Annotated in this window: 100 protein-coding genes, 1 other RNA gene and 2 pseudogenes (1 of these 103 cut by a window edge); 63 read left to right on the top strand and 40 right to left on the bottom strand. The window is 73.6% G+C overall.

Annotation, left to right across the window (positions count from 1 at the left end; all coding sequences use genetic code 11):
* The 4 genes from ACIBW6_RS23905 to ACIBW6_RS23890 all read right to left on the bottom strand — a co-directional run.
* Positions 1–542, bottom strand: partial view of an ANTAR domain-containing protein gene (locus ACIBW6_RS23905; RefSeq protein ID WP_399062800.1) — the 5' portion only. It extends 181 nt beyond the left edge of the window; 542 of the gene's 723 nt are visible here — the first part of the coding sequence; its start codon is at positions 540–542; its stop codon lies off the left edge, out of view.
* Between the two features lie 198 nt (positions 543–740).
* Positions 741–1,106: a hypothetical protein gene (locus ACIBW6_RS23900; protein WP_399062798.1), complete on the bottom strand. Its 366-nt coding sequence runs from the start codon at positions 1,104–1,106 to the stop codon at positions 741–743.
* Between the two features lie 128 nt (positions 1,107–1,234).
* A complete protein-coding gene (locus ACIBW6_RS23895; RefSeq protein WP_399062796.1) occupies positions 1,235–1,714 on the bottom strand; it encodes a hypothetical protein in 480 nt (159 codons plus the stop codon).
* Between the two features lie 182 nt (positions 1,715–1,896).
* Positions 1,897–2,175 (bottom strand): hypothetical protein, encoded by a 279-nt coding sequence (locus ACIBW6_RS23890; protein ID WP_399062794.1) that lies wholly within the window; start codon positions 2,173–2,175, stop codon positions 1,897–1,899.
* Between the two features lie 135 nt (positions 2,176–2,310).
* Here ACIBW6_RS23890 and ACIBW6_RS23885 point away from each other — a divergent pair, with 135 nt between their 5' ends.
* From ACIBW6_RS23885 to ACIBW6_RS23860, 6 genes are all read left to right on the top strand, one after another.
* Positions 2,311–2,673: an arsenate reductase family protein gene (locus ACIBW6_RS23885; protein WP_399062792.1), complete on the top strand. Its 363-nt coding sequence runs from the start codon at positions 2,311–2,313 to the stop codon at positions 2,671–2,673.
* 128 nt (positions 2,674–2,801) lie between these two features.
* Positions 2,802–3,842, top strand: a complete 1,041-nt coding sequence (gene glnII / locus ACIBW6_RS23880) for a glutamine synthetase (protein ID WP_399062791.1) — start codon at positions 2,802–2,804, stop codon at positions 3,840–3,842.
* 305 nt (positions 3,843–4,147) lie between these two features.
* Entirely contained in the window at positions 4,148–4,735 is a 588-nt protein-coding gene (locus tag ACIBW6_RS23875; RefSeq protein ID WP_399062788.1) for a winged helix-turn-helix domain-containing protein, read from the top strand.
* A 131-nt stretch (positions 4,736–4,866) separates the two neighbouring features.
* Positions 4,867–6,183 carry a histidine kinase gene (locus tag ACIBW6_RS23870; RefSeq protein WP_399062786.1) on the top strand — a complete coding sequence of 439 codons (1,317 nt, stop codon included), beginning with the start codon at positions 4,867–4,869 and terminating at the stop codon, positions 6,181–6,183.
* Entirely contained in the window at positions 6,168–6,821 is a 654-nt protein-coding gene (locus tag ACIBW6_RS23865; RefSeq protein ID WP_399062785.1) for a LuxR C-terminal-related transcriptional regulator, read from the top strand. The genes ACIBW6_RS23870 and ACIBW6_RS23865 overlap by 16 nt, the downstream gene beginning before the upstream one ends.
* A 66-nt stretch (positions 6,822–6,887) precedes the next feature.
* Positions 6,888–8,381, top strand: coding sequence for a DUF1996 domain-containing protein (locus tag ACIBW6_RS23860; RefSeq protein ID WP_399062783.1), 1,494 nt, complete (start codon positions 6,888–6,890; stop codon positions 8,379–8,381).
* A gap of 34 nt (positions 8,382–8,415) precedes the next feature.
* Here ACIBW6_RS23860 and ACIBW6_RS23855 read toward each other — a convergent pair whose 3' ends face one another.
* A complete protein-coding gene (locus ACIBW6_RS23855) occupies positions 8,416–8,853 on the bottom strand; it encodes a hypothetical protein (RefSeq protein ID WP_399062781.1) in 438 nt (145 codons plus the stop codon).
* Between the two features lie 130 nt (positions 8,854–8,983).
* Here ACIBW6_RS23855 and ACIBW6_RS23850 point away from each other — a divergent pair, with 130 nt between their 5' ends.
* The 7 genes from ACIBW6_RS23850 (at position 8,984) to ACIBW6_RS23820 (ending at position 18,354) form a co-directional block, all read left to right on the top strand.
* The gene (locus ACIBW6_RS23850) at positions 8,984–12,088 is read left to right on the top strand and encodes an alpha-N-acetylglucosaminidase TIM-barrel domain-containing protein (protein ID WP_399062779.1); all 3,105 of its coding nucleotides are present in this window, start codon (positions 8,984–8,986) and stop codon (positions 12,086–12,088) included.
* Between the two features lie 65 nt (positions 12,089–12,153).
* On the top strand, positions 12,154–12,960 hold the full coding sequence (locus tag ACIBW6_RS23845; RefSeq protein ID WP_399062777.1) for a tyrosine-protein phosphatase: 807 nt from the start codon (positions 12,154–12,156) through the stop codon (positions 12,958–12,960).
* 17 nt (positions 12,961–12,977) lie between these two features.
* Positions 12,978–13,490 (top strand): tetratricopeptide repeat protein, encoded by a 513-nt coding sequence (locus ACIBW6_RS23840; RefSeq protein WP_399062774.1) that lies wholly within the window; start codon positions 12,978–12,980, stop codon positions 13,488–13,490.
* A gap of 87 nt (positions 13,491–13,577) precedes the next feature.
* A complete protein-coding gene (locus ACIBW6_RS23835) occupies positions 13,578–15,503 on the top strand; it encodes a hypothetical protein (protein WP_399062773.1) in 1,926 nt (641 codons plus the stop codon).
* A gap of 125 nt (positions 15,504–15,628) precedes the next feature.
* Complete coding sequence (locus ACIBW6_RS23830; protein ID WP_399062770.1) at positions 15,629–16,510, top strand: metal-dependent hydrolase; 882 nt, start codon at positions 15,629–15,631, stop codon at positions 16,508–16,510.
* Positions 16,507–17,595: a PDR/VanB family oxidoreductase gene (locus ACIBW6_RS23825; protein WP_399062768.1), complete on the top strand. Its 1,089-nt coding sequence runs from the start codon at positions 16,507–16,509 to the stop codon at positions 17,593–17,595. Before ACIBW6_RS23830 ends, ACIBW6_RS23825 begins: the two co-directional genes overlap by 4 nt.
* Positions 17,596–17,637: 42 nt before the next feature.
* The gene (locus ACIBW6_RS23820; RefSeq protein WP_399062766.1) at positions 17,638–18,354 is read left to right on the top strand and encodes a TetR/AcrR family transcriptional regulator; all 717 of its coding nucleotides are present in this window, start codon (positions 17,638–17,640) and stop codon (positions 18,352–18,354) included.
* 8 nt (positions 18,355–18,362) lie between these two features.
* On the opposite strand, the gene ACIBW6_RS23815 is transcribed toward ACIBW6_RS23820, so the two are convergent.
* Entirely contained in the window at positions 18,363–18,713 is a 351-nt protein-coding gene (locus ACIBW6_RS23815; protein ID WP_399062764.1) for a 5-carboxymethyl-2-hydroxymuconate Delta-isomerase, read from the bottom strand.
* 143 nt (positions 18,714–18,856) lie between these two features.
* Positions 18,857–20,479, bottom strand: coding sequence for a SpoIIE family protein phosphatase (locus tag ACIBW6_RS23810; protein ID WP_399062762.1), 1,623 nt, complete (start codon positions 20,477–20,479; stop codon positions 18,857–18,859).
* 190 nt (positions 20,480–20,669) lie between these two features.
* On the opposite strand from ACIBW6_RS23810, the gene ACIBW6_RS23805 reads away from it, so the two are divergent.
* Both ACIBW6_RS23805 and ACIBW6_RS23800 read left to right on the top strand, forming a co-directional pair.
* On the top strand, positions 20,670–21,704 hold the full coding sequence (locus ACIBW6_RS23805; RefSeq protein ID WP_399062760.1) for a LacI family DNA-binding transcriptional regulator: 1,035 nt from the start codon (positions 20,670–20,672) through the stop codon (positions 21,702–21,704).
* A 74-nt stretch (positions 21,705–21,778) separates the two neighbouring features.
* Positions 21,779–22,654 (top strand): phosphatase PAP2 family protein, encoded by an 876-nt coding sequence (locus ACIBW6_RS23800; RefSeq protein ID WP_399062758.1) that lies wholly within the window; start codon positions 21,779–21,781, stop codon positions 22,652–22,654.
* Here ACIBW6_RS23800 and ACIBW6_RS23795 read toward each other — a convergent pair.
* A complete protein-coding gene (locus tag ACIBW6_RS23795) occupies positions 22,642–25,671 on the bottom strand; it encodes a bifunctional [glutamine synthetase] adenylyltransferase/[glutamine synthetase]-adenylyl-L-tyrosine phosphorylase (RefSeq protein WP_399062756.1) in 3,030 nt (1,009 codons plus the stop codon). The genes ACIBW6_RS23800 and ACIBW6_RS23795 overlap by 13 nt on opposite strands.
* Positions 25,672–25,893: 222 nt before the next feature.
* On the opposite strand from ACIBW6_RS23795, the gene ACIBW6_RS23790 reads away from it, so the two are divergent.
* From ACIBW6_RS23790 to ACIBW6_RS23765, 6 genes are all read left to right on the top strand, one after another.
* Positions 25,894–26,328 (top strand): VOC family protein, encoded by a 435-nt coding sequence (locus ACIBW6_RS23790; protein ID WP_399062754.1) that lies wholly within the window; start codon positions 25,894–25,896, stop codon positions 26,326–26,328.
* 180 nt (positions 26,329–26,508) lie between these two features.
* Positions 26,509–27,399 carry an alkaline phosphatase family protein gene (locus ACIBW6_RS23785; protein WP_399062752.1) on the top strand — a complete coding sequence of 297 codons (891 nt, stop codon included), beginning with the start codon at positions 26,509–26,511 and terminating at the stop codon, positions 27,397–27,399.
* A gap of 1 nt (position 27,400) precedes the next feature.
* Entirely contained in the window at positions 27,401–28,696 is a 1,296-nt protein-coding gene (locus tag ACIBW6_RS23780; protein WP_399062750.1) for an MFS transporter, read from the top strand.
* The gene (locus ACIBW6_RS23775; RefSeq protein WP_399062748.1) at positions 28,693–29,718 is read left to right on the top strand and encodes a TolB family protein; all 1,026 of its coding nucleotides are present in this window, start codon (positions 28,693–28,695) and stop codon (positions 29,716–29,718) included. Before ACIBW6_RS23780 ends, ACIBW6_RS23775 begins: the two co-directional genes overlap by 4 nt.
* Positions 29,719–29,721: 3 nt before the next feature.
* On the top strand, positions 29,722–30,141 hold the full coding sequence (locus tag ACIBW6_RS23770) for a VOC family protein (protein WP_399062746.1): 420 nt from the start codon (positions 29,722–29,724) through the stop codon (positions 30,139–30,141).
* Positions 30,142–30,371: 230 nt separating this feature from the next.
* Positions 30,372–30,674: a hypothetical protein gene (locus ACIBW6_RS23765; RefSeq protein WP_399062744.1), complete on the top strand. Its 303-nt coding sequence runs from the start codon at positions 30,372–30,374 to the stop codon at positions 30,672–30,674.
* Positions 30,675–30,709: 35 nt separating this feature from the next.
* Here the strand turns inward: ACIBW6_RS23765 and ACIBW6_RS23760 are convergent, their stop codons facing one another.
* Positions 30,710–32,071 (bottom strand): glutamine synthetase family protein, encoded by a 1,362-nt coding sequence (locus tag ACIBW6_RS23760; protein WP_399062743.1) that lies wholly within the window; start codon positions 32,069–32,071, stop codon positions 30,710–30,712.
* A 304-nt stretch (positions 32,072–32,375) separates the two neighbouring features.
* Between ACIBW6_RS23760 and ACIBW6_RS23755 the strand changes: the two genes are divergently transcribed.
* From ACIBW6_RS23755 to ACIBW6_RS23745, 3 genes are all read left to right on the top strand, one after another.
* Positions 32,376–33,062, top strand: a complete 687-nt coding sequence (locus tag ACIBW6_RS23755) for a DUF3105 domain-containing protein (protein ID WP_399062741.1) — start codon at positions 32,376–32,378, stop codon at positions 33,060–33,062.
* Positions 33,059–33,688 carry a DUF305 domain-containing protein gene (locus tag ACIBW6_RS23750; protein WP_399062739.1) on the top strand — a complete coding sequence of 210 codons (630 nt, stop codon included), beginning with the start codon at positions 33,059–33,061 and terminating at the stop codon, positions 33,686–33,688. The genes ACIBW6_RS23755 and ACIBW6_RS23750 overlap by 4 nt, the downstream gene beginning before the upstream one ends.
* A 287-nt stretch (positions 33,689–33,975) precedes the next feature.
* A complete protein-coding gene (locus tag ACIBW6_RS23745; RefSeq protein WP_399062737.1) occupies positions 33,976–35,919 on the top strand; it encodes a protease pro-enzyme activation domain-containing protein in 1,944 nt (647 codons plus the stop codon).
* Positions 35,920–36,427: 508 nt separating this feature from the next.
* Here the strand turns inward: ACIBW6_RS23745 and ACIBW6_RS23740 are convergent.
* A complete protein-coding gene (locus tag ACIBW6_RS23740; RefSeq protein WP_399063097.1) occupies positions 36,428–37,399 on the bottom strand; it encodes a hydroxyacid dehydrogenase in 972 nt (323 codons plus the stop codon).
* Positions 37,400–37,742: 343 nt separating this feature from the next.
* On the opposite strand from ACIBW6_RS23740, the gene ACIBW6_RS23735 reads away from it, so the two are divergent.
* The 4 genes from ACIBW6_RS23735 to ACIBW6_RS23720 all read left to right on the top strand — a co-directional run bounded on the left by ACIBW6_RS23735 (position 37,743) and on the right by ACIBW6_RS23720 (position 42,358).
* Complete coding sequence (locus ACIBW6_RS23735) at positions 37,743–38,597, top strand: ABC transporter permease (RefSeq protein ID WP_399063095.1); 855 nt, start codon at positions 37,743–37,745, stop codon at positions 38,595–38,597.
* Positions 38,598–38,632: 35 nt separating this feature from the next.
* On the top strand, positions 38,633–39,496 hold the full coding sequence (locus ACIBW6_RS23730) for a carbohydrate ABC transporter permease (protein ID WP_399063093.1): 864 nt from the start codon (positions 38,633–38,635) through the stop codon (positions 39,494–39,496).
* An 82-nt stretch (positions 39,497–39,578) separates the two neighbouring features.
* Entirely contained in the window at positions 39,579–41,222 is a 1,644-nt protein-coding gene (locus tag ACIBW6_RS23725; protein ID WP_399062735.1) for an extracellular solute-binding protein, read from the top strand.
* An 89-nt stretch (positions 41,223–41,311) separates the two neighbouring features.
* Positions 41,312–42,358 carry a LacI family DNA-binding transcriptional regulator gene (locus tag ACIBW6_RS23720; RefSeq protein ID WP_399062733.1) on the top strand — a complete coding sequence of 349 codons (1,047 nt, stop codon included), beginning with the start codon at positions 41,312–41,314 and terminating at the stop codon, positions 42,356–42,358.
* A 21-nt stretch (positions 42,359–42,379) separates the two neighbouring features.
* On the opposite strand, the gene ACIBW6_RS23715 is transcribed toward ACIBW6_RS23720, so the two are convergent.
* From ACIBW6_RS23715 to ACIBW6_RS23700, 4 genes are all read right to left on the bottom strand, one after another.
* The gene (locus ACIBW6_RS23715; protein WP_399062732.1) at positions 42,380–43,600 is read right to left on the bottom strand and encodes an MFS transporter; all 1,221 of its coding nucleotides are present in this window, start codon (positions 43,598–43,600) and stop codon (positions 42,380–42,382) included.
* A 146-nt stretch (positions 43,601–43,746) separates the two neighbouring features.
* Entirely contained in the window at positions 43,747–44,766 is a 1,020-nt protein-coding gene (locus tag ACIBW6_RS23710; protein ID WP_399062730.1) for an endonuclease/exonuclease/phosphatase family protein, read from the bottom strand.
* Positions 44,767–44,959: 193 nt separating this feature from the next.
* Entirely contained in the window at positions 44,960–45,616 is a 657-nt protein-coding gene (locus ACIBW6_RS23705; RefSeq protein WP_399062728.1) for a TetR/AcrR family transcriptional regulator, read from the bottom strand.
* A gap of 514 nt (positions 45,617–46,130) precedes the next feature.
* Positions 46,131–47,762 (bottom strand): MFS transporter, encoded by a 1,632-nt coding sequence (locus ACIBW6_RS23700; protein WP_399062726.1) that lies wholly within the window; start codon positions 47,760–47,762, stop codon positions 46,131–46,133.
* A 190-nt stretch (positions 47,763–47,952) separates the two neighbouring features.
* Here ACIBW6_RS23700 and panB point away from each other — a divergent pair, with 190 nt between their 5' ends.
* The 3 genes from panB to ACIBW6_RS23685 all read left to right on the top strand — a co-directional run bounded on the left by panB (position 47,953) and on the right by ACIBW6_RS23685 (position 50,989).
* A complete protein-coding gene (gene panB / locus ACIBW6_RS23695) occupies positions 47,953–48,825 on the top strand; it encodes a 3-methyl-2-oxobutanoate hydroxymethyltransferase (protein WP_399062724.1) in 873 nt (290 codons plus the stop codon).
* A 293-nt stretch (positions 48,826–49,118) separates the two neighbouring features.
* Entirely contained in the window at positions 49,119–50,150 is a 1,032-nt protein-coding gene (locus ACIBW6_RS23690) for an ATP-binding cassette domain-containing protein (RefSeq protein WP_399062722.1), read from the top strand.
* Positions 50,147–50,989, top strand: a complete 843-nt coding sequence (locus tag ACIBW6_RS23685; protein WP_399062720.1) for an ABC transporter permease — start codon at positions 50,147–50,149, stop codon at positions 50,987–50,989. Before ACIBW6_RS23690 ends, ACIBW6_RS23685 begins: the two co-directional genes overlap by 4 nt.
* Positions 50,990–51,023: 34 nt before the next feature.
* Here ACIBW6_RS23685 and ACIBW6_RS23680 read toward each other — a convergent pair whose 3' ends face one another.
* A complete protein-coding gene (locus ACIBW6_RS23680; protein ID WP_399062718.1) occupies positions 51,024–54,332 on the bottom strand; it encodes a BTAD domain-containing putative transcriptional regulator in 3,309 nt (1,102 codons plus the stop codon).
* A 300-nt stretch (positions 54,333–54,632) separates the two neighbouring features.
* Between ACIBW6_RS23680 and ACIBW6_RS23675 the strand changes: the two genes are divergently transcribed.
* Positions 54,633–55,436: a site-2 protease family protein gene (locus ACIBW6_RS23675; RefSeq protein WP_399062716.1), complete on the top strand. Its 804-nt coding sequence runs from the start codon at positions 54,633–54,635 to the stop codon at positions 55,434–55,436.
* Here ACIBW6_RS23675 and ACIBW6_RS23670 read toward each other — a convergent pair.
* The 3 genes from ACIBW6_RS23670 to ACIBW6_RS23660 all read right to left on the bottom strand — a co-directional run bounded on the left by ACIBW6_RS23670 (position 55,423) and on the right by ACIBW6_RS23660 (position 57,588).
* Complete coding sequence (locus ACIBW6_RS23670) at positions 55,423–55,620, bottom strand: hypothetical protein (protein ID WP_399062714.1); 198 nt, start codon at positions 55,618–55,620, stop codon at positions 55,423–55,425. The genes ACIBW6_RS23675 and ACIBW6_RS23670 overlap by 14 nt on opposite strands.
* A 108-nt stretch (positions 55,621–55,728) precedes the next feature.
* Complete coding sequence (gene npdG / locus ACIBW6_RS23665; RefSeq protein WP_399062712.1) at positions 55,729–56,454, bottom strand: NADPH-dependent F420 reductase; 726 nt, start codon at positions 56,452–56,454, stop codon at positions 55,729–55,731.
* Positions 56,455–56,463: 9 nt separating this feature from the next.
* On the bottom strand, positions 56,464–57,588 hold the full coding sequence (locus ACIBW6_RS23660; protein ID WP_399062710.1) for an exo-alpha-sialidase: 1,125 nt from the start codon (positions 57,586–57,588) through the stop codon (positions 56,464–56,466).
* 162 nt (positions 57,589–57,750) lie between these two features.
* Here ACIBW6_RS23660 and ACIBW6_RS23655 point away from each other — a divergent pair, with 162 nt between their 5' ends.
* Positions 57,751–58,362: a hypothetical protein gene (locus tag ACIBW6_RS23655; RefSeq protein WP_399062708.1), complete on the top strand. Its 612-nt coding sequence runs from the start codon at positions 57,751–57,753 to the stop codon at positions 58,360–58,362.
* A gap of 26 nt (positions 58,363–58,388) precedes the next feature.
* On the opposite strand, the gene ACIBW6_RS23650 is transcribed toward ACIBW6_RS23655, so the two are convergent.
* Positions 58,389–58,622 carry a hypothetical protein gene (locus ACIBW6_RS23650; protein WP_399062706.1) on the bottom strand — a complete coding sequence of 78 codons (234 nt, stop codon included), beginning with the start codon at positions 58,620–58,622 and terminating at the stop codon, positions 58,389–58,391.
* A gap of 67 nt (positions 58,623–58,689) precedes the next feature.
* Here ACIBW6_RS23650 and map point away from each other — a divergent pair, with 67 nt between their 5' ends.
* Positions 58,690–59,565, top strand: coding sequence for a type I methionyl aminopeptidase (map, locus tag ACIBW6_RS23645; protein WP_399062704.1), 876 nt, complete (start codon positions 58,690–58,692; stop codon positions 59,563–59,565).
* 195 nt (positions 59,566–59,760) lie between these two features.
* Positions 59,761–60,414 carry a heme oxygenase (biliverdin-producing) gene (locus tag ACIBW6_RS23640; RefSeq protein ID WP_399062701.1) on the top strand — a complete coding sequence of 218 codons (654 nt, stop codon included), beginning with the start codon at positions 59,761–59,763 and terminating at the stop codon, positions 60,412–60,414.
* 98 nt (positions 60,415–60,512) lie between these two features.
* Here the strand turns inward: ACIBW6_RS23640 and ACIBW6_RS23635 are convergent, their stop codons facing one another.
* A complete protein-coding gene (locus ACIBW6_RS23635; protein ID WP_399062699.1) occupies positions 60,513–61,187 on the bottom strand; it encodes a PhzF family phenazine biosynthesis protein in 675 nt (224 codons plus the stop codon).
* 201 nt (positions 61,188–61,388) lie between these two features.
* Between ACIBW6_RS23635 and efeO the strand changes: the two genes are divergently transcribed.
* The 4 genes from efeO to ACIBW6_RS23615 are packed head-to-tail and all read left to right on the top strand — an operon-like array spanning position 61,389 to position 65,767.
* Positions 61,389–62,540: an iron uptake system protein EfeO gene (gene efeO / locus ACIBW6_RS23630; RefSeq protein WP_399062697.1), complete on the top strand. Its 1,152-nt coding sequence runs from the start codon at positions 61,389–61,391 to the stop codon at positions 62,538–62,540.
* Positions 62,541–62,547: 7 nt separating this feature from the next.
* Entirely contained in the window at positions 62,548–63,891 is a 1,344-nt protein-coding gene (gene efeB, locus ACIBW6_RS23625) for an iron uptake transporter deferrochelatase/peroxidase subunit (protein WP_399062695.1), read from the top strand.
* A gap of 3 nt (positions 63,892–63,894) precedes the next feature.
* Positions 63,895–64,740 carry an iron uptake transporter permease EfeU gene (gene efeU / locus ACIBW6_RS23620; protein WP_399062693.1) on the top strand — a complete coding sequence of 282 codons (846 nt, stop codon included), beginning with the start codon at positions 63,895–63,897 and terminating at the stop codon, positions 64,738–64,740.
* Between the two features lie 37 nt (positions 64,741–64,777).
* Entirely contained in the window at positions 64,778–65,767 is a 990-nt protein-coding gene (locus tag ACIBW6_RS23615) for a hypothetical protein (protein WP_399062691.1), read from the top strand.
* A 31-nt stretch (positions 65,768–65,798) separates the two neighbouring features.
* On the opposite strand, the gene ACIBW6_RS23610 is transcribed toward ACIBW6_RS23615, so the two are convergent.
* Complete coding sequence (locus ACIBW6_RS23610; protein WP_399062689.1) at positions 65,799–66,521, bottom strand: bifunctional DNA primase/polymerase; 723 nt, start codon at positions 66,519–66,521, stop codon at positions 65,799–65,801.
* A 138-nt stretch (positions 66,522–66,659) separates the two neighbouring features.
* On the opposite strand from ACIBW6_RS23610, the gene ACIBW6_RS23605 reads away from it, so the two are divergent.
* Positions 66,660–67,511 (top strand): glycerophosphodiester phosphodiesterase, encoded by an 852-nt coding sequence (locus ACIBW6_RS23605; RefSeq protein ID WP_399062687.1) that lies wholly within the window; start codon positions 66,660–66,662, stop codon positions 67,509–67,511.
* Here ACIBW6_RS23605 and ACIBW6_RS23600 read toward each other — a convergent pair.
* Positions 67,495–68,154, bottom strand: coding sequence for a TetR/AcrR family transcriptional regulator (locus ACIBW6_RS23600; protein WP_399062685.1), 660 nt, complete (start codon positions 68,152–68,154; stop codon positions 67,495–67,497). The genes ACIBW6_RS23605 and ACIBW6_RS23600 overlap by 17 nt on opposite strands.
* Positions 68,155–68,299: 145 nt before the next feature.
* Here ACIBW6_RS23600 and ACIBW6_RS23595 point away from each other — a divergent pair, with 145 nt between their 5' ends.
* Together ACIBW6_RS23595 and ddaH are read left to right on the top strand one after the other, a co-directional pair.
* Entirely contained in the window at positions 68,300–68,494 is a 195-nt protein-coding gene (locus tag ACIBW6_RS23595) for a DUF6243 family protein (RefSeq protein WP_399062683.1), read from the top strand.
* A 96-nt stretch (positions 68,495–68,590) separates the two neighbouring features.
* Positions 68,591–69,430, top strand: coding sequence for a dimethylargininase (gene ddaH, locus ACIBW6_RS23590; protein ID WP_399062681.1), 840 nt, complete (start codon positions 68,591–68,593; stop codon positions 69,428–69,430).
* 385 nt (positions 69,431–69,815) lie between these two features.
* Here the strand turns inward: ddaH and ACIBW6_RS23585 are convergent, their stop codons facing one another.
* From ACIBW6_RS23585 to ACIBW6_RS23575, 3 genes are read right to left on the bottom strand one after another with little or no spacing between them, the layout of a single operon-like run.
* On the bottom strand, positions 69,816–70,856 hold the full coding sequence (locus ACIBW6_RS23585) for a small ribosomal subunit Rsm22 family protein (protein ID WP_399062679.1): 1,041 nt from the start codon (positions 70,854–70,856) through the stop codon (positions 69,816–69,818).
* 16 nt (positions 70,857–70,872) lie between these two features.
* Complete coding sequence (locus ACIBW6_RS23580; RefSeq protein ID WP_399062677.1) at positions 70,873–72,054, bottom strand: serine hydrolase domain-containing protein; 1,182 nt, start codon at positions 72,052–72,054, stop codon at positions 70,873–70,875.
* Entirely contained in the window at positions 72,009–73,337 is a 1,329-nt protein-coding gene (locus ACIBW6_RS23575) for a multidrug effflux MFS transporter (protein ID WP_399062675.1), read from the bottom strand. The genes ACIBW6_RS23580 and ACIBW6_RS23575 overlap by 46 nt, the downstream gene beginning before the upstream one ends.
* Before the next feature lie 102 nt (positions 73,338–73,439).
* Here ACIBW6_RS23575 and ACIBW6_RS23570 point away from each other — a divergent pair, with 102 nt between their 5' ends.
* A complete protein-coding gene (locus ACIBW6_RS23570) occupies positions 73,440–74,438 on the top strand; it encodes a Gfo/Idh/MocA family protein (protein WP_399062673.1) in 999 nt (332 codons plus the stop codon).
* A gap of 390 nt (positions 74,439–74,828) precedes the next feature.
* On the opposite strand, the gene ACIBW6_RS23565 is transcribed toward ACIBW6_RS23570, so the two are convergent.
* A complete protein-coding gene (locus ACIBW6_RS23565) occupies positions 74,829–76,460 on the bottom strand; it encodes an alkaline phosphatase D family protein (RefSeq protein WP_399062671.1) in 1,632 nt (543 codons plus the stop codon).
* A 144-nt stretch (positions 76,461–76,604) separates the two neighbouring features.
* Between ACIBW6_RS23565 and ACIBW6_RS23560 the strand changes: the two genes are divergently transcribed.
* The 3 genes from ACIBW6_RS23560 to ACIBW6_RS23550 all read left to right on the top strand — a co-directional run bounded on the left by ACIBW6_RS23560 (position 76,605) and on the right by ACIBW6_RS23550 (position 78,944).
* Positions 76,605–77,372: an SDR family oxidoreductase gene (locus ACIBW6_RS23560; RefSeq protein WP_399062669.1), complete on the top strand. Its 768-nt coding sequence runs from the start codon at positions 76,605–76,607 to the stop codon at positions 77,370–77,372.
* A 140-nt stretch (positions 77,373–77,512) separates the two neighbouring features.
* Positions 77,513–77,977 (top strand): lamin tail domain-containing protein, encoded by a 465-nt coding sequence (locus ACIBW6_RS23555; protein ID WP_399062667.1) that lies wholly within the window; start codon positions 77,513–77,515, stop codon positions 77,975–77,977.
* A 106-nt stretch (positions 77,978–78,083) separates the two neighbouring features.
* Complete coding sequence (locus ACIBW6_RS23550; RefSeq protein ID WP_399062665.1) at positions 78,084–78,944, top strand: PhzF family phenazine biosynthesis protein; 861 nt, start codon at positions 78,084–78,086, stop codon at positions 78,942–78,944.
* Positions 78,945–78,976: 32 nt separating this feature from the next.
* Here ACIBW6_RS23550 and ACIBW6_RS23545 read toward each other — a convergent pair whose 3' ends face one another.
* Complete coding sequence (locus ACIBW6_RS23545) at positions 78,977–79,300, bottom strand: nuclear transport factor 2 family protein (protein WP_399062663.1); 324 nt, start codon at positions 79,298–79,300, stop codon at positions 78,977–78,979.
* 90 nt (positions 79,301–79,390) lie between these two features.
* Between ACIBW6_RS23545 and ACIBW6_RS23540 the strand changes: the two genes are divergently transcribed.
* The 3 genes from ACIBW6_RS23540 (at position 79,391) to ACIBW6_RS23530 (ending at position 81,374) form a co-directional block, all read left to right on the top strand.
* Positions 79,391–79,987, top strand: coding sequence for a DoxX family protein (locus ACIBW6_RS23540; RefSeq protein ID WP_399062661.1), 597 nt, complete (start codon positions 79,391–79,393; stop codon positions 79,985–79,987).
* A 49-nt stretch (positions 79,988–80,036) separates the two neighbouring features.
* Positions 80,037–80,390: a MazG-like family protein gene (locus ACIBW6_RS23535; RefSeq protein ID WP_399062659.1), complete on the top strand. Its 354-nt coding sequence runs from the start codon at positions 80,037–80,039 to the stop codon at positions 80,388–80,390.
* A 78-nt stretch (positions 80,391–80,468) separates the two neighbouring features.
* Entirely contained in the window at positions 80,469–81,374 is a 906-nt protein-coding gene (locus ACIBW6_RS23530) for a glycosyltransferase family 2 protein (protein ID WP_399062657.1), read from the top strand.
* A gap of 308 nt (positions 81,375–81,682) precedes the next feature.
* Here ACIBW6_RS23530 and ACIBW6_RS23525 read toward each other — a convergent pair.
* Positions 81,683–83,283 (bottom strand): annotated as a pseudogene (locus ACIBW6_RS23525) (HtaA domain-containing protein).
* A gap of 122 nt (positions 83,284–83,405) precedes the next feature.
* Positions 83,406–84,854: an HtaA domain-containing protein gene (locus ACIBW6_RS23520; protein WP_399062655.1), complete on the bottom strand. Its 1,449-nt coding sequence runs from the start codon at positions 84,852–84,854 to the stop codon at positions 83,406–83,408.
* Between the two features lie 127 nt (positions 84,855–84,981).
* Here ACIBW6_RS23520 and ACIBW6_RS23515 point away from each other — a divergent pair, with 127 nt between their 5' ends.
* The 4 genes from ACIBW6_RS23515 (at position 84,982) to ACIBW6_RS23500 (ending at position 88,374) form a co-directional block, all read left to right on the top strand.
* Positions 84,982–86,016 carry a hemin ABC transporter substrate-binding protein gene (locus tag ACIBW6_RS23515; RefSeq protein WP_399062653.1) on the top strand — a complete coding sequence of 345 codons (1,035 nt, stop codon included), beginning with the start codon at positions 84,982–84,984 and terminating at the stop codon, positions 86,014–86,016.
* Position 86,017: 1 nt separating this feature from the next.
* Complete coding sequence (locus tag ACIBW6_RS23510) at positions 86,018–87,103, top strand: FecCD family ABC transporter permease (RefSeq protein ID WP_399062651.1); 1,086 nt, start codon at positions 86,018–86,020, stop codon at positions 87,101–87,103.
* Complete coding sequence (locus ACIBW6_RS23505) at positions 87,100–88,005, top strand: heme ABC transporter ATP-binding protein (RefSeq protein ID WP_399062649.1); 906 nt, start codon at positions 87,100–87,102, stop codon at positions 88,003–88,005. Before ACIBW6_RS23510 ends, ACIBW6_RS23505 begins: the two co-directional genes overlap by 4 nt.
* A 240-nt stretch (positions 88,006–88,245) precedes the next feature.
* Positions 88,246–88,374 carry a DUF6408 family protein gene (locus tag ACIBW6_RS23500; protein WP_399062647.1) on the top strand — a complete coding sequence of 43 codons (129 nt, stop codon included), beginning with the start codon at positions 88,246–88,248 and terminating at the stop codon, positions 88,372–88,374.
* Positions 88,375–88,436: 62 nt separating this feature from the next.
* Here the strand turns inward: ACIBW6_RS23500 and ACIBW6_RS23495 are convergent, their stop codons facing one another.
* The 3 genes from ACIBW6_RS23495 to rnpB form a co-directional block, all read right to left on the bottom strand.
* On the bottom strand, positions 88,437–90,554 hold the full coding sequence (locus ACIBW6_RS23495; protein WP_399063091.1) for a DUF2075 domain-containing protein: 2,118 nt from the start codon (positions 90,552–90,554) through the stop codon (positions 88,437–88,439).
* Between the two features lie 174 nt (positions 90,555–90,728).
* The gene (locus tag ACIBW6_RS23490) at positions 90,729–92,639 is read right to left on the bottom strand and encodes a DNA/RNA helicase domain-containing protein (RefSeq protein WP_399062645.1); all 1,911 of its coding nucleotides are present in this window, start codon (positions 92,637–92,639) and stop codon (positions 90,729–90,731) included.
* A gap of 179 nt (positions 92,640–92,818) precedes the next feature.
* Positions 92,819–93,226, bottom strand: an RNA gene (gene rnpB, locus ACIBW6_RS23485) — RNase P RNA component class A.
* A gap of 97 nt (positions 93,227–93,323) precedes the next feature.
* Between rnpB and ACIBW6_RS23480 the strand changes: the two genes are divergently transcribed.
* From ACIBW6_RS23480 to ACIBW6_RS23470, 3 genes are all read left to right on the top strand, one after another.
* Complete coding sequence (locus tag ACIBW6_RS23480; protein ID WP_399062643.1) at positions 93,324–94,085, top strand: MerR family transcriptional regulator; 762 nt, start codon at positions 93,324–93,326, stop codon at positions 94,083–94,085.
* Positions 94,082–94,207 carry a hypothetical protein gene (locus ACIBW6_RS23475; RefSeq protein WP_399062641.1) on the top strand — a complete coding sequence of 42 codons (126 nt, stop codon included), beginning with the start codon at positions 94,082–94,084 and terminating at the stop codon, positions 94,205–94,207. The genes ACIBW6_RS23480 and ACIBW6_RS23475 overlap by 4 nt, the downstream gene beginning before the upstream one ends.
* 118 nt (positions 94,208–94,325) lie before the next feature.
* Positions 94,326–95,123, top strand: a complete 798-nt coding sequence (locus ACIBW6_RS23470) for a hypothetical protein (protein WP_399062639.1) — start codon at positions 94,326–94,328, stop codon at positions 95,121–95,123.
* Here ACIBW6_RS23470 and ACIBW6_RS23465 read toward each other — a convergent pair.
* A complete protein-coding gene (locus ACIBW6_RS23465; RefSeq protein ID WP_399062637.1) occupies positions 95,074–96,519 on the bottom strand; it encodes an RNB domain-containing ribonuclease in 1,446 nt (481 codons plus the stop codon). The two genes, ACIBW6_RS23470 and ACIBW6_RS23465, sit on opposite strands and share 50 nt — an antisense overlap.
* Positions 96,520–96,704: 185 nt before the next feature.
* On the opposite strand from ACIBW6_RS23465, the gene yaaA reads away from it, so the two are divergent.
* Both yaaA and eda read left to right on the top strand, forming a co-directional pair.
* The gene (gene yaaA / locus ACIBW6_RS23460; protein ID WP_399062635.1) at positions 96,705–97,496 is read left to right on the top strand and encodes a peroxide stress protein YaaA; all 792 of its coding nucleotides are present in this window, start codon (positions 96,705–96,707) and stop codon (positions 97,494–97,496) included.
* Positions 97,497–97,572: 76 nt separating this feature from the next.
* Positions 97,573–98,193, top strand: a complete 621-nt coding sequence (gene eda / locus ACIBW6_RS23455) for a bifunctional 4-hydroxy-2-oxoglutarate aldolase/2-dehydro-3-deoxy-phosphogluconate aldolase (RefSeq protein WP_399062634.1) — start codon at positions 97,573–97,575, stop codon at positions 98,191–98,193.
* A gap of 93 nt (positions 98,194–98,286) precedes the next feature.
* Here the strand turns inward: eda and ACIBW6_RS23450 are convergent.
* From ACIBW6_RS23450 to ACIBW6_RS23435, 4 genes and pseudogenes are all read right to left on the bottom strand, one after another.
* Positions 98,287–98,964 (bottom strand): annotated as a pseudogene (locus tag ACIBW6_RS23450) (histidine phosphatase family protein); the annotation flags it as partial.
* Positions 98,965–98,972: 8 nt separating this feature from the next.
* Positions 98,973–99,716, bottom strand: coding sequence for a zinc ribbon domain-containing protein (locus tag ACIBW6_RS23445; protein WP_399063089.1), 744 nt, complete (start codon positions 99,714–99,716; stop codon positions 98,973–98,975).
* Positions 99,713–100,573, bottom strand: a complete 861-nt coding sequence (locus tag ACIBW6_RS23440) for a Nif3-like dinuclear metal center hexameric protein (protein WP_399062632.1) — start codon at positions 100,571–100,573, stop codon at positions 99,713–99,715. Before ACIBW6_RS23440 ends, ACIBW6_RS23445 begins: the two co-directional genes overlap by 4 nt.
* Positions 100,574–100,616: 43 nt before the next feature.
* On the bottom strand, positions 100,617–101,666 hold the full coding sequence (locus ACIBW6_RS23435; protein WP_399063087.1) for an ABC transporter substrate-binding protein: 1,050 nt from the start codon (positions 101,664–101,666) through the stop codon (positions 100,617–100,619).
* A gap of 283 nt (positions 101,667–101,949) precedes the next feature.
* Between ACIBW6_RS23435 and ACIBW6_RS23430 the strand changes: the two genes are divergently transcribed.
* Positions 101,950–103,131, top strand: a complete 1,182-nt coding sequence (locus ACIBW6_RS23430; protein WP_399062630.1) for a hypothetical protein — start codon at positions 101,950–101,952, stop codon at positions 103,129–103,131.
* A 297-nt stretch (positions 103,132–103,428) separates the two neighbouring features.
* Here ACIBW6_RS23430 and ACIBW6_RS23425 read toward each other — a convergent pair whose 3' ends face one another.
* From ACIBW6_RS23425 to ACIBW6_RS23415, 3 genes are all read right to left on the bottom strand, one after another.
* On the bottom strand, positions 103,429–104,367 hold the full coding sequence (locus tag ACIBW6_RS23425; protein ID WP_399062628.1) for a 3-oxoacyl-ACP reductase: 939 nt from the start codon (positions 104,365–104,367) through the stop codon (positions 103,429–103,431).
* Between the two features lie 483 nt (positions 104,368–104,850).
* Positions 104,851–105,927, bottom strand: coding sequence for a Zn-dependent alcohol dehydrogenase (locus tag ACIBW6_RS23420; RefSeq protein ID WP_399062626.1), 1,077 nt, complete (start codon positions 105,925–105,927; stop codon positions 104,851–104,853).
* A 38-nt stretch (positions 105,928–105,965) separates the two neighbouring features.
* Complete coding sequence (locus tag ACIBW6_RS23415) at positions 105,966–106,820, bottom strand: MaoC/PaaZ C-terminal domain-containing protein (protein WP_399062624.1); 855 nt, start codon at positions 106,818–106,820, stop codon at positions 105,966–105,968.
* Positions 106,821–107,158: 338 nt separating this feature from the next.
* On the opposite strand from ACIBW6_RS23415, the gene ACIBW6_RS23410 reads away from it, so the two are divergent.
* From ACIBW6_RS23410 to ACIBW6_RS23395, 4 genes are all read left to right on the top strand, one after another.
* Complete coding sequence (locus ACIBW6_RS23410) at positions 107,159–108,073, top strand: ATP-binding cassette domain-containing protein (RefSeq protein ID WP_399062622.1); 915 nt, start codon at positions 107,159–107,161, stop codon at positions 108,071–108,073.
* Entirely contained in the window at positions 108,073–108,789 is a 717-nt protein-coding gene (locus ACIBW6_RS23405) for an ABC transporter permease (protein WP_399062621.1), read from the top strand. Before ACIBW6_RS23410 ends, ACIBW6_RS23405 begins: the two co-directional genes overlap by 1 nt.
* A 75-nt stretch (positions 108,790–108,864) precedes the next feature.
* Positions 108,865–110,142: a sensor histidine kinase gene (locus ACIBW6_RS23400; protein WP_399062619.1), complete on the top strand. Its 1,278-nt coding sequence runs from the start codon at positions 108,865–108,867 to the stop codon at positions 110,140–110,142.
* 45 nt (positions 110,143–110,187) lie between these two features.
* Entirely contained in the window at positions 110,188–110,820 is a 633-nt protein-coding gene (locus tag ACIBW6_RS23395; RefSeq protein ID WP_399063085.1) for a response regulator, read from the top strand.
* Positions 110,821–111,043 lie beyond the last annotated feature (223 nt).

The raw sequence follows: 111,043 nt of genomic DNA, 5'->3' as shown, positions 1-111,043 counted from the left end.
TCCAGTTGCGTCGCCAGGGCGCGGCTCTCGGCCACTTCGCGCTGGAGCGCGAGCGTGTGCGCCGCCGCGTCCGCGAAGGAGCGGGCCAGCGCCAGGGCCTTGTCGTCGAGGTTGCTGCCCGGCGCGCCGAAGAGGACGAGCGCGCCGCCCGGGCCTTCCTTCGCCGGCAGCGGCAGCCCGGTGATCCGGCCGTGGCCGAGGGTCGCGACCCGGGCCGTCCAGCGCGGCCAGCGCGCACGCATGGGGGCCGTGGTCACGTCGACGTCGATCAGTGCGCGGCCCGTCGTGCGGACGTCGTAGCCCGGGCCCTCCCGCCACCGCGCGGCGTCCGCCGCCAGGGAGCGCAGCGCTGCGTCGGTGCCTTCCGTGCGGCCGGCCTCCCGGCCGGGGGCGTAGTGCACGGTGGCGCCCGGCGCGTCGAACAGCCGGTGGCCCCCTTCCACCAGCTCGGTGAGCAAGGTCTGCGTGTCGAGCGGGTCCCGCGCCGCCGTCCCCGCCAATCGGGCGAAGACAGCTGCGAGTTCCTGCTCCTGCAACGTCACCGTGACAGACCTTTCAGCCGAATTTGAGTTGTCCGTGGACGATATCCCGGGGCACGTCCGCGGTGGAGCGTCCATCGGAGAACGCGTGGGGATCGAAGCGATTCCGTGCCAGGCGTGGCAACGCCTTTCGGCGCCGGTGGCAGGCCGGTCGACCGTGTCCGGCGACCCCAGCCCCCCGCCCCGTACGCACCCGCCCCTTCACGCCGTACTCGCGCCCCGGGTCTTCGTCATCAGGAGGACCGCGCCGCCGGGGTGGACGTCGAACGGGCTGCACAGGACCGCGCAGCCGATGCGGTGGCCGTGCCGGTCGACGGCGTCCAGCGTCACCGGGGCGCCACAGCGGCCCGTCGTCACGCACTCCTCGACGACGGTCCGCAGGTGCCGCGTCGGCAGTCCGAACTCCAGCGTGAAGAAGGGGTGGTTGAGGGTTTCGTCCGGGCGCAGGCCCCACAGGTCGTACGCCCCGTCGTTCCAGCTCCTGATCGTGAGGTGCCGGTCCAGGACGACGACCGCCGCCGTCGGCGTCGGTACCACGAGGGTGCGGATGCGACGGTCCTCGGTCATGATGTCCGGTTCCTCTTCGTGGAACTGGAGCGAGGCGCCGCACGGCAGCCTCAACTCCGCCTCAGAGGTTCGGAGTTCCCCGATCGGGCGCGACGATTCGTGCCGCGGGGCAGGCCCGTGCGGGAGATTCAGTGGCGTAGCGCGCGCACGATGTCCGCGGTGATGTCGCCGTCCAGGGAGCGGTGGCTGCGGGCGTCGGCTTTCTTGGAGGCGCCGCCGTCGACGTCGTTCACGTTCAGGGCGACCGTGTCGAGGCGGTTGCCGCCGCTGTCCTTGAACGCGACCAGGACGAGGTACGACTTGCTGTCCGGGGCGTCGTTCGTGACGGTGACCGGCACGGTGGCCCGGCCGTCGTCCTTGGTCACGTCGCCGAGGCGGACGTCGCTCTTGGCGTCGGTGCCCGCCTTGAACTCCTCGACCTTCTTCTGTGCCTCGGCCGTCGCCGACGCCAGTACGCCCGCCGCCTTGGACGCGGCGTCGGACGGACCGCCGTCACCGTCCGAGCAGCCGGCCGCGCCGACGGCCAGGGCCGTCACGAACAGGACCGCCGCGGCGCCCCGCACGCCTCGTGCGCCCAGTGCGTCCCGTACGCCTCGTACGTCCGCCATCCCGCACCGCCTCCGCTCGACCGCCCTCATGACCGCTCCAGTCAACGCGGGCTCCGCGCGGGTCCGCATGCCACGGACGGCAAACAGGTGATCCCGGCGGCCCGGGCCACCACCAGGTGCGCCCGCGCGGACGCGGCGCGGGGCCGGGCCCGGGGACGCGCCCCGGACCCGGCCCCTGATGGTCATCGGCAGTAGCGCATCAGCGCCCGCACCATGTGACACGTCGTGTCCGACGGCGGGTGGATGCCGATGAGCTCGGCGGTGGCGCGGATCCTCTTGTTGTGGGCCTGGTTCGGCAGATAGACGCCCGAGTCGAGCAGGGCTATCGCCAGGCGCATGGCCTTGAGGCGACGGTTGTGGGTGATGTACCAGTCACGAGGCCGTCCCGCGGGCAGCGGCCTCTTGGCGAGTGGCGCGTACGGCAGATCGAACAGCGTCGATGCGGCAGCCGGCACAGGCATCCTCCTGTCGCGAACTCGAAAGCCCCCGTCAGCTCTCGAACACTGCTTCTATTCTACTGCGGGCCACTGACAAAAGCCGCTGGCCAGAGGGGATTTGAGGCCGTCCCGGGAGGTGTCTCGCGTACCGTGGGCACCATGGAGATCTGGATCAACCCGGCCTGTTCGAAGTGCCGCGGCGCGCTCACCCTGCTGGACGCGGAGGGCGCCGACTACACCGTGCGCCGCTACCTGGAGGACGTGCCCTCCCCCGACGAGATCCGCGCCCTCCTGAACCGGCTCGGTCTGGAGCCGTGGGACATCACCCGGACCCAGGAGGCGGCCGCGAAGGAGCTCGGGCTCGCGTCGTGGGAGCGGGACGCCGGGACCCGCGAGCGGTGGGTCGAGGCGCTCGCCGCGCACCCGAAGCTGATCCAGCGTCCGATCATCACGGCGGACGACGGCACGGCCGTGGTCGGGCGCAGCGAGGAAGCGGTACGGGACGCGCTGGGCCGCGGCTGAGGACCCCGGCCCACCCAGGACTGCGGCCCGGCGCGGTAACACGCGGTTCACACCCGGGCAACGGCCGGGAAATCGCCCGTTGACAGGCTGCGGGGCAGAAAGACACCCGTATCTTGAGGATGTGGCCCGTGACGTTCAAGGCTGAGTACATCTGGATCGACGGCACCGAGCCGACGGCCAAGCTCCGTTCGAAGACGAAGATCATCGCGGGCTCGCCCGAGGGCCTCGCGTCGCTGCCGGTCTGGGGCTTCGACGGATCGTCGACGAACCAGGCCGAGGGCCACGCCTCGGACCGCGTGCTCCAGCCGGTCGCGGTCTACCCGGACCCGATCCGCGGCGGTGAGCACGTGCTCGTCATGTGCGAGGTCCTGAACATCGACATGACGCCGCACGCGTCCAACACGCGGGCCGCGCTCGTCGAGGTCGCCGCCCGGTTCGGCGCGCAGGAGCCGGTCTTCGGCATCGAGCAGGAGTACACCTTCTTCGAGGGCGACCGCCCGCTCGGCTTCCCCGTGGGCGGCTTCCCGGCGGCGCAGGGCGGCTACTACTGCGGTGTCGGCACGGACGAGATCCACGGCCGTGACGTCGTCGAGGCGCACCTGGACAACTGCCTCGCGGCGGGCCTCGGCATCTCCGGCATCAACGCCGAGGTCATGCCGGGCCAGTGGGAGTTCCAGGTCGGCCCGCTCGCCCCGCTGGAGGTCTCCGACCAGCTGTGGGTGGCGCGCTGGCTGCTGTACCGCACCGCCGAGGACTTCAAGGTCTCCGCGACCCTCGACCCGAAGCCGGTCAAGGGCGACTGGAACGGCGCGGGCGCGCACACCAACTTCTCGACGAAGGCCATGCGCGAGGGAGCGGAGGGCTACGCCGCCGTCATCACGGCCGCCGAGTCGCTCGGCGAGGGCTCCAAGCCGATGGATCACGTCAAGAACTACGGCGCCGGCATCGACGACCGGCTGACCGGCCTGCACGAGACCGCGCCGTGGAACGAGTACTCGTACGGCGTCTCGGACCGCGGCGCCTCGGTCCGCATCCCCTGGCAGGTCGAGAAGGACGGCAAGGGCTACATCGAGGACCGCCGTCCGAACGCCAACGTCGACCCGTACGTCGTCACGCGGCTCCTCGTCGACACCTGCTGCTCCGCCCTGGAGAAGGCCGGCCAGGTCTGATTTCGGCCATGGCACGGCCGTGGGCGCCCGCCCGGTGTGCGGGCGCCCTCTGCTTCGCGTGCCGCATCTGCTTCAATAAGGGCATGGACAGCTTCCAGAACACCACCGCGCGGGGTCGTCGTCACGACCTCGAGCCGTTCTGGCCGTCCCGTCAGCACCATGATTTCGACCGGGTGTGTTGCCGCGCGACCCACGCGCAGGCCCTCTAACGCCGGCACTCGACGCTTCGAGTTGCGGCCTTCGGTCCGCGCGCACGACGTACGTCCCTCCGCAGACGACTCCTCGCGCGAAAGAGCTGACCCCTCATGGCTGACGCCCGTCCTCTCGCCTCCCTTCCCGGCGCCCCCTCCCCCGCCCGTGCCCGGCTGCGTGCCGTCGACCGGGACGAGGTGGCCCCCGCCGCGCTCGTGCCCCGCGTCGACGTGGCCGAGTTCCTGCCGCCGGGCGCCACGCTGCTGCCCGCGCCGCCGCACACCCTGCCCGCCCTGCCGGGCCGGCCGCCGATGATCGGCTACCTGGTGCTGGTCCCCGCCGACCAGCAGCCGGCCCCGCCGCACCCCTCCGAGCCGGCCGAGGCCGCGCCCGGGCCGACCCGGTCCGACGCGCTCATCAGCATCGACGACCTCCAGCGCACCGCCCGTGTCCGGGGGCGTCAACTCGACCTCACCTACCTGGAGTTCGAGCTGCTCGCCCATCTCGTCGCGCATCCGCACCGGGTGCACACCCGCGACCAGCTCGTCACCACCGTCTGGGGGTACGGGCACGTCGGCGACGGCCGCACGGTCGACGTCCACGTCGCCCGGCTCCGGCGCAAGCTGGGCGCCGAGCACCGCCAGGCGATCCAGACGGTGCGCCGCGTCGGATACAAGTACGCGCCGCCCGCCGGCCGCTGAGAGCCCGCCCCCTGACGGGCCCCGGGGTGTACCCAGTGCCACCCCGGCACGGGTGCCGCACCCCCTGACCCGCGCGCCGTCACCGGCCACACTGTGAGGTGCACGGCTGGGCGGGACGGACGGAGAGCGCGATGGGTGCCAGGGCGGTTCGGGCGGGACGGCGCGAGAGTGCGGACCGGCACCGGTGGGGCGCCCGGGCCCGGGCCGCCGCGGTGGCGGGGGCGCGGGGGCTGTGGCTGGCCGTGGCCGGGTTCGCCGGATCGCTCGCCCTGTTGATCCTGTCGGCCGTCTCGCTCGTGCTGATCGTGGCCGGGGTCGGCGTCGTGACCACCCCGTGGGTGCTCGGGCTCGGCCGCCACTGGGCGAACTGGCGGCGGGCGGTCGCGGCCGAGTGGTGCGGCGTGCGCATCCCGGCGACGTACCGGCCCTTCCCGGACGGGCTGCACGGCGGGCTCCTCGGGCGGGCCGAGCGGTGCCGGCTGCTCCTCGCCGACCCGGCGACCTGGCGGGACCTGCGGTGGCTGCTCGCCGACCTGACGGCCGGGTTCGTCACCGCGCTGCTGCCCGCGGTGCTGGTCCTCTACCCGCTGGAGGGGTACGCCCTGGCCGCCGGGTTGTGGCGGGTCTTCACGGACGGCACGTACGTCGGCTGGTGGTACGGGTTCGTGCCGGTCGGCGGGCAGGGCACGGCGCTGCTCGCCGCGCTGCTCGCGACGGCGCTGCTCGCCACCGGCCTGCGCGTCGCGCCCGCGCTGCTGCGGGTGCACTTCCTGCTGACCCGCGCGGTCCTCGCCCCCGCCACCGGCGAACTGGAGGAGAGAGTTCGGGAGTTGACCCGCACGCGGCGGGACGCCGTGGACACCTCCGCTGCCGAACTGCGGCGCATCGAGCGGGATCTGCACGACGGGGCGCAGGCCAGGCTCGTCGCGGTGGGCATGGATCTCGGCACGGTCGAGGCGCTGATGGAGAAGGACCCGCAGAAGGCCAGGGCGCTGCTCGCGCAGGCCCGGCAGTCGTCCGCCGACGCCCTGACCGAGCTGCGCGACCTGGTGCGCGGCATCCACCCGCCGGTGCTCGCCGAGCGCGGACTGGGCGACGCGGTACGGGCGCTGGCGCTGCGGCTGCCGGTGCCCACGCAGGTCGAGGTGGCGGCGGGACGGGCCGCGGCGCCGGTGGAGTCGGCCGCGTACTTCGCCGTCAGCGAGGCGCTCACGAACGCGGTGAAGCACGCGGGCGCCGGCCGGATCTGGGTCGACGTCCGCCCCGCGGACGGCCTGCTGCGGATCTCCGTCACCGACGACGGCGCCGGCGGCGCGGTGGTGACGCCCGGCGGCGGACTGGACGGGATCGCCCGCAGGCTCGGTACATTCGACGGTGTCCTCGCCGTCAGCTCACCGGCCGGCGGTCCGACCGTGGTGACGATGGAGATCCCTTGCGTGTTGTCCTAGCCGAAGACCTGTTCCTGCTGCGGGACGGTCTGGTGCGGATGCTGGAGGCCTACGACTTCGAGATCGCCGCCGCCGTCGAGAGCGGGCCCGAACTCACCAAGGCACTGGCTGAGTTGGCACCGGACGTCGCCGTGGTCGATGTGCGGCTGCCGCCCTCGCACACGGACGAAGGCCTGCAGTGCGCGCTCGCGGCGCGGCGCGCGCGGCCGGGCCTGCCGGTGCTCGTCCTCTCGCAGCACGTGGAGCAGCTGTACGCGCGCGAGCTGCTCGCCGACGGGACGGGCGGGGTCGGCTATCTGCTGAAGGACCGGGTCTTCGACGCGGACCAGTTCGTCGACGCGGTGCGGCGGGTGGCCGCGGGCGGCACGGCGATGGACCCGCAGGTCATCCAGCAGCTGCTGTCGCGGCGGGCCGCGGACGCGCCGCTCGGCGGGCTCACCCCGCGCGAGCTGGAGGTCCTGGAGCTGATGGCGCAGGGACGGTCGAACGCGGCGATCGCGGGTCAGCTGGTGGTCACGGAGCGGGCCGTCGCGAAACACACGTCGAACATCTTCGCCAAGCTGGGGCTGCCCGTCTCCGACGACGACAACCGCCGGGTGCTTGCGGTCCTCGCCTACCTGGACCGGGGCGGCCACTGAGGCGGGAGCGGGGCGAATTCCGGGACGGGACTGAACACGGCGGGCCCGCGGTGCGTACGTAGTCCCATGGGACGCACCTCACGGAAACGGCGCTCTTCGCTGACGACGCGGATGACCGTCGCGTCGGCCGCACTCCTCCTGGGCGGAGGTGGGCTGGTCGCGGTGAACGTGTACGCGTCGGCCCACGAGGACCCGGGCCGGGGGACGGACGGCGGGGCGCGGCAAGCGCGACAGCAGCAGCGCGTGGCCACCATCGACTGCCCGGACGTCGGCACCTCCCTGCCCGACGTCCCCGACGGCGCGCGGAGCCGGGTCGACGGCGAACTGGCCACGCTGGACAGCCAGATCACCGCGGCGTATCAGCGGCTCGCCTCGAACCGGGCCGCCGCGGCACAGGACCCGGACTTCGTCCGGAACAGCATCCTGGGCCCGCTGAAGGACGAGCGCGGCGCCGTGCTGGGCCGCATCGGGCAGGACATCCGGCGCTCCGGCGGCCGGCCGCCGCGGGGGCTCGACGGGATGGCGGCCTGCACCGGGCGCTCCCCGGACCGGCCGCCGTCGCCGCCCGCCTCGCCGCCCCCGTCCGGCGGGCCGTCGCAGCAGCCCTCGCAGCAGCCGTCCGCGCCGCCCGGCGACGGGTCCGGCGGCCCGGGGGACGGCGCCGGACAGGGCAATGGCCCCGACGCGAGCGACTTCGTCGACATCACCTCCGTCCGCCCGAACGTCGTGACGCCCCGCAACCGGCGCGCGGCCTCCCGCGGCACCTTCACGACGTCCTGCGGACGCAACGAGAACGGCAAGTTCAACCCGGACAACGTCATCGTGGCGCCCGGCGTGAGCAACGGCGCCCACCACATGCACGACTACGTGGGGAACCAGGCGACGGACGCGTTCGCGAGCGACGACGACCTGGCGAACGGGCGCACCAGCTGCCGCAACCAAGGGGACAGGTCGACCTACTACTGGCCGGTCCTGCGGCTGCAGAACGGCACGGACGAGGCGGACGCCGGCGCCGACGGCGGCGGGAAGGACCAGAACGTCGGCGAGATCCAGACGCCGTCCTCCGTCACCCTGAAGTTCGACGGGAACCCGACGGCGAAGGTCGTGGCGATGCCGCGGTTCCTGCGCATCATCACCGGCGACGCCAAGGCGTTCACCAACGGCGACGCGAACGCCAACGCCTCCTGGAGCTGCACCGGGTTCGAGAACCGGCAGCTGAAGGACAAGTACCCCATCTGCCCGCGCGGTTCGAAGGTCGTGCGCACCTTCCGGTTCCAGAGCTGCTGGGACGGGGCGAACACCGACAGCGCCAACCACCGGACGCACGTCGCGTTCGAGGACCCGCGCACCGGGGCCTGCCCGGCCGGCTTCAAGGCGATCCCGCAGCTGGTGCAGCGCATCGTCTACGCGGTGCCCCCGGGGCCCGGGTTCGCCGTGGACTCCTTCCCCGAGCAGCTGCACAAGCCGGTCACCGACCACGGCGACTTCATCAACGTGTTCGACGACAAGCTGATGCGGCGCGTGGCGAGCTGCGTCAACCGGGGCGACCGCTGCACCTGACCGGCCGCCCCCTCCCGGTCGCTGCGCGGCCCGCTCAGTGGTGACCTGCGTGCCTCCCGGCACCCTCCTCGTGACCCCCACCGCCGCTCCTGTCCGAGTGGTGCGAGGAGGACCGCTCCACGGTCCCGCCGAGCCGGCCGCGCAGCCGCGTCACGGTCGCCTCCGCGCCGACCACGATCCACTTGCGGCCGACGAGGTAGGTGCCGCCGTAGTCGTCGGCCGCGTCCAGCCACTCCGCCTGTCCGCGGTCGGTGGCGAAGGTGGCGAGCACGTAACGCCCCTCCCCTGAGCCGCAGTTGGCCTGGCGCAGTTCGGCGGCGTCCGTCTGGAGGTCGGGCCGGCAGCCCGCCCGGCGCGCCAGCTGCTCCAGCGAGCCGCTCGCCGTCCCCGGCACCCCGGGGCCCTCGTCGTGCGCCCCGCACCCGGTCGCGGCCACGACCACCAGGGCCCCTGCCACCAGCAGCTTCCTCATCGCGCACTCCTGTTCCGGACGCTCTCGGTCCGTCGACACGTTCCCGCCAGCTCCGCGCGCACCGTTGAGCACGGACGTGCACCCGGTTACCGTGCGCCGCACCATCCGCGACACTGGGGGGTCCACACGTATGTCCGCGCCAACGCGACGCACGGTTCTCGGTACGGCGGGCGCCCTCGGGCTCGGCACGGCCCTGGGGGTGGGCGCGCCGGCCGCGCAGGCGGCGCCGCACCCACTGGATACGGCTCCCGCGCGCGCCGCGCTCAAACGGCGGCTGCCGCACCACGCGGACCAGTTCCGGCTCAGGCTGGTACCCGCGCGGGACGCCGCGGACCGGTTCCGGGTCTCCGGCGGGCGCGGCCGCGTCGAGGTGGAGGGGACGACCCCGGCGGTGCTGCTCGCCGGGGTCCACTGGTACCTGAAGTACGGCTGCGGGGCGCACATCGCCTGGAACGGCGACCAGCTCGACCTGCCGGGCACCCTCCCGGCGCCCGGCCGCCCGCTGGAGCGCGCGACCTCGCTGCGGCACCGGTTCGCGCTCAACGACACCAATGACGGCTACACGGCGCCGTTCGCCGGCTGGGCGTACTGGGAGCGCATGATCGACGTCCTCGCGCTGCACGGCTGCAACGAGGTGCTCGTCATCGCGGGCATGGAGGCCGTCTACCACCGGGTCCTGAAGGACTTCGGGTACAGCGACGAGGAGTCGCGGGCCTGGCTCCCGGCCCCCTCCCACCAGCCGTGGTGGCTGCTGCAGAACCTGTCCGGCTACGGGGGTCCGCTCTCCCCCGAACTCATCGCGGAGCGGGCCGCGCTGGGCCGCCGGATCACCGACCGGCTGCGCGAGCTCGGCATGAAGCCGGTCATGCCGGGCTACTACGGCCACGTGCCCAAGGGGTTCGTGGAGCGCAACGGCGGCGACGCGCACGTCGTGCCGCAGGGCGTCTGGCACGGCTTCGAGCGTCCCGACTGGCTCGATCCGCGTACGACGTCCTTCGCCCGGGTCGCCGAGGCGTTCTACCGGCACCAGCAGGACCTCTTCGGTGAGATCGACGCCTTCAAGATGGACCTGCTGCACGAGGGCGGCACCCCCGGCGACGTGCCGGTCCCGGACGCGGCCCGGGGCGTGGAGAGCGCGCTGCGCACGAACCGGCCCGGCGCCACCTGGGTCATCCTCGGCTGGGAGGCGAACCCGCTGCCCGAGCTGCTCGACGCCGTCGACAAGAAGCAGATGCTGATCGTCGACGGGGTCTCCGACCGCTTCGCCTCCGTCACCGACCGCGAGAAGGACTGGGGCGGCACCCCGTACGCGTTCGGCACCATCCCCAACTTCGGCGGCCGGACGACCATCGGGGCCCGCGCGCACCTGTGGACCGAGAAGTTCTTCGCCTGGCGCGACAAGGCGGGCAGCGCGCTCGCCGGCACCGCGTACATGCCGGAGGGCACCGACCGCGACCCGGCCGCCTTCGAGCTGTGGTCCGAACTGGCCTGGACGGAGCGGAGGATCGACCGCGCCGCCTGGTTCGCCGGGTACGCCGGCTTCCGCTACGGGGGCCGCGACAAGGACGCCCGCGCCGCCTGGCAGGCCCTGCACGAGACGGCGTACCAGCAGCACGCCGTGGAGCGCTCCGACCCGCACGACTCGCTGTTCGCGGCGCGTCCGGACCTCGCCGCCGACCGCGCCGCGTACTACGCGCCGCGCGCCCTCACCTACGACCCGGGCCGCTTCGACGCGGCGCTCACCGGGCTCCTCGGCGTGGCCGGGGAGCTGCGGCGCAGCCAGGCCTACCGGTACGACCTCGTCGACGTCGCCCGCCAGGCCCTCGCGCACCGCAGCCGGCAGCTGCTGCCCCAGCTCAAGGCCGCCTACGCCGACAAGGACCAGGACCGCTTCCGGTCCCTCGCCGCGCTGTGGCTGCGGCTGATGCGGCTGTCGGACGACGTCACCGGAACCCATCGGGCGTTCCTGCTCGGGCCGTGGATCGCGGACGCCCGGGCGCTGGCCACGAACGACGCCGAGCGCGCCGAGTTCGAACGCTGCGCCAAGGTCCTGATCACGGTGTGGGGCGACCGCGCCACCTCGGACCCGGGCAATCTGCACGAGTACGGCAACCGTGAGTGGCACGGCCTGATGGCCGACTTCTACCTGCCGCGCTGGCAGACGTGGCTGGACGAGCTCCAGGACGCGCTGGCGGCGGGCCGGGAGCCCGCGAAGGTCGACTGGTTCGCCTTCGAGGAGCCGTGGACGCGGGAGCGCAAGGACTATCCGCTGCGGCCGTACGGGGACGCGTACCGCACGGCGTCCCGGGTCCGGGACGTGCTGGCGCGCGCCCCCTATCAGGGCGCGCTGACGGTCACGGCCGAGCCGGCCGCGTTCCCGCCGGGCGGGCACGCGCGCGTGACGGCCACGTTCCGCAACGTCAACGGGTTGCGGGCGACGGGCCGCGTCGACTTCGGCCTGAGCGGGATCGACGCCGTCCCCGAGCACGGCACGTCGCTGGCGCGGGTGGCCCCGGCCGACGAGGGCACCGTGTCCTGGCGGGCGAGCGCGCCGGGCACCCCGCTCGACGCGCCGCTGCGCCCGCTGCCGTACACGATCGACGTCCGCTACGGGCCCCGGGGCGAGGACCGGGTCACGTACACGCACAAGGGCACGCTCTTCGAGGCGGGGCCGCTCGACGCGGGCTGGAAGACGTACAGCAACAACGCGGCGGTCTTCGGGCAGCTGGCGGACCGGTTCGCCGTCGACGGCGGCGGCGCCGACCTGTGGAAGGGGACCACGGAGTTCGGTACGGCCTACCGCGAGGGCGCCTTCCCGGACGGCTCGTCGGCCGTCCTGCGGGTGGACGCGCAGGCGGTGACGGGTGCGTGGGCGCGGGCGGGCATCATCGTGCGCAACTCCCTGGCCACCCCCGGCTCGGCGGGCTTCCTCAACCTGTCCGTGACGCCGTCGAACGGCGTCGTGCTCTCCTACGACACGAACGGCGACGGGACGCTCGACACGTACCAGCGGATCACCGGGATCAAGGCGCCGGTGCTGCTGCGGCTGACCCGGACCGGCGGCTCGTACACCGGCGCGTGCTCCACCGACGGCGGGAGCAGCTGGCGGACCGTCGCGACCGTGCCCGTGCCGGGAGCGGCGCCGGCGCAGGACGTGGGCCTGTTCATGACCGCGACGAACGGCGGGAACGGGGCGCGCGGCACCGTCGCCTTCAGCGGGTGGCGGCTCACCTGACGGCCGGACCTGGGGAAGACTGGGCGGGACGCACCGGATCGAACAGAGCAACGGGAGTCCCGCCCATGGCCGAACCCATCGCCGCCGCCACCGTCGCCAACCTCCGCGACCTCGGCGGCACCCCGCTGGCCGACGGCGCCCGGGTCCGTCCCGGTCTCGTGCTGCGCTCCGGCCAGCTGGACCGGCTCGACCCGGCGGCGGACCACCGGTTCACCGCGCTCGGCCTGCGCACGGTGCTGGACCTGCGCACCGACAGCGAGCGCGCCCGGCACCCCGACCGGGTCCCGGACGGGGTGCGCCTGCTGACCGCCGACGCGCTCGCCGACCAGCTGGCGCGGGCCGGGATCACCCCGGCGGCCGCGCAGCTCAAGGAACTCCTCGCCGATCCGGCGCGCGCGGAGCGGGAACTGGGCGGCGGCAAGGCGCAGGCCCTGTTCGAGGACACCTATCGGGGGCTCGTCTCGACCGGCTCGGCGCAGGCCGCCTACCGGACGCTGCTGCTCGAACTGGCCGCGCCGGACGCGGGCCCCCTGCTGTTCCACTGCACGGCGGGCAAGGACCGCACGGGCTGGGGCGCGAGCGTGCTCCTCGCGCTGCTCGGCGCGGACGACGCCACCGTCGAGGCGGAGTACCTGTCGGTCAACCCGGCGGTGCGGGCCGCGTTCGCGCCGCTCATCGAGGGCTTCACGGCGCAGGGCGGCGACCCGGAGGTGGCGCTCGCGGTGATCGGCGTGGTCCCCGGCTATCTGCGGGCGGCGCAGGACGAGGTGGCGGCCCGGTACGGCGACATGGCGGCGTACGTGCGCGAGGGGCTCGGGGTCCCGGACGAGGCGGTGTCGGCGCTGCGAAAGCGGTTGACCTGCGCGGGCTGATCTTCGAGGGTGGCCCGATGAGCACCGAGAGCAGCGCGTGGGAAGAGCGGATCGCCGCCGCCTGGGCCACCATCGACAGGTACGGCGACACCGAGGCGGCGGGCGAGGAGTTCCGCGCGCTGATCGACACGGTGGTGGCCGGGCTGCCCGCCGACAGCCCGGTGGGCCCCTTCGAGCGCGCCAGTGCCTTCGACTCGACCGGGCACTCCGACCGGGCGGTGCCGCTCTACCAGGAGGCGCTGCGGCGCGGCCTCACCGGCTACCGCGGCCGCCGGGCGAAGATCCAACTGGCCAGCTCCCTGCGGAACCTGGGCCGCCCCGAGGAAGGCGTCGCGCTTTTGGAGCCTGAACTCACTGCGCCGAGTGACGATTTGGACGACGCGGTCCGCGCCTGTCTGGCGCTGTGCCTGTCGTCCCTGGGCCGGGACCGGGAGGGCCTCGCCCTGGTGCTGGAGGCGCTGGCGCCCCATCTGCCGCGCTATCAGCGGTCGATGGGGAACTACGCGCGGGCGCTGGTGCAGCCCGGCTGAACCCGGCTGCCCCCGGCTGACCTCGCCCGGCCTGTCGGCGGGACCGTGCTGGGGTGACCATCCCACGATTCGCTCGTTCAGCTGAACGTGCAGTCAAAGGTGGAGCAGTCCAAGCCCCCGCTCGGCGGCGGGGCCGGCGTCATCGATGTGGAGCAGGCCGAGGCGGCCCTGGTCGAGCACTATCCCCGCCTCGTCCGCCTCGCCTATCTGGTGCTGCCCCCGGGCCTGGGCCGCAACCGCCGTGTGCTGAGCGCCCACTCGGTCACCCAGCGGGCCCTGCCCCGGGGCCGCACCGCGACCGCGCCGCCCGCCCTCCCCGCCCAGCGCGGGTCCGCGCCGCGCACCGGCGACCCGGGGTACGCCTACGTCCGGCTGCGGGTGCTGCGCAGCGCCCTCGAAGCGGGCCGCCCGCTGCGCCGCGCGGCCTGGCCCAGGCGGTCCCAGCTGCCCCCGCTGCTGCCGCAGGTGTGGGGGCTGCGGCTGTTCCCCAAGTCCGGCGGCGCCGACGAACTCGCCCTCGACCAGCGGCTCTCCGCGCTCAGCGGACCGGCCCGCGCCGCCTACGTGCTGCGCGGCCTGGAGCACCTCGACGGCTCCGCCGTGCGCACCGTCCTCACCGCGGCGGGCTGTTCGGACGAGGAGGCCGCCGCCGCGCTGGCCGAGGCCGACGCGGCCGGACCCGCGGACGCCCTGCTCCAGTCACCGGAGTTCGACCCCTGCTCCCTGCACGCCCGCCCCACGGACCTGATGCGCCGCCGCCAGCACGCCAAGGCGGCGCTCGCCGCGGTCGCGGCGCTGCTGGTGTGCGGCGCGCTGCTCGGCCTGCCCGGGGAGGGCTGGAGCCCGGACGGCGCCGCGGCGCCCCTGTACGCGCAGAACCCGGCGGGCCGCGCGGCGCTCGATCCCGCCTCGCTGACGCGGGTGGCGCCGGCCGCGTGGCAGTCCTCGGCCCGCACCGACTTCTCCGTGTGGCCCGCGCGCGGCTCCCGCACCCGGGACACGGCCCTGCTGCGCCGCGCCCTCGCCGTCTGGGCCCGCCCCGGCGAGTCCGTCCAGGTCTCCGCGACCCCCGGCACCCCGGCGGGCGCGCCACCCGGCCCCGCGCAACTGCTGTACGCGGGCGAGCTCGACCAGGCGCGCATCGTCCTCTTCTACGACGGCCTGCGCATCGTCCGCTACGCCGAACCGCAGCACGGCACGAGCGGCGCCGCCCTGGACTTCGCCCGCGTCGACGGGGCGAGCGCCCCGCAGTCGGGCGCCGTGGTCCTCGACCGCTCCGACGGCAACGTCCGCTATCTGACGGCGCCCTGGGTGACCCGCGCGGCCGTCCGCGACCTGCTGCGACCGTCCGTCGCGGCGCAGCCACTGGCCCGGTCGAAGGACGGGGTGACGGCCCCCTTCCCGAGTCCGGCGCTCGCCCCGGCCGGCCGGCCCTGCACGGGGTGGAACGCGCTGGCGCTCACCGACGCCGCGAAGACGCGCTACGCCACCGACCTCGGGGAGCTGGTCCCCGCCCACCTCACCGCGGGTGCGCCGGACGCGCCGCACGAGGCCGGGCCGGCCGACTGGGCGGCCACCGCCTGCTCCCTCGCCGCGGCCCGCTCGCACGGGGTGCGCTCGGTGAACGCGTGGGCGTACGCGCGCCAGGAACTGCCCGAGGAGAACGGGACGGCACGGTGGGTGTGCACCCGCGCCGAGACCTGGCGGGGCGGCGGCCCCCGCACGCTGGCGCTGTTCCTGCCGCCCGGGGCGAGCGCGGCGGTGCTCGCGGCCAAGGCGCAGGGTGCCCCCGCGTGCGGGGCGCGGGTGCCCCCGGTGCTGGCGGGGGTGCGGTGGAAGTCGCGGGGCGGGAACTGGTACCTGATCGCCGGGGGCAGCAAGGAGGTCGGGTCCGTGAGCGCGGCGGGCACCACCGAGGCCGGGAACGTGCTGGCCGTGCGGGTGGCGCGGGGCGCGGCGGTGACCCTGAAGGGCGTCGACGCCGACGGGGTCGAGGTGTCACCCCTGCGGTAGTCCTCCTTGTCCGCCCCATGGGCTCCGCTCCGCGCCCTGAGCGGGGTGGGCCCGCCGGCGAGATCCCGCCGAAAAGTGGGTTGCAGGGGTGGCCCATCGGCCCTACCCGTCAGTACATTGACGCCATGTCTAATACGCGCGTTCCGCTGAAGGCACGCCAGGTGTCCTTCGCCTGGGACCGGACTCCCCTGCACTGGCTGCCCGGCGACCCGTTCGCCACGCACACCATCAACGTGCTGCACCTGCTGCTGCCCGCGGGCGAGCGCTGGTTCGTGCACGTCTACAAGCAGGTCCTGCCCCTGATCGAGGACGACCGGCTGCGGGCGGACGTCATCGGGTTCATCGGCCAGGAGGCCATGCACGCGCAGGCCCACGACGAGGTGCTGCCCCATCTGCGGGAGCTGGGGCTCGACCCGACGCCCTACACCGCCCAGGTCGACTGGTTCTTCGAGAAGCTGCTCGGCGACCGCACCCTGCCGCCCGGCAAGGCGCGCCGGTGGTGGCTGCTGGAGCGGGTCGCGCTGATCGCGGCGATCGAGCACTACACGGCGTTCCTGGGCAACTGGGTGCTGAACGCCGAGGAGCTGGACCGGCGCGGCGCCGACCCCACCATGCTCGACCTGCTGCGCTGGCACGGCGCCGAGGAGGTCGAGCACCGGTCGGTGGCCTTCGAGCTGTTCGAGCACGTGGACGGCGGCTACCGGCGCCGGGTGCGCACCTGGGCGACGGCCTTCACCGCGCTGGTCTTCCTGTGGCAGCGCGGCGCCCGCTTCTTCATGGAGAACGACCCGACGCTGACCGACGGCAAGGCCCACTTCAAGGACTTCTACCGGGGCGGCAAGGAGGGCGTCCTGCCGTCGACCGGCGCGATGGTGCGCTCCATACCCCGCTATCTGAGCCGCGGCTACCACCCCGAGCAGGAGGGCTCCACCGCGCAGGCCGTCGCCTACCTCGCCTCCTCCCCCGCCGCGACCGCCGCCGAGGCCCGCACCGGAGCCGCCCGATGAGCCGCCTGACGGACCCGCGCACCTACCGCAAGGCCGTCCTCGTCGCCGGCGCGGCCCTGGCCGTACGGCGCGCGCTGCGCCGCCGCGTGCGCCGCTCGCCGCTGTGGCCGCTGCCCGCCCTGGAGGAGCCGGTCTCGGGGCGGCCCCGGGCCCGCGCGCTGCGGCTGCGCGTCACCGGGCGCGAGGAGGCGGCCGACGGCGTCGTCCTGCTCCGCCTGGCGGGGCACGCGCTGCCCGCCTGGGAGCCGGGCGCCCACCTCGATCTCGTGCTGCCCTCCGGCCTCGTGCGGCAGTACTCGCTCTGCGGCGACCCGCGCGACACCGCGTCGTACACCGTCGCCACCCGGCTGATCCCGGCGGAGGCGGGCGGCCGCGGCGGCTCGCGCGAGGTGCACGAACAGCTGCGCGAGGGCGCGGAGGTGGAGGTGCGCGGGGTCCGCAACCGGTTCCCGCTCGACGCGGACGCGCCCGCCTACCTGTTCGTCGCGGGCGGCATCGGCATCACCCCGATCCTGCCGATGCTGCGGGATGCGCACGCGCGCGGCGCCGACTGGAGGCTGCTGTACGGGGGCCGCAGCCGGGCCTCCATGCCGTTCCTGGAGGAGGTCGAGAAGCTCGGCGCGGACCAGGGCCGGGTGCGGGTCGTCGCCGAGGACAGCGACGGGCTGCCGGACCTCGCCGCCGCGCTCGGGGCCACCGCGCCGGGCACGGCCGTGTACTGCTGCGGGCCCGAAGGGCTGATGGCGGCGGTGCGCGAGGCGCTGCCCGCGGGCCGGACCCTGCACCTGGAGCGGTTCGCGCCCCGCAACTCCACCGAGGGCAACGGCCCCTTCGAGGTCGAACTGCGGCGCAGCGGCAGGGTCCTGGACGTGCCGGCCGACGGCACGGTCCTCGCGGCGGTCCGCGGCGCGCTGCCGCACGTGGCGTACTCCTGCGAGCAGGGGTTCTGCGGCACGTGCCAACAGCGCGTCCTGGAAGGCGAGATCGACCACCGCGACGAGCTGCTCACCGATGCCGAGCGCGCCGGCTCGATGCTCATCTGCGTCTCCCGCGCCCGCGGTGAGCGCCTGGTCCTGGACCTGTAGGGGCTGGCCGCGGGGCCGGCCGTGCTCGGTAGAGTGTCCGGTATGACGACCGGGGTGCGGCGCAGGATGGGTGTCGAGGAGCGGCGGCAGCAGTTGATCGGGGTCGCCCTCGAACTGTTCAGCCACCGCTCCCCCGACGAGGTCTCCATCGACGAGATAGCGGCCGCCGCGGGCATCTCCCGGCCCCTGGTCTACCACTACTTCCCGGGCAAACTCAGCCTCTACGAAGCCGCGTTGAAGCGGGCCGCCGAGGATCTCGCGGAGCGGTTCCAGGAGCCGCGGGAAGGGCCGCTCGGCGCGCGGCTGCTGCGCGTGATGGGCCGGTTCTTCGACTTCGTGGACGAGCACGGGCCCGGGTTCTCGGCGCTGATGCGCGGCGGCCCCGCGGTCTCCACCGGCGGTGCCTGCTCCCTGGAGACGGCGTCGACGACGACCGCGCTGATCGACTCCGTCCGCCAGGCCGCGTACGTCCAGATCCTCACGCATCTCGGCGTCCCGGCGCCGTCGCCGCGGCTGGAGCTGGTGGTCCGCTCGTGGATCTCGCTGGCCGAGTCGACGGCGCTGATCTGGCTGGACGGGCGGCGCATCCCGCGCGAGGAGCTCCAGTTGCAGCTGGTCCACGACTTCGCGGCGCTCGCCGCGGTCAGCGCCGCCTACGACCCGCCGATGGCGGAGCTGCTGCGGCACACCCTCGCGGACGAGCCGGCCGACGGCCCGTTCGCGGACCTGCTCGCCCGGCTCGCCGCGCTCGTGGTCTGAGCGGCGGCTCAGCCGCGCGCCGAGCGGTAGCTGGGCTCCAGGTCCCGTACCTCCACGGAGAAGTGGACGCCTTCGGCCGCCTTGACGTGGGCGGGCAGCAGCGCGAGGACCGCCTCGGAGAGCCCCGTCTTGGCCTCCCCGGTGCGGCCGGCCAGCAGGGCGATCTCCACGTGCAGCACGCTCGCCTCCTCGGCCCCGTCGCCGACGACCGTCTCCTCGGCGCGCCGGAACCGTGACTTGCACGCCGGGACGCGGGCCGCGACCTGCTCGACGCAGGCCTGGTGCACGGCGCCCGCGAGGCCGGCCCTGTCGAGGCGGCCGTCGAGGTCCGCGGAGTGGTCGACGGTGATCAAAGGCATGGATGCTCCGTGTGTGAGGCCTGCGCTGACTGCTGTCACCGGCCAGCTTTACGGTGATCGGCGCGGGCGCACAACTCGCGTCCCGCGGAGCGGACGGTGCCGGACCCGGCCCGCCCGCCACCGCGTCCGCGGCGCGGTGGCGCTCAGGGCGAGGCCTGCGGGCCGAGCCGCAGGGCGAGGACCGCGATGTCGTCGGCGCGGTCGGCGCCGAAGCGGGACAGCAGCGTGTCGCACAGGGCGTCCGGGCCGGCCGGGGCGGTGGTCGCGGCGGCGCCGAGCTGCTCCATCGAGACGGCCAGGTCCGTGCCCCGGGTCTCGATGAGCCCGTCGGTGACCATCAGGAGCCGCTCCCCGGGCGCGAGGACCACCTCGGTCGGCTCGGGGTGGGGCAGGCCGAGGCCGAGCAGCGGGCCGTGCGCGTCGGCGTAGTGCGCGGGCCCGTCGTCGGGCACGCGCAGCGGCGGGATGTGACCCGCGTTCGCCAGCAGGGTGCGGCCGGTCGCCGGGTCGACGAGGGCCAGGCAGAGGGTGGCCGAGCTCTCGGGGTGGTAGTGCTGGAACAGCTTGTCGAGGCGGGTCACGAGCCGGCCGGGGTGCGGGTCCTCCAGGCTGTAGGCGCGCAGCGCGTGCCGGATCTCCACCATGACGGTGGCCGCGTCGAGCGAGTGCCCGACGACGTCGCCGATGCCGACGAGGACCCCGGCGGCGGTGGGCAGTACGACGTAGAAGTCACCTCCTATCTCCGTCTGCCGGCAGGCCGGCACATAGCGGAAGGCGACGTCGACGCCGGGCAGTTCGGGGAGCTGCGCGGGGAGGAAGCTGCGCTGGAGCGTGAGGGCGACGTGCCGCTCCTGCTCGTACATGAGGAGGGGTTCGGCGGCCAGGGCGGTGGCGCGGGCGAGCTGGGCGACGAGCGGGCCGGTCCGTCCGGCCGGGTCGGGGGCGACGGGGGTGGCCAGGCAGACGGGGAGGTGGCCGCCGCGGGTGCGGGAGACCACGAGGCGGACGTCGCCGGGGCCGAAGTACGCGGCGGGCCACTGGGCGGCGGGCACGACGGTGCTGCTCACGCCGCCGGGGGCGCAGGGCACGCGCCGGGCGAGGGCGGCCGCCTGCTCGCGCGCGACGGCGTCCGGCACCTCGGCCACCACGCTGCGCCGGGAGAGCCCCGCGTGCACGTCGCCCTCCTCGCCGAGGACGAAGACGGCGGCGCTCTGCCGGGTGATCCGGGCCGTGGCGTCGGCGGCGGTGGTGGCCAGTTCGAGCAGACAGCGCGCGCCCTGCACGTCGACGACGGTCTCCGAGAGCAGCGCGAGCCGGTCGAACTGGCCTTGCGCGTTCGTGAGTTCGCGGGCGCCGCGCAGGGCGGCCCGGACGACGGCCCGGATCTCCTCCGGTTCGGCCGGCACCGTCAGGTACGCCTCGCCGCCCGCGTCGAGCGCGCGGGCACGGTCGCCGGCGCCCGAGGGGCGGGCGGAGAAGTGGACGACGGGGATGCCGGCGAGCGGGGGCAGCGCCTTGACCCGGCGGCACAGTTCGAAGCCGCTGAGGTCGGGCAGGCCCACGTCGACCAGCGCCATGTCGGGCAGCGAACCGGCCCGCAGCCGGGTGTCGAGCTCGACGAGCGCCTCGCCCGCGGAGGCGACGGGCACGACGATGTGTCCGGCACGGGTCAGCAGCGCGCCCATGGCGTAGCGGTTGGCGGCGGTGTCGTCGACCACCAGGACGGTGCTGCCGTCGGTCGCGGGCAGGTGGGCAGTGGCGTTCACGAGGCGGCCCCTCGGGGCTGTCGGGGCGGGCCCTCGCGGCCCACCCGCCCCAAGCTACCGCCGGGGGCGCCCCGCGGGGTCCCGGTCGGCGCAGCTTCACCGTTCCGGGTGGCGCGCGCCAACGCCCCGGGGCCGTACGGCTCTTCCCACTTGGTGTGCAATACGCCAGGTGACCGGTAAGGTCCGTCCCGTGACCGCACGTCTTGCCGACATAGCAGCTCAAGCGGGGGTCAGCGAAGCGACCGTCAGCCGCGTGCTCAACGGCAAGCCCGGGGTCGCCGCGGCCACCCGCCAGTCCGTCCTCGCCGCCCTGGACGTGCTCGGGTACGAGCGGCCGGTGCGGCTGCGGCGGCACAGCGCGGGCCTGGTCGGCCTGATCACCCCCGAGCTGGAGAACCCGATCTTCCCGGCGCTCGCCCAGGTCGTCGTGCAGGCGCTGACCCGGCAGGGGTACACGCCGGTGCTGGCCACGCAGACGCCCGGCGGCTCGACCGAGGACGAGCTGACGGAGATGCTGGTCGACCGCGGGGTCAGCGGCATCATCTACGTGTCGGGGCTGCACGCCGACACCACGGCGGACACCCGTCGCTACGAGCGGCTGCGCGGCCAGGGCGTGCCGTTCGTCCTCGTCGACGGCTTCTCGCCGGCGGTCGCGGCGCCCTTCATCTCGCCGGACGACCGGGCCGCGGCCCGGCTCGCGGTGACGCATCTGGTCTCGCTCGGTCACAGCCGGATCGGGCTCGCGCTCGGTCCGCAGCGGTTCGTGCCCGTGCAGCGCAAGATCGAGGGGTTCGTCCGTGCGATGCAGGAGCTGCTGGGGCTCTCGGCGGAGAAGGTGACCGACGGGCTCGTCCAGCACTCCCTGTACACGCTGGAGGGCGGTCAGGCCGCGACGGCCGCGCTCCTGGACCGGGACTGCACCGCGGTGATCTGCGCGAGCGACATGATGGCACTGGGTGCCGTCCGGGCGGTGCGCGAGCGGGGCATGGACGTGCCGCGCGACGTGTCGGTGGTCGGCTTCGACGACTCGCCGCTCATCGCCTTCACCGATCCGCCGCTGACCACGATCCGCAAGCCGGTGCACGCGATGGGTCAGGCGGCCGTCCACACGCTGCTGGAAGAGGTGGGCGGCACACCGGCGCCGCACAGCGAGTTCGTGTTCATGCCCGAGCTGGTGGTCCGGGGTTCAACCGCTTCGTCCCCCGGGGCGCGCCCTCGTCCGTAGGGCGGAGAGGATGCGGTGCGAACCCGCCCGAGGGATGATCGGACGAGGGCCGAAATCTGGCAGACTCTAGGCCTATGGGTGAAACGACCGTGACGACTCTGGAAGGCCGGCAGGGGCCCACCACCTCACCCATCGCGGACGACCGCGGCGGACGGGAGGGCCGGGCCTCGCCCCGCTTCATGCGCCGGCTGCGCGCGCCCCGGCGCCCGCGGCTCTGGTTCGAGATCCTGCTCATCGCCGTGAGTTACTGGACGTACTCCCTGATCCGCAACGCGGTGCCGGAGCAGCGCTCCCAGGCCATGCGCAACGCGGACTGGATCTGGCGCGTCGAGCACGTGCTCGGCATCGCCGTCGAGGAGAGCGTCAACTCCGCGGTCAACGGCGTGACGTGGCTCATCGTCGGGATGAACTACTACTACGCGACACTGCACTTCGTCATCACGCTCGGCGTGCTGGTGTGGCTGTTCCGCTGCCATCCCGGCCGGTACGCGGCCACCCGGCTGGTCCTCTTCGCCACCACGGCCGTCGCCCTGGTCGGGTACTACTTCTGTCCGCTGGCGCCGCCCCGTCTGATGACCGGTGGCCACTTCATCGACACCGTCGCCGTCCACCAGACCTGGGGGTCGATGGCCTCGGGCAACCTGAAGACGATGTCGAACCAGTACGCGGCGATGCCGTCGATGCACATCGGCTGGTCGCTCTGGTGCGGTCTGACGATCTTCGCGCTGGCGTCCGTGCCGTGGGTGCGGGTGCTCGGCCTGCTGTACCCGGTGGCGACCCTCGTCGTGATCGTCGCGACCGCCAACCACTTCTGGCTGGACGCGGTGGGCGGCATGGTGTGCCTGGCGTTCGGCTTCCTGGTGGCGCGGCTGTGGACCGGCTCCCTGCCGTACGCGCTGCCGCGGCGGGTCCCGCCGCCGCCCGCCCGCCCCGAGCCCTACGCCCCGTAGAACCGCTCCTCCATCACGGCCCTGGCCCGGCGCGTGGTGCGCCGGTAGTCGTCCAGCATGTCCCCGACGTGCCCGGGGTCGTACCCGAGGTAGCGGCCGACGGCGCCCAGCTCGCGCCCGTCCGAGGGGAAGGTGTCGCCGGCCCGGCCGCGCACCAGCATCACCGCGTTGCGGACCCGGGTCGCCAGGACCCAGGCCTCGTCCAGGATGTCGGCCTCCTGCTCCGCGAGCAGGCCCGCCGCCCGGGCCGCGGCCAGTGCCTGCCGGGTCCTGGTGGTGCGCAGTCCCGGCTGAGCCGCACCGTGCTGGAGCTGGAGCAGCTGGACCGTCCACTCGACGTCGGAGAGGCCGCCGCGGCCCAGTTTCGTGTGCAGGGTCGGGTCGGCGCCGCGGGGCAGCCGCTCCGACTCCATCCGGGCCTTGAGGCGGCGGATCTCGCGGACGGCGTCGTCGCCGAGCCCGTCGGCGGGGTAGCGCAGCGGGTCGGCCAGGTCGAGGAAGGCGGCGCCCAGCTCCGCGTCGCCCGCGACGTGCTCGGCTCGCAGCAGCGCCTGCGCCTCCCAGACCAGGGACCAGCGGCGGTAGTAGGCCTCGTAGGACTTGAGGGTGCGCACGAGCGGTCCCGACTTGCCCTCCGGGCGCAGGTCCGTGTCGACGAGGAGCGGCGGGTCGGCGCTGGGCAGCGCGAGCAGGCGGCGCATCTCGGCGACGACCTTGTTGGCCGCCTGGGCCGCCTCGTGGTCGTCGGCGCCGTCCTGCGGCTCGTACACGAAGAGCACGTCGGCGTCGGAGCCGTAGCTCAGCTCGTGGCCGCCGAAGCGGCCCATGGCGATCACCGCGAAGCGGGCGGGCAGCCGGTCGCCCCAGCCGTCGCGGACGACGGCGCGCAGGGTACCGGCGAGGGTCGCCGCCGTCAGCTCGGAGACGGCCGCGCCGACCCGGTCGACGAGCGCGCCCTGGTCGGCGACGGCCGGGCTCTCCTCGGTCCCGTACGAGGCGATGATGTCGGCCGCGGTGGTGCGGAACAGCTCACGGCGGCGCACCCCGCGGGCGGCGGCGACGGCCTGCTCGACGCCGTCGGCGCGGCCGACCGCGGCGAGCACCTCCTGCTCCAGCTGGGCGTGCGGACGCGGGTCGAGGCCGTGCGGGTCGCCGAGCAGGGCGACGGCCTCGGGGGCGCGCATCAGCAGGTCGGGGGCGAGGCGGCCGGCGGACAGGACGCGGGCGAGGTTCTCCGCGGCGGCGCCCTCGTCGCGCAGCAGCCGCAGGTACCAGGGGGTCTTGCCGAGCGCGTCGGAGACCTTGCGGAAGCCGAGGAGGCCCGCGTCGGGGTCGGCCGAGTCGGCGAACCAGCCGAGCAGCACCGGCAGCAGGGTCCGCTGGATGGCGGACTTGCGGGAGACGCCGGAGGCGAGGGCCTCCAGGTGGCGCAGGGCCGAGGTGGGATCGGCGTACCCGAGCGCGACCAGCCGCTCGCGGGCCGCTTCCGTGCTCAACCGGGTCTCGCCCGGGGCGAGTTGGGCGACGGCGTCGAGCAGCGGGCGGTAGAAGAGCTTCTCGTGCAGGCGGCGGACGACGGAGGTGTGCCGCCGCCAGGCACGGCTGAGGTCGGTCAGCGGCTCGGTGCGCATGCCCATCGAGCGGCCGATGCGGCGCAGGTCGGCGTCGTCCTCGGGGACGAGGTGGGTGCGGCGCAGCTTGTACAGCTGGATGCGGTGTTCCAGGGTGCGCAGGAAGCGGTACGCGTCGTCGAGCTGCACGGCGTCGACCCGGCCCACGTAGCCGCGCTCGGCGAGGGCCGCGAGGGCGACGAGGGTGGTGCCGCTGCGCAGGGACGCGTCGGCCCGGCCGTGCACCAACTGGAGGAGCTGCACGGCAAATTCGACGTCGCGCAGGCCGCCGGGGCCGAGCTTCAGCTCGCGGTCGACCTCGCCCGCGGGGATGCCGGCGACGACGCGCTTGCGCATCTTCTGCACGTCCGGCACGAAGTTCTCTCGCTCGGCGGCCTGCCACACCAGCGGGGAGACGGCCTCCAGGTAGGCCGCGCCGAGTTCGGCGTCGCCGGCGACCGGCCGGGCCTTGAGCAGCGCCTGGAACTCCCAGGTCTTGGCCCACCGCTGGTAGTACGCGAGGTGGGAGGAGAGGGTGCGCACCAGGGGGCCGTTGCGCCCTTCCGGGCGCAGGTTGGCGTCGACCGGCCAGATGGTGCCCTCGACGGTGGTCTCGGAGCAGATCCGCATCATGTGCGAGGCGAGCCGGGTCGCGGCGCGGACGGCCTCGCCCTCGTCGGCGCCGTCCGGGTGCGCCGCGTCCTCCGGGCTCACCGCCGGCTCCGCGACGAAGATGACGTCGACGTCCGATACGTAGTTCAGCTCGTGGCCGCCGCACTTGCCCATCGCGACGACGGCGAGCCGGCACCGCGCGGCGTCCTCGGGCGCCGCCGCGCCGGCGATGGCGAGGGCCGCGCGCAGCGTCGCCGTGGCCAGGTCGGCCAGTTCGGCGGCGGTCTGCACGATGTCGGTGGTGCCGCAGACGTCCCGGGCGGCGATGGAGAGCAGGCAGCGCCGGTAGGCGACGCGCAGCGCGTCGGGGTCGGTGGCGCCGGCCAGGCCGTGCTCGAACTCCGTGACACCCGGGTGCAGGTCGCGGTGTTCGTAGGTGACCAGGGCCTGCCAGTCCGCCGGATGGCGGGCGAGGTGGTCGGCGAGGGCCTCCGAGGCGCCGAGGACGCCCAGGAGGCGGTCGCGCAGCGGCTTGGCGGTGATGAGCGTGTCGAGCAGTTCGCGGCGGCCCGCGTCGCCGCTCGCCCGCTCCTGCGCCTCGGCGAGCCGCACCAGGCCGAGCAGGGCCAGGTCGGGGTCGGCGGTGGCGCCGAGCGCGTCAAGGAGCAGCGGGTCGCTGCGGACCGCGGCCAGGGCTGGGGCGTCGAGCAGCCGCTCCGCTCCGGACGGGTCGGTGAACCCGTGCCGCAGCAGTCGCGTGAAGGTACTGCTCCTGCGCCCTTGCGGCACCGACATCGTCCGGCCTCCCGTTCCACGGTCGGGCGGCGACCGGCCCGTGCCGATCACCGCCGGTCATGAGCCTACGACTTCACCGATGAGTTGCGCCCGCGGGCGCGGTCCTCCTCCGGAGGGGACGATGCGGAGGGGGTGCCGCCGCCGTGCCGCCTCATCCCGCCGCCCCGCTCGGCGGTGCCTGCTCGACCGCCCGTCGTGAGCGCTCACCGGAAGGACAGTTCCATGGAATGGACCCTCGAGGTCGTCGTCGTGCCCGTCTCCGACGTGGACCGGGCCAAGGCCTTCTACGCCGACCAGGTCGGTTTCAAGGTCGACGTGGACAGCCAGGTCGCCCCCGGCGTCCGCATCGTGCAGCTCACACCGCCCGGCTCGCGCTGCTCGATCACCCTCGCCGAGGGCCTGCCCGGCTCGCCCGGCCAGTCGGGGATGGCGCCCGGCTCGCTGCGCGGCCTCCAGCTGTGCGTGACCGACATCGCGGCGGCCCGCGCGGAGCTGGTGGCGCGCGGCGTGGAGGTGAGCGCGGTGCAGCACCCCGGCCCGGCGGGGTGGAAGGACGGCCCCGGCGAGGGGGCGTGGAACGCGTTCATGTTCTTCCAGGACCCGGACGGGAACGGCTGGACGGTGCAGGAGGCGCCGGCGCCGCTCTCCCAGCGGTGAGCGGGACGGAACGGGGGTGTGAGGCGGGCTGCCCCGCGTGACTCCGTCCCCGCGCGCCGAGGAATTCACCCGGGCTTCATCCTTCGGGCCGGATGACGTGACGCGACGGCGTCTTGGCGTGAGCATGCTCTGGCGGCACCGCCAAGATCCCCGCTCCTCCCCCGTAACCGGAGGTCTCACGTGCCCGGCAGAACACTCCTCAGGCGCACCCGCGGCAAGGCCCTCGCCTCGGTCCTCGCGCTGGCGGCGGCCGCCACCGGCAGCTGGCTCGCCCTCACCGGCACCTCGCCCGCGCAGGCCGCGGCGGCCGTCCCCACCCCCGACCACACCGTCGTCGTGGTCTTCGAGAACCACGCGTACAGCCAGGTGATCGGCGCCTCCAGCGCCCCCTACATCAACAGCCTGAAGTCCGGCGGCGCCAACCTCACCGCCTCGTACGCCGAGACCCACCCCAGCCAGCCCAACTACTTCGCCCTCTTCTCCGGCTCCACCCAGGGCGTCACCGACGACGGCTGCTACACGCCCGGCTTCTCCTCGGCGCCGAACCTCGCCTCGGAGCTGATCGCCGCCGGCAAGAGCTGGGGCAGCTACAACGAGGGCCTGCCGAGCCAGGCCTCGACGACCTGCTCCTCCGGCGACTACGCCCGCAAGCACAACCCGTGGTTCGGGTTCAAGAACGTACCGACCTCGTCGGCGAAGACCTTCGCGCAGTTCCCGACGGACTACGCGACGCTCCCCCAGGTCTCCTTCGTCGTCCCCGACCTGTGCAGCGACATGCACGACTGCTCGGTGGCGACCGGCGACACCTGGCTGAAGAACAAGCTGGGCGCCTACGCGACCTGGGCCAAGACCCACAACAGCCTGCTGGTCGTCACCTTCGACGAGGACAACCGGCTCAGCGGCAACAAGATCCCCACGGTGCTCTACGGCCAGCGGGTGACGGCGGGCGCCACCTCCGCCACCAAGTACAACCACTACGACCTGCTGCGCACGATCGAGACCATGCACGGCCTGCCGCACGCGGGCAACGCCGCCACGGCCAAGGACATCACCGGCGTCTGGACCTCGTGACATGTACGTAGCGGACAGCCGCGCCGCCGCACCGGCCGCGCCCCCGTCCGCGGAGCCCGCCGCCCGGCCCCGTGCCGGGCGGCGGCGCGCCGTGGGCCCCACCGTGCTCGCCCTCGGCACGGTCAGCCTGATCACCGACGTCTCCTCCGAGATGGTCACCGCGGTGCTTCCGCTGTACCTGGTGGCGGGCCTCGGGCTCAGCCCGCTCGGCTTCGGCCTCCTGGACGGCGTCTACAACGGCTTCTCGGCGCTGGTGCGCCTGGTCGGCGGCCACCTCGCGGACCGCGGCGGCGGCCGTCACAAGACGGTGGCCGTCCTCGGGTACGGGCTCTCCGCCCTGTGCAAGCCGCTGCTCCTGGTGGCCGGGTCGCTCCCGCTGATCGGCGCCGTCCTCGCGGCGGACCGCACCGGCAAGGGCCTGCGCACGGCCCCGCGCGACGCGCTGATCTCCCTGTCCAGCGAACCGGCCGCGCGGGGGCGGGCGTTCGGGGCGCACCGGGCGATGGACACGACGGGCGCGCTGCTCGGCCCGCTGGTCGCGTTCCTGATCCTGCGCCATGCCGTGGACGGGTACGACGCCGTGTTCACGGTGAGTTTCTGCGTGGCGGTGCTGGGGGTCCTGGTGCTGGTCCTGTTCGTCCCGGCGACGCCGCGCGTACCGGCGCCGGCGGCTGCGCCGACCCCGGGTACCGGCCCTCGCCCCACCCTCCGCGCGGCCCTCGCGCTCCTGCGCCACCAGGAGATCCGCCGGATCGCGGTCTGCGCCCTCCTGCTCGGCCTCGCCACGGTCAGCGACTCCTTCGTCTACCTCCTCCTGCAACGCCGGCTCGGCGTCCCGGAGCGCTGGTTCGCGCTGCTCCCCCTCGGTACCGCGGCGGCCTTCCTGCTGCTCGCCGCCCCGCTGGGCCGCCTCGCCGACCGGGTCGGCGCCTGGCGCGTCTTCCTGGCCGGGCACGCCGCGCTGCTCACCGCGTACGCCCTGCTGCTCACGCACGGGAACGCCGCCGCGCTGCCCTACGCCGTGCTGCTCCTGCACGGCACGTTCTACGCGGCGACCGACGGCGTCCTGATGGCGGCGGCCTCCACCGGCATCCCGGACGGCCTGCGCTCCTCGGGCCTCGCCGTCGTCCAGACGGGCCAGGCGCTGGCCCGTTTCGCCTGCTCCCTCGGGTTCGGCGCCGCCTGGACCGCCTTCGGCGACCGCCCGGCGCTGGGTGCCGCCGCCGTCCTGCTCACCGCGTGCGGAGCGGTGTCGTACGCCTACCGTCCCCGCGCCCCCAGGAAGGCCGTCGCATGACCACCCGTAGCAGAGTCACGATCCTCCTGGCCGCGGTCCTCGCGCTGGCCGCGGTGGCCACGGCGGCGATCCTGCACGCCTCGGCCCGCGCCGACCGCCGCGACCGGGCCCGCCCCGGCGGCCCGGCCGTCACCGCGGGCCAGGTACGGCTCACCCCCGGCGGCCACCGCCTCGTCTTCCGCAACATGGCCTGGGGCCCGCACCGCGACGAACTCGCCACGGCCCCGGCCGCGGCCCCAGCAGCCACGCGTACGGCCACCCGCAGCAAGGTCAAGTGCCTGCGTTTCTACGCCAGTTCGGGTACGGGCATCTGTCTCCAGGCGGTACACGGCACGCTGGCCGACACCTACCGCGCCACGGTCCTGGACGCCGCTCTGCACGCGAAGGCGCACTACCCGGTGCCGGGCATCCCCTCGCGGGCGCGGGTATCGCCGAGCGGGCGGTACGCGGCGTGGACGGCGTTCGTCGGCGGCGACAGCTACGCGGGCACGAACTTCTCCACGCGGACGGCGATCGTCGACACGGCGACCGGGAAGCTGACCCCGACCCTGGAGGCGTACGAGATCGTCAAGGACGGGCGCGCCTACCGGGCGGCCGACGCGAACTTCTGGGGCGTCACCTTCGCCGCGGACGACCGCCACTTCTACGCCACGCTCGCCACGCACGGCAAGACGTACCTGGTCCGCGGCGACCTGCGCACCCGTACCGTCACCACGCTCCACACGAACGTCGAGTGCCCCTCGCTCTCCCCCGACGGCACCCGGATCGCGTACAAGAAGCGCGTCGCCGGCCTCTCCCCCGACGCGCCCTGGCGGCTGTACGTGCTGGACCTGGCGACCTCGCGCGAGACCCCGCTGGCGGAGACCCGCAGCGTCGACGACCAGGCGGTGTGGAGCGACGACCGGCACGTGACGTACGCGCTGCCCGGCGATTACGGCGCCGACCTGTACACCGTTCCGGCGGACGGCACGGGCGCCGCGCGCCGCCTCCTGACAGCGGCGGTCTCCCCCGCCTACCTTTGACCGATGGACATGACCCTGGAAGTCATCCCGCTGCCCGTGTCCGACCTCGACCGGGCCAAGTCCTTCTACGTCGACAAGGCCGGCTTCCGCTGCGACGTCGACCGGGAGCTGATGCCCGGCTCCCGCATCGTCCAGCTGACCCCGCCGGGCTCGGGCTGCTCGATCGTCCTCGCGGCAGGCATCCCGATCCCGACCGGCACCCCGGCCCCCGGCACCTACCACGGCCTCCAACTCGTCGTGAGCGACATCGAGGCGGCCCGCGCCGAACTCGTGGCCCGCGGCCTCGACGTCTCGGAGCCGGTCCGCTTTGGCGAGGACGACGGCGGCACGTTCGCCTACTTCACGGACCCGGACGGGAACGGGTGGGCGATCCAGGAGTACCGGAAGCGGGCGACGGTGCCGCTGCGGGACGCGCTCCAGTAGGCTCAGCCGCCGGTACGGGGCGGCTCGACCCGTGAGCCCCGCCGAGTCCCATGACGACCGGCCCGGCCGATGCCGGATGCCACGCAGCCGCTCCGGCACGCCGAGCCGTACAGTCCGCTCCCGGGGCCAAGCCCCGACCTTTCACATCCCGGGAACTCCTCATACCCGCAGACACACCCCAGACGCTCCGATCGCTCGTCCACGAGGAGACCCCGCGCCTCCTCCCGGATTTGGAGGCCCACTGGCAGCGCATCGTCGGCGACGCCGTCGACGCCGCTCCGGGAGCGGTTTTCATGCGCCTGTGGCGGACGCAGTACGCCATCGCGCGCAACCCCGCTCTGGACCTGCATCTCCACGACATCGGGGCGCGCGTGGCCCGGTCCGAGGACCCCGAGGAGTCCGCCCAGCTTCTGGAGGAGTACAGCCGCCTGCGGCACGAGGTGGCCGATACAGAGCCCGAGGACCGGACGTTCGAGCCGGCCCCCGCCCACGCAGAGGCGCCGCCGGTTCACAACCGGCGACGCCTCCTGTAGCGGTACGGGACACAGGGCCCTGGCCTGCCCCCCCCTTACAGCACCGGCAGGTTCTTCCTCAGCTCGAACGCCGTGACCTCGGAGCGGTACTCCTCCCACTCCTGCTTCTTGTTGCGGAGGAAGAAGTCGTAGACATGTTCGCCCAGGGTTTCCGCCACCAGTTCGGAGCGTTCCATGAGGGCGATGGCCTCGCCGAGGTTCTGGGGGAGGGGTTCGATGCCCATCGCGCGGCGTTCGGCGTCGGAGAGGGCCCAGACGTCGTCGTCGGCGCCCGGCGGGAGTTCGTAGCCCTCTTCGATGCCCTTGAGGCCGGCGGCGAGGAGGACGGCGTAGGTGAGGTAGGGGTTGGCGCCGGAGTCGATGGAGCGGACCTCGACGCGGGCCGAGCCGGTCTTGCCGGGCTTGTACATGGGGACGCGGATGAGGGCCGAGCGGTTGTTGTGGCCCCAGCAGATGTAGGAGGGGGCCTCGCCGCCGGCGCCCGCGGTGCGCTCGGAGCCGCCCCAGATGCGCTTGTAGGAGTTGACCCACTGGTTGGTGACCGCGGAGATCTCCGCGGCGTGCTTCAGCAGGCCCGCGATGAAGGAGCGGCCGACCTTGGAGAGCTGGTACTCGGAGCCCGACTCGTAGAACGCGTTCCGGTCGCCCTCGAAGAGCGAGAGGTGCGTGTGCATGCCCGAGCCCGGGTACTCCGAGAACGGCTTCGGCATGAACGTCGCGTTGACCCCCTGCTCCAGCGCGACCTGCTTCATGACCAGGCGGAACGTCATGATGTTGTCGGCCGTGGAGAGCGCGTCGGCGTAGCGCAGGTCGATCTCCTGCTGGCCCGGGGCGCCCTCGTGGTGGCTGAACTCGACCGAGATGCCCATCGATTCGAGCATGGTGATCGCCTGGCGGCGGAAGTCCATGCCCACGTTCTGCGGGGTGTGGTCGAAGTAGCCGGAGTTGTCCGCCGGGGTGGGGCGCGAGCCGTCGAGCGGCTTGTCCTTGAGGAGGAAGAACTCGATCTCGGGGTGGGTGTAGAAGGTGAAGCCGAGGTCGGAGGTCTTGGCGAGGGCGCGCTTGAGGACGTAGCGCGGGTCGGCGAAGGACGGGGAGCCGTCGGGCATCAGGATGTCGCAGAACATCCGGGCGGTGCCGGGGGCCTCCGCGCGCCACGGCAGGACCTGGAAGGTGCCCGGGTCCGGCTTGGCGATCATGTCGGACTCGTAGACCCGGGCGAAGCCCTCGATGGCAGAGCCGTCGAAGCCGATTCCCTCGTCAAACGCCTGTTCCAGCTCGGCGGGGGCCACGGCCACCGACTTGAGGAAGCCCAGTACGTCCGTGAACCACAGACGTACGAACCGGATGTCGCGCTCCTCAAGCGTCCGGAGCACGAATTCCTGCTGCTTGTCCATCTTCCGCTTCCACCCATCCTTGCTGGTCGGGCCGCCTGCTCCGGGGACGTCGAAGGGCCCGGTCACATCCCACCACACGCCCGTTTCGTGCGCGTTGCCGACCTTGATCGCCCTTGATCGGCCGGCGTCATGTTCATAGTGCCTGCTGCACCCCTCCCGGCCATAGTGCCTGCCGGGCGCGGGACGGACGACAGCACCTCCCGCGGAACCCGTCCCCCGCGCCGACGGCACCTCCCGCGCAGCCCGTCTCCCCCACTACGATCAGCGGGCCCGCCCGTCTCATCCTTTCCCTGAAGGACATGCCATGGGTTCCGCCAAGAAGACCTCCGCCGCCCCCGCCACCAAGGACCGCAGGGACCGTATAGAGGAGATGCGCCGTGCCGAGCGCGCCCGCGCCCGGCGCGGCCGGATCCTCATCGTCTCGGTCAGCACGGTCGTCGTGGCCGCCCTGATAGGAGTGGGCGCCTGGGCGGTGACGAAGAGCGGGGCCGACGACGGCGACGACGGCGGGAAGGCCGACGCGAAGGGCGCCTCCGGACACTTCACGTACGCCAAGGACGGCGTCGGCACCTGGAGCGGGAAGCTCGGCCGTACCCACGTCACCAAGAAGGTGGCGTACCCGATGAACCCGCCGGTCGGCGGCGACCACAACCCGGTGTGGATGAACTGCAACGGTGACGTCTACGCCAAGGCGATCCCGGACGAGAACGCCGTGCACGCCCTGGAGCACGGGTCCGTCTGGGTGACGTACAACGACAAGGCCGCCGACGGCGACGTGAAGGCCCTTGCCGCCAAGGTCAAGCAGACGCCGTACTCGTTGATGAGCCCGGTGCAGGACCAGAAGGACCCGATCATGCTCAGCGCCTGGGGCCACCAGCGGACCGTGAAGAGCGCTACGGACCCGGCCGTCGCCGCGTTCTTCGCCACGTTCGTGCAGGGCAAGCAGACCCCGGAGCCGGGCGCCTCGTGCACCGGGGGTCTGTCCCGGTGAGGCGGACCACCGGATGGCTGGTCTCCGTGGCCGCGGCGGTGGCCGTGGCCTCGGGGGCCGTCACGTACGCCGTCGCCGACGGGGACGGCGGGCCCGCGGACCTGAAGGTGCCGGCGGCCGAGTCCGCGGACGCCGGGTTCGCGCGGGACATGGCCGTGCACCACCAGCAGGCCGTCGAGATGTCGTTCATCGTGCGCGACCGCACGCGGGACGAGGAGGTGCGCCGCCTCGCCTACGACATCGCGCAGACCCAGGCCAACCAGCGCGGCATGCTGCTCGGCTGGCTCGACCTGTGGGAGCTGCCGAAGGTGTCGCAGAAGCCGCCGATGGCGTGGATGGGGATGGCCGGTGCGCCCGTCGGCGAGGACGGCGCGCTGATGCCCGGGATGGCGACGAACACGCAGCTCACCGCGCTCGGCAAGGCGCGTGGGCGGCAGGCCGAGATCATGTACCTGCGGCTGATGACCGCCCACCACAAGGGCGGGGTGCACATGGCCGAGGGGTGCGTGAAGCGGTGCGTGGTCGGCGCCGAGAAACGGCTCGCCCGCGGGATGGTGGCCTCGCAGGAGTCGGAGATCGAGCTGATGACGGGGATGCTGAAGGATCGCGGCGCGTCCGTGTCGTGACGGTGGTGCCGGCGGGCGGGGGCCTGAGCTCTTCCTGGCGCGAACGCCGGAGCCCCGCCTGGCGCGAACGCCGGAAGGTCCTGGCGCGGTCCGCCGACGCCGTCGTAGGCCGCCCACTCCTGGACTCTCCGGTCAAATCGGTTGATGCCGCCCGGACTTGAGCCGACTTGACGTCTTCTTGATCGATCCATTCCCCCGGCGTGAACGGTTCCTGGCCAGAGTGAAGCCCTCTGTGGGTGCACCACCCGTGCACCTCACCCAGGGGTTCCATGAGACCAGGGGGTTCTATGAGATCCATCCGCGGCACCCGCCGCACCCGGGCCGGCCTGAGCCTGGCGGCGACCCTGCCGCTGCTCGCCGGTGCGATCGCCCTCACCGCTCCGGCCGCCCAGGCCGACTCCGGCCGCGCCACCCTCTCCGGCACCAAGCCGCTGTGGGCCACCGGCACGGCCGACCGCGGTGCCACCGCCGACGGCAACAAGGTCACGGCCCGCGTCTACCTCGCGGGCCGGGACGCCGCCGGACTGGCCGCGTACGCCCGGGCCGTCTCCGACCCGTCCTCGCCCTCGTACGGGAAGTACCTCGGCGCGAAGCAGGCGCAGGAACGGTTCGGCGCGACGAAGGCGCAGATAGCCGAGGTCACGGCGTGGCTGAAGTCCTCGGGCCTGACCGTGACCGGCAGCAGTGAGCACTACCTGACCGTGTCGGGTGACGTGGCCGCGGCCGAGAAGGCGTTCGGCACGCAGCTGCACAACTACACCAAGGGGTCGCACACCTACCGCGCCCCGGCGGGCGCCGCGTCCGTGCCCGCCTCGCTGCACGGCGCCGTGCTGACCGTCACCGGTCTGGACAGCGCCCCGCACAAGGCGGACCACCAGGACGAACTGCCGCCGCCGGACGCGGTGTTCCGCAACTCCGGGCCGTTCTCCTCCTACTTCGGCTCGAAGATCGCCACGAACCTGCCCGCGGCGGGCGGCAAGAAGGTCCCGTACGCCGTCAAGGGGTACACCGGCAAGCAGCTGCGCGCCGCCTACGGTGCGGGCAAGGCCACCGGCAAGGGGGTGCGGGTCGCGATCACCGACGCGTACGCCTCGCCGACCATCGCCCAGGACGCCGAGAAGTACGCGGCCAAGCACGGTGACGCGGCCTACGGCGACGGGCAGTTCAACCAGATCCTGCCGAAGAAGTACACCAAGACCGAGGAGTGCGGCGCGGCCGGCTGGTACGGCGAGGAGACCCTCGACGTCGAGGCCGTGCACGCGGTGGCGCCGAAGGCGGACATCACCTACGTCGGTGCCGCCTCCTGCTACGACGACGACCTGCTCGACTCGCTGAGCACCATCGTCGACAAGCACCTCGCCGACATCGTCTCCAACTCCTGGGGCGACATCGAGGCCAACCAGACGCCGCAGCTCGCCGCCGCGTACGACCAGGTCTTCCAGCTCGGCGCGATCGAGGGCATCGGCTTCTACTTCTCCTCCGGCGACAACGGCGACGAGGTCGCCAACACCGGTACGAAGCAGGTCGACACGCCCGCGAACTCGGCGTGGGTGACGGCGGTCGGCGGTACGTCGCTGGCGGTCGGCAAGGGCGACACGTACCAGTGGGAGACCGGCTGGGGCACCCTGAAGGCCAACCTGTCGGCCGACGGCAAGAGGTGGACCGACTACCCCGGGGCGTACACCTCCGGTGCGGGCGGCGGCACCAGCCGGACCGTCGCGCAGCCCTTCTACCAGAAGGGCGTCGTGCCGAGCCGGCTGGCGCGTGCCAACGGCGGCCTGAACCGGGTCGTCCCGGACATCTCCGCCATCGCCGACCCCAACACGGGGTTCCTGGTGGGCCAGACGCAGACGCTGCCGGACGGGTCGCTCGGCTACGACGAGTACCGCATCGGTGGTACGTCGCTGGCCGCGCCCGTCATCGCGGGGGTGCAGGCGCTTGCGCAGCAGGAGCGGGGCGGGCGGGCCATCGGGTTCGCCAATCCGGCCATCTATGACCGGTACGACGCGCATGGGTCGCGGGTGTACCACGACGTGACGGACCACCCCGTCAAGGGTGAACTCGCTGTTGCGCGGGTGGACTTCGCCAACAGCGTGGATGCGTCTGAGGGGCTGCTCACGTCTGTGCGGAGTCTGGGGGACGATGCGTCGCTCAAGGCGGTGCGGGGGTATGACGATGTGACCGGGGTCGGGTCGCCGGCGCCCGGGTATGTGCGGTCGTATCGGCGCTGAGTGTTGTGGGCCCGCGCCTGGGGGGGTGCCTTCCCCTGGGCGCGGGCCTGTTGCGTCCGCCGCGCCCCGCGGGTCGCCGGCCACCCGTCCGGTGCGGGCTGGTCGCGCAGTTCCCCGCGCCCCCGAAAGACACACTCCGTGCGCCCGCCCCTCGCCTGCGGGCCGGTGGGGCTTCTCGCGCCGTTCCCCGCGCCCCTGGAGGGCTGCGGCTTCGCCGCTGCCTCCAGGCGTTGCGGGGCCCCTGAGATGGCGCACGAAGTGCGCATCTCGGGGGCGCGGGGAACTGCGCGAGCAACCCCCACCGAACCCGCGGACGAATCAGGCGCACGCAGTCCGCCCCTCAGGGGCGCGGGGAACTGCGCGACCAGCCACGACGGCGCCGCAGACAGAACGAGCGCACGGAGTGCGCCCCTCAGGGGCGCGGGGAACTGCGCGACCAGCCCCCACCGGCCCGCAGGCCAGGGGTCGGCCCGGGCCCTGCCAAAAAGGGACCCGCGCCCCACTCCCCTCACGCCAGGCGGCCCATGTCCTCCCGCCCCGTCAGCCCGCGCAACCTCTCACCCCGGACATACCGCTCGACCTCCTCCACCGCAAAACGCCCGAGCCGCCGCACCTCACTCCCCTGCGCACCAGCGATATGCGGGGTCACCAACACGTTGGGCAGGGTGAGCAGAGGGTGCCCGGCGGGCAGCGGCTCGGGGTCGGTGACGTCGAGGAAGGCCGACAACCGCCCCGCCCCGCACTCAGCGGCCAGCGCCTCCGTGTCGAGGAGCGCCCCCCGCGCCGTGTTGACCACGACCCCGCCGTCCGGCATCAGCCGGAGCATCTCCGCGCTCAGCATCCCCCGCGTGGCGGGCAGTTCGGGCGCGTGCACGCTGACGACCGTGCTGCGCCGGCACAGTTCGGCGAGCCCGACCCGCTCCACGCCCAGCTTCGACGCCTGCGCCTCGTCGACGTACGGGTCGCACAGCAGCACGTGGTACCCGGCCTCGTCCGCCCGCAGCGCCTCGATCACCCGGCGCCCGATGCGGGACGCGCCGATGACGCCGACGACCCGCGCGTCCGCCCCGGCCCGCTCCGCGAACCCCGGCCACGCCACCGCGTACCGCGCGGCGGCGGACAGCGCCCCCTTCACCGCGAAGGTGATCGCGGCGAGGGTGAAGGCCACGACGGGCCCGGCGTTGGCGTCGGCGGCCGAGGAGACGAGGAGGCCGCGCTCCCAGACCGCGTCGGTGACGATCGGGCGCACCGACCCCGCGGCGTGCACGACGGCCCGCAGCCGGGGCGCCGCCGCGAGGACCTCGCGGGTGAGCGGCGGGCAGTCCCAGCCGGTGACCAGGACCTCCGTCGTGGCGAGCACCCGCGCGGCGTCCGGCCCGTCGAGCGCGCCGGTCAGCGGGGCCGCGGCGAGGCGGGTCCCGCGGCCGAGCCGCTCGCGCAGGCCGGGCGGGAAGACGCCCGCCACCACCTGGGCCCCCATGGCCAGGGCCACGGTCGGTCGGTGTGCCGTCACTCGGGTCCACCCCACATCTGCGCCGCCTGCTGTAACCGGTTACTAATCACATCAGGAGGCTAGGCACCGGGCTCATCAGGGTCAAGGGCCGTACGTGTCAGGGGGCTTGACCGTTCGTAGTAACCGTTTTAGATTCCACCGCACTTGATCCGACGACGGAGGGGTTCCCGTGCCCACTGTGGCGAAGGAAAGGCCCGTCTCCGGGGCGGTGGAGCCCCCGGTGGTGGACCGAAACGGCACAAACAACCAGATAGGCACCCGCAGTTCGAGGTGGAAACGGTTTCAAAGCAGCCGGACCCTGCTCCTGCTCATGGTGCCGGGCGTCCTCTACTTCCTCGTCTTCCACTACGGCGCCTTCCTCGGCAACGCCGTGGCGTTCAAGGAGTACGACCCGTTCGCCGGGCTCTGGGGCAGCCCCTGGGTCGGCACGGGCAACTTCACCCGGATGTTCGCCGACCCGGACTTCTGGCACGCGACGTGGAACACCGTCGTCATCGCCGTGCTGCAACTGGTCTGCTACTTCCCGGTGCCGCTCGGCATCGCCCTGCTGCTGCACAGCCTGACCTCGGACGTGCTGCGCCGTTTCGTGCAGTCCGTCGTCTACCTGCCGCACTTCCTGTCGTGGGTGATCGTGGTCGCCCTCTTCCAGCAGGTCCTCTCCGACACCGGCCTGCTGAACTCGTTCCTCGGCGACGCCGGGCTGCACACCGTCGACATCATCGGCAACCCGGACGCCTACCGTCCGCTGGTCGTCGCCGAGGTGATCTGGAAGGACGCGGGCTGGGGCACCATCATCTTCCTGGCCGCCCTGATGCAGGTCGACGAGCAGAGCTACGAGGCCGCCGCGATCGACGGGGCCGGTCCCTGGCGCCGGTTCTGGCACGTCACGCTGCCCTCGATCCGGCCGATCATCGTGCTGCTGCTGATCATGCGGCTCGGCGACATCCTCTCCGTCGGCTTCGAACAGATGCTGCTGCAACGCCAGTCGGTGGGGCCCGAGGCAGGCGAGGTCCTCGACACCTTCGTCTTCTGGCAGGGCATCGTCGGCGGCGACATCGGCTACGCCACCGCCGCCGGGCTCTTCAAGGGGCTGGTCGGCGCGGCGCTCGTGTTCGTCGCCAACCGCATCGCGCACCAGCTCGGCGAGCAGGGGGTCTACAAGTGAGCCGCACCCGGACCGCCCCGGCCCGCCCGGCCTGGATGGAGAAGCCGCGCCCCGTCACCCGCGCCGCCAAGGGCCTGGCCGTACTCGTCCTGCTCTGCCTGGTCCTCGTACCGTTCCTGGTGATCGTCTCCACCTCCCTCGCCTCGAACGAAGAGGTGGTGGCGGGCGGCGGCTGGGTGCTGTGGCCGAGCGAGCCGACGCTGCGCGCGTACGAGACCATCCTCAGCGGCGGCATCGTCACGAAGGCACTCGGCGTGAGCGTCGGCATCACCGTCGTCGGCACGCTGCTCTCGCTGGCCTGCACCGCGTTCCTCGCCTACGCGCTCAGCCGCCCCGGCGTCTTCGGCGGCCGGCCGGTGCTCCTCCTCGTGCTGTTCACGTTCCTCTTCCCGCCCGGCATGATTCCGGCCTTCCTACTGGTCAAGGGGGCGGGGCTGGAGAACATGTACGCGGCCGTCATCGCCCCCGTCCTCATCAACGTCTTCAACCTCGTGGTGCTGCGCGGCTTCTTCCAGGGCATCCCGGAGGAGCTGTACGAGGCGGCGCGGCTGGACGGCGCCGGGGACTGGACGACCCTCTGGCGGATCGCGCTGCCGCTGTCCAAGGCCGCGCTCGCCGTCGTCGGCCTGTTCTACGCGGTCAGTTACTGGAACGCGTGGTTCACCGCCTCGATCTACCTGGAGTCGGACCACTGGCCGCTCTCCCAGGTGCTGCGCACGTACGTGATCGGCGGCGCGCAGATCGCCGACACCGGGCTGAGCGAGGCCGGCATGGTCTCGGCGCCGCAGACGACCCAGATGGCCGTCCTGGTGATCGCCGTGGTGCCGATCCTGCTCGTCTACCCCTTCCTCCAGAAGTACTTCACCAAGGGCGTGCTCACCGGCGCCATCAAGAGCTGACCCGCTCCCCCGCTTCCCCCTGCTTCCCCTCGCTTCCCTTCCTGTTCTCCCCCGGCCTCCCTCTCCCGAAGGGCTCCTCACCATGTCCGCGAACATGTCGCGCCGCACCCTGCTGCGTTCCGTCGCCGTCGGCGGCGCCGCGCTCGCCGTACCGTCCCTGCTCACCGGCTGTTCGACCGGGACCACCGGCGGCTCGGTCGGCAACAAGGGCACCAAGGCGGCGCCCTGGCCGACGTACGCCGCCGCCCAGGGCCCGGCCCCCGACCTCGCGCCGACCGCCGAAGGCGTCCAGGCCGGCTTCCTGAAGTACCCCGAGAAGCTCGTGGAGGCCGTCGCCGAGAAGCCCGGCACCGGCAAGGAGAAGATCCGGATCCTCTCCATCACGTACGGCACCCCGCCCGTCCCCGCGTCCCGCAACCGGTACTGGGCGGCCCTGAACGAGGCGCTCGGCGTCGAGATCGAGTTCACGGTGGTGCCGGACGCCGACTTCCGCACCAAGATGGCGACGCTCATGGCCGGGGACGACCTGCCCGACGTCATCGCGATCGGCGGCGGCTACACGCTGCCGCGCGAGGCGCAGTTCGTGAAGCAGCGGTGCGCCGACCTGACTGGGTACCTGTCCGGCGACGCCGCCCGGGACTATCCGCACCTCGCCGCCATCCCCACGTACGCCTGGGAGGGGATGGGACGGATCGCCGGGCGGATCTACGGCGTCCCGGTGGAGCGGCCCAAGCCGCAGGACACCCTCTTCCTCAACCAGGAGGCGTTCAAGAAGGCCGGGTTCCGCCAGGGGATGTCCGCGGCCGACTTCGCGACGGTCGCCAAGGCCGCGACGGGCCGGCGCACCTTCGGCCTCGGCGCCTCCACCACCAGCTACTTCGGTTACAAGACGCACGCCATCTGGCACGGCGCTCCGAACGAGTGGCGGATCGAGAAGGGCAAGGCCGAATACTTCGCGGGCACCGAGCAGTTCAAGGCCGCCCTGGAGTACATGGCGAAGCTGCGCGCGTCCGGCGCCTACTACCCCGAGGCCACCTCGGTCTCGCAGGTCGACCTGAAGACGCAGTTCTACAACGGCACCGCCCTGTCGATGACGGACGGCTTCGGCGCGACGATCTCCAACGCGCAGGGCATCAAGGACGCGTACACCCTGGACCTCGCCCAGCCCTACGCCGTCGGCGGCACCCGGCAGTTCCAGCAGAGCCGGGGCATGTTCGGCTACACCGTGCTGAAGAAGGCGCCCGCGGCCCGCGTCAAGCTGCTGCTGCGCGTCCTGGACTGGCTGGCCTCGCCGTTCGGCTCGAAGGAGTACGAGCTGCTGCACTACGGCATCGAGGGCACGCACTTCGAGCGCGACAAGGACAACAACCCGATCGCGACGGAGCGGGGCCTGGTGGAGTCGGCGAACAACCTGCCCCTGACGAAGGTCGCGGACGCCCCGCAGCCGCTGTACTACCCGGGGTACGCGGACCTGACCGAGCGGGTGCACGCCTGGCAGCGCGAGGTGGTCCCGATGATGGTGCCCAACGACCGGTGGGGGTTGCAGTCGGACACGTTCAGCCGGCAGGGCGCCACCCTCGACCAGATCGTCAACGACGGCGTGACCGCGGTGGTGACCGGCCGCAAGAAGCTCTCGGAGTGGGACGGCGTCTACAAGAAGTGGCTCGCGCAGGGCGGCCGGAAGGCGCTGGAGGAGTTCGGCGCGGAGCACGCGGCGGCGCACTGAGCACCCCGGCGGGCGACGGCGGGCGGGCACGCGATGATGGTGCGGGGCCCGAGGGCGGCTTCGCACGTCGGACCTTGAAGGAGTTCACTGTGGGCGACCGGGCGACGATCCGCGACGTGGCCGCACGCGCGGGGGTCTCCGTGGCGACCGTGTCCCGGGTCCTCGCGGGCAACTACCCGACCTCGGCGGCCTCGCGCGCGAAGGTGCTGCGGGCGGCCAAGGACCTGGACTACGTGGCCAACGCGCACGCGCGCGCGCTGGCCGGCGCGGGCCGCAAGACCATCGCCGTGCTCATGCTCGACGTGGTCAGCGCCTTCTACGCGGCCGTGGCGCAGGGCGTGGAGAAGGAGGCCGCGCGGCACGACCGGCTCACGCTCGTCGCCTCCACCGGCGGGGACCCGGCCCGGGAGCTCGCCCTGGTGCAGATGATGCGCGAGCAGGCGGCGGAGGCGGTCGTCCTGGTGGGCGGGGTGGTGGCGGACACGGCGTACCGGGAGCGGATGGCGCAGTACGCGCAGTCGCTGGCGGCGGCGGGGTCGCGGCTCGTGCTGTGCGGCCGGCCCGCGCCCGCGCCGGACGTGCCCGCGGTCGTGGTGGAGTACGACAACGAGGCGGGGGCGCACGCGATCACCAGCCATCTGCTGGGCGCGGGCCACCGCAGGATCGCGCTGATCGGCTACCAGCCGGGCAACACGACGGGCGAGGACCGGGTGCGCGGCTATCTGCGGGCCCTGGAGAGCCACGGCGTGCCGCGCTCGGACGCGCTGCTGCACGGCATCGGCTTCGGGCAGTTCAACGGGGACGAGGCGATCCGCGACCTGCTCGCCGCCCGCGACGGCCGGCCGGACTTCACGGCCGTCTTCGCGGGCGACGACCGGGTGGCCGCCGCCGTGGTCCGGGCGCTCGGCGAGTACGGGCTGCGGGTGCCACAGGACATCTCGGTGGTCGGCTACAACGACGACCCGGTGGCCGCGGACATCACGCCGGGGCTGACCACGGTGCACATCCCCGGTGAGGAGCTGGGCCGCACGGCGGTGCGCCTCGCGCTCGGCGAAGGCGGCCGCACCGGGCAGCAGCGCCGGCTCCTCGGCACGCACATAGTCGTCCGCGACAGCGTGCGCCGCCTCACTCCGTAGGGCCGGCTCCGGCCGGCGCCGTCAGCGCCGGGCCGGTTCGGCCTCCGCGGGGAGGTGCGCGGCGACCAGGCGGCCCGGGGCGGGGACGGCCGTGGACCGGCGCCGGTCCACGGCGTACGCGACCGCGGCGACGCCGAGCCCGAGGACGGCCAGGGCCGCGCCGGTCAGGGCGGGCGAGGTGGTGCCGAGGCCCGCGGCGAGGGCGAGGCCGCCGATCCAGGCGCCGCCCGCGTTGGCGAGGTTGAAGGCCGCCTGGTTCGCGGACGAGGCGAGCGAGGGCGCGGCGGCCGCCTTCTCCATCACCATCAGCTGGAGCGGCGAGCCCGTGGTGAACGCGGCCGTGCCGAGCAGCAGCACGGCGAGCGCCGCGCTCCACTCCGCCCGCATGAGCAGCGGGAAGAGGGCGAGGACGGCGACGAGCGAGGCCAGGCCGCCGAAGAGGGTGCCGCGCAGGGAGTGGTCGGCGAGCCGGCCGCCGGCCAGGTTGCCGACGGTGGCGCCCACGCCGAACAGGGCGAGCAGCAGCGTCACGCTCCCGTCGGCGAAGCCTGCCGCGTCCGTGAGCATCGGCGTGATGTAGCTGTAGGCGGAGAAGAGGGCGCCGAACCCGGCGACGGTCGTGCCGAGGGCGAGCCACACCGGGAGCGAGCCGAGCGCCCTGAGTTCGCTGCGCACGCCGACCGCCGAGCCGTGTCCGTGGTCGGCGGGGACGAGCGCGGCCAGCGCCGCGATGGCGGCGAGGCCGATGACGCTGACGGCGAGGAACGTGGCGCGCCAGCCCAGCTGCTGGCCGAGGGCGGTGGCGACGGGGACGCCGACGATGTTGGCGACGGTCAGCCCGAGGAACATCAGGGAGACGGAGCGGGCCTTGCGTTCGGGTGCCACCAGTGAGGTGGCGACGACGGCGCCGACGCCGAAGAAGGCGCCGTGCGGCAGGCCGCTGACGAAGCGGGCGAGCAGCAGGGCGTGGTGGTCGGGGGCGACGGCCGACACGGCGTTGCCGGCGACGAAGAGCACCATGAGGCCGATCAGGACCCGGCGGCGCGGCAGCCGTGCGGTGAGCGCGGCGAGCAGCGGGGCGCCGATGACGACGCCGAGCGCGTACGCGGAGACGAGGTGGCCGGCGGTGGGGATCGAGACGTGCAGGTCGTCGGCGACGTCGGGCAGCAGGCCCATCATCACGAACTCGGTCGTGCCGATGCCGAAGGCGCCCACGGCGAGGGCGAGCAGGGCGAGGGGCATGAGGGATCGTCCAAAGAAAGGGGGCGCGGGGGCAGAGCGGTGCGGGGGCGGTGCTCAGTAAGTTTACTTACGGAACAAAGCCTGCCGCGCCGAGTATTCCGCGAGGTTTCGGCCCGGTGAAGCCGAGGGGTCGGGCGCGGGGCGAGTCAGACCGTGACGCGGGCGGCGATCGGCAGGTGGTCGCTGCCGGTCGCGGGCAGGGTCCAGGACGACTCCGGCTCGACGCCCTTGACCATGATCTGGTCGATCCGGGCCATCGGGAACGCGGCCGGCCAGCTGAACCCGAAGCCGCTGCCCGCGGCGCCCTGCGTGGAGCGCATCTGGGAGGTGACGGCGGTCAGGGCGCGGTCGTTCATCGTGCCGTTCAGGTCGCCGAGCAGCACGACCCGCTCCAGCCGCTCGGCGGAGATCGCCTCGCCCAGCGCGTTGGCGCTCTTGTCGCGCTGGCTCGCGGTGAACCCGGAGTCGAGCTTCACCCGCACCGACGGCATGTGCGCCACGTAGACGGCGACGTCGCCCCCGGGCGTCGTGACGGTGGAGCGCATCGCGCGCGTCCAGCCCAGCTCGATGTTGACGGGCCGGGTGTCCGAGAGCGGGTAGGTGCTCCACAGCCCGACCGTCCCCTGCACGGAGTGGTACGGATAGGCCGCCTTGAGCGCCTTCTCGTACGTCGGCACGGCCCGGGCCGTCAGCTCCTCCAGGGCCACGACCTGGGCGCCGGAGGCCGCCACGTCCTTGGCGGTGCCGACCGGGTCGGGGTTGTCCGCGTTCACGTTGTGGGTGACGACGGTCAGGTCGCCGCCGCCGCCCTGCTTGTCGGTGAGCAGCCCGCCGAAGAGGCTGAACCAGACGATCACCGGGACCAGCAGCGCGACCAGGGCCGTCGCCGACCGGCGGACCAGCGCCAGGACGAGCAACACCGGGACGAGCAGGCCGAGCCACGGCAGGAAGGTCTCGGTGAGGGAGCCCAGGTTGCCGACGCTGTTGGGGATCTGCGCGTGCAGCAGCATGACGAGGGCGAGCAGCACGGCGAGGACCGCGAGGACGACGCCGCGGCGCCACAGGCCGCGGTCGGTGCGGAGCCGGCGCCCCAGGCGGTGGAGCCGGGCCCCTGGTCCGGTGCGCCCGGATCCGTCGCCGTCTCCCGTGCTGTACGCCTGCGCCATACCGTCGTCGCCTCACTGCCGTGCCCGCCGTCCCTGCCCGGAAACCCTAGGCGATGTCCGGCGGCTTTCTCTTCCGTCACACCCCCGGTTCCGCGGGTCCGTGACGACCGTACGGGTCCGAGGACGAGCGGCGGCGCGTCCGGAGTTCCGGACAGGGTGCCGGAAAGTGCTTCCTGTGACGAAACGCGCACATTCAGCCGGGTCGCCCGGGGCGGAGTCCGGCCAGGGCGAGGTCGACGATCCGCTCGGCGAGATCGTCGGCGAGCGGCGCGTCGGCGCGCAGGACGCTGCGCAGCAGCATCGGGCCGGCGAGGAGGTCACCGGCGAGTTCGATGTCGGTGCCGGCGGGCAGTTCGCCGTCGGCGACGCCGCGGCGCAGCACGTCGTGCATCAGGCGGCGGCGGGGTTCGATGACGATCTCGTGGTACGCGTGCCAGAGCCTGGGCAGGGTCTTCATCTGGGCGAAGACGTTGTGCAGCAGCGCCGATCTGCGCATGTCCAGGCCGCGGCGGCGCAGGTGGTCCAGGAGGCGGACCAGGTCGTCGCGGAGCGAGGTGCCGGGGAGGTCGGGGTCGGGGGCCTCGATGGAGCGCAGGACGTCGACGAACAGTTCGTCCTTGCCGCTCCAGCGGCGGTAGATGGTGGCCTTGCCGACGCCGGCGGTGCGGGCGATGCGCTCGATGGACAGGTCGGCGAGCGGGACGCCGTCCTCCAGGAGGGCGATGACGCCTTCGACGATGGCCTGTTCCGCGGCCTCGCTGCGGGGGCGGCCGCGGGCCGCGTAGGGGGTTGGGGGTGGGGTCGGGGGGCCGTGCCCTTGCGTCTGCTGCTCGGCCCGTTCCGTGTTCACGTCTCCGCCTTCCGCCCGGTGCCGGGGCTCGGCGGTCCGCCGGGTCCCGCCTCCATCCTCCCAGCGTCTGCCGGTCCCCTATCGACCCGGACCCAGGTGCGCCGGGGTCGGGGGCCACCCCGGGCCCCCGAAGGCGGTCGTTCACCCGACGGGCCGGTGGGGGCTGGTCGCGCAGTTCCCCGCGCCCCTGAAGGGCGCACTCCGTGCGGCCCCGTCGTCGTCTGCCGGTCGGTGGGGGCTGGTCGCGCCGTTCCCCGCGCCCCTGAAGGGCTCACTTCGTGCGCCCCCGCCGTCGTCTGCCCGCCAGTGGGGCTTCTCGCGCCGTTCCCCGCGCCCCTGAAAGGCGCACTCCGTGCGGCCTCTCGTCCCTGGGGCTGCGGCGGAGCCGCATGCTTCAGGGGCGCGGGGAACTGCGCGAGCAACCACGACGGCGCCGCAGACGAAGTCCGCTTCGAGGGGCGCGGGGACGGGCCCGCGGGCACCGGCGGGGGGGCTCAGGTGCGCCCCGGGTGGGTCATTGGTCCGCGCCGATCTTGTCGGGGGCGCCCCGATCCGCGGCGGCCTCCCCGGCGGGGCCACGCCCGGGCAGGAACACCGCCGTGACCACCGCGCTGAGCAACGCCACCCCCGCCCCCCACAACGCGGTGACATGCATGGCATGCAGAAAGGCCCCGTAAGACGCCTCGACCAGCCCCCCGGCCCGCGGCCCGATCCGCTCAGCCACCCCGAGCGTCGCCTCGATGGACCCACCGGCGGTGTCCCGCAGCCCCGCGGGCAACCGCGCGAGCCCGTCGGTACGGCTCTCCAGCCCGTGCCGGTACGCCGTGGAGAGCACCGAGCCGAGGACGGCGATCCCGAGCGCCCCGCCGACCTGCCGGAACGTGTTGCTGAGCGCCGACGCCGACCCGGCCTTCTCCCGCGGCAGCGCCTGCATGATCACGACGCTGGTCGGCGTCATGACGTGCGCCATGCCCGTCCCCATGAGGAAGAACATGACCTCCAGGATCCAGATCGGGGTGTCCGCGTCGAGGACGGTGAACGCCGCGAGCATGGCCGCGAGCAGGACGAGCCCGCCCGTGGTGGTGGCCCGTACGCCGATCCGGTCGACGACGATCCGGGCCCGCGGCGCGAAGATCAGCTGGGCCGCGGCGAGCGGCAGCATCAGGGCGCCGGTCTGCAACGGCGAGTACCCGCGCACGCTCTGGGTGTAGAAGACCGAGAAGAACGTGACGCCCATCAGCGCGAAGAAGACCAGCGCGATGGCGGCGATGGCCGCCGAGAACACCTTGTTCCGGAAGTAGCCGATGTCGATCGAGGGGTGGTCGCTGCGCTTCTCGTGGACCACGAACCCGACGAGGACGGCGAGCCCCGCGATGATGGTGACGAGCACCTGGGGGCTGGTGAAGTCGCCTTCGTCGCCGCCCTTGATGATCCCGTAGACGAGCAGGACGAGGCCGACGACGGACAGGACGACGCCGACGAGGTCGATCCGGCCCGGCTTCGGGTCCTTGGAGTCGGGCACGAGCGCGACCATCAGGACGACGGCGAGGATCACGATCGGCACGTTGACGAGGAAGACCGAGCCCCACCAGAAGTGGTCGAGGAGCAGACCGCCGGTGATCGGGCCGATCGCGATGGCGAGGCCGACCCCGCCGGCCCAGATGCCGATGGCCTTGGGCTGCTCCTCGCGTTCGAACACGTTCATGAGCACGGCGAGAGTGGCCGGCATCACGAAGGCGGCCCCGAGCCCCATGACCGCGCGGAACGCGACGAGCTGGGCCGGTGAGCCGGACTCGGCCGCCAGCGCCGAGCCGATCCCGAACACGACGAGGCCTCCGACCAGGACCTTCTTGCGGCCCAGCCGGTCGCCGAGCAGCCCCGCGGTGAAGAGCAGGCCCGCGAAGACCAGGGTGTAGGAGTTGATGGCCCACTCCAGCTCGCTCTGGGTGGCACCCAGGCCGGTGGGGGCGGGGGTCGAGATCGTCTTGATCGCGACGTTCAGGATCGAGTTGTCCAGGACGACGATCAGCAGGCTCAGCATGAGCACACCGAGGATCGCCCAGCGGCGGCGGTGCACGGCCTCCGGGACCCGGGGGCCCGCAGCAGCGGCAGGGCGGCCGGAACGGTCAGGAGCGGGACTGGTCATACGTACGACCGTAGCCTTTTTTCGATACGGACCCGTCTCGTATTGGTGTGCGAGGAGAAAGCCTTACCGAGGCTTTACGCACCCGGGCGGCCCGGGGGCCCTGGCGCGGAACCGGCACGCGGTGCCACCATGGAGAGGATCCGGGGACGCCGTCAGGGCGCCTCGAGACGAAATTGAAGGAGCCGTTGCGATGACGCAACTTCAGGCTGCCCAGACACCGGCCCCCGACAGCAGCAACCCCAAGGCGCTGTACGGAGGCAAGGGCACCCGTCGCATCACCGTCCGCGACATCACCCTCGCGAAGGAGCGGGGCGAGAAGTGGCCGATGCTGACCGCCTACGACGCGATGACGGCGTCGGTCTTCGACGAAGCCGGCATCCCCGTGATGCTGGTCGGCGACTCGGCAGGCAACTGCCACCTCGGGTACGACACCACGGTCCCGGTCACCCTGGACCAGCTCACCATGCTCTCGGCCGCGGTGGTGCGCGGCACGCGCCGCGCGCTGATCGTCGGCGACCTCCCCTTCGGCTCCTACCAGGAAGGCCCGGTCCAGGCGCTGCGCTCGGCGATGCGGCTGGTGAAGGAGGCGGGCGTCGGCGCGGTCAAGCTGGAGGGCGGCGAGCGCTCCCACGAGCAGATCAAGCTCCTGGTCGACGCCGGCATCCCGGTCATGGCGCACATCGGCCTGACCCCGCAGTCCGTGAACACGCAGGGCTACCGCGTACAGGGCCGCGGCGAGGAGGCGGCGCAGCAGCTGCTGCGGGACGCGAAGTCGGTGCAGGACGCGGGCGCGTTCGCCGTCGTCCTCGAACTGGTCCCGGCGGAGCTGGCCGCGGAGGTCACCCGGGTCCTGCACATCCCCACGGTCGGTATCGGCGCGGGCCCCGAGACGGATGCGCAGGTCCTGGTCTGGACGGACGCGCTCGGTCTGACCGGCGGCAAGATGCCGCGCTTCGTCAAGCAGTACGCGGACCTGCGCGGCGTGATGACCGACGCGGTCAGGGCGTTCGCGGAGGACGTGACCGGCGGAACGTTCCCGCAGGAGGAGCACTCGGTGCACTGATCCGCCCCGAGCCCGCGAGTCCGCAAGTCCGTGAATCCGCGAGTCCGCGCGTCCCTGGCCCCCGAGGCCGGGGCCCTGGGCCCCGGCCCCCTGAACCACCGTGGCACCAACGCGGCCCGTCGATCTTCCCCCGGTCGACGGGCCGCGGCCGTTCCCGCGCGGATGCCGTTCCCGCAGCTCCCGGCCGAGCCGAGCCAATCTGTCGGCGATATATCGGCGTACGCTCGGCTCTGTCGGTCGGCTGTCAGCGGCTTGTAGGTGGATTGTCGGTGGCGACTGGCACCTTGTGGGACATGACGCGAATCGACAAAAACCCCGGCGACAGCGCGGCCGGCCGCCCGGTGGCCGTCTCCGTGCGGGGGCTGGTCAAGCACTACGGCTCGACCAAGGCCCTGGACGGCGTGGACCTGGACGTGCACGAGGGCACCGTGATGGGCGTGCTCGGGCCGAACGGCGCCGGCAAGACGACCCTCGTCCGCTGCCTGTCCACCCTGATCGTCCCCGACTCCGGCACCGCGGTCGTGGCCGGCTACGACGCGGTGCGCCAGCCCCGCCAGCTGCGCCGCGTGATAGGCCTCACCGGCCAGTACGCCTCGGTCGACGAGAAGCTCTCCGGCCGGGAGAACCTGTACATGATCGGGCGGCTGCTCGACCTGTCCGGCAAGGAGGCCCGGGCCCGCGCCGACGCGCTCCTGGAGCGGTTCTCGCTCACCGACGCCGCCACCCGCCCCTGCAAGACCTACTCCGGCGGCATGCGCCGCCGCCTGGACCTGGCGGCGTCCATGATCGGCCGCCCGCACGTCCTGTACCTGGACGAGCCGACCACCGGCCTCGACCCCCGTACCCGTAACGAGGTGTGGGACGAGGTCCAGCGCATGGTGCGGGACGGCGTGACCGTGCTGCTCACCACCCAGTACATGGAGGAGGCCGAGCGGCTCGCCTCCGAGCTGACCGTGATCGACCGCGGCCAGGTGATCGCGGGCGGCGGCATCGAGGAGCTGAAGGCGAAGGTCGGCGGGCGCACCCTGCGCATCCGCCCGGCCGACCCGCTGGAGCTGCGCCCGCTCGCGGCCGCCCTGGACGACATGGGCCTGACCGGCCTCGCGACCTCCACCGTCGACGCCGAGTCCGGCACGGTCCTGGTCCCCGTCCTGAGCGACGAGCAGCTGACCGCGGTCGTCGGCGCGGTCACCGCGCGCGGCATCACGATCGGCTCGATCGCCACCGAACTGCCCAGCCTGGACGAGGTGTTCCTCTCCATCACCGGCGAGAAGGCGTCCGCCCCGCAGGACGCCCGCCCCCAGTACGAGGAGGTCGCCGTATGAGCACCACCACTCTCACCGCTCCGGCCGCGCCCACCATCACGGTCGACGCCGACCCCCGGATCGGCCTGCGCGGCCACCTGCGCCACACCGGTGCCCTGATCCGCCGCAACCTGCTGTGGATCAAGCAGGACCCGGAGTCGATGTTCGACGCCGTCCTGATGCCGGTCGTCTTCACGCTGCTGTTCGTGTACGTCTTCGGCGGCTCGATCGGCCAGTCGCTCGGCGGCGGCCAGCAGGCCTACGTGCAGTACGTGATCCCCGGCATGGTCGCGATGATGAGCATGAACATCGCCCAGGGCGTCGGCACCGGCTTCAACGAGGACTTCAACAAGGGCATCATGGACCGCTTCCGGTCCCTGCCGATCGGCCGGGCCTCGGTCCTCGTCGCCAAGATCTCGGTGGAGCTGCTGCGGCTGCTGGTCGCGTCCACCGTGCTGATGATCGTCGCCACCCTGGTCGGCTTCGACATCCACCACTGGGGCGGTCTGTTGGCCGCGGTCGGCCTGTCCGCGCTGTTCGGCTCCGCGATCATGTGGATCTTCCTGGTCCTCGGCGTGACCATGAAGAACGCCCAGTCCGTGCAGGCGATGGGCTTCCTGGTGATGATGCCGCTGCAGTTCGGCTCGTCGATCTTCGCGCCGACCAAGTCGATGCCGGGCTGGCTGCAGAACTTCACCGAGTACAACCCGATGTCGGGGCTCGCGGACGCGGCCCGCGGCCTGATGCTCGGCGGCCACTACCCGGTCGCCCACGGCCTGTGGGTGACGCTCGCCTGGACCGCGGGCCTGACCCTGGTCATGGCGCCGGTCGCGATCCGCAAGTTCACCAAGAAGAGCTGAGCGCCCCCGCGCCGGCCGGGGCCCGGAGCCGGTCTCAGGGTGTCGTCCGTGTCAGCAGGGCGGTGGCCTCCTCCACGGAGAGGCCGCCGCCCTCGGCGTACGCCCGCTCGTACTCCGCGTCGCCGAGCAGGGCCCGCGCCCCGGCATCGGCGCCCTCGCGCCACGCGCGCTCCAACCGGCTGCGGTGGTGGTGGAGCGGCAGCGACGCGTCGGACGCGGCGATGACCCGGGCGGCGGTCTCCGCGTCGCCGGGCCGCCCGCGCAGCGTGAGCCCGTGCGCCGCGGTCAGCAGGTGCTGCGCCGACAGGGTGGGCATGATCACCGCGGCCAGCGGGTCGCCCGCGAGTTCGAGGGCCCGCACCGCGCCCGCGAGCGCCCGCTCACCGTCTCCGTCGACGGCGTCGAGCATCGCTTCCATGCCGGTGCTCATGCCGTGGAAGAAGACGATGTCGGCGACCTTGAACTCGCTGCGCAGCGCGGCGAGGTGCTCGCGCGCCTCGGTGGTGCGGCCGGTGCTCGTGAGCCGGCCGACAAGCATCATCCGGGCGGCCGGGCGGGCCTCGTTCATGTGCCGGCGGCTGGTCTCGAGGGCCTCGCGCAGCATCTGTTCGCCGCGCGCGCCCTCGCCCTGCTCGATGCGGACCTGGCCGAGCCGGACCTGGAGGATCGCGGCCTGGGCGTGCGCGCCCATGCTCTCGGCGACGCCCCGCGCCCGGGTGTAGTCGGCTGCGGCCTCCGCGTACCGGCCGAGCTTCTCGTGGGTCTCGCCGCGCGAGGAGAGCGCCTCGGCGACGCCCCACTCGTCGCCGAGCCGGGTGAACAGCGCCAGCGCCTCGTCGGCGTCCACGAGCCCGGCGGGGGCGGTGTCGCTCTGGTTGGCCAGGATGTTGGCGCGCAACTGGAGGACGAGCGCCAGCTCCCAGTCGTAGCCGAGCTTCCGGCAGGTGCGCACGGTCAGGTCGGTCAGCTCGTGCATCCGGTCGAGCTGCCCGGTCATCAGGACGGCGAAATACCAGATGTTGCCCGGGGTGCGGCAGGCCTGCGGCAGGTCGGCCCGGTAGGTCTCGCGGATGGCGCGCAACCGGGCCTGCCCCTCCTCCGACTGCCAGATCTCCATCTCCATGTCCATGTAGCCGAGCCGGCACAGGTGGACCTGCCGGCGGGCCTCCGCGAGGAGTTCGCCGGTGAGCGGCGGCGGCACGTCGGTGCAGCGCTCGTACACCGGCGGGGCCGGGCGGACCGGTCCCGCGAACGGGTCGGGGCCGAGCGCCCCGGCCTCCCCGGCCCACAGCCGGGCCTCGCTGCGCAGGTCCCGCATCTGCCAGAACCAGACGAGGGACAGCACGAGGCTGAGGGTCTCCTGCTCGTCGCGGGCGGCGACGGCGCGCCGCAGGGCCGTGCGCAGGTTCTCGTAGTCCCGCTCGATGCGGGCGACGGCGGCGCGCTGGCCGTGGCCGCGCAGCAACGGGTCGGTCGTGCGGGCGAGTTCGCGGTAGTACGTGAGGTGGGCGCGTTCGGCGCCGGGGCGCTCGTCCGCCTCGTCGAGCCGGTCGCCCGCGTACTCGGCGACGGTCTCCAGGAGCCGGTAGCGCATCGCCGCCTCGTCGTCGCCGTCGGGCGCGGCGACGACGAGGGACTTGTCGACGAGGGAGGCGAGCGCCTCCAGGGTGGCGGGGCCGCACACCGCCTCCGCGGCGCCCAGGTCGCAGCCGCCGCTGAAGACGGAGAGCCGGGCGAGGACGGCGCGCTCGGTGCCGTCCAGCAGATCCCAGGACCAGTCGACGACGGCGCGCAGGGTCTGCTGGCGGGGCAGCGCGGTGCGGGCTCCGGAGGTCAGCAGCCGGAACCGGTCGTCGAGCCGGTCGGCGATCTGGCGCGGGGTGAGCATCCGCAGCCGGGCGGCGGCCAGTTCGATGGCGAGCGGCAGGCCGTCGAGACGGCGGCAGATCTCGGCGACGGCCTCGGGCGCCTGCTCGACGGTGAAGCCGGGCCGCACGGCGGCGCCGCGCTCGCCGAACAGCCGCAGCGCGTACGGCTCGGGCAGCGGCTCGACCGGGTGGAGCGACTCGCCCGGCACGCCGAGCGGTTCGCGGCTCGTCGCGAGCACGGTGACCCCGGGGCAGCGGGCCAGGAGGTGTTCGGCGAGGGCGGCGGCGGCGCCGATGACGTGTTCGCAGTTGTCGAGGATGAGCAGCATCCGGCGGTCCGCGCAGTGCTCGACGATGCGGACGAGCGGGTCGTCGCCGTGCCGCTCGCTCACCGCGCGCAGCTCCTCCGCGCCGGCGCCGCGCAGCACCGTCTCGCGGGCCCCGATCGCGCTGACGACGGCTTCCGGCACGGCCTCCGGGTCGCCGACGGGCGCGAGTTCGGCGAGCCAGACGCCGTCCGGCGCGGAGCCGGCGAGTCCCTCGGCCACCTCCTGCGAGAGCCGGGTCTTGCCCGCGCCGCCGGGGCCGAGCAGCGTGACCAGCCGGACGCGGCCGAGGTCGGCCCGGATCGCCTCGATGTCGCCGTCGCGCCCGACGAAGGAGGTGAGGCGGGCGCGGAGGTTGCCCGGCGCGGTGGCCGGGGCCGGGGCCGGGGCTGCCGCCCCGGGCGTCCCGGGTGCGTCCGGCGCCGCGCTGCCTGCCCGCAGCAACGCGCCGTGCACGCCCCGCAGTTCGGGGCCCGGGTCGGCGCCGAGGCGGTCGGCCAGCTCGCGGCGGACCTGGTCGTAGGCGGCCAGCGCCTCGGCCGTGCGGCCCGTGTCGCGCAGCGCGCGCAGCCGCAGCACCTGCAGCTGTTCGTCCAGCGGGTGCGCGTCGCACAGGGCGGTCAGCTCGGGCAGGGCCGTGTCGCCCCGGCCGAGCGCCAGGTGGGCCGCGAGCCGGGTCCGCCGCGCGTCCAGTTGCCGGGTGTCCCAGCGGGCCGCCTCCGCGGTGCGGTCGGGCAGGTCGGTGAGGACGGGCCCCCGCCACAGGCCGAGCGCCTCGTCGAGCAGGTCGGCCGCCTTGGCGGGGTCGCCGTCGGCGAAGGCGCGGATGCCGTCGGCGGCGAGCCGCTCGAACCGGAACAGGTCGATGTCCTCGCTCCGCGCGGCGAGCCGGTAGCCACCCTCGTCGGAGGTGATCGCGTCGGCGCCGAGGGCCCGGCGCAACCGGCCGATCAGGGCCTGGAGCGCGCCCGGCGCGTCGGCGGGCGGCTCGGGGCCCCACACCTCGTCGACGAGGACGGCGGCGGGCACGGTCCGGGCGGGGCGCAGGGCGAGCACGGTGAGCAGGGCGCGCAGCCGTGCTCCGCCGACGGGGACGGTCGTGCCGTCGTCGTGGAGTGCCTGGGTGGGGCCGAGGATGCGGTAGCGCACGTGGACATTGTCCCCGGTGCGCCGGGGGCGTGGGGCCGGGTGGGTACCCGGGCGGGTCACGGGTGTGATCCCGGGTCTGTCGGTGAGATGGGTATGTGCGGGTTTCGTCGTGGCTGGGCGCGCCGTTCCCCGCGCCCCTTTTGGGCAGTCGTTCGACCGGCCGCCGGTGGGGGCTGGGCGCGCAGTTCCCCGCGCCCCTGAGAGGCGCACTCCGTGCGTCCCCAGGGCGCGTCGTTCCGTGGGGCGGGTACGTTCAGTCACGTCAGTGAATTCGGACCAGTGCATCGGGAGCCGGTCGTCATGACCACCGCCACACCGCGCCGCGGCGACCACAGGATCAGCCCCGTCTTTCTCGGTATCGCCGCGGTGACGGCCGTGAGCGGGTGGGCGGTGTGGACGGACTTCGCCCCGCAGCCGGGCCTCGCCGTCTTCCTGTTCGTGACGGGGGCGTGGATCGTCTCGCTGTGCCTGCACGAGTACGCGCACGCCCGCACCGCCCTGCACAGCGGGGACATCTCCGTCGGCGCGAAGGGCTATCTGACCCTGAACCCGCTGGCGTACACGCACGCCCTGCTCAGCATCGTGCTGCCGGTCCTCTTCGTGATCATGGGCGGGATCGGGCTGCCCGGCGGCGCGGTCTTCATCGAGCGGGGCCGCATCCGGGGCCGCTGGAAGCACAGCCTGATCTCGGCCGCGGGCCCGCTGACGAACGTGCTGTTCGCGGTGGTCTGCACCGCCCCGTTCTGGCTGGACGGCCTGGACGGGGTGCCGGACACCTTCCGCTACGCGCTCGGGTTCCTGGCGCTGCTCCAGGTGACGGCCGCGATCCTGAACTTCCTGCCGGTCCCCGGCCTCGACGGGTACGGGGTGCTGGAGCCGTGGCTGTCGTACAAGGTCAGGCGGCAGGTGGAGCCGTTCGCCCCGTACGGGCTGCTCGTGGTCTTCGCCGTGCTGTGGATCCCCGAGGTCAACCAGTACTTCTTCGACGCGGTCCACGCGGTGCTGCGCGCGCTCGGCGTCACCGAGTGGGACACGGACTGGGGCCGGGAGTTCTACCGGTTCTGGCGGGGCACGCCCGAGATCCCGACCTTCACACAGTCGTAGTCGGGCCCGTCCGCTGCGCCTTCTCCGCCTTGGCCTTGCGTACGTAGAACCAGGTCATGTTCGACGTGACGCCCGCGATGAGGACCCAGACGATCCCGAGGAAGCTGCCCTGGACGAAGGAGACCACCGCCGCGGCGACGGCCAGGACGCAGACGACGAGGGCGAAGAGGGCGATGCGGGGCATGGGGTCGGCTCCAATACGGCACGGCTCGGTGTTCGCCGCCCAGTCTCCCCCATGCCCCGGCGCCGGACGAAGGCGCCCTGAACGTACGGAAAGTATAAGGATTCGGTGTTATACGTCCGTGACGCGCAGGCCCGCGTGCGCCTTGTAGCGGCGGTTGGTGGAGATGAGGTTCGCGACCAGGGACTCGACCTGGTGGGCGTTGCGCAGCCGGCCCGCGAAGACGCCCCGCATGCCGGGGACGCGGGCGGCCAGCGCCTGGACGAGGTCGGTGTCGGCGCGGGCCTCGCCCAGCACCATGACGTCCGTGTCGATCTCCTCGACCGCCGGGTCGGCGAGCAGCACGGCCGACAGGTGGTGGAAGGCGGCGGTGACGCGGGAGTCCGGCAGCAGGGCGGCGGCCTGCTCGGCGGCGCTGCCCTCCTCGGGCTTGAGCGCGTACGCGCCCTTCTTGTCGAAGCCGAGCGGGTTGACGCAGTCGATGACGAGCTTGCCCGCGAGGTCCTCGCGCAGCGCCTCGAGAATCGCGCCGTGTCCCTCCCACGGCACGGCGACGATCACGATGTCGCTGCGCCGCGCGCACTCGGCGTTGTCGGCGCCCTCGACGCCCTCGCCCAGTTCCCCGGCCGCGGCCGACGCGCGTTCGGCGGCACGCGATCCGATGATGACTTTCTGACCTGCGCGGGCGAAGCGGTAGGCGAGGCCTTTGCCCTGGGGCCCGGTGCCGCCGAGCACGCCGACGACGAGTCCGGAGACGTCGGGGAGGTCCCAGGGGTCCTTGGCCGGGGTCTTGGGGGCGTTGTCCGTACTGCTCGGGGCGCTGTCGTGGGAAGTCATGGCCCGACCCTACTCAGCGGCCCGCGTCCCGCGCAGCAGGGCCACGGGCAGCCGCCGGAAGGTGATCGTCTCGTACGCGGAGAAGTCCCCGGTCTCGTAGAGCAGGCCGACGGTGGCCTCGTCGACCCGGACGAGGTCGCTGTACGCGGCGGGCAGCCCGTCGACGGGGACGGTGTGCGCGGGCGGCCAGGTGACGCCGCCGTCGAAGCTGCGGCGCACCGTCATCAGGGCCCGGAAGCCGGGGTCGGCGGGGCCCGAGTAGAGCAGCACGTCCGGGTCGCCGAGGTGCAGGAGGCTGCCCTCGACGACCGGGCCGACGAGCCCGGCCTGCGGGCGGAACGGCTTCACCAGGTGCTCGCCGCCGTCGGTGGAGCGGGCGTCGGCGCGGGTGCCGGGCGCGGGCGAGTCGTTGCGGGTGTTGAAGTACAGCTCGCCGCCGGGGAGTTGGGCGGCGGTGGTCTCGTTGACGTTGATCTGCCCGTCGGTGTCGTCGTCGACGTAGCCGATCCGCCAGGTCGCGCCGGAGTCGTCGCTCAGCAGGCAGTGGCCGCCGTTGTACTTCCCCTCGGTCCCGGTGTCGGAGCCGGTGGGCGGCAGCGAGTGGTTGGCGGGGACGACGACGCGGCCCTCGCGGGTGAGCACGGCGTGTCCGGGCGTGGTCGCGTACCAGCGCCAGTCCGCCTTCTTCACCTGCCCGGTGATCTCCTGGCCGGGCGTCCAGGTGAGCCCCGCGTCGTCGCTGTACGTGACCCAGACGCGCCGTCCGTCGGCGGCGGCGACCCGCCCGCGGCGGATGGCGTCCTCGGTGGCGGCGGCCGCGTTGCGGACATGGACGAGCAGGACGCGTCCGGAGTCGAGCACGACGGGGGCCGGATTGCCCGCCAGGTCACGGCCGTTGGCGACGACCACCCGGAGCGGGCCCCAGCTTCGGCCGCCGTCCGCGGAGCGGCGCAGCACGAGGTCGATGTCGCCGCTGTCCGCGGCGGAGGAGCGCCGGCCCTCGCAGAAGGCGAGCAGCGTCCCGTCGGGGGTGGCCACGGCGGCCGGGATGCGGAAACTCGCGTACCCGTCCTGTCCGGCGCGGAAGGGCACGGAGGCCGGTGACGGCTCGGGCTGCGCTGTGGTGGCGGGCATACGCGTCATGGTTCCCGGCCCAGGACAACACCGGGTGAACTCCGGCCGTCCGGGCGGTCGCCGCCGGGTACCCCGTGCGTACGGGCCCCGGCGCGACCCGTACGGGCGGTCCTGGTGCGAACGGGCTGCCCGGCGGGCCGGGGTGGGGCACCATGCCCCTCCATGGACGCCGTACGAGTAGCCCTGCTGCGCGAGGTCCTCGCCGGGACCGAGTGGCCCGCCGCCACCCGCCGTTTCGCCGGGGGGCTGCGCTCCTCGGTCACCGCGCACGGGGGCGGGCTGCTCCTGGTGGGCTCCGCGGCGTACGAGCCGTGGCATCTGGCGGCGCACCTGGTGGACGAGGCGGCCTGGTCGGGCACGCCGGAGCTGGCGCCGACCCTCGTGCGGCACGCGGCCCGGCCCGAGGACCCGGCGCATCTGGCGGTCGGCCTCGGCCGTCTCGCGGCGGCCAGGCGCGGCGAGACGCTGCTGGTGGTGGCGCCGGACGCGGTGGGCGCCCCGCTCCTGGAGCGGGTGCACGACGCCCGGCGGGCCGGGGCGACGGTCCTCGCCCTGGACGCCGGGCCCGCGGGCAACGGGGAGCTGCACGCCCTGGCGCACGACGCGCTGACCGTGCCCGGCACCACCGACCTCGACCTCGACACGGTGCAGCACCTGGTCAGCGCGGCGGCCGGGGAGAACGCGGGGCACACCGGGCGCGGCCGGCGCGGTCTGCGCGACCGGCTCTCGCGGCTCGCGGACCAGCTGACGGCGCCGCCGCCGGCCCGCTGGTGACGGCGGCGGCGCGGCCGCCCGGCGGCCTATGCCTCGTCGCCGTCCCCGCGGGCCGTGGCGTCGTGCCACTTCGGGTCGGTCTCCCACTGGAGGTTCTTCTCCCGCGCGGTCGCCATGGCGTGCTCCGCCTCACCCCGGGTCGGGTACGGGCCGAACCGGTCCTTGGCGGGGCAGTCCGGCCCCTCCTCGACCTTCTGGTGCTCCAGGCAGTAGAACCACTCGCCCGGCTTGCCGACGGTCCGCTTCTTGAACAGGGCCACGGCCGACTCCTCTCCTCAGAACGCTCAGGGCCATGGTCCCCCACGGCCGCTCGTTACACTCGCTGGCATGTCTGGCCAGCCGACGCAGTCGTCGTCCACCGTTGTCGTACCCGGGGAGCAGTCCCCCGTGCGTTCCGTGCCCGGGAACATCCGGCGTCCCGAGTACGTCGGCAAGCCCGCGCCGACGCCGTACCGGGGACCGGAGGTGCAGACCCCGGAGACGGTCGAGGCGATGCGCGTGGCGGGCCGGATCGCCGCGCGGGCGATGGCGGAGGCCGCGAAGGCGATCGCGCCGGGCGTGACCACCGACGAGCTGGACCGGATCGCGCACGCGTACATGTGTGACCACGGTGCCTACCCTTCGACGCTCGGATATCGCGGCTTCCCCAAATCGCTGTGCACAAGCGTCAACGAGGTGATCTGCCACGGCATCCCCGACTCCACGGTGCTGCGCGACGGGGACATCATCAACCTCGACGTGACCGCGTACATCGGCGGGGTGCACGGCGACAACAACGCGACGTACCTGGTCGGCGACGTGGACGAGGAGTCGCGGCTGCTGGTCGAGCGGACCCGGGAGTCGCTGGAGCGGGCCGTCAAGGCCGTCAGGCCGGGCCGCCAGATCAACATCATCGGCCGGGTCATCGAGTCGTACGCCAAGCGGTTCGGCTACGGCGTCGTGCGGGACTTCACCGGGCACGGCATCAACACGTCGTTCCACTCGGGCCTCATCGTCCCGCACTACGACAGCCCGCACGCGACGACCGTGATGCAGCCCGGCATGACGTTCACGATCGAGCCGATGCTGACGCTGGGCACGTACGAGTACGACATGTGGGAGGACGGCTGGACCGTCGTCACCAAGGACCGCAAGCGGACGGCCCAGTTCGAGCACACGCTGGTGGTCACGGAGACGGGCGCGGAGATCCTGACGCTGCCGTAGCCTCCCCGTCCGCCGTTCCGGCGCCCGCCCAGGAGCCCGCCCCTCACCCGGGGGTGGGCTCCTCGCGTCTTCCCGCGCACCTCGGACCCCGTGTTCCTTGATCCCCCGATCGGGTAAGTTTTTACCGACAGGATGTCGGGAAGCCTGGTACTTTAGGTTAGCCTAACCTAACTTAAACCCGTCGGCGGAGGCCTCATGGACCCCTCGTTCTCCACTCTGATCCGCACCGCCTCGCACGAGCAGCACACGGAGGCGGAGACCTCGACCTTCATGAGCGACCTGCTCGGCGGCGGTCTCGGCGTGGACGCCTACGCGCGCTACACCGAGCAGCTGTGGTTCGTCTACGCGGCACTGGAGGAGGGCATCGAGCGGCTGGCCGACGACCCCGTGGCGGGCCCCTTCGTCCGGCCGGAGCTGCTGCGCCTGCCGGAGCTGGAGCGCGACCTCACGCACCTGCGGGGGCCCGGCTGGCGCGAGACGGTCTCGGCGCTGCCGGCGACGGCGGTGTACGCGGCCCGGATCCGGGAGTGCGCGCGGACCTGGCCGGCCGGGTACGTCGCCCACCACTACACCCGCTACCTGGGCGACCTCTCGGGCGGACAGATCATCCGCGACAAGGCGGAGCGGACCTGGGGGTTCCCGCGCAAGGGCGACGGGGTGCGGTTCTACGTGTTCGAGCGGGTCGGCAACCCGGCGGCCTTCAAGCGGGAGTACCGGGGGCTGCTGGACGCGATCGGCGTGGACGAGCTGGAGAAGCAGCGGGTCGTCGCCGAGTGCAAGGTCGCCTTCGCTCTGAACACCGGGGTCTTCCGTGCGCTGGGTGAGGAGTTTCCGGCGGTCGCCGCGTAGGGGCGGGCCGTGCGGACTCCACTCCGCCGGGTCGGGCGTACCGACACGGGGCTCCGCCCCGGACCCCGCTGCCTCTCGTCCGAACGGCGGGGCCGGTTCTATACCAGGCGAACCCGGCCGCCCACCTCGACGTAGCCGTTCGGCTGAGGCGCCGTCAGGATCTGGGAGCCGTCGCCCTGGCGGATGTTGAGGGCGCGGTCGAGGTGGGCGGTGAGCAGCAGCGCCGCCGCGCCCGTCGCCTCGTCCTCCTCGATCCCGTCGTCGCGGCCGGGGAAGCCGCGGGCCCTGATCCGGCCCGCGGCCTCGTCCTCCCAGGCCCAGGCGTAGACCCACTCCCCCGGCGGCGGCACCGGCAGCGCCTCCACCTCGGCCGCCGAGCCGAACCGGCGCAGCGTGCGCGGCGGGGCCCACTCGGGGCGCGCCTCGATCCAGCAGAACTCCCCGTCGAGCCGCGCCCCGACGTGCCCGGCCGGCACGACCAGCTCCGCCACGTCGAGCAGCCAGGCGGCGCCCACGCAGGGGTGGCCGGCGAACGGCAGGCGCAGCGTCGGCGTGTAGATGTCGATGAGGCCGCGCTCGGGGTCGTCGACGAACACGGTCTCGCTGAAACCCAGTCGGTGCGCGAGGGCCTGGCGGTCCGCCCGCGCGGGCAGCAGGGTCCCGTCGCGGACCACCCCGAGCGCGTTGCCGTGCCGGCCGTCGGGGCCGCAGAAGACCTGGAGCACGTCGTGGGCCGGGGCGGGGGCCGGGGCGTCGTTCAGCGCGTCGTTCACGGTGGCAGTGAAGCATGTCCGGGCCGCCGCTTGACCGTTGCTTGACCGTTGCCTGGGTCGCTGGTGGGTCGGTTGTGTCCGGGCCGCGACCAGGGGGTTCCCGTGAGAGGTGAATCACGGAACGAGCGGGTGGCGCTAAGGCAAGGCTCATATAAGTTAGGGCCGCCTTAGTACGAGCTGTGTACTTCCCTTGGAGCCCGCATGCGAGCCGTCCGTCTCTCCGTCGCCACCGCCCTCGTCACGGCGGCGGCCCTGACCGCCGTCACGGGCTGCACCGAGAAGAGCGACGCCAAGGGCGGCCCGGGTGCCATCGAGGTGACCGCCACCGACGACGGCTGCGAGGTGTCGAAGACCGAGTTCCCCTCCGGCCACGTCGAGTTGGCCGTCGAGAACAAGGGCTCGCGCGTCACCGAGGTCGAGATCCTCTTCCCCGACGACCGCATCGTCTCCGAGCGGGAGAACATCGGCCCCGGCACCAAGCACACCCTGACCGCCGAGGTGAAGAGCGGCGCCTACCGCATCGCCTGCATCCCGGGCATGAAGGGCAAGGGGCACCGCCAGGACGTGACCGCGACCGGCGGCAAGGCCGTCAAGCGCGACCCGCGCCTGGACGCCGCCGTCGCCGCGTACCGCCAGTACGCGCAAGAACAGGCGGACGCGACGCTGCCGAAGGTGAAGACCTTCACCGACGCGGTCCGCGCGGGCGACCTGGCGGGCGCCAAGAAGGCCTACGCCCCCTCCCGCATCGGCTGGGAGCGCACCGAGCCGGTCGCCGAGTCGTTCGGGGACATCGACCCCAAGGTCGACGTGCGCGAGGACGGTCTCGAGGAGGGCCAGGACCCGAAGACGGACTGGACGGGCTGGCACCGCCTGGAGAAGGCGCTGTGGCAGGACAAGAAGATCGGCTCGCGGGAGAAGGAGCTGGCCGGTCAGCTCGACAAGGACCTGAAGGACTGGCAGAACCGCGTCGGCCGCGCCGAGATCACCCCGACCTCGATGGCCAACGGCGCCAAGGAACTCCTCGACGAGGTCGCCACCGGCAAGGTCACCGGCGAGGAGGAGCGCTACTCGCACACCGACCTCGTCGACTTCAAGGCCAACGTCGAGGGCGCCGAGAAGGCGTACGGCCTGCTGAAGCCGGTCGCGGCGGAGAACGACGCGGCGCTGGCCAAGCAGCTCGACAAGGAGTTCGCGGCGCTCGACAAGCTGCTCGACACCTACCGCGAGGACAAGGACTCCTACGAGTTCGTCTCCTACGACAAGGTCGCCAAGGCGGACCAGAAGCAGCTGTCCGACGCGGTCAACGCCCTCGCGGAGCCGCTGTCGAAGCTGGCCGCCGCGGTCGTCAAGTAGGCAGCACATGGCCCCCGAGACCCCTGAGACCCCCGAGAACACTGCCGACGCCGCGGACGCCGCGAGTCCTGCGAACCGCGTGACCCGCCCGGGCCCCGCCGCGCCGGACGGCTCCCCCGCCCCCTCGCGGCGGTCCCTGCTGGCCGTCGGCGGCGCCGGGCTCGCGCTCGGCGCCGCCGCCGCGGGCGGTGCCGCGGCGCTGACCCGCTCCGGCGGCGACACCATGGAGCCGGCCGCCGAGTCGGGCGGCGCGGTCCCCTTCTACGGCGCGCACCAGGCCGGGATCGCCACGCCGGTGCAGGACCGGCTGCACTTCGCGGCGTTCGACGTGACGACCGAGGACCGCGCGGAGTTCGTCCAGCTCCTGAAGGACTGGACGCGGGCCGCCGCGCTGCTGACGGAGGGGCGGCCGGTCGGCGAGGGCGCGTACGGCGGGCTCGCCGAGGCACCGCCGGACGACACCGGCGAGGCGCTCGGCCTCAAGGCGTCCCGGCTCACGCTGACGATCGGCTTCGGGCCCTCGCTCTTCGAGAAGTACGGGAAGGCGTTCGGGATAGCGGGGCGCCGGCCCGCCGCGCTGGTGGAGCTGCCGAAGTTCCCCGGCGACAACCTGGACCGGGGCCGCAGCGGCGGCGACCTGTGCGTGCAGGCCTGCGCGGACGACCCCCAGGTCGCCGTGCACGCGGTACGCAACCTGGCCCGCATCGGCTTCGGCAAGGTCGCCGTCCGCTGGTCGCAGCTCGGCTTCGGCAAGACGTCCTCGACCACCCCGGACGCGCAGACCCCCCGCAACCTGATGGGCTTCAAGGACGGCACCCGCAACATCGCGGGCACCGAGACCGGGCGGCTCGACGCGCACGTGTGGGCCGCCGGCGCGGACTGGATGAGCGGCGGCTCCTACCTGGTCGCCCGGCGCATCCGGATGAACATCGAGACCTGGGACCGCACGTCGCTCCAGGAGCAGGAGGACGTGTTCGGCCGGGACAAGGGCGAGGGCGCCCCGGTCGGCAAGGCCAAGGAGCGCGACGAGCCGTTCCTGAAGGCGATGAAGCCGGACGCGCACGTGCGGCTCGCGCACCCCGACACCAACCACGGCGCGACGATCCTGCGCCGCGGCTACTCCTTCACCGACGGCACCGACGGCCTGGGCCGGCTGGACGCCGGGCTGTTCTTCCTCGCGTACCAGAAGGACGTGCGCACCGGGTTCATCCCCGTGCAGCGGAGCCTGGCGGCGGGCGACGCGCTCAACGAGTACATCCAGCACGTGGGTTCGGCGGTCTTCGCGGTCCCGCCGGGCGTGCGGGACGCCAAGGACTGGTGGGGCCGCGGCCTCTTCGAGAACGGGGCCTGAGACATGTTCGCGAACTACCTGATCGGACTGCGCGAAGGGCTGGAGGCCAGCCTCGTCGTCTGCATCCTGATCGCCTACCTGGTCAAGACGGACCACCGGGACGCGCTGAAGCCGGTGTGGCTGGGGATCGGCGCCGCCGTCGTGCTGGCGCTGGCGTTCGGCGCCGCCCTGGAGTTCGGCTCGCAGGAGATGACGTTCAAGGCGCAGGAGGCGCTCGGCGGTTCGCTGTCGATCGTCGCCGTCGGCCTGGTGACGTGGATGGTGTTCTGGATGCGGCGCACCGCCCGCCACCTCAAGGCGGAGCTGCACGGCAAGCTGGACGCCGCACTGCGCACGGGCACGGCCGCGCTGGTCCTCACCGCGTTCCTCGCGGTCGGCCGGGAGGGCCTGGAGACGTCGCTGTTCGTGTGGACGGCGGTGCACGCCACCGGTGACGGCACGGTGGAGCCGGTGGCCGGCGCGCTGCTCGGCCTGGCGACGGCGGTGCTGCTGGGCTGGCTGTTCTACCGCGGGGCGCTGCGGATCAACCTGGCGAAGTTCTTCACCTGGACCGGCGCCATGCTGGTCGTCGTGGCCGCGGGCGTGCTCGCGTACGGCTTCCACGATCTGCAGGAGGCCGACTTCGTCGGCGGTCTGAACACCCTGGCGTTCGACATCAGCGGCACGATCGCTCCCGACGGCTGGCTGGGCACGCTCCTGAAGGGCGTCCTCAACTTCCAGCCGGACCCAACGGTCCTGCAAGTCGTGGTCTGGTGCGTGTACTTGGTGCCGACGCTCGCGCTCTTCCTCGCGCCGCCCGGGCTGCTGTCCCGCAGGGGCGAGGCGCTGGGCGCTCCCTCTTCCCGGTAGGGTTCGGCCCCGGGAAGGGGAAGGTGAGGACAACGTCATGAGCGAGTTCAGGATTGCGCTCGGCAGGCCCGTCGCGGCAGCGGCGGCGGCCGTCGTGCTGTCCCTCACGGCGAGCGGCTGCGTGACCGTGCATGGCGAGCTCGAGGTCGTGCCGACGACCACGCGGGCCCAGGCGGCGCGGGCCCTGGACACGTTCGTCACCGCCTACAACAAGGCGGACAGGACGTACGACCGGGCGGCCGACGCGAAGTACGTCACGGGTGCGCTCGGCGCGATCGACGCGGCGAAGCTGAAGGCGGGCCACGTGGTGAGCCCGCAGGGCAATCCGAAGCACAAGCCGCTGGAGCTGACCGACTCGCACATCACCGTCCCGAAGAAGGCGGGCTGGCCGCGCTGGTTCGTCACGGACAGCGCCAACAACCGCATCCCCGGCTCCCGTTGGGTGATGGTCTTCACCCGCGACAGCGTCGACGAGCCGTGGGCGGTCTCCTATCTGACCGTCTTCCGCGGCGACACCTTCCCGGCGCTGAAGCAGGACGCGGACGGCTGGGGCGAGGCCGTCGCCGCCGACGCGAAGGGGCTCGCGATGCGGCCCGGCGAGCTGAGCGCGACCTACACCCGGTACCTGAAGGGCGGCGGGACGGGGTTCGCCGACGGGGCCTACACCTCCGAGTGGCGGGCGGCCCGCAAGAAGAACGCCTCGCGGCCGGGCCTGACCACGCAGTTCATCGACGAACCGCTCACCGGCGGCGACTACGCGCCGGTCGCGCTGCGCACCGAGGACGGCGGGGCGCTCGTCTTCTTCGCCATGCGGCGCTACGAGAAGCAGACCGCGTTCGCGGGCAGCGACCTGCCGCCGATCGGGCCGAGCGTGAAGGCGCTGATGTCGGGCGACGCGAAGCAGTCGGCGACGTACGGGTTCGTCTCCAACCAGACGGCGCTCGTCCCCGCCGCCGGGGCGGGCTCCCGGGGCGGGGTCGAGGTGCTGAACCGGGTCGAGGGGATCACCACCGCCGAGGGGTCCTGACCGGACCGGCCGGTCCTGGGCCGGGCACGGGCTACGGCCACGCCGACGTGTAGTCCGGCTCCGCTCCCGCGTGCCGGGCGCAGGCGTCGGTGAGCGTCTCCAGGAGGGTCAGCGGGTCCGGGAGCGGGTGCTCGGGGCCGCGCAGCCAGCGCACCGAGCGGTCCGCGGGCAGCCGCGCCGGCGGGACCAGTACGTACGAACCGCGGCAGTGCCAGCGCATGCCGGGGTGCTCGTCCATCGTCTCGGGGTGGCAGTCCAGCTCGCAGGGCCACCACTCGTCCTCGTCCTCGGGCGTCCCGCGGGTCGCCGTGAAGAAGAGCATGCGGTCGCCGCCGGACTCGGCGACGGGGCCGACGTCGATGCCCCGCGACAGCAGCCGCTCCAGCGCCTCCTGGCCGGCGTCGAGGGGGACGTCCAGGACGTCGTGGACCATGCCGGTCGCCGTGATGAAGTTGGCCGCCGGCTGGTGGCGGGCCCAGCGCTCGATCTGCGCGCGGTCCGTCGTGGACTGGGTCTGCCAGGCGAAGGAGACGGGGTGCCGGCCGGGGGTCGGACAGCCGATGCGGTTGCAGGAACAGCGGTAGTCGGCGGGGTGGGCGGCCGGGGCGAGCGGCAGTCCGGCGCCGGCGGCGGCCAGGAGCAGGGACTCGCGGTCCTCGTCGGCCGGGGTCTCCCTGGGGCCTCTGGCCGACTTCAGCCACTGGGCGAACCGGCCCAGACCCGAGCGTGCGCTGTCGCCGTGCTCCGCGCCCATCTATCCCCTCACCACACCATCGCCGTGCCGGGTGCCGGTTGAGCCCCGGACCACCATGGTCCCACCATCCCGCTTCTGGAGGGGCCACTGGGTGTCATTGCCCTATTTGCACGGGTTTGCGGACTTACCGTGTGGGCCATGGCCCTTCTTGCCGCCCGGACCGTGCCGGTCGTCGGATTCGCCGGTGCCCTCTCCCTGACCGTGCTGGCCTTCGCACCCCCGCTCACGGGCGGCGGCGCCCCGCTCTCCGTGGCGGCCCTGCCCCGCATCGTGTACACCGCGCACCGCGGCGGCGCACTGGAGGTGCCGGAGAACACGATGGCGGGGCTGACGGCGGCCTTCGCGCGAGGCACCGCGCAGATCCTCGACTTCGACACGCGGATGCTGCGCGACGGCACGCTCGTGGTCATGCACGATCCGACCCTGGACCGTACGACCTACGCGCGCGGGCCGGTCGGCGCGCTGGACCGGGCGCGGTGGCAGAGGGTGCGGGTGCGGCCCGACGGCGCGCTGCCCGGCGTGTGGCTGCCGGAGCGGCCGCCGACGGTCGCGGAGGTGCTCGACCGGTTCGGCGGCCGGAGCGTGCTGATACTGGAGGCCAAGGACCCGCCGAGCCTCGCCGGCCTTGCCCGGCTGATCCGGGCCCGCGACCTGACCGGCTCGGTGCTGGTGAACTCCAACAGCCCGGCCGTCGCGCGGCGCGCGCACCGGCTCGGCCTGATCACCCAGCTGTGGCGCTCCGCGCGGCAGATGAGGACCGACCGGCCCGCGCTGTGGGCCGCGTACGTCGACGTCCTGGACATGGATCACGCGGCGCGCGACACCGATCTGCTGCGGGCGGTGCACTCGGGGGTGCCGCGCGTGTGGGCGCACACCGTGAACACGCCGCGCGAGCGCGACCGGGTGCTGCGGCTCGGCTGCGACGGGGTGATCACGAACGCGCCGGGGCTGCTCGCGGCCGTCCCCCGGGGCGCTACGGGCGCGGGGTGATGCCGTACAGGGCGTACTCGACGATCCGGTCCGCGTACGCGTGGTCGAGCGGGCCCGTCTCCTGGAGCCACCGCTGGGCGAGCGGTCCGGAGAACAGGTCGCGGGCGGTCTCGGGGTCGACGTCCGCGCGGACCTGCCCGGCGTCCTGGGCGGCGCGCAGCCGGGCGGCGTAGAGGTCGAGCCCCGGCATGAGGAGCTTGGCGACGAACTCGCGGGCGAACTCGCGGCTGGCAACCCCCTCGGCGGCGAGGGCGCGGGCCGGGGCGTCGAAGCGCGGGTCGAGGAGCTCGTCGACGGTGGCGCGCAGCACCGCCTTGAGGTCGGCCTCCAGGTCGCCGCTGTCGGGCAGGCCCACGGGGTCGAGCGGGACGTCCGGGTGGTCGGCGGCGGCGGCCCGCTGGTTCTGCTCGTTGAGGTCGATGAAGGCCTCCATGAGCACCTGCGCCTTCGATCCCCACCAGCGGTAGATCGTCTGCTTGCCGACGCCTGCGCGGGCGGCGATGCCCTCGATGGTCGTCCGGGGGTAGCCGATCTCACCGACCAGGGCGAGGGCGGCGTCGTAGATGGCGCGGCGCGAGCGCTCGCTGCGGCGGGCGGAGTCGGGGGGCGTCTTCTTGGGGGCGCGCGGGGGCGTGGTGGACATGGTTCGAATGTAGCAGCGAGCGAGGCGAGACGTCCCGTCTCGTAATGCCTTGACAAGACGAACCGTCTCGTTCACAGTAGAACCCGTCAGCACGGCGAGACGATACGTCTCGCCGGAGTGGGTGACCGAGGTGGAGGAGTACGTCATGACCCGAGGTGGAGCAGGCGGCATGCTGGGCGTCGGCGGGACCCGTCGCACCCTCTCCCGGACCGCGCTGCGCGGCGGCCGCCGCGGTGGCGGCCAGGTGGGCGGGGGCGCCGATCCGGTCGCGCAGAAGCGGGCGTTGTTGCGGGAGTTGCGGGAGTCGCGAGAGGGGCGTGGTAGCAGCGGCGCGTCGTGACCGCGCGCCGTGAACCACCCGTTCGGTTCACATCCCCGGGGGCTCCTCCGACCGCACCATGGGCGCACCAGTCCCTGCGGTTGTGAGGAGCCCTCATTGCGTAAGCCGTGCCCCGGGAGTTCCGCCGGACGTCGCGCCACACCCCGGCGCTATCTCATGTGCCCACCGGCACACTTCAAGGTCACCTACTCGATCAATCCGTGGATGGACCCGGCGAAACCCGTCGACGTCCCCCTCGCGCTCGCGCAGTGGGAGGACCTGCGCGACCGGTACCGCGCCCTCGGCCACACCGTGGAGGTGCTCGCGCCCCGGCCCGGCCTGCCCGACATGGTCTACGCGGCCAACGGGGCGACCGTCGTCGACGGCCGGGTCCTCGGGGCGCGCTTCGCCCACCCGCAGCGGGAGGCGGAGGCCGCCGCCCATCTGGAGTGGTTCCGGGCCCACGGCTACGCGGACGTGCACGAGCCCGTCCATGTGAACGAGGGGGAGGGGGACTTCGCCGTCACCACCTCGTACGTGCTCGCGGGGCGCGGGTTCCGGGCGTCGCCGCTGTCGCACGGGGAGGCCCAGGAGGTCTTCGGGCGGCCGGTGATCGGGCTCGACCTGGTCGACCCCCGCTTCTACCACCTGGACACGGCGCTCGCCGTCCTGGACGACCGGGCGGACGACGTCATGTACTACCCCGGCGCGTTCTCGTCCGGCAGCCGGGACGTGCTGCGCCGGCTCTTTCCCGACGCGCTGGTCGCGGAGGAGGCGGACGCGGTCGCCTTCGGCCTGAACTCGGTCTCGGACGGCCTGCACGTGCTGGTCCCGCAGGGGGCCGTCGGGTTGTTCGGGCCGCTCCGGGAGCGGGGGTACGTGCCGGTCGCGATGGACCTGTCCGAGCTGCTGAAAGGGGGCGGGAGCGTGAAGTGCTGCACGCTCGAACTCCGCTGAACCTCTGACGGGCCCGTCATGGGTGCCGCGGGGGCGTGTGCTTGCCCCTGGGCGCGGGCCCGTCCAAGTTGCCGCGCCGGCGCCGTGGGGGCGTGTGCCTGCCCTTCGGTGCCGGCGCGTCGTGGTTGCTCGCGCAGTTCCCCGCGCCCCTGAAGGTGCGCACTCCGTGCGCGACCTTCATCGGGGAAGGCTGCGCGCAGCGCATGCCTTCAGGGGCGCGGGGAACTGCGCGAGAAGCCCCACCGGGCCCGCGGCCACCACACACCCGCCACCCGAAACGGCGCCCCATTCAGGGGCGCGGGGAACGGCGCGAGAAGCCCCACCGGACCCGCGGTCGGACGCGACGCGGCACCGCACCGCAGCCCCGGGCACCGCAAACCCCCCGTCACCCCCGCGGCAGCAAGCGCCACGGATCGCCCCACCCCGCATCCCGCGCCTCCCTGTACGCGGAGCCGTGTTTCTTCGTCACCGTCGTCCGCGTGAGGGCGACCTCCGGCCCGCACAGGTCGAGCAGGACCTGACCCTTGCGGATCTGGGGGCGCCGGACGATCCGGGACGGCGCGGGCGCGGGCCGGAAGCGGGTCGCGGCGACGTAGGAGAACTTCTCGTCCTCGTACGCCAGCGAGCCGCCCTTGACCTTGCGGTGCAGGGAGGAGCGGCTGACCCGCGCCGCGAAGTGGCACCAGTCCTCGCCGGGGACGATCGGGCAGGCCGCGCTGTGCGGGCAGGGCGCCGCGATGCGCAGGCCCGCGGCGATCAGCCGGTCGCGGGCCTCGATGACCCGGGCGTACCCGTCGGGGGTGCCGGGCTCGATGACGACGACGGTCTCCGTGGCGGCCTCGGCCGCGGCGTCGACGACCGCCGCGCGGTCGGCCTCCGTCAGCTCCTTCAGGACGTAGGAGATCGTCACCAGGCCGGTGGCGCCGAGGGCCGGGCCGGTGCCGATGCGCGCGCGCTCCCAGCGGACCGAGTCGCGCAACGCGCCGTCCGCCGCGGCGAGTTCGCGGCCGAGCTCCAGCGCCGGCTGCGACCAGTCGAGGACCGTCGTCGGGCGCGGCCGGGGCCACACCGCGCGGGCCGCCCAGACCGCCGCGCCGGTGCCGCCGCCGATGTCCAGGTGGCCGTCCGGCGTCCAGCCGTCGGGCGCGGCGGCGGCCAGGCCGGCCAGGGCCGCGGCGACCGCCTCGAACGTGGCGGGCATCCGGTACGCCGCGTACGCCGCGACGTCCGACCGGTCGCGCAGGATCGGCGCGTCGGTCGGGGTGGTGCCCCGGTAGTTCGCGATGAGCCGGTCCACGGCGCGGGCCGCCTGCGTGGGCGGCAGCCCGTCGAGCAGCCCGGCGAGCGCCCCGCGGAGCGTCTCGGCGGGCTCGGCGGACGCGGCGGCGGGGGGCGAAGGGTCGTTCGGGGCGTTCACCCGGAGCATTTTAGGCGGCTGCGGATCAGGAGCCGGGCGGGCCCGTGACCGCGCGGGCCAGCCGGGTCGCCGCGGCCGCGCGCGGCACGTTGTCGGCGCGGCGGCGGCGCGGGTGCACCGTGGTGGCCAGCAGCACCAGGAACGTGTCGGTGGCCGGGTCCAGGACCAGGGACGTGCCGGTGAACCCGGTGTGCCCGGCCGCCCCCGCGCCGGCCAGCTCGCCCATGAACCACGGCTGGTCGATCCGGAAGCCGAGGCCGGGCGCCGTCAGCATCAGGTCGACGAAGTCGGGGCCGAGGATGCGGGCGGTGCCGTACGAGCCGCCGTTGAGCAGGGTCCGGCAGAGCACCGCCAGGTCGTACGCGGTGGAGAAGAGCCCCGCGTGGCCCGCGACGCCGCCCAGCGCCCAGGCGTTCTCGTCGTGCACCTCGCCGCGCAGCATGCCGCGGTCGGCCTTGGCCCAGGGCCGGCGCTGGTCCTCGGTGGCGGCGGCGTCGGGCCGGGGCCCGTAGGAGGTGGCGGTCATGCCGAGCGGCCGGGTGATGCCCTCGCGGACGAGCACATCGATGGGGCGGCCGGTCAGGCGGTGCAGGAGGTGCTGGAGCAGCAGCATGTTCAGATCGGAGTAGACGTACTCCCCCGGCTTCGACGACGGCGCCTCGGCGCGCAGCAGGGCCAGCCGGGAGGCCGCGTCCGGGGCCGCGTACAGCGGCAGTTCCGGGCGCAGGCCCGAGGTGTGGGTGAGCAGCCCGCGGACGGTGATGCCGTGCTCGGCCGCGGCCGTGAAGTCGGGGAGGTACGCGCCGACCCGGGCGTCGATGCCGAGCGTGCCGCGCTCGATCTGCTGCACGGCGGCGATCGTGGTGAACAGCTTGGTGAGGGAGGCGAGGTCGAAGGGGGTGTCGGCGGCCATGGGGACGCGGGCGGCGACCGGCAGCCCGGCGCCGCGGCCGGCGCTCTCGTCGTAGGCGGCGTACCGCACCGCCCAGCCGCTGGCGTCCTGCGCGGCGATCACCGGGCCGCGCCCGGCGAGCAGCACGGCGCCCGCGCACCACGGGCGCGGGCCGTCGCTGAGCAGGCGCACGTCCTCGACAAGCCGGGCGATCTGCCCGGCGTCCAGGCCGGCCCGCTCGGGGGTGCCGTACCGCAGTCGTGGGGAGCTCAGCGCTCCGTCACCTCCCTCGTCGTCCTGGCGGCGTGCTGCCACGGGCGGCACAGTGCCAGGAAGGCGAGGGCCGCCGCCAGACCGCAGGCGAGCTGCACCAGGGCCATCGGCACCGCCGTGTGCTCGCCCGCGATGCCGACCAGCGGCGAGGCGACCGCGCCGATCAGGAAGGAGGAGGTGCCGAGCAGGGCGGACGCGGAGCCGGCGGCGTGCGGGGTGCGCAGCAGCGCCAGCGCGTTCGTGTTGGGGGTGGCGAGGCCCATCGAGGCCATCAGGACGAAGAGCCCGGCGGCGACGGGGACGATGCCGAGTCTCTCCGGGTCGCCGAACGCGCCGGTGGCGACCAGCAGCAGGAACGCGGCGGACAGCACGATCAGGGTCAGCCCGGCGCCGAGGACCTTGTCGAGGCTGACGCGGCCGACGAGGACCTTGCCGTTGAGCTGGCCGACGGCGATCAGGCCGACCGAGTTGAGCCCGAAGAGCAGGCTGAAGGTCTGCGGCGAGGCCCCGTAGATCTCCTGGATGACGAACGGCGAGGCGCTGATGTACGCGAACAGCGCGGCGAAGGCGAAGCCGCCCGCGACCATGTAGCCGGTGAAGACGCGGTCGGCGAGCAGGGAGCGCATGGTGCGCAGCGCCTCGACGGTGCCGCCGGAGTGGCGCCGTGCGGGCGGCAGCGTCTCGGGCAGGAACCTGCCGACGATCGCGGTGAGCGCGATGCCGACGACGGTGAGCACGACGAAGACGCCGCGCCAGTCGGTGACGCGCAGGACCTGGCCGCCGATGAGGGGCGCGACGATCGGGGCGACACCGGAGATCAGCATGAGGGTGGAGAAGAAGCGGGCCATCGCGACGCCGTCGTAGAGGTCGCGCACGACGGCGCGGGCGATCACGATGCCGGCCGCGCCCGCCAGGCCCTGGAGCAGCCGGAAGGCGACGAGCAGCGCGGCGTTCGGCGCGAGGGCGCAGATCGCGGTGGCGACGACGTAGACGAGCAGGCCGGCCATGAGCGGTCTGCGCCGCCCCCACTTGTCGCTCATCGGGCCGACCACGAGCTGGCCGAGCGCCATGCCGGTCAGGCACGCGGTGAGGGTGAGCTGGGCGGTGGCCGCGGAGGTGTGCAGGGCGCCGGTGACCTCGGGCAGCGCCGGGAGGTACATGTCCATGGACAGCGGCGGCACCGCGGTCAGGCCGCCGAGCACCAGGGTGACGAGGGCGCCGGTGCGAACGGCCGCCGCGGGTACGGGCGTTGGGCTTCCCGGCCCGGTGACCTGGGCGAGTGGCGCCGCTTGCGTGGTACTCCCCGTACGTTCGCTCTCCGCCATCCCGTCGCCCCTCGTTCCCTTTCGTCTCTCCCGGCCGCACGTGCGATTACCTATGCTCTCAGCTCGGCGGAGCGACCGGGACCAAGGACTGAGGCGGCAGGGATGGCAGCGGAGCGCGTGCGGTGGGGGATTCTCGCGACGGGAGGCATCGCGGCGTCGTTCACGGCGGCGCTGCTGGACCTGCCGGACGCCGAGGTGGTGGCGGTCGGTTCGCGGACCGCCACGGCGGCGAAGGGGTTCGCGGAACGGTTCGGCATCGAGCGGGCCTACGGCGACTGGGCCTCGCTCGCCGCGGACGACTCCCTGGACGTGGTGTACGTGGCCACACCGCACGCCGCGCACCGGGAGGCGGCCGGGCTCTGCCTGGAGGCGGGGCGCGCGGTGCTGTGCGAGAAGGCGTTCACGCTGAACGCGCGCGAGGCCGGGGAACTGGTGACGCTCGCGCGCTCGCGCGGCCTCTTCCTGATGGAGGCCATGTGGATGTACTGCAACCCGCTCGTGCGGCGGCTGAAGGCGCTCGTCGACGACGGCGCGATCGGTGAGGTGCGCACCGTGCAGGCCGACTTCGGCCTGGCCGGGCCCTTCCCGCCCGCGCACCGGCTGCGGGACCCGGCCCAGGGCGGCGGCGCGACCCTGGACCTGGGGGTCTACCCGGTGTCGTTCGCGCACCTGCTGCTCGGAGAGCCGGCGGAGGTGACCGCGCGGGCGATGCTCTCCGAGGAGGGCGTGGACCTGCAGACCGGGATGCTGCTGTCCTGGGCGGGCGGGGCGCAGGCCGTGCTGCACTGTGCGATCAATTCGGGTACGGGGGTGACGGCCTCGGTGACGGGGTCCGCGGGGCGGATCGACGTGCCCGCCGGGTTCTTCTATCCGGAGCGGTTCGTGCTGCACCGGGACGGGCGCGACCCCGAGGAGTTCGTGGCCGCGCCGGAGGACGGGCCGCGGGATTCGCTCCGGCACGAGGCGGTCGAGGTGATGCGGAGGGTGCGGGCGGGGGACACGGAGTCCGCGCTGGTGCCGCTGGATTCTTCGGTGGCGGTCATGCGCACGCTGGACGCTGTGCGCTCGGCGGTGGGGGTCCGCTACCCCGGCGAACTCTGAGCGGGTAGTCCCGCGCGCCCCTTGGTAGTTCGCCGTCCACCGGCCGGTGGGGGCTGGTCGCGCAGTTCCCCGCGCCCCCGAGATGCGCACTTCGTGCGCCATCTCATCGCCCCCGGGGCTGCGGCGAAGCCGCAAGCCTCCAGGGGCGCGGGGAACGGCGCGAGAAGCCCCACCGGAGCCGCAGAAGAAAACAGGGCGCACGCAGTGCGCCTTCAGGGGCGCGGGGAACGGCGCGAGAAGCCCCACCGGAGCCGCGGACGAAGACCGGGCGCACGCAGCACGCCCTCAGGGGCGCGGGGAACTGCGCGACCGGCCCCCACCGGCCCGCGGGTGAACGGGCGGCGTCGGTGACCGGCCAGGGAGGACGCAGCACCCCGGGCACGAGATCCGCTAAGCCGGCCGCAGCCCCTGCTCCCCCACCCGCGTGACAAAGGACGCCGCCGTCGTCAACGGCGCCCCTGGCACGCTCACGGCGGACACCGTCTTGAAGTCGGCCCGCGCCTCCTCCCGCCCGAGCCCCACGGTGACGTACCCCCGCCGCCCGTCGTAGAACTTCATGTGCGGGTTGGCCCGCGTGTACGTCTCCCAGGTGGCCGGCTTCTCCGCCCCGTCCTTGCCGGAGGCGATGGACGTGGCGACGATCTCCGTGCCGAGGGTCCGCGACCCCGGATCGGCGAAGTCCTCCTTGATGTCGTAGGCGTAGGCGACATGCACGTCACCGGTGAGGACCATGAGGTTCTCGACGCGGGCCGCCTTCGCCCCGGCGAGCACCCGCGCCCGCGAGGCCCGGTACCCGTCCCACGCGTCCATGGACAGCTTCGCGTTCGCGGTCAGGTCGAGCTTGCGCTCGGAGAAGTTGACCTGCTGCGGCACGACGTTCCACAGCGCGTGCGAGCGGCGCCAGCCGTCGATGAGCCAGCGCTCCTGCGTCGCCCCGGTGATGGTGCGCGCCGGATCGTCCGACTCGGGGCCCGGCGCGTGGGCGGTGTCCCCGTAGGCCTGGTTGGAGCGGTACTGCCGGGTGTCGAGGATGTCGAACTGGGCGAGGCGGCCCCAGTCGAGCCGGCGGTAGAGCTGGGCGTCGGGCCCGGTGGGCAGCTGGGGGCGGCGCAGCGGCTGGTTCTCCCAGTACGCGCGGTACGCGGAGGCGCGGCGCAGCAGGAACTCGGCCGGCGGGTCGTCGTTCTCGGAGATGTCGTCGGCGTAGTTGTTCTCGGTCTCGTGGTCGTCCCAGGTGACGACGAAGGGGTGCGCGGCGTGCGCGGCCCGCAGGTCCGGGTCGGACTTGTAGAGCGCGTAGCGCAGCCGGTAGTCCTCCAGGGTGACCGTCTCGCGATTGAAGACGTCGGGCAGGACGCGGTCGGTGTACTTGCGGTTGCCGCCCGCGGAGTTGACGGCGTACTCGTAGAGGTAGTCGCCGAGGTGGAAGACGACGTCGACGTCGTCCTGGGCGAGGTGCTTGTACGCGGTGAAGTAGCCGTCGTGGTACGCCTGGCAGGAGACGGCGGCCAGGCTCAGCCGCGCGACGCGGTCGCCGGCGGCCGGTGCGGTGCGGGTGCGGCCCGTCTCGCTGACCCAGCCGCCGACGCGGAAGCGGTAGTAGTAGACGCGGCCCGGCGCGAGGTGCTCGACCTCGACGTGGACCGAGTGGTCGAACTCGGGGTGCGCGGTGGCGGTGCCCCGCCGGGCGACGCGCCGGAAGCGCTCGTCGTGGGCGAGTTCCCATCGCACGTCGACGCGCTGGGCGGGCAGCCCGCCGCCGGCCTCGTACGGTTTGGGGGCGAGCCGGGTCCACAGCAGCACGGAGCCGGGCTGCGGGTCACCGGAGGCGACGCCCAGGGTGAACGGGTCGGCGGTGATCTTGCGGGCGTCCAGCTCGGCGGCGGCCGCCGCGCCCGCGGCGGGCAGATTCACGCTGAAGGCGAGCGCCGAGGCCGCGCCCGCGACCGTGAGGAAGCGGCGGCGGCCCAAGTGCTGAGCGGCTACGCGGAGTTCGGGTGCGTGCTGCGGTGTGCGAGGCATGGAGCCCCTCCCCTGACTGCTGCTGTCGTCTGCCGTCAGGGGAATTGCAGTGGGCCGGGACGACGCTCGACTGTCGCGTACACAACAGCCACATGGCGGATCGGTGATCTCCGGGTGGCACCACCGCCCGTACGCTGCGGCCCCATGGACGATCAGCGAACCGCAGAGACGAGAACCGCCGTGGTCACCGGCGCCGGCTCCGGCATCGGCCGGGCCGTCGCCCTGGAGCTGCTGCGCGCCGGCTGGCGCGTGGCCCTGGCCGGCCGCCGCACCGAGACCCTGGAGGAGACGGCGGCGCTCGCCCCGGACACCGGCTCCCTCGCCGTGCGCACCGACGTGTCGGACCCGCGGGACGTGGCGCGCCTCTTCGCCGCCGTGACCGACCGGTTCGGCCGGCTCGACCTGCTCTTCAACAACGCGGGCACCTTCGGGCCCGGCGGGGTGCCCGTCGAGGAGCTGGCGTACGACGCGTGGCGGCACGTCGTCGACACCAACCTGAACGGGGCGTTCCTCTGCGCCCAGGCGGCGTTCCGGCAGATGAAGGAGCAGGACCCGATCGGCGGCCGGATCATCAACAACGGGTCGATCTCCGCGCAGACCCCGCGCCCGCACTCGATCGCGTACACGGCGACGAAGCACGCCCTCACCGGCCTGACCAAGTCGCTCTCTCTGGACGGCCGTCCGTACCGCATCGCCTGCGGGCAGATCGACATCGGCAACGCGGCGACCGACATGACCGCGCGCATGCAGTCCGGGATCTTGCAGGCCAACGGGGAGCTGGCGGCGGAGCCCGTGATGGACGTGGCGGACGTGGCGCGCACGGTGCGGCACATGGCCGAGCTGCCGCTGGAGGCCAATGTGCAGTTCGCGACGGTTCTGGCGACGAACATGCCCTTCGTCGGCCGGGGTTGAGCGGTTCGGTACCGCTTTCCGAACCGGGTGCTTGAGATGTAAATCTCCACAAGCGGAATTTCGCCAACCGACCTATGACCGGGCGCTGCGACCCGTATGCTCAGCTCCTCTCCACGAGAACTTCACATTTGGAGTGCACTTTGCGCATACGTTCCGCAGCCCCGGCCGCCCTCGTCGCGGCGGCCCTCGCGGGCCCGCTGCTCGCCGTGGCCCCGGCCTCCGCCGCCGCGCACCAGAGCGGGCTGCACCTCGGTTACATCCAGTACGACAGCCCCGGCTCGGACAACCGCAGCAACGGCTCGCTGAACGGGGAGTGGGTGAACATCCACAACAACTCCCGCTCCGCCGTCCAGCTCAAGGGCTACAAGCTGAAGGACAACACCGGCTACACGTACACCTTTGGCAGCTACAAGATCGGCGCGGGCAAGACGGTCAAGGTCCGTACCGGCAAGGGCGCGAACGCCGCGGGCGTGCGGTACTGGGGCCGCGGCTCGTACGTCTGGAACAACACCGGCGACAAGGCCCGGCTGATCAAGCCGAGCGGCGCCCAGCTCGACTCCTGCTCCTGGAGCCGGCTCGGCTCCGGCGGCGTCAGCTGCCACTGAGCACCACCCACCGGACCATCGCGAGGGGGGAGGGAGAGGGCGCCTGCGGAGGGGACGGGCGCCCTCTTCCACCGATCGCTCCCCCGGCGCGGGCGCGGTTGCTTGGATGGTCCCCATGACAGACGACGTGCTGCGCTACACCGCCTTCGCCACGACGCCCGCCGGGGGCAACCCGGCCGGGGTCGTGCTCGACGCCTCCGCCCTCGACGACGACGCGATGCTCAAGATCGCCGCCGGCCTGGGCTACAGCGAATCCGCCTTCGTGACCCCGGGACCGGACCCGCGCGACGCGCGGACGCGGAACCTGCGCTTCTTCAGCCCGAAGGCCGAGGTGTCGTTCTGCGGCCACGCCACCGTCGCCACGGCCGTCGCCCTCGCCGAGCGGCACGGCACCGGCGACTACCTCTTCCACACGCAGGCCGGCGAGGTCCCCGTCACCGTGGACCGGGGCGACGGCGTGCTGCGGGCGACCCTCACGAGCGTCGCGCCGCACGTCGAGGACGTGACCGGCGACGACCTCACGGAGGCGCTGGCCGCGCTCGACTGGCCGGCCGCCGACCTCGACCCGGCGCTGCCGCCGCGCATCGCCTACGCCGGCGCCCGCCACCTCGTCCTGGCGGCGGCCACCCGCGGCCGCCTCGCCGACCTCGCCTACGACTTCGAGCGGCTCGCCGCGCTGATGCACCGGCTGGAACTGACCACGGTCCAACTGGTGTGGCGGGAGAGCGACTTCGTCTTCCACGTGCGCGACCCGTTCCCGGTGGGAGGCGTCGTCGAGGACCCCGCCACGGGTGCGGCCGCCGCGGCCTTCGGCGCGTACCTGCGCACGCTCGGCCTAGTCCCCCGGACCGCCGAACTCACCCTCCACCAGGGCACCGACCTGGGCCGCCCCGGCGAGCTGACGGTGACACTGCGGGAGGGCGACGCGCGGGTGCGGGTGTCGGGGGCAGCGGTACCGATCCCCTAGCCAGGGGCTGCCGGGGGGCAACGACCGCGCGTTCAGGCCTGGCCGGTCTCGAAGCGGGTGATCTTGCCGTCCGTCACGTCGAACGTCCACGCGGTGCGCATCTCACCCCACGTGTCGTTGCTGTACCGGGCGACGAGGGAGCGGCCGCCGGCCTTCTCCTTCTCGATCTCCATGTGGCCGTGCGAGTCGAAGATCTCGCGGGCCGTCCATTCGGCGAGGTCCCGCTCGGAGCCGTCGTCGGCCATGGTCGCGTCCGGCGCGAGCGCGGCGCGGAAGGCCTCTTCGTCGTGGGCGTTGAGCGCCGTGACGAAGGCGCGGACGGCCGGGTCGCTGAGCTTTGCGGTCTGCATGGGCATGCGGCCAGGCTCGCACCGGGGCCCGGGACCCGCCACCCGAATGGGCCCGCGCGCGAGGTGCGCGGGCTCGCGCTGCCGGACGGTGGGGGCATGACCTGCACACGTTCACGCATCTCCCGCTCCCGCCGACCCTCCCGTACGGGCTGCCGCTCCCGCCGCGACGTGGGCCTGCTCGCGCTGCGCCTGGGCACCGGCGGGGTGCTCGCCGCGCACGGCGCGCAGAAGCTGCTGGGCTGGTTCGGCGGGGGCGGCGTCTCCGGCACGGCCGCCGCCATGGACGCCATGGGGTACGCCCCCGCCAAGGCCAGCGCCCTCGCGGCCGGGCTCGGCGAGGCGGGCGGCGGCGCGCTCCTCGCGCTCGGTCTCGCCACCCCGCTCGGCGGCGCGGCGGCCGCCGGGACGATGGCGGGCGCGGCCGCCGTGCACGCCCCGAACGGCTTCTTCGCGATGGAGGGCGGCTACGAGTACCCGGCCTTCCTCGGCTTCGTCGCGGCGGGCCTCGCGGTGACCGGCGCGGGCCGCTACTCCCTCGACCACGCCCTGGGCCACGTGCTCGACCGGCACTGGATGGTGCCGGCGGCGCTGGTGGGGGCCGCGGCGGCGACGCTGGCCGTGGTGGGTTCGCGCACCAAGCGGGTACGGGAGGCGGAGCCCGCCGCCGATCCCGCCGCCGAGCCTTCCGCGTAGTACGCGGCGTCCTCCTGCGCGGGGCCGTAGGGCCGTAGGCTCGTCCGTCGTGACGCGGACGACGACGAACGACGACGAACTGTGGGCCACCATCGACCGGTTGCGCGCCTGGCTGGACGAGAACAACCAGCGGCCCGCCCAAGAGGCCCTGCTCCTGCGGATGCTGAAGCTCTCGGAGGAGGTGGGCGAGGCCGCGCAGGCGGTCATCGGCGCCGTCGGGCAGAACCCGCGCAAGGGCGTCAGCCACACCTGGCAGGACGTCGAGTCGGAGCTGTGCGACGTGGTCGTCACGGCGCTCGTCGCCCTCGGCACCCTCACCCCGGACGCCCGCGGGGCCCTCGCCGCGCACCTGGCGAAGCTGGCGGAGCGCTCGCTCGGACCCGCGCCGGGCGCGGAGGCCTGAGGCCCCGGCGAGGGGCCGGACCGCCCCACCGCCGACGCCGTGCCGGGGCTCATCAGGTGAACGGCTACCATCGCCGCCATGACAGACAGGCGCCCGACCACCGAACTCCCCCGCATCGGCGTGGCCATCGTCACCATGGGCAACCGGCCCAAGGACGTCGACGCGCTGCTGGAGTCGGTGGCCAAGCAGGACGCCCCGCCGGCCCGCGTCGTCATGATCGGCAACGGCACGCCGCTGCCCGCCTTCACCGGCCTGCCCTTCGAGGTCACGACCGTCGAACTGGACGACAACCTCGGCTGCCCCGGCGGCCGGAACGTGGCGCTCGCCCGGCTGCGCGAGTTCGGCGACGTGGACGTGGCCGTCGAACTCGACGACGACGGGCTCCTCGTCGACGCCGACGTCTTCGCCACGATCCAGCGCCTCTACGCGGCCGACCCGCGCCTGGGCGTCGTCGGGTTCCGCATCGCCGACGAACTCGGCGAGACGCAGCGCCGCCACGTGCCGCGGCTGCGGGCGAAGGACCCGATGCGGCGCGGCCCGGTGACCGCGTTCCTCGGCGGCGCCCACGCCTTCTCGATGGAGATGCTCGCCGAGACCGGTGACTGGCCCGCCGACTTCTTCTTCACCCACGAGGAGACCGACCTCGCCTGGCGCGCGCTCGACGCCGGCTGGAAGGTCCTGTACGAGCCGTCGCTGCTGCTCCAGCACCCGCGGACGTCTCCGGCGCGGCACGCGGTCTACTACCGGATGACCGCCCGCAACCGCGTCTGGCTGGCCCGCCGCCGCCTTCCGCTCCCGCTGGTCCCGCTGTACCTGGGCACGTGGACGCTGCTGACCCTGGCGCGGACCCGCTCCCTCGGCGGCCTGCGGGCCTGGGCGGGCGGCTTCGTGGAAGGCGTGCGCGCCCCGGCCGGGGAACGGCGCCCGATGCGCTGGCGCACCGTGTGGCACATGACCCGCCTCGGCCGCCCGCCCCTGATCTGACGGACGGCCGTACGGCAGCGGTGCAGTACGTGCGGGCGGGGGGCGCGGCACAGCGCACCCGGGTGACCGTGCGACCGCGGCTTCCTGCGCCTAGGTGGTGGCCGGGCGCCCGTGACTCCCGGAGCCTAGGCGGCCGGGCGCCCGTGCCTCCCGGAGCCTAGGCGGCCGGGCGCCCGTGACTCCCTGCGCCCAGGCGACCGTACGACCGCGACTCCCTGCGCCCAGGTGGCCGTGCGCCCGTGACTCCCTGCGCCCAGAAGACCGTATGGCCGCGACTCAGCGCACCCAGGCCGCCGCCCGGACAGAGGTCACCTCGTCCGCGGGTGGCGCCTCCGGACGGCGAAGACCGTGCCCGCGCCCGCCGCGACGACCAGCGCGGCGGCCGCGGCGAGCGGGCCGGCCGGGACGTCGGCGCCGGTCGAGGCGAGGGCGCCCGTACCGCCGGTGGTCGAGCCGGTGCCGGTGGAGCCGGTGGTGCCGGCCGCGGCCTGCGACGTCCCCCCGGTGGTGCCGCTGCCGTTACCGTTGGCGCTGCCGCCGCCGTTCGCCGGAAGCGTCGCGTCCGCGTCGAGGGAGACGGCCACGTCGACGGGGTCGAGCGCGGCCCCGGCCTGGTAGAACCCGCCGAACGCCTTGGCGCCGCCCGCGGTGAGAGTGGCGGCGGCGCCGTCGAGCGTGACGACGTCGCCCTTCGCGTCCAGGTCGCCGGAGCCGACCTTGAGGGTGGCCACGGTCAGGTCCGCGTACGTGGCGACCTCGCCGGTCTCCTGGTTCTTGCTGGAGACGTCGGCGACGAGCTTGCCGCTGCCGCCCGCCGCCGTCACGCGCAGATCGCTGAACTTCAGGTCGAGCGCGTACGTCCCGCCCTCCTGGTGGCCGAGGAAGCGGACGGCGCCCGCGAACTTCGCGTCCAGGGACTTCGCGTCGGCGTCGTAGCTGCCGCTCGCGTCGCCGAAGCGGTACCCCGAACCGTTCCCGGCCGCGCCGCCGCTCAGTTCGACCTTGCCCTTGGCGATCGGGCCGGTGATGTACGTACGGAAGGACTCCTTGACGCCCCAGTCCAGGTTGCCGTCGGCGAGGGCGCCGGGGGCGGCGCTCCCGGACGGGGAGGCGACGGGCTTCGGTGTCGCCGGGGCGGTGGTGGCGGGCCTGCCCGTGGGAGTGGTGGTCGGCTTCGCGGTGGCCGGCGCCGTGGTGGGCGGCTTCGTGGAGGGGTCGGGATCCGGATCCGGGTCCGGGTCCGGGTCCGGGGAGGGCGCGACGGCGGTCACCGTCAGCGTCGCCGGGTCGAGGGCGGTGCCCGCCGCGTACATGCCGTTGAACGCCTGGGCGCCGTCGGCCGTCAGGGTCGCCGGGATGTCCTTGAAGGTCATCGCGCCGCCCGCGCCCTGGCCGGGCCGGACGGCGGAGAGGTCGAGGGTGGCGAACTCGATGTCGTCGCGGACCGTGCCGTTGACGGAGACGTCGGCGTCGATGTGCCCGGTGGTGCCGGTGGTCACCACCTTGACGTCGCTGATGGCGATGGAGAACCGGTGGGCCGTGGAGACGAACCGCAGGGCGCCGTCGAAGGCGGTGTCGGTGCCGTGCGTCGCCGTGTCGTACGTGCCGGTGCCGCCGGTGAAGGTGAAGACGCCGTTGCCGGCGGCCTGCGTCGCCCCGGCGCCGCCTCGATCTTCCCGGCGGCGATCCCCGTGACGTACGTGCGGAACGACTCCTTGACGCCCCAGTCGAGCGTGCCATTCTTCAACTCGATGGCGGGCGCCTTCCCGGCGGCGGAAGCGTTCCCGGCGCCGGCGTTCCCGGCGGCGGACGCGTTCCCGGCGGCGGACGCGGGCAGGGCGAGGGCGCCCGCTCCGAGCGCGACGGCGGTCGCGGCGGCGAGGGCCACGGGGTGTCTGACGAGGGACATGCGATCTCCTACAACTCACGGGACAGGGGCGGTCGGCGCCCTTGCAGGGGCAGGGCGCGGGGAACTGCGCGGGCGACCACGGAGGCGCGACGCCCGGCAGCGAAAAGGTCTGAGGCGGACGCCTATCCGGCGGCGGAACCCCGCCGGCGGCTACGGACGACGAAGAGAAGGGCGGCCGCGGCGACGAGCAGCACCCCGGCACCGGCGATCCCGGCGACCGCTCCCCCGGACAGACCCGAACTCCGCCCGGACTCCGCCGACTCGGCGGCGACGGCGCTCGGGCCGGATCGGGGACCCGGCTCCGCCGGACCGCCCGGACCGCCCGGCCCGACCGAACCGGCCGACGCCGAGCTGCCGAGATCCGGCAGCGCGGGCAGCACCGCGTCCGCGTCGAGGGCGACGGCCAGCGAGACGGGGTCCATCGCGGCCCCCTTCTGGTACATGCCGCCGAACGCCCTCGCCCCGGCGGCGGTGAGCACGGCCGGCGCCTCGTCGACCCGCACGAGGCCGTCCTTCGCCGCGAGGGACTTCACGGTGAAGGTGACGAGCGGGGTGTCCTTGGCGGTCTTGTGGCCGCGGGTCACATCGGCGCGCAGGGTGCCCGTGCCGCCGGCGACGGTGACGGCCGGGTCGGCGAGCGTCAGTTCGAGCCCGTGCGCCCCGGTGAACCGCACGGACCCGGTGAACGCGCCGTCCAGGCTCTGCTTCTTCCGGTCGTACGTGCCCTTCCCCTTCGGGAAGCGGAACAGCGCGCCCCCGTCCTGCGCCCCGTCGCCGAGTCTCCACGTGCCCCGGGCGATGTCCCCGGTGACGTACTCGCGGAAGGTGCGGCGCACGCCCCAGTCGACGGCGCCGCCCCGGAACGCGCCGGAGGGGTCCTGCCGCTCCTTCTCGCCCTTGGATCCGGCCTTCTTCGTGGCGGAGGACGAGGGCTTCGCGGCCGGCCGCGGCGCGACGTCGGCGGACAGGCTCACCGGGTCGAGCGGGGTCCCGGCGGTGTAGTACCCGGCGAAGGACCGGGCGCCCTGAGCGGTGAGGGAGGCGGGGAGGTTGTTCAGGGTGACGGTGTTCCCGTCGCCCTTCATGTCGATCCCGCCGAGGGAGAGGGAGGCGAAGGGCACCTGACGGGACGACGTGACCGCCCCGGTGCCCTTCGCCTTGCTGACGACATCGACGTACAGCGTCCCCGCTCCGCCCGCGACGCGGACGGTGGGACGGCTGAGCGTCATGTCGAGTTCGTGGCTCCCGTCGCTCCTGCGGTGCCCGACGAAGTGCACGCCGCCGGAGAACGAGGCGGTGAAGGCGCCCGTCGCCCCGTCGTAGCCGCCGGTCGCGGAGTGGAAGCGGAACTGGCTCGCGCCGACGGTCGCCGCGCCGCCCGTCAGGGAGTAACTCCCCTGGGCGATGGGGCCGGTGACGTAGCTCTGGAAGGACGCCTTCAGACCCCAGTCGAGGCGGCCGCCCTGCACGGTGCGGGGCGCGGCGTGCGCGCCGGTGGCCGGGAGCAGCGCTCCGAGCAGCGCGGTGAACAGGGTGACGGCGAGGACGCGTATCCGGGCGCGTCGGGACATGGCGGTTCCTCCGGGGTACGTCACCAGACCCTGGCGACTTAGGTAAGGCTAACCTAAACTACCCTTGCTTCCGCCGACAGCCCCAGCCCCTTTCGCATCCCTCCCCTCACGACAGGACGGTCCCCGCGTGCCTCCGCCAGCCGCCCCCACCCGCGCTTCCCGACGAACGGGCGTGCCGCTCACCGCCTGCGCCCTGCTCCTCGCGGTGGCCGCCACCGCCTGCGGGGGCGGTGCCACCGCCACCCCGCACCCCGCGGCGCGGGCCGCCGCCACGGCGAACCGCCTGGAACCCCTCGCGACGCCCCGTCCGAAGCTGCCCGCCACCGTCACCTCGGCGGACGGCCGCAAGGTGACGGTCCGGCGGGCCGGGCGGATCGTGCCGCTCTCCGGCAGCCTCAGCGAGATCGTGTTCACGCTCGGGCTCGGCGCGGACGTGGTCGCCCGCGACATCACCGCCACCTTCGACCAGGCCGGGAAGCTGCCGGTCGTCACCCGCAACCACGACGTGTCCGCCGAGAGCGTGCTCTCGCTCCGGCCGGACCTGGTGCTCGCCGAGAAGACGACGGGCCCCGCCGAAGCCGTCCGGCAGATCCGCGACGCGGGCGTCCCCGTGGTCGTACTGGACCCGGCCCAGGGCCTCGCCGACGTCGGCCCCCGCATCCAGGCGGTCGCGGACACGCTCGGAGTCCCCGCCGCGGGAAGGGAGTTGACGCACCGTTCGGAGCAGCGCATCGCCGCTGTGCAGAAGACCGTCCCGCGCCCGGCCGACGGCAGGAAACCGCGCGTCGCCTTCCTCTACGTCCGCGGCTCGGCCTCCGTCTACCTCATCGGCGGCGCGAAGTCCGGCGCCACGTCGCTGCTCGAAGCGGCCGGGGCGGTGGACGCGGGCGCCGCGTCGGGGCTGCGGACGGACTTCCGGGCCATCACCAGCGAGGCGCTCGCCCAGGCCGCGCCCGACGCGATCCTCGTCATGACCAAGGGCCTCGACTCCGTCGGCGGCGTCGACGGCCTCGTCAGGATCCCGGGCGTCGCCGAGACCCCGGCGGGCGTCGACCGCCGCGTCGTCTCCGTCGAGGACGGCGTCCTGCTCAACTACGGCCCGCGCACCGACCAGGTCCTGCGCTCCCTCGTGGACCAGCTCTACGGCACGGGCGGTGCCTGACATGACGGCGACCGCCACCCCACCCACGACCACGCCCGCCCGGGAACCCGGACGCCGGCCGCACAGCAGGACATGGCCCGTGACCGCGGCCCTCGCCACGGCCCTCGTCCTGCTGGCGCTCCTGTCGGCGGGCATCGGCGCGTACGACATCCCGCCCGGCGACGTGCTCGCCTCCGTCCAGCACCGCGCCGGTCTCGGCGGCACGGCCCTCGACCGGGTCGGCGAGTCGGTGCTGTGGAACGTCCGCCTGCCCCGCGTCGTGCTCGCCCTCCTCGTCGGCGCCTCGCTGGGCTGCGCGGGCGCCCTGATGCAGGGCGTCTTCGGCAACCCGCTCGCCGAACCGGGCGTCATCGGCGTCTCCTCGGGCGCGGCGGTCGGCGCGGTCGCCTGCATCGCGCTCGGCCTGAACTTCCTCGGCACGTGGACGATCACGGTCTGCGCCTTCGTGTCGGGCCTGGCGACGGTCCTGGTCGTGTACGCCATGTCCCGCTCGGGCGGCCGCACGGAGGTCGTCACCCTGATCCTCACGGGCATCGCGGTGAACGCCTTCGCCGGCGCCCTGATCGGCCTGTTCCTCTCCTACGCGGACACGGCGGCCGTCAACCAGATCACGTTCTGGCAGCTCGGCTCACTGGCGCAGGCGACCTGGCCGAAGGTGCTCGCGGTCCTGCCCTGCGCCGCCCTCGGCCTGCTGGCCGCCCCCTTCCACTCCCGCCGCCTCGACCTGCTCGCGCTCGGCGAACGCCCGGCCCGCCACCTCGGCGTGGAGGTCGAGAAGCTCCGCGTCACCCTCATCCTCGTCATCGCCCTCCTCACGGCGGCGGCGGTGGCGGTCTCCGGCGTGATCGGCTTCGTGGGCCTGGTCATCCCGCACCTGCTGCGCATGCTCGCGGGCCCCGGCCACCGCTTCCTCGTCCCCGGCAGCGCGCTGGGCGGCGCGGTCGTCCTGGCCGGCGCCGACCTCGCCGCCCGCACGGTCGCGGCCCCCGCCGAACTGCCCATCGGCGTCCTCACCGCGCTCACCGGCAGCCCGTTCTTCTTCTGGCTGCTGCGCCGCACTCGTCGTAGGCAGGGGGGCTGGGCATGAAGACGCGTTGGACGCACGGAACGCACGGGACGCACGGGACCCTCCAGGTACCTCGGGCACCTTGGACGCCATGGACACCACGGGCCCGGCGCCCGCGGGCCCTGCCCACGCGCTACGCCCCCGGGGAGACGGTCGCCGAGGCCCGCGGGCTCCACCTGGAGCTGGGCGGCCGCGAGGTCCTCTCCGGAGTCGACCTGCCGGTCCGCGCGGGCGAGGTCCTGGCGCTGGTCGGCCCGAACGGCGCCGGGAAGTCGACGCTGCTGGCCGCCCTCGCCGGGGACCTGCCGCCCACCGCCGGCGAACTGCGCATCGGCGACCGCCCGGCCACGGCCTGGCCGGCCCCCGCCCTCGCCCAGCACCGCGCCCTGCTCCCGCAGTCCGCGACGCTCTCCTTCCCGTTCACGGTGGAGGAGGTGGTCCGGATGGGCCGCGCCCCCTGGACGGGCACACCGTACGAGGACGAGGACGACGCGGCGATCGCGGCGGCCCTCCGCGCCACGGAGACGGCCCCCTTCGCGGCCCGCCCCTTCTCGGCCCTCTCCGGCGGCGAACGCGCCCGGGTCGCCCTGGCCCGCGTCCTGGCCCAGTCGACCCAGCTCCTCCTCCTCGACGAACCGACCGCGGCGCTCGACCTGCGCCACCAGGAACTGGTCCTGCGCGTGTGCCGCTCCCGCGCCGCGGCGGGCGACGCGGTCGTCGTCGTCCTGCACGACCTGGGCCTGGCCGCGGCCCACGCGGACCGCACGGCACTCCTCCACACGGGCCACGTCACGGCGGACGGCCCACCGTCCGAGGTCTTCGAAGCGCGACTCCTCAGCGAGGTCTACCAACACCCCGTGGAGGTGTGGCCGCATCCGGGGGCGGGAGAGGGGGCGGTGTGGGTGGTGCCGGTGCGGGGGTGATCCGGGGATGCCTGAGAGGCCGGTGACAGGCGAAGGGCCAGGGATCCACGTCAACTGGAGTGTGTATTAGGGTGCTTACTGCTGCGCACCTTCCCGGAGGGTACGTCGGCGGTGTTCCAGGCGCCGGTCCTCGGCGATGAGCGACGAGTGGTCTCCACCGTGTTCCGTACGCGGTGTGACTGCGGATGCCCGGTAGGGCGATCCCTGCCATTCCCAGCTCACGCTCAGGAGTGGAGACCGATGAACGTCGTTGAGTACAAGCCTGCACGTCGTGACCGGATCCGTCGGATTCTGGTCGACGTCACGGTGGGAGTCGTCGTCAACGTGTTGGTGGCGATTCTGACCGCGGCAGCACGACTGGTCCTGTGACCGGGAGGTGGCGGGTCCGGAGAGCCCGCCACCTCACTACTCGATCTCTCGTGATCCCTGAGTCAGAAGAGCCGCATCGTCCCGGGCCCGGTGTCCTTCTTCCGGCGGTTCCTGCTGCGACGACGCCCCCGGCCGGGACGGGGCAGGTGCGGCTGGCGGGCCTGCTCCGGAAGGTTCTCCCAGGTGGGCCGCAGCCCATGCACCTCGACGTCGCCGACCAGCTTCTTCAGGTAGGCCCGCGTCTCCTCGTCCGTGGAGTAGAGCACGGTGGCACGGCTCGCCCGAGTCAGCAGCACGTGGTACGCGTGCCGGACGAGCCGGGCGAACTCGTCGTCGTCCACGCTCTTCGGCCGCACCTTGGGGTCGAACGACCCGGCCACTCCGACGCGCTTGACGCCCGCCTCCTTGTCCGCCCGCTCCTTGCCCCGGCGGAACACCCAGCTGTCCCCCCGCCGCACCATGTCCTCACCCATGATCACGCCGCACCAGTCCCACTCAAGCCCCTGCGCGGTGTACACGCACCCGATCTGACCGAGACCGTTCTCGTGCACGGACCAGATCTTGGACGGGGGGACGGTCTTGTTCTCGCAGAAGGACTCGCTGTCCGCGTTCCACGGCCGGTGCCAGTCACCGATCCGGACGTCGGGCTCGAGCCGCTTGTCCTTGCCTCTGGGTTTCGTCCAGGGCCAGCAGTATCCGGCGACCATGCGCGCGGACGCTCCCGCCTGCGCCTCGGAACGGATGATCCGCTCGAGTTCCTCCGGGCTGTCGGCGACCTCGACGTGCATCAGTCCGTCCGGGGTCCATTGCTCCGGTTTCCCGTCCGACACTCCCAACAGGCCACGCACCCAACGGATGTAGCCGTCGCTGCCGCCGCACCGGAACTGCTCCCTCAGTCCGAGGCGGACCAACTGCGCGTCGTGACGCTCCGCCGCCTCCTCGACGACCGCGACAGTGCCGACTTCCTGCGGGCGGACGGACTGTGCCTCGTCGAGGAAGAACACCGTCAGCCGGGAGGCGTCGAGGAGTTCGTCCACCTGCGGCTTGGTGCCCCATCTCTCCGGCTTCCAGAAGCGGTTGGTGGACCGGTCGCGCAAGCGGTGGGCCTCGTCGCAGATCAGCACGTCCAGGGGCGGATCGGGCGGGGTGACGAAGTTGCTGAAGTAGGTGAAGCTCTCCTTGAACTCCCGGTCGCCGTAGCCGACGTGCTCCTGCAAGGCCCCGTTGAAGGCCTTGCTGCCGCTCGCGTACTTGACCGTGCGGCCGTCGGCCTCGAGGTCCGCCTTGAGTTGCAGGCCGACGGCGCTCTTCCCGGTACCCGCGCCGCCGGTGACGAGGAAGACCACCCTTCGCTTGTCGGGGACGAGCGCGGGCCTCTCCGGATCGGGCAGCACCTTGGCGGCGGTGGCAAGGATCTGGTCCGCGACCAGCTTCTGACGGCCGCGCAAGGTGAAGACCGTGTCCTCGCCGTTGGAGCGGATCATGGCGTCGAGAAGCGGAGTGTTACGCAGCCCCATGTTGCGCAAGAGGGTCTCTGCCGCCGAATCAGCGCCGTCGACGGCGAAACTGCTCCGCAGGTCCGAGAGCAGCTGGGCGCGACGGTCGCTCGTGTAGACCCGGGCGTAGGCGCCGGTCGGCGCGTCCACGCCGACCAGGGGGAGCACCGAGAGGTCTGTGGCGTTGTGCAGATAGGCGAAGCCGCCGCACTCGAACTCCAACCCGTGCAAGGGCCCTCGAAAACTGGTGAACGCCTCGTAGTACTCGCGCAGTTGCAGCGCGGGGTGCTTCTTCTCTCCCATGCCCGGGACCTGCACCAGTTCCGCGGTGGCCCGTTCCACCCGGGTCACCGTCGACCAGCGCTTCAGCTCGACGAGTTGCACGGACAGCCCGTGCTCCTCGGGGTGGCGGCCCACGAGGACGACATCGATGAGTCTCGGGTCCGTGGCGCGGTCGGTCTCATCGAGCGTGGCCGCGCACTCGACGACCATTTCGACATTGCCGCGGCCGGCCGCGACCAGGTCCTCGGCGAGGTGGACCAGACTCTCCGCCCACGCGGAGCGTTCGGACAAGGACGCGTCAGTGCGCAGGAAGTGTTTCCATCTCGCGGCGAGGTGGGGCACCATGCGGCGTCTTGCATTCAGGGTGAGCAGATCCCGCGCTGCCAGTTTCAGCAGGAGCATGGACACGAGGTGGTTCCCCCAGGGCACGAGTGACTCGTGCGGATGGGGGCGTGTCCACCTGGAAGCCCGTCGGGCCGCAATGACCCTGAGATCTTACGGAAGGGCCGTGCAGCCCCGAGGCATATGACACCGCGCCCGGCCGGAAGCACGGAGATCTGGCCGGATACCGCGCTTTCAGCGCCGCAGCAGACGCTCTTCGGCCACGGCAGGTCGTGACTCAGGTACGTCCGCTACCAGTTCCCGCAGCTTCGCCCGGGTCTGCGCGTCGGTCGAGTAGACCACGGTGCCGACCATGCCCCGCGTCAGCAGCACCTTGTAGGTGTTCCGGACGAGACGGTCCACTTCGGCGTCGGACACGGCCTTCTTGAAGACCGGGTCCTTGGAGGCGGCACGGTCGGTGACCCAGCGGCCGTCCCGCCAGAGCAGGTCAGGGCCGATGATGACGCCGGACCAGTCGTACTCGAAACCCTGGGCGGTATAGACACAGCCCACCTGCCCGAATCCGGCGGGATCCGTGGCCCACAGCGCCGACGGAGGCGCGCCGGCGACGGACCGGTCGCCGCGCAGGTTCCAGGGCCTGGCCCAGTTCCCGATGACGACGTCGGCCGGCAGCGGGTCCCCGGGCTTCGGTTCGGGCGACCATCGCCAGCAGTACCCCGCGGACATTCTGGCGCCGTACTTCTCCCTCCGACGCGCGTCGAGGAACGCCTCGAGTTCCTCGGGACTGTCGGCCACCGACAACTGCATGCGGCCGTCGGGCTCCCAGGCGACCGCGCCTCCGGGCTCCAGACCGAGCAGCCGGACCACCCAGCGGAGGTAGGCGTCGCTGCCCCCGCAACGGAACTGACTGTCCAGCGGGACGACGTGGCAGGCGATGTCCCGTCCGGCCGCGGCCGCGCGGATGTCGTCCACGGTCCCCATCTCACCGGGGCGCACCACTTGGTGCTCGTCGAGGAAGAAGACCGGCACATGGGCCACATCGATGAGTTCATCGACCTGTGCCTTTCCGGTCCGCAGCGCCGCGCGGGTGTAGCGATTGGCGGAGGTCTCACGGATGCGGTGCGCCTCGTCGCAGATCAGGACGTCGAGGCTGTTCTTCTCCGTGGACATGAAGCTGTTGAAGTACTTGAAGAGATCCTGGACTTCCCGTTTGCGCGCGCCGGCCACCTTGCGCATCGTCTTGGTGAACGACTGCGAGCCGGTCGCGTGGACGGCCGTCACGCCCCTGCGGTAGAGCTCCCCGAGCAGTTGGAGCGCGATCACGCTCTTCCCCGTCCCGGGTCCGCCAGTGACGATGACGACTTCTTTGTGGTCGGCGCGTTTGGCTCTCTCCACCGCGTTGAGCACCATGCGGTAGGCGACCTGCTGCTCGTCCAGGAGCACGAACTGCTGACGCTCGCGGACTTCCTTGGCCGCCACGGACATCAGCTGCTTCGACGGCGCGGTGACACCCGCGAGCAGCGCGTCGGCGGCTTGGGCGCCCGGGTGCTCGTCGCTCAGCTTCGACCGGAGGTGATCCAGGAACGCGCCGCGGCGTTCCTCCGTGAAGAGTCGGGCGCGCCCGTCACGCTCGATCTCCCTCAACCCGGCGACCCCGGCTTCGGTGGCGTTGTGCAGGAACGCCACGCCCTCGACCTGCCCGGCGTGCTCGGCCACCGCGCCGTTGAAGTTGACCAGGTGGTCGCAGTACCGTCGTACCTGCTCGATCGGGTTGAGTACCGGGTGCGCGTAGGCGTCGACGGAACACAGAGTGGGGTCATCGTCGTGCGGCAGCGCCTGGGTCCACTGCTTCAGTTCCACGACGACGTAGGACGGCTCTCCCGTGCCCGGGTGCACCCCGGCGAGGACGGCGTCGGCACGCTTGCTATTCAGCGGCAGCGCGTACTCCAGCATGACCTCTACGTCGCCGAGCCCGGCCTCGTTGAGTGCGGCGGCCAGCACGGGGATGCTGCGTCTCCAGGAACGTGCCTCGGAGTCGCCCGGCCGGTAGCCGTGCTGGTGCACGAACCGGTCGGTCAGGTGCAAGAACAGCGAACCGTCGAGTGCCATGACGGCGACCGTTTCGGCGGACGCGCGGAACAGCAAGGACTTCCCCCAGGCAGCACGAAGAGACCGTGCGGGTGGGGGCGTGTCCTTCGAGACTCCACCGAGGTGGAGCGGAAGCCCGTCGGGCCGCGTTGACGACGTGTCCGAGGGTACCCGGCCCTGCGTATGGCCGTACTGGTGGCCGAGGTCCGGCCACGGCGGAGGCCGCGGGTGTGGGGCAGACGAGTCGGGCTGTACGCCGGGTTCTGTCGCCCGGTCACCTCGCGGTGGCCGGGGAGACGGCCATCCATCTAGGGCCGGCGTTGCCGCCGGCCTCGTGCGGTCTACCCGCGGACTCGGGCGGGCAGCCCTCGGTCGTCCGCGCAGAGTCGTCTCCGAAGAGGCGGCTCCTCTTGACCTTGCTCCAGGTGGGGTTTACCTAGCCGCCTGAGTCACCTCAGGCGCTGGTGGTCTCTTACACCACCGTTTCACCCTTACCCGGCGCCTGAGCGCCGGGCGGTCTGTTTTCTGTGGCACTGTCCCGCGGGTCACCCCGGGTGGCCGTTAGCCACCACCTTGCCCTGTGGAGCCCGGACGTTCCTCGGGAGGCTCCCGAAGGAACCCCACGCGGCCGTCCGCCCGGCTCGTCTGCCGTGCCGACCATGATACCCGGCGTCCGCGGAGGTCCGGGCAGCGGCCGTGGTGCCTTGACCCTCACGTAGCGGCAACGTTTCTACTGAGGCCATGAGGATCGGAGAGCTCGCCGCGACGGTCGGCGTCACCACGCGCGCCATCAGGCACTACCACCATCTCGGGCTGCTCCCGGAGCCCGAGCGGCAGGCGAACGGGTACCGCGTGTACGGGCTGCGGCACGCCGTCGAGCTGGCCCGCATCCGGCGCCTCACCGAGCTGGGGCTCGGGCTCGGGGAGGTGCGGGACGTACTCGCCGACGACGCGGGGCGCGAGCTCGTCGAGGTCCTCGCCGAGCTGGACGCCGATCTGGCCCGGCAGGAGGCGGCGCTCCAGGCGCGGCGGGCCCGGCTGCGGGAGCTGCTGGCGGCGGCCGAGCAGGGGCGCCTGCCGGACGAAGGGCCCGTCTCGCCCGAACTGGCTGACTTTCTCGCCGAGTTGGGGGAGCTGGACCAGACGTCGCCGATGGCCGCGAAGGACCGGGAGATGCTCGCCCTGATCGACACCACCGCCCCGCCCGAGCTCAGGGGCCCCCTACTGGCGGCGCTGCTGCCCACGGTCACGGACCCGGCCGCGCTGGCCGCCGCCCGCGACGTCTACGCCCGGCTCGACGCCCTCACCGACGCCGCGCCGGACGATCCGCGGGTGAGCGAGGCGGCGCGGGCCCTGATCGCGTGCCTGCCGCCCGAGCTGCCCGGCGCCGGGACTCCGGCGCCGGGCGGTTTCCTCGCCGCGGTCCTCGCCGACTGTTCCCCCGCGCAGGCCGAGGTCCTGCGGCTCGTCCTCGACGCGGTCACCAATGGCGGTGCGCGATGAAGCGGGTCGCGCGGGGGCCGGCCTGCGCGGTCGTCGCCGCGGTCCTCGCCGACTGTTCCCCCGCGCAGGCCGAGGTCCTGCGGCTCGTCCTCGACGCGGTCACCAATGGCGGTGCGCGATGAAGCGGGTCGCGCGGGGGCCGGCCTGCGCGGTCCTCGCCGACTCTTCCCCCGCCCAGGCCGAGGTCCTGCGGCTCGTCCTGGACACGGTCACCGATCGTGGTGCGCGGTGAAGCGGGTCGTGCGGGGACTGACCTGCGCGGTCGTCGCCGCCGAACTCGGCTTCCTCGTATGCCTGTTGGCGGGGGCACGCGTGCCTGCGTTCGCCGAGGCCGTCGTGGTCGGGGTGGTCGCCGTGGAGGCGCTGCTGCTGGCCGTCGCGTACCGGCGCGGGGGGCGGGCCGCCCTCCGGGACGTCCTGCCGCCGGGCGCGCGCCGCCTCGTCGGGCACGAGCTGCGGGTCTTCGGCAGCCTCGGGCTGTGGGTGGCGCGGCGGCGGCACGGGGTGCCCGCGGGGGCGGAGGCCTTCCCGTACGCGCGGGGGCAGGCCGTGATGATGTACGCGTTCGCGTTCGTCTGCGTCGTCGAGACGTTCGGGATGTGGGCGCTGCTGCGGGAGTGGCCGGCGGCGCACCGGGTCGTGCTGGTCCTCGACGTCTACACCGTGGGCATGGTGCTGGGGCTGCACGCGGCGGCCGTGACGCGGCCGCACGTCCTCACCGGGGAGGCGGTGCGGGTGCGCCGGGGCGCGTGGACCGATCTGCGGATACCGCTGGAGCGGGTCGCGGCCGTGCGCCGGGAGAACCGGTACACGCACACGCGGGCCGACGGCGAGCTGCACCTCGATGTCGCCTCGCAGACGAGTGTCACCTTGGAACTCGCACCGCCCGTACGGTACTTGTCCCTGCTGGGGCGCCCGGTGGAGGTGCATACGGTGCGGCTGCACGCCGAGGAGCCGGAGCGGCTGGCGCGTGCCCTGCAGGAGCGGCTCACGCAGGGGCGAACCGGACCTTCGCCTGCCCTGGATCGGCCTGCGTGAGGCGCACCCGGAGCCGTTCGCCCAGCGGCAGGGCGGTGGTGCCGCCCTCGATGCGGGCGACGACGGCCGGTTCGGGCAGTTGTACGGTGCCGACGGCCGGTTCGTTCTCCTTCACGTCCACGACGTAGGCGTCGAACAGTTCGCCGACCCGGTGCCGCAGCAGTGCCGCCTCGACGATGTCGACGCACTCGCGCTCCACGGTGTTGGCCCGCCGGGTGCCGTCCGCCATCTCCTTGGGGAGCGCGGCCAGTGCCTCGACCGCCCATTGCGGTGGCTCCTGGCCGGCGCAGGCGGCGACGCACAGTTCCGACGCGTACCGGTCGACGAGGCGGCGCAGCGGCGCGGTGCAGTGGGTGTAGGCCGCGGCGACGGCGGCGTGGGTGGTCAGGGCAGGCCGCTCGCCGCCGGTGAACGCGGTGTAGCCGGCGCCGCGCAGCAAGGTCGTGCACTCCTGGAGGAACGCGGCGTGCCGGGGCCGGTGCGGATCGAGGGAGCGGATGAGCGCGGCGTAGGGGACGTGGTGCGGCCAGTCGATGCCCAGCGCCTTCGCGGTGTGGCGCAGCCGGCCGACGGCGCCGTCGGGGGCGGCGGGCAGTGTGCGCAGGATGCCGGTGCCCGCGCCCAGCATCAGGTCTGCGGCGGCCATGCCGGTGAGCAGGGAGATCTGCGCGTTCCAGGAGTCGGCGGGCAGGGGGGCGCGGTAGGCGAGTGCGTACGTGGTGCCGTGGGCGACGATCTCCTGCTCGGGGACGTCCAGGGAGATGCCGCCGCGGGCGGCTTCCCGCTCCTCGCGCAGCCGTCCGATGTCCTTGAGCAGTGCGAGGCTCTCTTCGGCGCTCGCGTCGTCGATGGCCCGCTGGACGCCTTGGTAGTCGAGTTTGGCGCGGCTGCGGACCAGGGCGCGGACGACGTCGGTGCGCCGGGCCCCGCCGTCCGCGTCCAGGTCGATCGTCCAGACGACGGCGGGGCGGGTGCGGCCCGGCAGCAGGCTCGCGGCGCCCTCGCTGAGGACGGCCGGGTGCAGCGGGACCTTCTCGTCCGGGAAGTAGAGGGTGGTGACGCGGCGGTGAGCCTCGGCGTCGAGGGCGCCGCCCGGGGTGACGAACGCGGCGACGTCGGCGATCGCGTACCGCACCCGGTAGCCGCCGCCGGGGCGCCGGGACAGGTGCATGGCCTGGTCGAGATCGGTCGACGTGGGCGGGTCGATCGTGAAGAACGGCACCGCGGTCTCGTCGCGCGCGGGTGGCCGCGGCGGCGCCGCGGCCACCCGCTCCGCCTCGGCGAGCACGTCGGCGGGGAACTCCCCGGGCACGCCCAGCTCCGTACGCAGCTCACGCAGCACGGCGCCGATCGGCGCCTGCGCGGCACCGGACACACGGAGACGACGACGGGGCATGCCCCGAGGGTAGGCGGAGGCGGGCCGGGCGGCATGGCGAGGGCCGGGAGCGCGTCGCGGGGCCGGGGAGGCGGGGTGTCGCGTCGTGCGGGCCGCCCGATGTGACAGCGGGGCGGTCCGTTCCGCCCGCCGATTACCCTGGCGCGGGGCCGCACCCCTGCCCGCCGCTCAGAAGGAGAACGTACGTGCTCGTCTTGCTGCCGCCGTCCGAAGGTAAGGCCGCTCCGGGGCGGGGCGCCCCGTTGAAGCCGGAGTCGCTGTCGCTGCCGGGGCTCGCTCCGGCGCGGGCCGCGGTCCTGGACGAGCTGGTCGGGCTGTGCGCCGACGCCGCCGAGGACGACGTGAAGGCGCGCGAGGTGCTCGGGCTGAGCGAGGGGCTGCGCGGTGAGATCGCGAAGAACGCGGAGCTGCGCACGGCGCCCACCCGCCCGGCCGGCGAGATCTACACCGGTGTCCTCTACGACGCCCTGGACCTGGCCTCGCTCGACGCCGCGGCGAAGAAGCGGGCGGCGCGGTCGCTGCTGGTCTTCTCCGGGCTGTGGGGCGCGGTGCGGGTGACCGACCGGATCCCCTCCTACCGCTGTTCGATGGGCGTGAAGCTGCCGGGGCTCGGCCCGCTCGGCGCGTACTGGCGGGCGCCGATGGCCGAGGTGATGCCCGAGGCGGCCGGGGACGGGCTCGTGCTCGACCTGCGCTCGGCCGCGTACGCGACCGCGTGGAAGCCCAAGGGCGAGGTGGCCGGGCGGACGGCGACGGTGCGGGTGCTGCACGCGCCGACCCGCAAGGTCGTCAGCCACTTCAACAAGGCGACCAAGGGCCGCATCGTGCGTTCGCTGCTGACCTCGGGCGCGGCCCCCGCCTCCCCGGAGGAACTGGTCGACGCGCTGCGGGAGCAGTCGTACGAGGTCGAGGTCGACCGGCCCGCGAAGGGCGGCCGGGCGTGGGGCCTGGACGTGCTCGTGGACGAGGTGCACTGAGCCCCACACGGCCCGCATGTTGCAGCATGCGCAATGGGCTTTGCACATGCTGCTCACCCCGGGGCAGGATGGCCCCATGACCTCCTCTGTGCTCGATCTCGCCCCCGTCGTACCCGTCGTCGTCGTGGAGGAGGCCGCCGACGCCGTGCCGCTCGCGCGGGCGCTGGTCGCCGGCGGGCTGCCCGCGATCGAGGTGACCCTGCGCACGCCCGCCGCCCTCGGCGCGATCCGCGCGATCGCGGCCGAGGTGCCGGACGCGGTCGTCGGCGCGGGCACCGTGATCTCGCCCGCCAACGTCGCCGACGCGGTCGCCGCGGGCGCCCGCTTCCTCGTCAGCCCCGGCTGGACGGACACGCTGCTGGGCGCCATGCGGGAGTCCGGGGTGCCGTTCCTGCCGGGCGTCTCGACGACGTCCGAGGTCGTGGCGTTGCTGGAGCGCGGGGTCAGCGAGATGAAGTTCTTCCCCGCGGAGGCGGCCGGCGGTACGGCGTACCTCAAGTCGCTCGCCGGACCGCTGCCGCAGGCCCGCTTCTGCCCGACCGGCGGCGTCTCCCCCGCGAACGCCCCCGCGTACCTGGCGCTGAAGAACGTCGGCTGCGTGGGCGGCAGCTGGATGCTCCCGGCCGACGCCGTCGCGGCGAAGGACTGGGCGCGAGTGGAGACCCTGGCCCGCGAGGCGGCGTCCCTGCGCGCCTAGGCGGGCCCGGGCCTCGCACGAGGCCCGGCCTCCCATGCCGAGGAGCGACCGGACCCGGCCAACCACACCCCCGCACCGGCGCCTACCCGCCGCCTAAGACCCCTCCCGCTCCAGATGCCCCGTCTCGTTGAGGCAGCGCACACTGGCGTTGCCATCGGCGTAGTACGCGATCGTCGTCAGGGACGCCGCCGCCAGCTCCATGCGGAACAGCGCCTCGGGCGGCGCGCCGAGCGCGAGCCGGACGAGCGTCTTGACCGGCGTCACGTGGCTGACGAGCAGGACGGTGCGGCCCCGGTGAGCGGCGGTCAGCCGGTCGCGGGCCGCGGCGACGCGCTCCGCGACCGCCGCGAAGCTCTCGCCGCCGCCACTGGGCGCGGCCCCGGACGAGCCGAGCCAGGCGTCCATGTCGGCCGGGAAACCCTCCCTGACCTCCTTGAACGTCAGCCCTTCCCAGGCCCCGAAGTCGGTCTCGCGCAGGTCGTCGTCGACCGTCACGGCGAGACCGAGCCGCTCGGCGATGGCCTGCGCGGTCTCCCGGCAGCGCCTGAGGGGCGAGGAGACGATCGCCTCGACCGTGCCGCGCCGGTCGAGGGCCCGTGCCACGTCCCGCGCCTGCCGGCGGCCGGTCTCCGACAGCTCCGGGTCGCTGCCCGCGCCCCGGAGGCACCCACTCCCGGAGAACCGTTTCTCCGGGGTGAGGGCCGTCTCACCGTGGCGCAGCAGCAGGAAGGTGGCCGGGGGGCCCAGGTCGGGCCCCGCGGCAGGTGCTCCGGTGCCGCTCAGAGGCCCGACTCGGAGGTGCGGACCAGGATGCGGCGGCAGTTCTCGCAGCGGACCACCGCGTCGGGGGCGGCGGCGCGGACCTCGTTCAGCTCGGTGATGTTGAGCTCCAGGCGGCAGCCCTCGCAGCGGCGCTGGAACAGCTTGGCCGCGCCGACACCGCCCTCCTTCTCGCGCAGCTTGTCGTAGAGCTTCAGCAGGTCGGCGGGGACGGAGCCGGCCACGACCTCGCGCTCCTTGGTCACCGTCGACGCCTCCAGGTCCAGCTGGCCGGAGGCAGCGTCCCGGCGGGACGTCGCGTCGTCGATCTTGGCCTGGACGGCGGCGAGGCGCTCGGCGTACTCGCTCACCCGCTCCTGCGCCGACTCGCGGCGCTCCATGACCTCCAGGACGACGTCCTCCAGGTCGCCCTGGCGCCTGGCCAGCGAGGCGATCTCGCGCTGGAGGTTCTCCAGGTCCTTGGGCGAGGTGACCGCGCCGGAGTCCAGGCGCTGCTGGTCGCGGGTGGCGCGCTGGCGGACCTGGTCGACGTCCTGCTCGGCCTTGGTCTGCTCGCGGGAGCAGTCGCTCTCCTCGGTCACCGCGGCGACGTGCAGGTCCCGCAGTTGCGCGAGGTCCTTGGTGAGCGAGTCGATCTCGGCGTGCTCGGGCAGCGACTTCTTCTTGTGCCTCAGCTGCTGGAGGCGGACGTCCAGGTCCTGGACGTCGAGGAGGCGGATCTGGTCGGCGGGCGCGGCGTTCAGTTGGGGGCTCCAAAAGTAGTGAGGGGGTCGCGGTGGGACGCCGCGTGGGCGGTCCAGGGGTCGGTGACCGTGCGCGAGACGTGGACCCGCAGGTCCCATCCCTCGCGGTCGGAGATCTCGTCGAGCTGGGCTGCGGCCAGCTCGCACCAGGGCCACTCGGTGGCCCAGTGCGCCGCGTCGAGCAGCGCGAGAGGTGCCTGGGCGCGGGCCTCGCTCGCCGGGTGGTGGCGCAGGTCCGCGGTGAGGAAGGCGTCGACGCCCGCGGCGCGCACCTCCTCGAAGAGGCTGTCGCCGCTGCCGCCGGAGACCGCGAGCGTACGGATCGTCGCGTCGGGGTCGCCCGCGGCGCGGATGCCCTGGGCGGTGGCGGGCAGCCGCTCGGCGGCGCGGGCCGCCAGCTCGCGCAGGGTCAGCGGGTGGTCGAGCGCGCAGACACGGCCGAGGCCGCGGCGGCCCGCGGGGTCCGCCGGATCGGGCACGAGCGGGCGGACGACGCGGACGCCGAGCGCTCCGGCGAGCGCGTCGGAGACGCCCGGGTCGGCCTTGTCGGCGTTGGTGTGGGCGACGTGCAGCGCCACGTCGTTCTTGATCAGGGTGTGCACGGCGCGGCCCTTGAAGGTGTCGGCCGCGACCGTCGTCGTCCCGCGCAGATAGAGCGGGTGGTGCGTGACCAGCAGGTCGGCACCGAGCTTGACGGCCTCGTCGACGATCTCCTGGACCGGGTCGACGGCGAGGAGCACCCGGCGGATCTCGGCGTCCGGGTCCCCGGCGACCGTGCCGACCGCGTCCCAGCCCTCGGCGAGGGCGGGCGGCCAGAGGGCGTCGAGCGCGGCGGTGACTTCAGACAGACGGGGCACGCAGACAGGTTACCCGCGCCGCGCGCCCCGCCCCCAAGCCCGGTTACCTCACCAGGTTCGCGCGCAGGTCCCCGATCACCTCGTCGGCGGCGGTGACACCGAGGCCCAGGTACCAGGTCTCGTCGGGGACGTCCTTGGCCCGCCCGGCGCGCACGGCGCCGAGCTTCTTCCACAGCGGGTTGTCCTCGGCGCTCGCGCGCTGGGTCTTGTCGGCGTCGCCGTAGACGCCGGTGAAGATCCAGTCGGCGTCCGCGGAGTCGATCTTCTCCGGGCTGATCTCCGTCGCCAGGTCGTCGACCTGCTGGTTCTCCGGGCGCGGGATGCCGGCGTCGTCGAGGATCGTGCCGATGAAGGAGGCCTTGGCGTAGAGGCGGATGCGGTCGGGCATGTAGCGCAGCATCGTCACGGTGGGGGCCTTGCCGCCGTTCGCCTTCTTCACGTCGGCGCCGAGCTTCGCCACCTTCTTGTCGTACGCCGCGAGGTTCGCCTCGGCGGCCGCCGTACGGTCCAGGGCGGCGGCGTTGAGGAGGTAGTTCTCCTTCCACGTGAAGCCGGGGCGGACGGAGAAGACGGTCGGGGCGATCTTGGCGAGCTGCGGGTAGAGCTTGGCGGCGCGCAGCTCGCTGCCGAGGATCAGGTCGGGCTTGAGGTTCGCGATCGCCTCCAGGTTGAGGGAGTTGATCGTGCCGACGCTCTTGGGGTGGCCCGCGGTCTTCGCCAGGTAGGAGGGGATGCCGTCGTCGCCCTCGGTCGGCGCGTACCCGACGGGCTCGACGCCGAGCGAGGCGACGTTGTCCAGCTCGCCGACGTCGAGGACGACGACGCGGCGCGGCTTCTTCGCCAGCTCCGTGCTGCCCAGGGCGTGGGTGACGGTGCGCGGGAAGACGCCGGGCTTCGCGGTCGTGCCCATCTTCGCCGTCCGCTCGGCGGCGTTCGCGAACGCGTCGCCGCCCTGCGCGACCGCCTTGGAGCCGGCGCCGTTGTCGCCCTTCGCCGCTCCGCTCCCGTCGCCGGAGCCGCAGGCGGTGAGGGCGAGCGCGGCGGCCGTGGTGACGGCGGCGGCCGCGATCCGGGTGCGCGGACGCAGGGACATCGGGGGCATCGGCTTGCTCCAGCTCTGGGTGCACAGAAGGCTCACAGGTGTGAGTTAGGGCAACCTAACATCACCGTTCGCCGCCAGCGGCCGCCGGACCGGCCGGTCCTTGAGCACACCGAGCAGTTGCGGCACAGCCGATTCCCGGCACGGCCACCCTTTGGTGTGAAGAGGCGGGCGGCGCGCTCCCCGGAGGTACGGGCGAAAACTAGCTTCGGCGGAGCGCAGGGGGCGGACACCAGGCAACCGATCCACCACGACGAGCAGGAGGCGACGGATCCCCATGACGGCCTTGGCCACCGAGCCCGCGACCGGCACGCGCGCGCAGCCGCCGCGGACCGGCTGTGTGATCACCGCGGACGCGACGTACGCGGCCCGGCTCGCGCACGACGGGGGCAGCCCCGGGTCGTGGTTCCCCGAGCGCTGGACGCTGGACGGACCCGAGCCGTACGCGGTGCCGCTCCCCGCCCGGCAGCCGGAGGAGCCGGGCACCGACGTGCTGCCGCTGACCGACGGCCGGGTGCTGATCCGGCGCCGGGCCGACGGGCGGCACCTCTTCTCCCTCCTCTACCCGACCGGCCCCGGCACCGGCGAGGTGCAGCTGGGGGCCGTGGAGTGCGGCGAGCTGACGCTGCTGCCCCCGGCGCCCGACGGCCGGCGCGCGTTCGCGCTGTCGGTGGGCGAGCGGAGCACGGACGTGTGGCTGGTGGCGGGCGGCGCGTTCGGGCCCGAACACCTGGCGGAGGTCGCGGGGCACTGTTCGGGCGGGGTGTGGCTGGACCGCGAGGGGCGGCTGCTCGCGCTGGACCGGGCGGAGCCGGGCGGCGGGCCCGTCAAGACGGTGGCGGTCGACCTGGACCGCGGGGGCGAGGTCTCCCCGCTGTTGCAGATCACCGAGGAGAGCACGGACCGGCTGCTCTGCGCCGACCTGGACAGCGGGCTGATCATGGTGCGCTCGGACGCGGCGGAGCCGGGGCGGCCGCGGCTCGGCTGGGGCGTGCTCGGCAGTACGCTGCCGGTCCGCTTCCCGCGGGCACTGCGGCCGCCGGAGTGCGCGGTGACGCCGTTCGCCGTCCAGCCGGGGCAGACGCTGATGCCGGAGGGGTGTGCGGTGGCGCTGCGCATCGAGAGCACGGCCGACTCGGGCGGCTCGGGCGGTTCCGGTGATGCGGGCGGCTCGGGTGCCGGGACACCGTGGCTCGGTGTCTGGCGCCCCGCCGAGGGGACGCTGCGTCAGCTGGCCGCGCCGCGCGGCTGGTTGGCGGGGTCCGGGTTCTGGACGCGTGAGGGGGTGCTGACGTTGCCGTACGTCACAGACGAGGTGCCCTGCGGCCTGGCCCGGCTGCCCGCACCCGAGCCCGCGGCGCCGCGCGAGACCGTGCCGGAGAGCGGACCCGCGCCCGCCGCGCCGCGTCCGGTGCCGCTCGCGCAGGCACCTCTCGGCGGGCGGAAAGCGGCCGGTTAGACTCGCCCGGCTGCAAGTGAACGACGGTGTAGAGGTCTACGGGGTGAGTTTTCCGATGACGGGAAGCAATGGCATAGCCGCGGGTGCGGACGGAGCGGAGCACGAGGGCACGGACACCGGGCCCGGCCGGCACCGGGGGGCGGTCACGACGTCCTCCGCGCCGGAGGAGCAGCCCGAGCCGCGCGGGCGGCACCGGGGTCCACGCGCCGAGGAGAGGTAGGCGGCGCGGTCCGTGACACAGGGCGCAGGGCCCGGCGGGAAGCCGGGCCCTGCGCCCTGTGTGCGTCGCCGCCCGGGTCAGCCGTGCTTGAGGCCGAGCACCTCGGCAGCCGCGAACGTCTCGCCCGGGGGGCGGTCCCGGTAGTGCGGGGTGAGCAGCGCGTCGAGTTCGTCGTACGTGAACGCGTCCTTGGCGGTGTCGAACTTCGCCGCCACCCTGGGCCGCTCCACGACGGCGACCATGCCGCCGTGCACGACGAGGAGCTGGCCGTTGACGTGCGCCGCCGCGGGTGAGGCGAGGTAGCCGACGAGCGGGGCGACGTGCCGCGGGGACAGCGGGTCGAGCCCCTCGCCGGGCGCGGCGAACCCGGCGAAGACGTCCTCCGTCATCCGGGTGCGGGCCCGCGGGCAGATCACGTTGGCGGTGACGCCGTACTTGGCGAGGGCCAGCGCCGTGGAGGTGGTCAGGCCGACGATGCCGCCTTTGGCCGCGGCGTAGTTGGGCTGGCCGGCGGACCCGGCGAGGAACGCCTCGGAGGACGTGTTCACGATCCGCCCGAAGACCGGGGCGCCGGTCGCCTTGGCCCGCTCGCGCCAGTGGCGGGAGGCGAAGTGGGTGGTGTTGTAGTGGCCCTTGAGGTGGACGCGGATGACGGAGTCCCACTCGTCCTCGGTCATCGAGAAGATCATGCGGTCGCGCAGGATGCCGGCGTTGTTGACGAGGATGTCGAGTGCGCCGTACGTGTCCACGGCCGCCTGGACGAGCCGGGCGGCCTGCTCGTGGTCGGCCACGTCACCGCTGTGCGGGGTGGCGGTGCCGCCCTCGGCGCGGATCTCCTCGGCGACCCGCCGCGCGGGGGTGGCGTCGGGGCCGCCGGTGCCGTCCCTGGCGGGCTGGCCGAAGTCGTTGACGACCACGTTCGCGCCGAGCCGCGCCAGTTCCAGTGCCTCGGCCCGGCCGAGCCCCCGCCCGGCCCCGGTCACGACGGCCGTCAGGCCTGTGAGCGGTGTTGCCATGTGTGCGCCTCCTGTTGCTGTCACCTCTGCCCTGCCGAACCGAGCCCCTCCGGCCCCCGCTCCTCGATCGCCGGTCACGCCCGTTCGCCGGCGGCAGCCACGTCGTGGCCGGTCGCGCAGTTCCCCGCGCCCCTGACGGGGCCCGCGCGCAGCCCCACGCAAAATCGAGCCCCTCCGGCGATTGAGGGGGCCCGGGGCGGAGCCCCGGGGGTCCGCGCCGTCGCCGGTCACGCCCGTTCGCCGACAGCAGCCACGTCGTGGCCGGTCGCGCAGTCCCCCGCGCCCCTGACGGGGCCCGCGCGCAGCCCCACGCAAAATCGAGCCCCTCCGGCGATTGAGGAGCGGGGGCCGGGGCGGAGCCCCGGGGGTCCACCCCGTCGCCGGTCACGCCCGTTCGCCGACAGCAGCCACGTCGTGGCCGGTCGCGCAGTCCCCCGCGCCCCTGACGGGGCCCGCGCGCAGCCGGCGCGGGGTGGTACCCCGCTAGATCTCGATGCACGTACGAAGGGCGGAGCCGGTGCGCATGTGGTCCAGGGCCTCGTTGATCTCCGCCAGCGGCACCCGGTGCGTGATGAGGGACTCCAGGTCGATCCGTCCGGCCCGCCACAGGGCGATCGCCCGCTCGTAGGAGCGCAGGACGTCCCCGCCCCCGTACATGGACGGCAGGATCCGCTTCTCGTCGAAGAACAGCTCGAACATGTTGAGTTGCAGGAAGTCGTCCATGGCGCCCGCCCCGACGACGACGAGCGTGCCGCCCCGCCGCGTCGTCTCGTACGCGGTGCGCGCCGTGGCGGACTTCCCGACGACCTCGAAGACGTAGTCGAACCCCTCGCCCGCGGTGATCCGCTGCTTGGCGTCGGCCAGTCCGTCCGGGGCCACCGCCTCCGTCGCGCCGAACTTCAGGGCCCCCTCGCGTCGCGCCGCGACGGGGTCGACGGCGACGATCTGGGCGGCGCCCCTGAGCCGGGCCCCCTGGATCGCGGAGATGCCGACGCCCCCGCAGCCGATGACCGCGACCGACGAACCCGCCTGCACGTCCGCCGTGTTGATGGCCGCGCCGAGCCCGGTGGTGACGCCGCAGCCGATGAGCGCCGCGATGTCGAAGGGCACGTCGTCGGGGACCGGGACCGCGCACCCCGCGTCGACCACGAGCTCCTCGGTGAACGTGCCGGTGCCGGCGAAGCCGAACACATCGCCGCCGGAGCGGCGGAAGTTGGGCGTCCCGGCGTTCATGAACCCGGCGAGGCAGAGCTGCGTCTGGCCGCGCTTGCAGGCCGGGCAGGCGCCGCAGGCGGGGAGCCAGCAGACGAGCACCCGCTGACCCGGTGTCAGGTGGCTGACGCCGTCCCCGACGTCGAGGATCTCGCCCGCCCCCTCGTGGCCCGGGACGAAGGGGGCGGGCTGCGGCAGCACCCCGTTCATGGCGGAGACGTCGGAGTGGCACAGGCCGGTCGCCCGGATGCGGATACGCACCTTGCCCGGGCCGAAGCCGACCGCCTCGACGTCGTCCAGTACCTCCAGTTTGTCCTGGCCTGTCTCGTGCAGTACGGCTGCTCGCATGGCGTGCGGCTCCTTCGCGTGAGGTGCGTGCGTGCTGGTCAGCTGTGGTCGATGACGGTGTCGGCCAGGACCGGGGCCTCGTCGCGCTCCGGAGCGCTCACCGCGGCCCGGACGCGGTGCGGCTCCCGCCACATCCGCACGCGCAGCGTCTCGCCGGGGAAGGCGACGCCCGCGAACCGGGTGGCGTAGCGGGTGACGCGGGAGGCGTCCCCGTCGAGCAGGGTGTCCACGACCGCCTTGAGCGTGATCCCGTACGTGCACAGGCCGTGCAGGATCGGCCGGTCGAAGCCGGCGAGCGCGGCGAACCCGGGGTCGGCGTGGAGCGGGTTCCAGTCGCCGGAGAGCCGGTAGAGGAGCGCCTGGTCCTCGCGGACCCGCCGGTCGACGGTGCGGTCCGGCTCGCGCGCGGGGTCCGGCAGCCGGCCGGAGGGCCCGCGTTCGCCGCCGAAACCGCCCTCCCCGCGGACGAAGATCTGCGCTTCGCTGGTCCACAACGGCCCGTCGGCGTCGGCGACTTCGGTGCGCAGGACCACGACGGCGGCCTTCGTCTTGTCGTAGACGGCGGCCACCCTCGCGGTCGTGGTCGCGGAGCCCTCGACCGGGAGGGGCCGGTGCAGCTCGACGGCCTGGCCGCCGTGCAGGACGTGGGCGAGGTCCACGTCGATGCCGGGTGCGGCGAGGCCGCCCATCATCGCCATCCCGGCGCCCGCGACGGTCGCGAAGCTCGGCAGGACCTGGAGCCGGGACTCCAGGGTGTAGCGCAGCTCGCCGGGGTCGGTCGCCGGGACGCCCGCGCCGATGCCGAGGTGGTAGAGCTGGACGTCCTTGTGGCCCCAGCCGATCTCGGCGGTCCGGGGCTCGGCGGCTACGGCCTTCACGGGGTCGATGGGCATGGGGCGGGCGCTCCTCACACGGATCGGGCGGGCGGACCGGTCGGGGCCGGGACGCGTCGGGTCGGGACGGGACGGGTCGGGACGGGGTCAAGACCTCGGTGCGGCCGTCCGCACCGTCGGTCGCACCGAGGCCGTCACGGGCCGGTTCTAGAACCTGTTTCATTCCGTCCGGCGATCCTCATGTATAGCCAAGAGCCGGTGGGTTGGGAAGGGCCGGACCGCCCCTTTCTGACGCGACGTCAGGTGTTGCCGCGGCCGCCGCCGTGACATTTGTCCTGCCCAGATCGGTACAGGGCACATCTGCCGCTCCCCCGCCCCCGGTCCGTAGCGTCGTGGCCATGACGAAGAAGGCGACAGAGGCGGCCGTGACCTTCCGGGGGGCCGTCAAGGTGTTCGGGGACGTGACGGCGGTCGACGGGCTCGACCTGGAGATCGCGGCGGGCGAGACGGTGGCGCTGCTCGGCCGCAACGGCGCGGGCAAGTCCACCGCCATCTCGCTGCTGCTCGGTCTGGACGACCCGACCGGGGGCCGCGTCGAACTGTTCGGCGCGGCGCCGCAGGACTCCGTACGGGCCGGCCGGGTCGGCGCCATGCTCCAGGAGGGCCGGGCGGTGCCCCGGGTCACCGTCGCCGAGCTGGTCGGCTTCGTGGCCCGGCAGTACCCGGCGCCGATGGCCGTGCGGGAGGCGCTGCGGCTGGCCGGGATCGAGGAGCTGGCGGGGCGCCGGGTCGACAAGCTGTCCGGCGGGCAGACGCAGCGGGTGCGCTTCGCGGTGGCCCTCGCCGGAAACCCCTCGCTGATCGTGCTCGACGAGCCGACCGCCGCGCTCGACGTCGAGGCGCGACACGCCTTCTGGACCTCGATGCGGGCCTTCGCGCGGCGCGGGCACACCGTCCTGTTCTCGACGCACTACCTGGAGGAGGCCGACGCCAACGCGGACCGGATCGTCGTGATCGACCGCGGCCGGCTCGTCGCCGACGGCAGCGGCGAGGAGCTGCGCCGGGCGGGCGGCGGCAGCCTCGTCTCCTTCGACCTGGCGGGGCGCGGCTCGCACGGTCTCGACCTGCTGCCGGGCGTGCTCGGCGTGGAGATCCGCGGCGACCGGGCGCGGCTGCGCACCGAGGACTCGGACGCCACGGTCATGGCACTGGCCGCGCGGGACGCCGTACGCAATCTGGAGGTCGCCCCGGCCTCCCTCGACGACGCCTTCATGGCGCTGACCGCGGACCCCCGCGACCTGGAGCGTGTGTGATGTGGGACTACCTCCGCCTCGAAGTCCGGCGCACGCTGCGGGACGGCAAGTTCGTGATCGGCTCGGTCGCGATGCCGGTGATGATGTACCTGCTCTTCACCAACCTCGGTGCGGACGCCGGGGAGTGGAAGACCGCCTCGATGGTCGGCATGGCCGCCTACGGAGCGCTCGGCGCGGCCCTCAACACCGGCGCCGGGGTCGCCGAGGACAAGGCGATCGGCTGGCTGCGCCAGTTGCGGATCACGCCGATGACACCGCGCCAGGGCGTGCTCGGGCGGGCCCTGACCGGGGCGGTGACCGTGCTGCCTGCGATCACCGCGGTGCTGCTCGCCGGCGGCCTCGTCAACGGCGTGCGGATGGACGCGTGGAAGTGGCCGGCCATCGCGGTGCTGCTGTGGGCGGGTTCGCTGCCCTTCACCCTGCTGGGTCTCGGCAACGGCTACCGGCTCACCTCGCAGGCCACGGGCGGCATCAACATGCTCTGCTACCTGGGCCTCGCGGTCCTCGGCGGCCTGTGGTTCCCGGTGGAGCTGTTCCCGGGCTGGCTGCGGGACGTCTCGTCCTTCACCCCGACCAACCGCTTCGCGCAGCTCGGTACGGCGGTCGCCGACGGACACGTCCCGTCCCTCGCGGCGCTGACCGTGCTCGGCTGCTGGCTGCTGGCGTTCGGTTCGTACGCTGTGGTCTCGTACCGCAGGGCCGCGCGCACCATCTGACCGGCACGACGGGGCTGACGGGTCGACGAGGCGGACGGGGCTGACGGGGCTGACGGGGATCAGAGAGGTACGAACATGTCCTGCTGGAGCAAGGTCAACGGCCACTTCCAGGAGCTGCGCGCGACGCAGGCCGAGTGGAAGGCGGAGCACGAGCGCGTGAAGGCGCAGCGCCGGGCGCGCGGCGAGCACGGCCGGCTGCCGGAGGAGCTGGGCCCGCCGCCGACCGGCTTCGCGCTGCTGCCGTGGCTGCTCCTGGGCCTGGGCGCCTTCTCGAACATCGTCCAGGGGAAGACCGACAGCCCGTGGCTCGGCGGCCTGGGGCTGCTCACCTTCAACTCCCTCTACGTCTTCGTGGTGTTCCGCGCGTTCCACAAGAAGACCCGCACCGCCACCTCGACCCGGGTGGCGCTGCTCCTGATGACGCTGCTGACCTGCGCGCTGGTCGGCGGGTTCGGCGGCAGCTGGGTGGCGTTCTTCCCGCTGCTGGGGCTCGCGGCCGGGGCGATCGTGCGCGGTCCGCACCTGGGCAAGGCGGGCCTGGCCCTGAGCGCGCTCGCGGGTGTGGTGGCCGGGCTGAAGGAGGGCTGGGACTCGCTCGGCGTCGTCTACGGCACGTTCCTGTCGATGATGGTGACGGCGGCGATCCTCTCCCTCTCCGAAGCCGTACGGGAGCTGCGGGCGGCCCGCGAGGAACTGGCGCGGCAGGCCGTGGACCAGGAGCGGCTGCGCTTCTCCCGCGACCTGCACGACCTGCTCGGCCACACGCTGTCGGTGATCGTGGTGAAGTCGGAGGCCGCGCGGCGGCTCGCGCCGCGCAGCATGGACGCGGCCCTGGAGCAGGTCAGCGACATCGAGGCGGTGGGCCGCCAGGCGCTCACCGAGATCCGCGAGGCCGTCACCGGGTACCGGGAGGGCAGCCTCGCCACCGAGCTGGACCGGGCGCGCTCGGCGCTCACCGCGGCCGGTATCGAGCCGGTCGTCCGCCGGTCGGGGCCGCCTCTGTCGGCGCGGACGGAGGCGCTGCTCGGCTGGGTGGTGCGGGAGGCGGTGACCAACGCGGTGCGCCACAGCGCGGCCACGACCTGCACTATCTCCGTGGAGGGGGCGGCGGACCGGGTGGTGCTGCGGATCACGGACGACGGGGCGGGGCCGGTGGCGGGTGCGAGCGCCGGGGCGGCGGGTGGGCGTGCGGTCGGCGGCACCGGCATCAAGGGCCTGACCGAGCGGCTCGCCGCGGCGGGCGGCTCCCTGACGGCGGGGCCGGGCCCGCGGGGCGGGTTCGTGGTGCGGGCCGAACTCCCGCCCGGGGAGCCGGACTCGGCGCGGGACGCTGCGCTGGCGGAGCACGTCTGAGAGGCCCGGCCGGGTGGCGCCGCGTAATCTTCCCCCGTGACCGAGATGCCGCAAGACCACCGGCCCGCCAAGAGCGTGCGCGTCCTGCTCGCCGAGGACCAGGGAATGATGCGGGGGGCGCTGGCGCTGCTGCTCGGCCTGGAGCCGGACATCGAGGTCGTCGCGCAGGTCGCGGCGGGTGACCTCATCGTCGACAAGGCGCTCGAGTGCCGGCCGGACGTCGCTCTCCTGGACATCGAGCTGCCCGGCCGCAGCGGTCTCGACGCGGCCGCGGACCTGCGCGACCAGGTGCCGGACTGCCGGGTGCTGATCCTCACGACGTTCGGGCGGCCCGGGTATCTGCGGCGGGCCATGGAGGCCGGGGCGGCGGGGTTCCTGGTCAAGGACGGGCCCGTGGAGGAGTTGGCGGAGGCGGTTCGCAAGGTGCTGCGGGGTGAGACGGTGGTCGATCCCGCGCTGGCGGCGGCGGCGCTCAGTGCGGGGCCCAATCCGTTGACCGCGCGGGAGGCGGATGTGTTGCGGGCCTCCGCGGAGGGGGCGACGGTGGCCGATGTCGCCGGGGTCCTTCATCTGTCGGAGTCGACCGTGCGGAATTATCTCTCGTCGGCCATCGGGAAGACCGGGACGCGGAACCGGACGGAGGCGTTGCGCTCCGCGCGGCAGCAGGGTTGGGTGTGACGCCCTTGACTACGTCACCGGGGCCGGTCCTCGTTCCCGGCCGCGGCCCGGTGGGGGCTGGTCGCGCAGTTCCCCGCGCCCCTCAATGCCTCGTTCTTCGTCTGCCGGCCGGTGGGGCTTCTCGCGCAGTTCCCCGCGCCCCTGAGAGGCGCACTTCGTGCGACCTCTCATCGGGCGCCCCTGGGGCTGCGGCGAAGCCGCATGCTCCAGGGGCGCGGGGAAC

Source organism: Streptomyces sp. NPDC049813, from assembly GCF_044465085.1.
Classification (GTDB): Bacteria; Actinomycetota; Actinomycetes; order Streptomycetales; family Streptomycetaceae; genus Streptomyces.
This window is presented reverse-complemented; position numbering and strand designations above follow the sequence as displayed.

What these genes read in the sequence shown, in the direction of transcription:
- ACIBW6_RS23900 (WP_399062798.1), bottom strand. Translation starts at nt 1,106, where the DNA reads ATGACCGAGGACCGTCGCATCCGCACCCTCGTGGTACCGACGCCGACG.
- ACIBW6_RS23895 (WP_399062796.1), bottom strand. Translation starts at nt 1,714, where the DNA reads ATGGCGGACGTACGAGGCGTACGGGACGCACTGGGCGCACGAGGCGTG.
- ACIBW6_RS23890 (WP_399062794.1), bottom strand. Translation starts at nt 2,175, where the DNA reads ATGCCTGTGCCGGCTGCCGCATCGACGCTGTTCGATCTGCCGTACGCG.
- ACIBW6_RS23885 (WP_399062792.1), top strand. Translation starts at nt 2,311, where the DNA reads ATGGAGATCTGGATCAACCCGGCCTGTTCGAAGTGCCGCGGCGCGCTC.
- ACIBW6_RS23875 (WP_399062788.1), top strand. Translation starts at nt 4,148, where the DNA reads ATGGCTGACGCCCGTCCTCTCGCCTCCCTTCCCGGCGCCCCCTCCCCC.
- ACIBW6_RS23870 (WP_399062786.1), top strand. Translation starts at nt 4,867, where the DNA reads ATGGGTGCCAGGGCGGTTCGGGCGGGACGGCGCGAGAGTGCGGACCGG.
- ACIBW6_RS23860 (WP_399062783.1), top strand. Translation starts at nt 6,888, where the DNA reads ATGGGACGCACCTCACGGAAACGGCGCTCTTCGCTGACGACGCGGATG.
- ACIBW6_RS23855 (WP_399062781.1), bottom strand. Translation starts at nt 8,853, where the DNA reads ATGAGGAAGCTGCTGGTGGCAGGGGCCCTGGTGGTCGTGGCCGCGACC.
- ACIBW6_RS23850 (WP_399062779.1), top strand. Translation starts at nt 8,984, where the DNA reads ATGTCCGCGCCAACGCGACGCACGGTTCTCGGTACGGCGGGCGCCCTC.
- ACIBW6_RS23845 (WP_399062777.1), top strand. Translation starts at nt 12,154, where the DNA reads ATGGCCGAACCCATCGCCGCCGCCACCGTCGCCAACCTCCGCGACCTC.
- ACIBW6_RS23840 (WP_399062774.1), top strand. Translation starts at nt 12,978, where the DNA reads ATGAGCACCGAGAGCAGCGCGTGGGAAGAGCGGATCGCCGCCGCCTGG.
- ACIBW6_RS23830 (WP_399062770.1), top strand. Translation starts at nt 15,629, where the DNA reads ATGTCTAATACGCGCGTTCCGCTGAAGGCACGCCAGGTGTCCTTCGCC.
- ACIBW6_RS23825 (WP_399062768.1), top strand. Translation starts at nt 16,507, where the DNA reads ATGAGCCGCCTGACGGACCCGCGCACCTACCGCAAGGCCGTCCTCGTC.
- ACIBW6_RS23820 (WP_399062766.1), top strand. Translation starts at nt 17,638, where the DNA reads ATGACGACCGGGGTGCGGCGCAGGATGGGTGTCGAGGAGCGGCGGCAG.
- ACIBW6_RS23815 (WP_399062764.1), bottom strand. Translation starts at nt 18,713, where the DNA reads ATGCCTTTGATCACCGTCGACCACTCCGCGGACCTCGACGGCCGCCTC.
- ACIBW6_RS23800 (WP_399062758.1), top strand. Translation starts at nt 21,779, where the DNA reads ATGGGTGAAACGACCGTGACGACTCTGGAAGGCCGGCAGGGGCCCACC.
- ACIBW6_RS23795 (WP_399062756.1), bottom strand. Translation starts at nt 25,671, where the DNA reads ATGTCGGTGCCGCAAGGGCGCAGGAGCAGTACCTTCACGCGACTGCTG.
- ACIBW6_RS23790 (WP_399062754.1), top strand. Translation starts at nt 25,894, where the DNA reads ATGGAATGGACCCTCGAGGTCGTCGTCGTGCCCGTCTCCGACGTGGAC.
- ACIBW6_RS23780 (WP_399062750.1), top strand. Translation starts at nt 27,401, where the DNA reads ATGTACGTAGCGGACAGCCGCGCCGCCGCACCGGCCGCGCCCCCGTCC.
- ACIBW6_RS23775 (WP_399062748.1), top strand. Translation starts at nt 28,693, where the DNA reads ATGACCACCCGTAGCAGAGTCACGATCCTCCTGGCCGCGGTCCTCGCG.
- ACIBW6_RS23770 (WP_399062746.1), top strand. Translation starts at nt 29,722, where the DNA reads ATGGACATGACCCTGGAAGTCATCCCGCTGCCCGTGTCCGACCTCGAC.
- ACIBW6_RS23760 (WP_399062743.1), bottom strand. Translation starts at nt 32,071, where the DNA reads ATGGACAAGCAGCAGGAATTCGTGCTCCGGACGCTTGAGGAGCGCGAC.
- ACIBW6_RS23755 (WP_399062741.1), top strand. Translation starts at nt 32,376, where the DNA reads ATGGGTTCCGCCAAGAAGACCTCCGCCGCCCCCGCCACCAAGGACCGC.
- ACIBW6_RS23745 (WP_399062737.1), top strand. Translation starts at nt 33,976, where the DNA reads ATGAGATCCATCCGCGGCACCCGCCGCACCCGGGCCGGCCTGAGCCTG.
- ACIBW6_RS23740 (WP_399063097.1), bottom strand. Translation starts at nt 37,399, where the DNA reads ATGGGGGCCCAGGTGGTGGCGGGCGTCTTCCCGCCCGGCCTGCGCGAG.
- ACIBW6_RS23735 (WP_399063095.1), top strand. Translation starts at nt 37,743, where the DNA reads ATGGTGCCGGGCGTCCTCTACTTCCTCGTCTTCCACTACGGCGCCTTC.
- ACIBW6_RS23730 (WP_399063093.1), top strand. Translation starts at nt 38,633, where the DNA reads ATGGAGAAGCCGCGCCCCGTCACCCGCGCCGCCAAGGGCCTGGCCGTA.
- ACIBW6_RS23725 (WP_399062735.1), top strand. Translation starts at nt 39,579, where the DNA reads ATGTCCGCGAACATGTCGCGCCGCACCCTGCTGCGTTCCGTCGCCGTC.
- ACIBW6_RS23715 (WP_399062732.1), bottom strand. Translation starts at nt 43,600, where the DNA reads ATGCCCCTCGCCCTGCTCGCCCTCGCCGTGGGCGCCTTCGGCATCGGC.
- ACIBW6_RS23710 (WP_399062730.1), bottom strand. Translation starts at nt 44,766, where the DNA reads ATGGCGCAGGCGTACAGCACGGGAGACGGCGACGGATCCGGGCGCACC.
- ACIBW6_RS23700 (WP_399062726.1), bottom strand. Translation starts at nt 47,762, where the DNA reads ATGACCAGTCCCGCTCCTGACCGTTCCGGCCGCCCTGCCGCTGCTGCG.
- panB (WP_399062724.1), top strand. Translation starts at nt 47,953, where the DNA reads ATGACGCAACTTCAGGCTGCCCAGACACCGGCCCCCGACAGCAGCAAC.
- ACIBW6_RS23690 (WP_399062722.1), top strand. Translation starts at nt 49,119, where the DNA reads ATGACGCGAATCGACAAAAACCCCGGCGACAGCGCGGCCGGCCGCCCG.
- ACIBW6_RS23685 (WP_399062720.1), top strand. Translation starts at nt 50,147, where the DNA reads ATGAGCACCACCACTCTCACCGCTCCGGCCGCGCCCACCATCACGGTC.
- ACIBW6_RS23675 (WP_399062716.1), top strand. Translation starts at nt 54,633, where the DNA reads ATGACCACCGCCACACCGCGCCGCGGCGACCACAGGATCAGCCCCGTC.
- ACIBW6_RS23670 (WP_399062714.1), bottom strand. Translation starts at nt 55,620, where the DNA reads ATGCCCCGCATCGCCCTCTTCGCCCTCGTCGTCTGCGTCCTGGCCGTC.
- npdG (WP_399062712.1), bottom strand. Translation starts at nt 56,454, where the DNA reads ATGACTTCCCACGACAGCGCCCCGAGCAGTACGGACAACGCCCCCAAG.
- ACIBW6_RS23660 (WP_399062710.1), bottom strand. Translation starts at nt 57,588, where the DNA reads ATGCCCGCCACCACAGCGCAGCCCGAGCCGTCACCGGCCTCCGTGCCC.
- ACIBW6_RS23655 (WP_399062708.1), top strand. Translation starts at nt 57,751, where the DNA reads ATGGACGCCGTACGAGTAGCCCTGCTGCGCGAGGTCCTCGCCGGGACC.
- map (WP_399062704.1), top strand. Translation starts at nt 58,690, where the DNA reads ATGTCTGGCCAGCCGACGCAGTCGTCGTCCACCGTTGTCGTACCCGGG.
- ACIBW6_RS23640 (WP_399062701.1), top strand. Translation starts at nt 59,761, where the DNA reads ATGGACCCCTCGTTCTCCACTCTGATCCGCACCGCCTCGCACGAGCAG.
- efeO (WP_399062697.1), top strand. Translation starts at nt 61,389, where the DNA reads ATGCGAGCCGTCCGTCTCTCCGTCGCCACCGCCCTCGTCACGGCGGCG.
- efeB (WP_399062695.1), top strand. Translation starts at nt 62,548, where the DNA reads ATGGCCCCCGAGACCCCTGAGACCCCCGAGAACACTGCCGACGCCGCG.
- efeU (WP_399062693.1), top strand. Translation starts at nt 63,895, where the DNA reads ATGTTCGCGAACTACCTGATCGGACTGCGCGAAGGGCTGGAGGCCAGC.
- ACIBW6_RS23615 (WP_399062691.1), top strand. Translation starts at nt 64,778, where the DNA reads ATGAGCGAGTTCAGGATTGCGCTCGGCAGGCCCGTCGCGGCAGCGGCG.
- ACIBW6_RS23610 (WP_399062689.1), bottom strand. Translation starts at nt 66,521, where the DNA reads ATGGGCGCGGAGCACGGCGACAGCGCACGCTCGGGTCTGGGCCGGTTC.
- ACIBW6_RS23605 (WP_399062687.1), top strand. Translation starts at nt 66,660, where the DNA reads ATGGCCCTTCTTGCCGCCCGGACCGTGCCGGTCGTCGGATTCGCCGGT.
- ACIBW6_RS23600 (WP_399062685.1), bottom strand. Translation starts at nt 68,154, where the DNA reads ATGTCCACCACGCCCCCGCGCGCCCCCAAGAAGACGCCCCCCGACTCC.
- ACIBW6_RS23595 (WP_399062683.1), top strand. Translation starts at nt 68,300, where the DNA reads ATGACCCGAGGTGGAGCAGGCGGCATGCTGGGCGTCGGCGGGACCCGT.
- ACIBW6_RS23585 (WP_399062679.1), bottom strand. Translation starts at nt 70,856, where the DNA reads ATGCTCCGGGTGAACGCCCCGAACGACCCTTCGCCCCCCGCCGCCGCG.
- ACIBW6_RS23575 (WP_399062675.1), bottom strand. Translation starts at nt 73,337, where the DNA reads ATGGCGGAGAGCGAACGTACGGGGAGTACCACGCAAGCGGCGCCACTC.
- ACIBW6_RS23570 (WP_399062673.1), top strand. Translation starts at nt 73,440, where the DNA reads ATGGCAGCGGAGCGCGTGCGGTGGGGGATTCTCGCGACGGGAGGCATC.
- ACIBW6_RS23565 (WP_399062671.1), bottom strand. Translation starts at nt 76,460, where the DNA reads ATGCCTCGCACACCGCAGCACGCACCCGAACTCCGCGTAGCCGCTCAG.
- ACIBW6_RS23560 (WP_399062669.1), top strand. Translation starts at nt 76,605, where the DNA reads ATGGACGATCAGCGAACCGCAGAGACGAGAACCGCCGTGGTCACCGGC.
- ACIBW6_RS23550 (WP_399062665.1), top strand. Translation starts at nt 78,084, where the DNA reads ATGGTCCCCATGACAGACGACGTGCTGCGCTACACCGCCTTCGCCACG.
- ACIBW6_RS23545 (WP_399062663.1), bottom strand. Translation starts at nt 79,300, where the DNA reads ATGCCCATGCAGACCGCAAAGCTCAGCGACCCGGCCGTCCGCGCCTTC.
- ACIBW6_RS23540 (WP_399062661.1), top strand. Translation starts at nt 79,391, where the DNA reads ATGACCTGCACACGTTCACGCATCTCCCGCTCCCGCCGACCCTCCCGT.
- ACIBW6_RS23530 (WP_399062657.1), top strand. Translation starts at nt 80,469, where the DNA reads ATGACAGACAGGCGCCCGACCACCGAACTCCCCCGCATCGGCGTGGCC.
- ACIBW6_RS23520 (WP_399062655.1), bottom strand. Translation starts at nt 84,854, where the DNA reads ATGTCCCGACGCGCCCGGATACGCGTCCTCGCCGTCACCCTGTTCACC.
- ACIBW6_RS23510 (WP_399062651.1), top strand. Translation starts at nt 86,018, where the DNA reads ATGACGGCGACCGCCACCCCACCCACGACCACGCCCGCCCGGGAACCC.
- ACIBW6_RS23505 (WP_399062649.1), top strand. Translation starts at nt 87,100, where the DNA reads ATGAAGACGCGTTGGACGCACGGAACGCACGGGACGCACGGGACCCTC.
- ACIBW6_RS23500 (WP_399062647.1), top strand. Translation starts at nt 88,246, where the DNA reads ATGAACGTCGTTGAGTACAAGCCTGCACGTCGTGACCGGATCCGTCGG.
- ACIBW6_RS23495 (WP_399063091.1), bottom strand. Translation starts at nt 90,554, where the DNA reads ATGCTCCTGCTGAAACTGGCAGCGCGGGATCTGCTCACCCTGAATGCA.
- ACIBW6_RS23480 (WP_399062643.1), top strand. Translation starts at nt 93,324, where the DNA reads ATGAGGATCGGAGAGCTCGCCGCGACGGTCGGCGTCACCACGCGCGCC.
- ACIBW6_RS23475 (WP_399062641.1), top strand. Translation starts at nt 94,082, where the DNA reads ATGAAGCGGGTCGCGCGGGGGCCGGCCTGCGCGGTCGTCGCCGCGGTC.
- ACIBW6_RS23465 (WP_399062637.1), bottom strand. Translation starts at nt 96,519, where the DNA reads ATGCCCCGTCGTCGTCTCCGTGTGTCCGGTGCCGCGCAGGCGCCGATC.
- eda (WP_399062634.1), top strand. Translation starts at nt 97,573, where the DNA reads ATGACCTCCTCTGTGCTCGATCTCGCCCCCGTCGTACCCGTCGTCGTC.
- ACIBW6_RS23435 (WP_399063087.1), bottom strand. Translation starts at nt 101,666, where the DNA reads ATGTCCCTGCGTCCGCGCACCCGGATCGCGGCCGCCGCCGTCACCACG.
- ACIBW6_RS23430 (WP_399062630.1), top strand. Translation starts at nt 101,950, where the DNA reads ATGACGGCCTTGGCCACCGAGCCCGCGACCGGCACGCGCGCGCAGCCG.
- ACIBW6_RS23425 (WP_399062628.1), bottom strand. Translation starts at nt 104,367, where the DNA reads ATGGCAACACCGCTCACAGGCCTGACGGCCGTCGTGACCGGGGCCGGG.
- ACIBW6_RS23420 (WP_399062626.1), bottom strand. Translation starts at nt 105,927, where the DNA reads ATGCGAGCAGCCGTACTGCACGAGACAGGCCAGGACAAACTGGAGGTA.
- ACIBW6_RS23415 (WP_399062624.1), bottom strand. Translation starts at nt 106,820, where the DNA reads ATGCCCATCGACCCCGTGAAGGCCGTAGCCGCCGAGCCCCGGACCGCC.
- ACIBW6_RS23410 (WP_399062622.1), top strand. Translation starts at nt 107,159, where the DNA reads ATGACGAAGAAGGCGACAGAGGCGGCCGTGACCTTCCGGGGGGCCGTC.
- ACIBW6_RS23405 (WP_399062621.1), top strand. Translation starts at nt 108,073, where the DNA reads ATGTGGGACTACCTCCGCCTCGAAGTCCGGCGCACGCTGCGGGACGGC.
- ACIBW6_RS23400 (WP_399062619.1), top strand. Translation starts at nt 108,865, where the DNA reads ATGTCCTGCTGGAGCAAGGTCAACGGCCACTTCCAGGAGCTGCGCGCG.
- ACIBW6_RS23395 (WP_399063085.1), top strand. Translation starts at nt 110,188, where the DNA reads ATGCCGCAAGACCACCGGCCCGCCAAGAGCGTGCGCGTCCTGCTCGCC.